The organism is Streptomyces sp. NBRC 110611, assembly GCF_001590865.1.
Lineage (GTDB): Bacteria > Actinomycetota > Actinomycetes > Streptomycetales > Streptomycetaceae > Streptomyces.
Genome location: NZ_BBUY01000015.1, coordinates 59,327 through 174,669, shown reverse-complemented (window position 1 = coordinate 174,669; position 115,343 = coordinate 59,327). Strand labels below are relative to the sequence as shown.

The following is a 115,343-nucleotide window of genomic DNA, read 5'->3' as shown; positions in this document are numbered from 1 at the left end:
CTCCGCGGGCGACCCGGTGGAGCTGCGGGACGGTACCGGCCATCCGGTGGCCCGCGGGCTCGTCAACTTCGACGCCCGGGAAATCCCCCGATTGATTGGCCGTTCGACCCGGGATCTTGCCCGCGAGCTGGGACCGGCGTACGAGCGCGAGGTCGTGCACCGCGACGATCTGGTGCTGCTGCACCACTGACCCGTCCCCCTCCCGTGGGGCGCGGACCGGCCTTTCCCGCGGGACCTTGGGGAAAACGCCCCCGCGAGGGCCCGCGGGCTGGTCAACTTTGTTGCGGAGGCGTCGTAGGGGAGCGGCGTCCGCAGCGCGCGAGCGCACACGCCGAAGTACGACCGCACCCATCGCCCCGCACCCCGCGCGCGGCGGCGATGCGCATCACAGGAGGCCGCCGGTGGGACGAGGGCGCCCGGGAGCACCGCCCCGAGGGACGGCGGAGCGGACACTGACCAGCGTCGGCTCCGCCGCTGCGACCGGCGGGGAAGCCGGCCGGACGGATGACGACGAGCCCACGGAGCGGCACGGGACGGCGCGGCGGGCCCCGGAGGGCGAGCGCCGCGAGACGTCCCGGATGTGGCACATCACGCTCAGCGTCTCGGGCGCACAGGCCCCGCCGGCGGAGGTACGGCGCTCGCTGGAACGGCTCGCCCACGACCACCCGTTCCTGCTGACCAGCCGTTACGCCGGCGATCACGCCGAGATCCGCTACTGGGAGGAGGCCCGGGACCTGCACGACGCCGCGGCGGTCGCGCTGCGGCTGTGGGGCGAGCACCGGTCGACGGCCAACCTGCCGCCCTGGGAGATCGTCGGCCTGGAGGTCATCGACCGGGAGACCTACCACCAGCGCGTCGCCGAGGGGTACGGCCCGCCGCCGGCCTCACCGGTCGGGGTCCACCCGTTCTGACCGCGGGCCGACCGCCGGGTCCGGCCACCGGGTCCGGCCGCTCGGTCCCGCCACCGGGTCCGCCTCCCCGGCCCGCCGGAAAGCGCCGCCCAGGGTCAGCGGCGGGCACCCCTGCGCCCGCCCGCTAGGCTGCCGTCATGACCAGCAGCGCAGCGCACTCCTCACCCGTCCTCGACACCGCCCGCCGTGCGCGGGAGGCGGCCGCCGTCCTGGCGCCGCTGCCGCGGACGGCTCGCGATGCCGCGCTGCTCGCCATCGCCGACGCCCTGGTGGAGCGGACCGACGCGATCATCGCCGCCAACGCCGAGGACATCGCCAAGGCCCGGGAGGCCGGCACCGCCGAATCGATCGTGGACCGGCTCACCCTCACCCCGGAGCGGATCGGGGCGATCGCCGCGGACGTCCGCCAGGTCGTGGCGCTGCCCGACCCGGTGGGCGAGGTGCTGCGCGGCTCGACCCTCCCCAACGGCCTCGACCTGCGCCAGGTCCGGGTCCCGCTCGGCGTGGTCGGCATCATCTACGAGGCCCGGCCCAATGTGACGGTGGACGCCGCCGCCCTCTGCCTGAAGTCCGGCAACGCCGTACTGCTGCGCGGCTCGTCGTCCGCGTACGCCTCCAACAGCGCGCTGGTCGACGTGCTCCGCGACGCGGTGCGGAGCGCCGGGCTGCCCGCGGACGCGGTGCAGCTGGTGCCCGGCGAGAGCCGCGACTCGGTGCGCGAGCTGATGCGCGCCCGGGGGCTGGTCGACGTGCTGATTCCGCGCGGCGGCGCCTCGCTGATCCGGACGGTCGTCGAGGAGTCCACCGTCCCGGTGATCGAGACCGGCACCGGCAACTGCCACGTCTACATCGACGAGGCCGCCGACCTCGACATGGCGATCGACATCCTGGTCAACTCCAAGGCCCAGCGGCCCAGCGTCTGCAACGCCGCGGAGACCGTGCTGGTGCACGCCGGGATCGCCGAGAAGTTCCTGCCGCGCGCCCTGGAGGCGCTCACCCAGGCCGGGGTGGTCGTGCACGGTGACGCGGCCTGGCAGCAGGCGGGTCCCGGGCTGGTCGCGCCGGCCACCGACGAGGACTGGGCCACCGAGTACCTCTCGTACGACATCGCGGCCGCCGTGGTACCGGACCTGGACGCGGCGGTGGCGCACATCCGCCGCTGGACCTCGGGCCACACCGAGGCCATCGTCACCGGCTCGCAGGCCGCCGCTCGCCGGTTCACCCAATTGGTGGATTCGACGACCGTCGCGGTCAACGCCTCGACCCGGTTCACCGACGGCGGCCAGTTCGGCTTCGGTGCGGAGATCGGCATCTCGACGCAGAAGCTGCACGCCCGTGGCCCCATGGGCCTGCCGGAGCTCACGTCGACGAAGTACATCCTCACGGGCGACGGCCACACCCGCTGAGCCGTCGTCCCGTCCGCCCCGGATCCGCCGCTCTCTCTCCCGCTTTCTCTCCTCTGTCTCCCTGCCCAAAGCGTCCGCTCGGGGCTAACCTGGACGGGTGCCGGACGACGTGGGGGGCAAGCCGTTCCCGGACGGCGAAGAGCCCGACGAGCACCACCACAGGAGCCACGGAAGAGCGGACGAGGACTTCGCTTCCGTGGTCTTCGACGAGGAATTCGTACGGTCCGCGCAGATCCACGAGCCCTCGGCGGTCGAGCGCCTGCTGGCCGCCGCCGAAGCGCGCGCCGAGGCCGAGGCGGCCCGCTCGGGGCCCGGCTTCGGCCCCGACGGCGACGATCAGGGCGAGGCCGGCGGCCGCGGCCGCCGGAGGCGCCGTGGCCCGGGAGCGGACGGCTTCGACGCATACGGCGACGAGGGGTACGAGGACGACGGCGGAGCGTACGGCGACTACGGGCCGCACAGCCCGTACGGCCCGTACGGCGGCTCGTTGCGCCCCTACCGCGGCAGCACCCGCTGGCACCGGCCGGTCGCCTGGGTACTGGCCGTGGTGATGGGTGTCGGCCTCGTGGCGCTGGCTTTCAGCGCCGTCTACCGGGGTGCGTCGGGGCGGAACCAGAGCCCGGCGCCGGTGCCCACCTCCAGCGGGGTGGACACTCCCGCCACGGGCGGTGCGGACAGCGTCCGGACGGCGCGGCCGGGCCTGCCGTCGCCGCCGTCCGAGGGGTCCGGGCGTCCCTCGGCCTCCGCTGTCACCGGACCGCAGTAACGGCGAGCCGCTCTGCCCGGGAAGCGGGCGCCCGAAACGGGGCGGTCGGCTGAAGTTGCCCGCCGTCCCGGCGTTTATCCATGCCCTCGCGGACCTACTCTTGTTGTATGGCCGGGCCTGGTGACCCTCCCGAAGGGACGCCCAACGGCGCCCCTGGAGGCGGTGAGGACGAGTACCGATCCGTCGTCTTCGACGAATCGTTCGTCCGGGCTGCTCGCCTGCAGGAATTCTCCGCCGATGAGCGGCTCGGCGAGCACCACGCACCCGCTGTGCGGACCCGGCACGCCTGGGCGCGGCTGGGCGGCTCCCGGCAGGCCGTCCTGCTGGTGCTGCTGATCGTTCTCGCCTTCGGCACGGCCGTCTACATGGGCATACGTCATCCGTACAAGGCCCCGGAGCCGGCCGGTACGCAGCCGCTGCGGTCCGCGGTGGTGCCGCTGGCCCCGGCCGGGGCCGTGCCGGGCGGGACACCCGACGACCTCTTCGCGCACAGCCCGGCAGCCGACTACCGGATCGGCGCCGCCGGCGTGAATCTGCCCGCCGTCGCCCGCACCGAGCACTTCTCCGACAGCCAGATCGTCTCCGCCCTGACCATCGTCAAGGACTACATCGTCCGCTCCTCGCTGGATCCGGCCGCCCTCACCGGCGGATCCGTCCGGCCGGTACGGCTGCTGATCGACACCGGCCAACTCGACCAGTTCGACCGGAGCCTGACGCACCCCGACAACAACGGCCGTCACGCGGCGACCGGCTGGCTCGTCCGTTTCGATCCCGAGGAGACCCGGCTCGCGGACCGTGACGTACGGGTCGACGGCACGCTCTCCGCCTCGGAGCTGGGCCCCGACGCGCTCGATGTCGCCGCCGACTACACCTTCGTCTACGCGGTACGGCCCGCGCCCGGCGCCCGGCAGGACGGGGCGGGGCAGCACATCGGCAAGGCCACTCCGGGCGCGGCCTCCCTGGTCACCGTCCGGCGTGAGATGCACTTCCGGATCGACCGCGACGACCTCGGCGACCACCGCCTGGAGCTGCTGCGGAGCAGCCTGCAGGCCGGACCGATGGCCTGCTCCGCACAGTCGGCCGACGCCCTGCACCCGCTGTTCGCGGGCCAGCGCGTCGGCGACGACCGGCCCGCGGTCACCGACCCCTACACCCGGGACCTGGTCAACCCGCCGCTCTGCGGCGAGCTGGCCCCCTCCGCCGAACCGAAGCCGACCCGCCCGATCCGCTAGTGCCCCGGCAGACGGGAGTTCGACGGCAGGGCCCGGAGCCGCTCAGGAACCGTCCGAGTCGCCCGTGCTGTCCGTGCCGCCCGAGCGGCCCGTACCGCCGGAGCCGTTGGCACCGCCGGTGCCGCCGGAGCGCGAGCCGCCGCGGAAGACCGTGTCCCGCAGCTTGCCGCCCAAGTCGCCCGCGCCGCCCGCGATATCGCGGACCAGACCCATCAGCGGGTCCTTGCTGTTGCGCACCGAATCGGCGTAGTGCGCCGCGGAGTCGCGGAACGAGTCGGAGACCGATGTGTCCTTGTCCTCGTCCCGGTGCGGGTAGTGGCCGTCCATGATCCGCTGGTAGTCGCGGCTGGCCGCCCACTTCTTCAGCTCGGCCGCCCGTACGGTCGTGAACGGGTGGCTGCGCGGCAGCAGGTTGAGGATCTTCAGCACGGAGTCGCGCAGATCGCCGCCGGACTCGTACTCGTCGGCCTGCTTGAGGAACGCGTCCACGTTCATCTCGTGCAGGTGGTTGCCGCCGGCCAGCTTCATCAGCCCGCGCATGGAGGCCTGGAGGTCCTGCCCGACCAGCAGCCCGGCGCGGTCGGCGGACAGCTCCGACTTGCGGAACCACTCGCGCAGCGCCGCCACGATCCCCATGATCGCGACGTTGCCGAGCGGGATCCAGGCGACCTTCGTGGCCAGATTCGTCAGGAACAGCAGGATCGTGCGGTAGACGGCGTGCCCGGACAGCGCATGGCCGACCTCATGGCCGATGACCGCCCGCATCTCCTCCTCGTCGAGCAGCTCGACCAGACCCGTCGTGACCACGATGATCGGCTCGTCCAGACCGATGCACATCGCATTGGGCTGCGGGTCCTGATTGACGTACATCGGCGGGACCTTCTCCAGGTCCAGGATGTGGCAGGCGTCCCGCAGCATGTCGTTCAGGTGTGAGAACTGCTGGTCGCCGACCCGCACCGAATCCGACAGGAACAGCAGCCGAAGACTGCGCTCCGGCAGCAGGCCGCTGAGCGTCTTGAACACGGTGTCGAAACCGCTCAGCTTGCGCAGCGCCACCAGCGCCGAGCGGTCGGCCGGATGCTCGTACGACCGCGAGGAGATTCCGGGGAATCGCCGCCGGTCCCGGCTCGGTACGTTCGCGCCGCCTGGGCTCTCCGTCATTGGGGCCTCCCCCTGTTCGACTGCGTGCGTTCAGCCTAGAGGACGCCGCCGACAGTCGATTGGATGCTCGGGCGTACGCTGGCGATCGCACCAGTGACCGCACAGGTCGCACCGTGACCGCACAGGCCTGTTGCCCGACCGCTCGGGCCGCTACCGGAGGGAGCGCACCGTCATGCCGCATCCGAGCGTGCTGCTCGCCGCCGCCCAGGACCCCGCCCACCAGACGGGCCCCGGATGGCTCCTGCGCACCGTGATCATCGTCGGCGTCGTCGGCGCCGTCCTGCTCGCCTGGTTCCTGCTGCGCGGTTACGGCAAGGACTGACCCCGCCGGGCAGCTCACGGCAAGGACCGACCCGCCGGCCGCTCCGGGCGCCACCGGTCGTCCCGAGTGCCGTCGGTCGTTCCCGGCGCCACCGGGTGGAGTCGCCGTGAGCCCGCAGTGAGCCGACGCTTACGATGTGGTCGAAGTCTCTGCCCGACCCCAGCCCGGATTGGTCCTGCCGACGATGAGCCTGCACACCACCGCACAGTCCCTGGTCTCCCTGGCCGCCGAGCCCGGCCACGGCGGCGGTCACGCCAGCCTGAACCCCTACCTGACCGGCGGCGGCGCCCTGGTCGTCCTGCTCCTCCTGCTCTGGATCACCACCCGCTTCAACCGGGACCGCTGAGCCCGGACACCCGTACTCCGGCATCGCGCCCCGCCCAGTAGGGTCTGCACGCATGGGAGAGCACACAGAGCCCGTGAAGCGGCGACTCGGAGTGATGGGCGGGACGTTCGACCCGATCCACCACGGACACCTGGTCGCCGCCAGCGAGGTGGCCAGCCAGTTCCACCTCGACGAGGTCATCTTCGTACCCACGGGACAGCCGTGGCAGAAGAGCCACAAGAAGGTGTCCCCGGCCGAGGACCGCTACCTGATGACGGTCATCGCCACGGCCTCGAACCCCCAGTTCTCCGTCAGCCGTATCGACATCGACCGCGGCGGCAAGACGTACACCATAGACACGCTGCGTGATCTGCGCGCGGAGCACCGTGACGCGGACCTGTTCTTCATCACCGGCGCCGACGCGCTCAGCCAGATCCTCACCTGGCACGACGCCGCCGAGCTGGTCTCGCTCGCCCACTTCATCGGGGTGACCAGGCCCGGCCACGTCCTCGCGGACCCCGGGCTTCCCGAGGGAGCGGTCTCCCTGGTCGAGGTGCCCGCGCTCGCCATCTCCTCGACCGACTGCCGGGCGCGCGTCGCCCAGGGGGAACCGGTCTGGTACCTGGTGCCGGACGGTGTGGTGCGCTACATCGACAAGAAGCAGCTGTACCGCGACGACTGCTGACGGGGCCGACGGAAAGGGGTACCGGTGAGCGACCGGCAGGACCCGTACGGGCCGCAGGACCCGTACGCCCACGACCCGTACGCCCACGACCCGTACGCCCACGACCCGTACGCCCACGACCCGTACGCCCACGACCCGTACGCCCAGGAGCAGCAGGGGCGGCCGGGCCACACCTACGACGCCTACGGGCAGCCCGTCCACCACGACGGCGGGCAGTCGTCGTACGGGCAGTACTACGACCCGTACGACCCCTATGGGCGGCAGGGCGCCGGTACGCCCGCCCCGTCCGGTTACCAGGGCTACGACCCGTACGGCGGACAGCAGGGGCAGCAGGGATACCAGGAGCAGCAGGGGTACCAGGAACAACACGGGTACCAGGAACAGCAGGGTTACCGGGAACAGCAGACCCAGGCGGGCCGTCCCGAGTACGGCTATGACCCGTACGGCGGCCATCAGGCGCCGGCCCAGCCCGGCTACCCCCAGCAGTACGACCCGTACATCCAGCCCCAGCAGCAGCCCCACCCGCAGCGACCGCAGCAGGAGTGGATCCCGCAGCAGGCCCAGCAGGCCCAGTCGGCCCACCAGCCGTCGCCGCCCTCGGCGGCTGCCGCGTCCTCCCCGTCGTCCCCGTCGTCGGCTGCCGCCACCTCGTCCGGACCCGCACCGTCCGCGTCCCCCGCCTCGCCCCCCGAATACCGCACCGAACAGTTCTCCTTCATCGAGGAGCCGGACGAGGACTCCGAAGACGTCATCGACTGGCTGAAGTTCACCGAGAGCCGCACCGAGCGCCGTGAGGAGGCCAAACGGCGCGGCCGCAGCCGGTTCGTCGCGCTCTGCGTCGTCCTGGCCCTGCTGGTCGCCGGCGGTGTGGGCTACCTGTGGTGGGCGGGCAAACTGCCCGGCCTGGACGGCCCGCAGGCCGGCGGCCAGGCCGAGGCGGGCGGGCAGAAGCGCGATGTCCTCGTCGTGCATCTGCGGGACATCAAGAGCGGCAAGAGCTCCACCGCGCTGCTCGTCGACAACGAGACCACCCACAAGGGCACCACCGTCCTGCTGCCCAACAGCCTGGTCGTCCCCAAGGACGACGGCACCACCACGACCCTCGGCAAGGCCGTCACGGACGACGGCGCCGAGCCGACCCGGGACTCCCTCAACGGCCTCCTGGGCGCCGACCTGAAGGCCACCTGGCGGCTGGACACCCCCTACCTGGAGAACCTCGTCGAGACGGTCGGCGGTATCACCCTCGATACCGACGCCACCGTGCCCGGCGCCAAGGAGGGCGACTCCCCGGTGGTCAAGCAGGGGCGCGCCCAGGACCTGGGCGGCCGGGCCGCCGTCGGTTACGCCACCTACCAGGCGTCCGGCGAGAGCCAGACCGTGCAGCTGCGGCGGTTCGGGCAGGTCATGCAGGCGACCCTGAAGAAGCTCTCCAGCGATGCCGACGGCGCCACCGCCACGGTGAAGGCGCTGCTACAGGTGCTCGACCCGCCGCTCACCGAGGCCCAGCTGGGCAGCTCGCTGGCGCGGCGCGCGGAACTGGCCAAGACCGGTGCGTACACCACGACCGTGCTGCCGGTGGAGGCGAACGGCACGCTCAGTCCGTCCACCGCGGCGAGCGTGGTCAAGGATGTGCTCGGCGGATCGGTCAGGAAGACCGCCCCCGACGCGACCGCCCGGGTCGCCGTCCGCAACGCCACCGGCACCAAGGAAGCCACCGGCAAGGCGCAGGTCGCGCTGGTCAACGGCGGCTACACCTTCGTGGACGACGGCACCGACAGCGCGGCCCGGGCCACCTCCGAGGTGAGCTACGCGGACGCCGCCCAGAAGGCGAAGGCCACCGAGATCGCCAAGACGCTGGGCCTGCCGGCCGGCTCGGTCAAGCAGGGCAAGGCCCCCGCGAACGCCGACATCCAGGTCGTACTGGGGCGGGACTACAAGGGCTGAGCGACGGGAAGGGGCGGCCGCCCGGCGGGGAGACGGCGTAGCCGGGGAACCGCCCGGCCAGGCCCCGGCCCGTGCTGTGGCGCGGGCGGCCGGGGCGCTTCCGGCGACGGCGAGCGAGCCTCTGACCTGCGCGGACGCCGTGTCTGGGCCACGGGTTCGAAAACGCTGCCGGGAGTGTCGGTGGTCCGTGAGACCCTTGAGGGGTATCTGACCGCTGATCCAGCTGCTCAGGGGACCGCGACGCGCGCCGAGGCTGCGCCCAGCGCCGTCCGCCCTCCCTCCGGCCCACGCCGGCGGGATCCCCGGCGTCGGCTGGGGGAGTACCCCAGCCGCCGGAGAGGCAGCCCTCGACCCGGAAAGCCGCTTGTGACCGCCACGGACCGTTCCATCGAGCTCATCAACGCCGCCGCCCAGGCCGCGGCCGACAAGCTCGCGCACGACATCATCGCGTACGACGTCAGTGACGTCCTCTCGATCACCGATGCCTTCCTGCTCGCCTCGGCGCCCACTGACCGCCAGGTCAAGGCGATCGTCGACGAGATCGAGGAACGGCTCAACAAGGACCTGGGCGCCAAGCCGGTCCGCCGCGAGGGCGACCGCGAAGCCCGTTGGGTGCTGCTCGACTACGTCGACATCGTCGTACACGTCCAGCACAGCGAGGAGCGGGTGTTCTACGCGCTCGAGCGGCTGTGGAAGGACTGCCCGGAGATCGACCTTCCGGAGGAGGCCAGGGCCACCCGCGGCAAGGCCGCCGCGCACGCCGAGGCCACGGCCGGCGGGCAGGACGGGGAGCGGTTCTGAACGGCACCACGCGCGCCCCGGGCCGCCGCATTGTCCTGTGGCGGCACGGCCAGACGGCCTGGAATCTGGAACGCCGCTTCCAGGGGTCCACGGACATCGAGCTGACCGAGACGGGCCGGGCCCAGGCGCGGCGGGCGGCCCGGCTGCTCGCGTCCCTGCGCCCGGACGCGATCATCGCCTCCGACCTCCGGCGCGCCGCGGACACCGCCGGTGAGCTGGCCGCCCTCACCCGCCTCGAAGTGACGCACGACGCCGCCCTCCGGGAGACCTACGCGGGCTCCTGGCAGGGTCTGACGCACGACGAGATCCTCGCGCGGTACGGCGAGCAGTACACCGCCTGGAAGCGCGGTGAGCCGGTCCGCCGGGGCGGCGGCGAGCTGGAGACCGAGGTTGCCGACCGCTCCGCCCCCGTGGTGCTCGGCCACGCCGACAAACTGCCCGAGAACGGCACCCTGGTCGTCGTCAGCCATGGCGGCACGATCCGCACCACTATCGGCCGGCTGCTCGGCCTGGAGGCCCACCACTGGGAGGGCCTGGGCGGCCTGTCGAACTGCTGCTGGTCGGTACTGGGCGAGGGCGCGCGCGGCTGGCGCCTGTTGGAGCACAACGCCGGCACGCTGCCGGAACCGGTGCTCGGCGACGACGACTGAGCCCCGCAGGGCGGCCCAGCCGGACCGGATTTCACATCTGGGCAGGTCGCAGGCTAAAGTTCTTCTTGTTCGCGGCGCCGCCGGGGAAACCCGGAGGAGCGGAACAAGACCCGGGGCTATAGCTCAGTTGGTAGAGCGCCTGCATGGCATGCAGGAGGTCAGGAGTTCAATTCTCCTTAGCTCCACAGCCCGGATGATCCCGCCTCCACAAGGAGGCGGGATCTCTGCGTTTTCGGGATACCGGGTGGCGTGACGGCGGGCCTGACCCGGTGGGCGGTCCGTGGCAGAATCGGACCGCGCCGGCCGGGGAGGAGAAGATCGCGATGCTCACGAGCATCCTCGAGGAGGTCGCCGACCTGCTCGCCCTGCAGTGCCCTGCGTGCGGCTCGTCCCATGTGGCACAGGTGCTGGGCGACAATGGCGGCGTTTCCTTCGTCTGCACGGCCTGCGGCCACAGTTGGAGCTGATGGATGGGCGCCCACAGCAGGAAGTGTGACTGGTGCGGCAGCGGAACGCCGATCGTCCGCGACATGGAGCCGGTCAACGCCGACTATCAGTACTGGTGCGAGGAGTGCGCCCGCGCCCTGGTCATAAAAGGCGACCCCATCGAGACCTACCGGGAGCTCGACGGCGAGCCGATCTACGGGCGGCTGCTGGACGAGCACTGCACGCTGAAGCGGTTCTACTCGTTCGTGACGGCCTGACCGGAACGCCCCAAGGCGCCTTCGGCACCTGCTGTCTGGTGCCCTTTCCGAAACCGTCCCCCGAAACCTTTCGAGCGTCGAACCGTCCGAGTCGAGCGTCGAACCGCCCGAGCGTCGAACCATCCGAGGGTTGACGGGCAGACACGTACGGCCCTGGTCGCCTTCCAGTCGAGCCCAGTCGAGCCCAGTCGATCCCGGTCGGTTCCTGTCGGTTCCGATCGTGGGGAACTGCTCTGGGCGTACCGGGCGTTGAGCGAGGTGATGAGCCGCCGACCGCTTTGCCGGTCAACTCCGTGGCCGTTCAACTCCGTGGCGCGGTAGTGCGGTTCATCCGCCACAGCCGGACGCTGGCCAGCGCCAGGATCACGGTGCCGGCGATCGGATAGACGTCAGAGAGCAGCATCTGGACGCCGTTCTGGTGCAGTTCCTCGTGCCGGTGCCAGCGATGCGGCACCCACCAGAGGGCGAACGAGAAGAAGAGGAGGCCCAGTGCGATGGTCGTCGTCCACCAGCGACGGGCGGCGGTCGGCATCCGCCTGCGGGGCGCGCCGTGCTCCGCACCGGCCGCTGGGCGGTGCGCCGCGCGGTGCAGCGCCTCGGATCCGAGCAGGATCAGCATCGGGACGCACCACACCCAGTGGTGCGACCAGGAGATCGGGCTGATCAGGAGCGCGGTGGCCGCGCAGACGACGGCCGCCCAGGCCTTCCCCCGGCTTCCGGCCGGCGCCGCCCCTGGCTGCCCGCGCAGCAGTGAGCCGGCCGCCAGCGCCAGCCCGAGGACGGCCGTCAGACCGGCCACGACGACCCAGACGGCGCTCGGGTCGTGGGTGTGCAGCAGCCGGGCGAGAGCGCCGCGCAGCGACTGGTTCGCGGTGATCTCCACCTCGCCGACCCGGTCGGCGGCGAAGACGGTCTCGGTCCAGAAGCGGTGCGAGTCACGCGGCAGCGCGAGCGCGGAGAGGAGCGCGGTGGCGAGGAAGGTGCTGGTGGCGACGGCGGCCTGCCGAAGCCACGGGTTCCAGGCGGCACGTATACCGGCGCCGGAGCGGAGCCGCCGCCCGGCCAGAACGGCGCCGGCCACCGCGAGGAACACGGCGAAGAGCGCCGGCGTCAGCTTGATGCCGGCCGCGATACCGATACCGATACCCGCGAGCCGGTTGCTGTCTCTGCGGGTCAGGTCCCACAGGACCAGTGCGGCGAGCAGCAGATTGATCTGCCCGTAGCGCAGCGTCGTCCACACCGGCTCGCACCACACCAGCAGTGCGGAGAGCGCCAGCGTCGCCGCGGGCCGGGGGAGGCGGCGGGGCCGCCCGGCCAGGCGCAGCGAGAGATGGACGACGGCGACGAGCAGCAGCAGGTTGCCGACGGTGGCGAGGGTCCGCATCGCCGGGACGTCGAACAGGGTGAGCGGGGTGAACAGCAGCGCCGCGAAGGGCGGGTAGGTGTTGGGCAGACGCGCCGAGGTGGCCACCATGTCGTAGAGGGATTCGCCGGCGCGGACGGTGAGGCCCTCGGCGCGGTAGACCATCAGGTCGATCATGGTCACGTGCGCGAGGCGCTGCGCGATCCAGAAGGCGGCGAAGGAGACCAGGCAGGCGAGGGCCGCCGCGGGGACCGGATGGCGGCGGATGATGCCCCTGCGGGGGACCGGGCCGCCGGGGTCGGTGGACTGCTCGAGCTCCAGCGCGGTCACGGCGTACGGCACCCCCAGGACGAATCGGACACGGCTTGCGACAGTACCTCGGGTCCCGCCGGAGGGCCTCCGAGGGCGCTGCGGCCCGAAGGGCCTCGTCCAGGGGTGGTGGCCGGGTGACGGGTGGGCGATTTGGCAGAAGCCGGGGAGGTCCGTGTAATGTAGGCGATGCCGCAGCGGGGAACACCGAGGCGGAGACAAGACCCGGGGCTATAGCTCAGTTGGTAGAGCGCCTGCATGGCATGCAGGAGGTCAGGAGTTCAATTCTCCTTAGCTCCACAGATACAGGGCGGGCCGTCCATCATGGACGGCCCGCCCTGTTGTGCGCGTCCTCACATCTCGGGTGTACCTGCCGCGGACGTCGGCCGGGCGGTTTCCCGAGGCCGTTGCGCTGACCCCTCGTCAGCAAGCCGCGGGGCCCGCGTCCGGGCAATCCTCGCCAGCGCTCCCCGTATGCCCTGCGGTACCCTGACGCCATGCGTGCCGTACGCCTTCTGCTTAGCGGGCCGCGCTGATCAGTACCGACGGATGACAGACCCCGTCGGAATCGGCGCGGCGCCCCCTCCTGTGCGAGGGGTCTTTTTGTTTCCGGCGGCGCCGGGAGCAAGGTGTCTTTCCGCAGGCAGAGACGATCGATGGAGCTTTGAGGACGATGAGCGAGACGACCACCGCTGCCGCCGTGGCAGCGCCGCACCGCTATACGGCCGCGCTGGCCGCCGACATCGAGGCACGCTGGCAGGACTTCTGGGAGGAGCACGGGACCTACGAGGCCCCGAACCCGGCAGGCGAGCTGGCCGGAAGCCCGGAGCGGGCGGCGCGCCCCAAGAAGTTCATCATGGACATGTTCCCCTACCCGTCGGGCGCGGGCCTGCACGTCGGCCACCCGCTGGGCTTCATCGCCACCGACGTCTACGCCCGCCACCAGCGCATGACGGGCCACAACGTCCTGCACACCCTGGGCTTCGACGCCTTCGGCCTGCCCGCCGAGCAGTACGCCGTCCAGACCGGCACCCACCCCCGTGTCTCCACCGAGGCCAACATCGTCAACATGCGGCGCCAGCTGCGCCGCCTGGGCCTGGGCCACGACCGGCGCCGCTCGATCGAGACGATCGACCCGGCGTACTACAAGTGGACCCAGTGGATCTTCCTGCAGATCTTCAACTCCTGGTACGACCCGGAGGCGGACGCGGCCCGCCCGATCGACACCCTGGTCGCCCAGTTCGAGGCCGGTGCCCGGCAGACCCCCGACGGCCGCCCCTGGGGCGAGCTGACCGTCCGCGAGCGCGCCGACATCCTGGGTGAGTACCGCCTGGCGTACGCCTCGGACGCGCCGGTCAACTGGTGCCCCGGCCTGGGCACCGTACTGGCCAACGAGGAGGTCACCGCCGAAGGCCGTTCCGAGCGCGGCAACTACCCGGTCTTCAAGTCCAAGCTGCGCCAGTGGAACATGCGCATCACCGCCTACGCCGACCGGCTGCTGCGCGACCTGGACGAGCTGGACTGGCCGGAGGCCATCAAGCTGCAGCAGCGCAACTGGATCGGCCGCTCCGAGGGCGCCCGCGTCGACTTCCCCGTCGGCGACTCCGGCAAGATCACGGTCTTCACCACCCGCCAGGACACCCTGTTCGGCGCGACCTACGTGGTGCTGGCCCCCGAGCACCCGCTGATCGCCGGGGCCGAGAACGGCAGCGGCGTCGCCTCCCTCGTCCCGGACGCCTGGCCCGAGGGCACCCACGAGGTGTGGACCGGCGGCCACGCCACCCCGGCCGATGCCGTCGCCGCGTACCGCAAGCAGGCCGCGTCGAAGTCGGACGTCGAGCGGCAGGCCGAGGCCAAGGACAAGACCGGTGTCTTCACCGGCGTCTACGCCACCAACCCGGTCAGCGGCCGGCAGATCCCGGTCTTCATCGCCGACTACGTCCTGATGGGCTACGGCACCGGCGCGATCATGGCCGTCCCCGCGCACGACAGCCGGGACTTCGCCTTCGCCCGCGCCTTCGAGCTGCCGATGCGCTGCGTCGTGGAGCCGACCGACGGCCGCGGCACCGACCCGTCCACCTGGGACGACGCCTTCTCCTCGTACGACGCGAAGATCATCAACTCGTCGGACACCTCGATCTCGCTGGACGGCCTCGGCATCACGGAGGCCAAGGCGAAGGCCACCGACTGGCTGGCCGCCCAGGGCATCGGCGAGGGCACCGTCAACTTCCGGCTCCGCGACTGGCTGTTCAGCCGGCAGCGCTACTGGGGCGAGCCGTTCCCGATCGTCTACGACGAGGAGGGTGTGGCGCACGCGCTGCCCGAATCGATGCTGCCGCTGGAGCTGCCCGAGGTCGAGGACTACTCCCCGCGCACCTTCGACCCGGACGACGCCGACACCCAGCCGGAGACCCCGCTGTCCCGTAACGAGGACTGGGTCAATGTCGAGCTGGACCTGGGCGACGGCAAGGGGCTGCGCCGCTTCCGCCGCGAGACCAACACCATGCCGAACTGGGCGGGTTCGTGCTGGTACGAGCTGCGCTACCTGGACCCGCACAACGGCGACGCGCTGGTCGACCCGGCCGTCGAGCAGTACTGGATGGGGCCGCGCGAGGGCCAGCCGCACGGTGGTGTCGACCTGTACGTGGGTGGCGCCGAGCACGCCGTACTGCACCTGCTGTACGCCCGTTTCTGGTCCAAGATGCTGCACGACCTGGGACACATCTCGTCCTCCGAGCCGTTCCACAAGCTGTACAACCAGGGCATGATCCAGGCGTACGTCTACCGGGACACCCGCGGTGTCGCCGTCCCGGCGGCGGAGGTCGAGGAGCACGACGGCGGCGTCTTCTACTACGAGGGCGGCAAGGTCTCCCGGCTGCTGGGCAAGATGGGCAAGTCCCTGAAGAACGCCGTCACGCCGGATGAGATCTGCGTCGAGTACGGCGCGGACACCCTGCGCCTGTACGAGATGGCGATGGGCCCGCTGGACGTGTCGCGTCCGTGGGACACCCGGGCGGTCGTCGGCCAGTACCGGCTGCTGCAGCGCCTGTGGCGCAATGTGGTGGACGAGGCGACCGGCGAGGTCACCGTCGTCGACACCGAGCCGGACGAGGCCACGCTGCGCGCCCTGCACAAGGCCATCGACGGCGTGAGCACGGACATGGCGAACCTGCGCTTCAACACCGCCATCGCCAAGGTGACCGAGCTGAACAACCACCTGACCAAGGTGGGCGGACCGGTTTCGCGCACGGTCGCCGAGCGGCTGGTGCTGCTGATCGCCCCGCTGGCCCCGCACATCGCCGAGGAGCTGTGGCGCAAGCTGGGCCACACCGACTCCGTGGTGCACGCCGACTTCCCGGTCGCCGACCCGGCGTACGTCGTGGACGAGACGGTGACCTGTGTCGTCCAGATCAAGGGCAAGGTCAAGGCGCGTCTGGAAGTCGCCCCGGCGATCTCCGAGGCGGACCTGGAGGCGGCGGCGCTGGCCGAGCCGGCCGTGGTCGCGGCGCTGGGCGGTGCGGGCATCCGGAAGGTGATCGTCCGGGCGCCGAAGCTGGTGAACATCGTGCCGGCGTAGCTTTCCGGGCCTCGCACGGCCGCGGGAACGGCTTCTAGGGGATATCCCCTACGGGCAGGTTGGGGGTTCGTCAGGAACCCGCAACCTGCCCGCGCCGTTTACCGTGGAGATACCGGGCGCGGGCGAGGAGCCGGCGCCGCCGAATCGTGTGGGGAGAGCCCATGGAAGCCGCCGTCGCCGTCGTCGGACTGCTCTTTGTGCTGTTCGTGGTGGCCGGGGTGTTCGTCACCGTCAAGGCGGTGCAGGCGGCCAAGCGGGGCGTGGACCGCACGGTCGCCCAGGCCCGCCGGACCGTCGAGGACACCACCCTCCGGGCCCGGCAGTTCGCCCAGCCCGGTGTGGTCGGCGAACTGGCCCAGCTGCGGCTGTCGCTCCGCACGTCCATGCGCGCGACTCAGGACGTCCTGTACGGCGGGGCCGAGGACGACTCCTCCCTCGGTGAGGCGATCGGCCTCTTCGAGCGGCTGAGCGCGCACGGCCATGAGCTCGACGACGAGCTCAAGCGCCTGGAACGGGAGCCCGACCGGGCCACCATCACCGCCCGCCTCCCCGAGCTCCGGGAGCGCATGGAACGGATCACGCACTCCGCCGAGTCGCTGCGCTGGGCCGCCCGCGACCGGGCACGCAAGTTCGCGGACGACGACCTCGCGGCGCTGAGCGACCAGATCGACGTGGAGACGGGTGCGCTGCGCCACTGGACGCGGGCGGCCGATGCCCCGGATCCGCTGGCCGAGCCGCTGTGGGACGACCGGTCACGCACAGCCGCCGCGGGCGACCGTACGGGCACGCCGACGGATCCCGCGGCGGACGCGGCGCCGTCGGATCCCGCCGACCGCGGATACTCCTGGGGCCCGTCCGCCGAAGCCCCGCAGGCCATCACCGCTCGTGACCCCCGTACCCGGCCGACGTACCCCTGGCAGAAGTCCCCGGCGGCGGAGGCGAGCCGAACCGAGGCAAACCGAGCTGGGGAAAACCGAGCCGGTGCGAACCGAACGGAGACGAACCGAACGGGAGCGAACCGACGGGAGACGAAGACACACCACCTGGAGTGAGCGAACCCGAGCGGCGGAGGCGGTGGGTGGGGCGGGGCCCCGAGAGGCAGGAGAGGCAGAGTGACGACCAAGCCCTTTGCCGGCTGCCAGGAGCGGTGACAACATCGTCCGGTGGGCTCTTGGCAGAGCCTTGGCCAAACCTGGAAGATCTTGGGTAGCGGCCCGCACTGTGCGGCGTCCCGATCCCCGGATAATCTCCAGGTCATGTCCCGCCATGTCGCGATCGTCACCGATTCCACGGCCTACTTGCCGCGGACGGCCCTCGAACGCCACCACATCACGGCCGTACCGCTGACCGTCGTCCTGGGGGACCAGGCCCTGGAAGAGGGCACCGAGATCTCCGCGAGATCCGTCGCCCAGGCGCTCCAGAAGCGCCGCTCCGTGACGACCTCCCGACCCAGCCCCGGCATGTTCGCGGACACCTACCGCGCGGTCGCGGCGGCCGGCGCCGACGCCATCGTCTCGCTGCACCTTTCCTCGGAGTTCTCCGGTACGTACGACGCGGCGGTGATGGCGGCCAAGGAGGCGCCGGTCCCGGTGCATGTCGTGGACACCGGCATGGTCGCGATGGCGCTCGGCTTCTGCGCTCTCGCCGCGGCGGAGGCGGCGGAGGCCGGCGGGAGCGCGGACGAAGCCGTGGCCGCCGCGGAGAAGCGCGCGGCCGGCACCGCCGCCTACTTCTACGTCGACACCCTCGACTATCTGCGGCGCGGCGGCCGCATCGGCGCGGCCCAGGCCCTGCTCGGCTCCGCACTCGCCGTAAAGCCGCTGCTACACCTGGCCGACGGGCGGATCGAACTGCTGGAGAAGGTCCGTACGGCGTCCAAGGCCATCGCGCGGCTCGAGGAGATCGCCGCGGAGCGGGCGGGCGAGGGCCAGGTCGATATCGCGGTGCAGCACCTCGCGGCGGCGGAGCGTGCGGAGGCGCTGGCCCAGCGGCTCCGGGAGCGGGTGCCGGGGCTGAATGAGTTGCATGTGAGCGAGGTCGGCGCGGTCATCGGTGCGCACACCGGGCCGGGGCTGCTGGCGGCTGTGGTGTCACCGAGGTGAAGGGGACGACAGGAATGCCCTGTGGGTGACGAAGTTATCCACAACTGGGCTGTTGTCCACGGAATTTGAGGCCGCTCAGCGAGATCTGTGCGACGTGTTTACCGTCAGTCGCTATGAACTCACCTCGATCCACTCAGTCGGATTCCCCGGCCTCCATGGCTGTCATGGCGGCACTGGCTTCATCGGCTTCGTCGACCTCAGCAGCGTCATCGGTTGCCGTGGCTTCGTCACCTCCACCTCCACCTCCACCCCCACCCCCGCCTTCCTCTGCGCCTCCCTCCGATCCCGCCCTGCCCTTCAGATCCTCCGGATCGTCGGGACTGTCGGTGCCGTCCCGTGCGGCGGAACGGCGGGAGTGGGAGCGCGAGCGCGTACGGGCGCGGATCGCGGCCGTCTTCGGTGAGGCCGGGACGGCCGCCGTGGGGGAGTCGCCGCCCCCTGGACACGATCCACCAGGCCCCCGCCGTTGGGAGCGGACGTGCCTTGCGGTACGCGAACGTCTGCCGCTCTGGGTGCAGTTACGGTGCGGTACCGACCCCAGGGCGCTGGCCGCACTGGCCCTGGTGCTGGTGGTCGCCGTGGGCTTCGCCGTGCAGCACTTCTGGACCGGACGTCCTGAACAGGTACGCGCCCCGGGAGTGGAACGGACCGCGGCGTCCGGCTCCGGCCCGGGCGAGCAGAAGTCACTGCCGCCACCATCGTCGGTCGCGGCTTCCTCCGCCGCGACCGCCGGCGGCCCGGGGCGACAGCTGGTCGTCGATGTCACCGGTAAGGTCCGGCACCCGGGAATTCACCGGATGCCGCCTGGATCGAGGGTGTTCGACGCCCTCCAGGCCGCGGGTGGCGTACTGAAAGGGGCGAACACCCGTGGGCTGAACCGGGCGCGGCTGCTGACCGACGGCGAACAGATCGTCGTCTGTGAGGCCGGCGCTGCCGGAGCGGGGGAAGCGGAGGGGGGTGGTGGCGGCGCCGGGGGCATGGGGCCGGGCAATGCCGGGGGCGGGGCGCCGGGTTCCGCAGGCGGGCCGGGCGGGCCGGTGAGCCTCAGTACGGCGAGTGAGCAGCAGCTGGACGCCCTCCCGGGCGTGGGACCCGTCCTGGCCCGTCACATCATCGAATTCCGTACCCGGCACGGCGGATTCACCTCGGTGGACCAGCTTCGCCAGGTGACCGGTATCGGTGATCGCCGCTTCGCCGATCTGCGGCCCCTGGTGCAGCCGTGACCGGGACCCACGGCCCGCACGGCCCTCGTCTCCATAGCGCCCAGGCGCCTGCCCACGCCACGGCGGTCTCGCCCCACGGTGCCTCCGATCCGCAGCAGGACGGCCCGGTGGATCTGCGCCTGGTGGTGCCGGCTCTGGCGGCCTGGGCAGCCGCGGCGCTCGCCCTGGGCGCACCCGGCGGCGGGGTGGCGGTGGCCTGCGGGGTGGCGGTCGTCCTCGCGGCGTTCGCACTGCGGCGGGCCGTGGTCCGGCGTCGGGCGGAGGGTGAGACGGGGGTGGGTGAGCCGCCTGGCCCCGAGTCGGAGGGAAGCCGTCCGGGGCCGGACAGCGCCCGGCGGGCAAGGGGGTTCCGCCGACCGTTCCGCCGATCCCCTGCACCGCGTCTGTGGTCCGCTGGAGCCTGTGCCGCCCTGGCAGGAGCGCTGCTGTGCGGCGCGGCAGGGGCCGCGTCCGCGGCACTGCACGCGGCGGATGGCCGGCGGGGACCGCTGCCCGCCCTGGCGGAGCGGTTCGCACGGGTCACGGTGGAGTTGGAGGTGACGGGCGATCCGCGGCTGACCCGGCCACGGGTACGCGGCTCTCAACGAACGCCGCCGGCAGTGGTGTTCGCGGCCGACGCGGTCCGGGTCACAGCACCCGACGGTGAGGTCACGGCCGTGCGTACGCCGGTGCTGGCGGTCGTGCCGCAGCGGGGAGGGGCAGCACCGGGGACGGGAAGAGGAGGGGCGCGGCAGAGGGAGAGGGGAGGGGATGAAGGGGGTGACACGAGTGGTGGCGTCCGGCCTCCGCCCGGGGCGGCGTCGGTTTGGCGCGGGCTGCTGCCTTCGACGCGTGTCCGTGTCGTCGCCCGCGCCGTCCCGCCGCTGTCGCCGACCGGCGATCAGGTCGCTGCCGTGCTGCGGGTGGGCGACGCGGCGCAGCCGGTCATGGTCCGTCCACCCGACAGGCTTCAGCGACTGGCGGGAAGGCTGCGCGGCGGGCTCCGGGACGCCACCCAGGGGCTGAAGCCGGATGCCCGGGCCCTGTTGCCCGGTCTGGTCGTGGGGGACACTTCGCGGGTAGCACCGGACCTGGACGATGCGTTCCGTGCCACCGACCTGACGCATCTGCTCGCCGTCTCCGGCAGCAATCTGACGATTGTGCTCGCTCTGCTGATCGGCCCGGCGCACCTGGCCACCCGGGCCGAGCGACGGGGGCTGGCGCCGCGCCTGGGGCTGTCGCTGCGCGGTACGGCCGTCCTCGGTGGCGGGCTGGCGCTCGCGTTCGTGGTCGTCTGCCGCCCGGACCCGAGCGTGCTGCGGGCCGCCGCCTGTGGCCTGATCACGCTGCTGGCGATCGGTACCGGCCGCCGCCGCTCACTGCTCCCCGCGCTGGCCGGGGCGGTGCTGCTGCTGGTCCTCTACGACCCCTGGCTGGCCCGCAGTTACGGCTTTCTGCTCTCCGTTCTGGCCACCGGCGCGTTGCTGCTGCTCGGCCCGCGCTGGAGCGCGGCCCTGCAGCGGCGGCGGGTTCCGCCGCGGCTCGCCGAGGTGATCGCCGCCGCGGCCGCCGCCCAGGCGGTCTGTGCGCCGGTCGTCGCCGTGCTCGCCGCCCGGGTGGGCCTGGTCGCGGTGCCCTGCAATCTGCTGGCCGAACTGGCCGTGGGGCCGGCGACGGTGCTCGGGTTCGCGGCCTTGGCCACCGCTCCGGTCGCCCTGCCGGTCGCCCGGGCGCTGGCGTGGTGTGCGGGCTGGCCGGCCGAGTGGATCGCCGGCGTCGCCCGTACCGGGGCGGGGCTGCCGGGAGCGGAGTTCGGCTGGCCCGGCGGCTGGGCGGGCGGGTTGGCTCTGGCGGCCGTCACCGTGGCCGTGGTGCCGGTCGCCGGCCGGGTGCTGCGGCGCCCCTGGCTGTGTGCGCTCTGCGCGCTGGCGGTGATCCTGGCGGTGTGCCGGCCGGCCCCGTTCACCCGCGTCATCACGGGCTGGCCGCCTCCCGGGTGGCGCGCCGTGGTCTGTGACGTGGGACAGGGCGACGGCCTGGTGCTGGCGGCCGGAGACGGTACCGCGCTGGTGGTGGACACCGGCCCCGAGCCTCGCGCGATCGACCGCTGCCTCACCGATCTCGGTATCCGCCGGATCCCGTTACTGATCCTTACCCACTTCCATGCCGATCACGTGGACGGCCTCCCGGGGGCGCTGCGCGGCCGGTCGGTCGGTGCGATCGAGACCACGACGCTGGAGGATCCGCCGGGGCAGGCCGCGTTCGTGCGTGCCACATCCGCGGCCGCCCGGATCCCGGTCATCCGCGCCATGCCGGGGGAGCGGCGCCGACTGGGCCCCCTCAGCTGGGAAGTCCTCTGGCCGCCGGCCCCTGCGCCCGCGGCCGCCCCGGGGGCCTTCGGCTCCGGTGCCGTCGAGGGGCCCAACGACGCCAGCGTCACCCTGCTCGTCCGTACCGGCGGGCTGAAGCTGCTGCTGCTCGGCGATCTTGAACCGCCGTCCCAGCAGGCGTTGCTGACGGCGCATCCGGAGTTGTCCGCCGTCGATGTGCTGAAGGTGGCGCACCACGGATCCGCGTACCAGGACCCGGCGCTGATACGGCGGCTGACGCCGCGCCTGGCGCTGATCTCCGCGGGCGCCGGCAATCCGTACGGACATCCGGCGCCCCGGACCATCGCGGTGCTGCACGCTCTGGGCGCCCGGGTGCTGCGTACGGATACCGACGGCGCCCTCGCGGTCCTGGGCACGCCCGGCAGGCTCTCCGCGGCCGTCGGCGGCCGCCGGTCCCGGGGCCGTCCGCCCCGCGGGCGAAGGCCCGGCGGACGAATGCCCCGTGGGCGGTGGGGGCCGTCACCAGAGGTTTGTGCGCGAGGGGCTCACGACGGCCTCACACGACGGGGCCCCTGCCGGGTTCGGCCACCCCCACCCATGAGCCCCGGCTGTCGCCGCGAGAGCCCTTTCGCCGTCACTCGGCCTCGCGCCAGCCCTCGTACTCCGCGGCGAGGGCGTCCAGGCGCTCCGGGTCATGGCGGGCGTCCGGGTCCTCGACCACCACCAGCCACTGGGCGTCCTCGGCGTCGTCCTCGCCGGCCAGGGCGTCCCGTACGAGCTCGGGCTCCTCGGTGAGGCCGAAGCGTTCGGCCAGGGCTTCGGCCACCTCTTCGGCCGCGTCGCGGTCCGGCAGGACCAGTACGTGGCGGGTGTGGCGGGTCTGGCGGCTGTGGCGTGCGGGCTGGGTGGCGTGGTCGTTCACCGGGCCATTGTCCGGCAGGAGGACCGTGCGGTCGTCGGGCGGGGCGGTCGGCTGCACGGAGTGTCCGGGCTGCCTTCCGGCTTCCGGAGAGCCCCCGGGGCTGTGGTTCTGATTGTTGTGGCCGAACCGGGCCGTCATTGGGGCGTCATCCGGGGAATCGAGGGGTGTCATCAGGGGAGTGGGCGGGCGGCGTTGTCAGTGGCGCGTGGGATGCTGGACCGCGATGGCCAGGAAGACAGCTCACGACGACCCGCTCGCCCCCGTCACGATCGCGGTGGGCCAGGAAGAACTGCTGCTGGAGCGTGCGATGCAGCAGGTGGTGGCGGCTGCCCGGGCAGCCGACGCGGACACCGATGTACGTGACCTCACCCCCGATCAGCTGCAGCCCGGCACCCTCGCCGAGCTGACCAGCCCCTCGCTCTTCGCCGAGCGCAAGGTCGTGGTGGTGCGGGCCGCCCAGGACCTGTCCGCGGACACCGTCAAGGACGTCAAGGCCTACCTCGGCTCGCCCGCCGAGGAGATCACGCTCGTACTGCTGCATGCCGGCGGTGCCAAGGGGAAGGGGCTGCTGGACGCCGCCCGTAAAGCCGGTGCGCGGGAAGTGGCCTGCCCCAAGATGACCAAACCGGCCGACCGGCTGGCGTTCGTCCGGGGCGAGTTCCGGGCGGCCGGGCGCTCCGCGACGCCGGAAGCCTGCCAGTCGCTGGTCGATGCGGTCGGCAGCGATCTGCGTGAGCTGGCGTCGGCGTGTTCGCAGCTGGCCGCCGATGTCGAGGGCACGATCGACGACTCCGTCGTCGCCCGTTACTACACGGGCCGGGCCGAGGCGTCGAGTTTCACCGTCGCGGACCGGGCCGTCGAAGGCCGGGCCGCCGAGGCCCTCGAGGCGCTGCGCTGGGCGCTCGCGACCGGCGTCGCCCCCGTCATGATCACCAGTGCGCTCGCCCAGGGGGTCCGGGCCATCGGCAAGCTGGCCTCCGCTCCGCGCGGTGCCCGTCCCGGCGATCTCGCCCGTGACCTGGGCATGCCGCCCTGGAAGATCGACCGGGTGCGGCAGCAGATGCGTGGCTGGTCGGCGGACGGCGTGGCTACGGCGCTGCGTGCGGTGGCGGATGCCGATGCGGGGGTGAAGGGCGGCGGGGACGATCCGGCGTACGCGTTGGAGAAGGCTGTCGTAAGTGTCGCGCGGGCCGCGCGGTCCGCACGAGCCGCGTCGCGCTAGTTTTCTCGCGTCTTCTCGAGTCTTCTCGGATCACGCCGGGGCCCGGTGACGAACCCGGTCCCGCGGACGGCACCGGTGGTGACAGCGGCATCGGTGGTGTCACGGGATTACGTCGGCTCCTCGGACCCAGCCTTGCGAAAGTCCTCGCAAGCCGGACCCGTGAGAGAGCCCTCGCAATCCGGAGCATGCAAAAGGCCCCGCCTGCCCCTGGGGAAGGGGCGAGGCGGGGCCTTCGCATCAAGTGATGCTGGCTCCGTCGGCGGTACGAGCCGCCGGTGAGCCGGGTGCGCCGCACCCGCGTGGCGAACGCAGGCCGCGTGCGGCGCGGTGGTGCACCGACCGGGAGCGGTGAGAGGGGCCGCTGGATCCCTGTCGGCAGAGGTCTTGCAAGGACTTGCGAGGAAGGTCAGCCCTTGAGGGCGGCGACCTTCTTGGCCAGCGCCGACTTCTTGTTGGCGGCGGCGTTCTTGTGGATGACACCCTTGCTGACGGCCTTGTCGAGCTTCTGGGCCGCCTCGGCCTGGGCAGCGGTGGCCTTCTGCAGGTCGCCGGCCTCGATGGCCTCACGGGTACGACGGATCGAGGTCTTCAGAGCCGACTTGACAGCCTTGTTGCGCTGACGAGCCTTCTCGTTGGTCTTGATCCGCTTCATCTGGGACTTGATGTTCGCCACGAAAGAGCCTTTTCAGGTTCGTTGGAGTTTCTAGCCGCGCCCCGTACGAGAGAGGGCACGAAGCGCAGTGGACCAGGCTACCAGCAGGGTCTACGGCGTCCCAAACCGGCCCGAGGCCACCGGCACAGTCCGCCCGGCCCGCTTGCACAGCTCACCCGGCCCGCCTGTACAGCACACCCGTCCACCGGCACAGTCCGCCCGGCCCGCGGGCTGGTCCGGGCCGCCCAATCCGAACCGACTCCGTCGCTCATGGGACCATGGGGGAAGACGTCAGATACCCGAGTCCCGCCTACCCGCGTTCACTGAATGGACCCTGCGTGCCCGCGACCCCTACGAACGTGCCGGAACCGAGCCGTACCGACCCGGCTCTCATCCGTAACTTTTGCATCATCGCGCACATCGATCACGGCAAGTCGACGCTCGCCGACCGGATGCTCCAGCTGACCGGTGTCGTCGAGCAGCGGCAGATGCGCGCGCAGTACCTCGACCGCATGGACATCGAGCGCGAGCGCGGCATCACGATCAAGTCCCAGGCGGTCCGGCTGCCCTGGGCGCCGAGCGAGGACAGTGGCACGACCCACATCCTCAACATGATCGACACCCCTGGACACGTCGACTTCACCTACGAGGTCTCCCGCTCGCTCGCCGCGTGCGAGGGCTGCATCCTCCTCGTCGACGCCGCCCAGGGCATCGAGGCCCAGACCCTCGCCAACCTCTACCTGGCGATGGAGAACGACCTCACGATCATCCCCGTCCTCAACAAGATCGATCTGCCGGCCGCGCAGCCCGAGAAGTTCGCCGCCGAGCTGGCCAACCTGGTCGGCTGCGACCCCGAAGACGTGCTGAAGGTCTCCGCCAAGACCGGCGTCGGCGTCCCCGAGCTGCTGGACAAGGTCGTCCGCGAGGTCCCGCCCCCGGTCGGCACCAAGGACGCCCCGGCCCGCGCGATGATTTTCGACTCGGTCTACGACTCCTACCGCGGCGTCGTGACGTACGTGAAGGTCGTCGACGGCACGCTCAACAAGCGCGAGCGCATCAAGATGATGTCGACCGGCGCGGCACACGAGCTGCTGGAGATCGGTACGAACTCCCCGGAGATGAAGCCCGCCGACGGCCTCTCCGTAGGCGAGGTCGGCTACCTGATCACCGGCGTGAAGGACGTCCGCCAGTCCAAGGTCGGTGACACGATCACCCAGCTCAACAAGGGTGCCGAGGAGCCGCTCGGCGGCTACAAGGACCCCAAGCCGATGGTGTTCTCGGGCCTGTACCCGCTCGACGGCTCGGACTACCCCGAGCTGCGCGAGGCCCTGGACAAGCTCCAGCTCAACGACGCCGCCCTGGTGTACGAGCCGGAGACCTCCGCGGCGCTCGGCTTCGGTTTCCGCGTCGGCTTCCTGGGCCTGCTGCACCTGGAGGTCATCCGCGAGCGCCTGGAGCGCGAGTTCGGGCTCGACCTGATCGCCACCGCCCCCAACGTGATCTACCGCGTGATCATGGAGGACGGCACGGAGCACGAGGTCACCAACCCCAGCGAATTCCCGGTCGGCAAGATCGACGAGGTGCACGAGCCGGTCGTACGGGCCACGATCCTGGCGCCGAGCGAGTTCATCGGCGCGATCATGGAGCTGTGCCAGACCCGCCGCGGCAGCCTGCTCGGCATGGACTACCTCTCCGAGGACCGCGTCGAGATCCGCTACACGCTCCCGCTGGCGGAGGTCGTCTTCGACTTCTTCGACCAGCTCAAGTCCAAGACCCGCGGCTACGCCTCGCTGGACTACGAGCCCACCGGCGAGCAGATCTCCGACCTGGTCAAGGTCGACATCCTGCTGCACGGCGACAAGGTCGACGCGTTCTCCGCGATCACGCACAAGGACAAGGCGTACGCGTACGGCGTTCGGCTGGTGGCCAAGCTGCGCGAGCTGATCCCGCGGCAGGGCTTCGAGGTGCCGATCCAGGCCGCCATCGGCAGCCGGGTGATCGCCCGTGAGACGGTCCGCGCCATCCGCAAGGACGTCCTCGCCAAGTGCTACGGCGGTGACATCTCCCGTAAGCGGAAGCTGCTGGAGAAGCAGAAGGAAGGCAAGAAGCGGATGAAGATGGTCGGCAGCGTGGAGGTCCCCCAGGAGGCCTTCATTGCGGTGCTGTCCTCGGATTCCGAAGGCGAGAAGAAGAAGTAGCGGCAGCGGAAGAAGCGGCGGAGCTGCAGAGCGCCGGGGCGCCGGGTCCTCCCGTACGGGGGGCCCGGCGCCCCGGCGTCGTTGAGGACGTCACGGGCGCGCCTGGCGTGACGGGCATGCCTGGCGTCACGGGTGCGCCTCGTGCAGCGGGCATCCCGCGCGCAGCGGGCGCGCATCGGAATGAATGCGGAGCGTGCCGTTCCGTCGTGGCTCGACCGGCGTGCCCGGCTGTGGTCTGGTGAGGGGTGATCGGTGCGGCCCGGCATTATCGGGCGATGCGCGTGCTACGTACACCTATCGCACTGGTCACGCCGAGAACCAGTGGGTCGCAGCCCCTTACGCGTCGGCGCAAGGCGCTCTAGTCTGATCACTGCTCAAGGTTACTCGCGAGTCACCACGCAACGAAGCGGGCCCCGGAGGACGCCGTGACGGACACCTACACCCTGATCGAGAACCGGCCGCCCTCGGTGGCGCACCTCTTCCTGGAGCGGGTCGCGGCCACGCCCGATATCGAGGCCTTCCGTCATCCGGTCCCGTCGGCCTCCGGTCGGGGCCCGGACGACTGGAAGGCGATCAGCTGGGCCCAGGCCGCCGACCGGGTCTACGCCGTGGCCGCCGGGCTGATCGCGCTGGGCGTACGGCCCGAGGAGCGGGTGGCGCTGGCCGCCAACACCCGCGTCGAATGGATCCTCACCGATCTCGGTGTGCTCTGCTCCGGCGCCGCCACCACCACGATCTACCCGAGCACCAACGTCGAGGAGACCGCGTACATCCTGGCCGACTCCGGCAGCCGGGTGCTGATCGCGGAGGACGCCGGACAGCTCGCCAAGGCCCGCGAGCGGCGCGCGGAGCTGCCCGACCTGGCGTATGTCGTCGTCATCGACGAGGCGGACGCCGAGCCCACGGCCGACGACCCCGACGGCTGGGTGCTCTCCCTGGCGGAGCTGGAGCGGCGCGGCGCCGCCCATCTGGAGAAGCACCCCGAGTGTGTGAAGGAGCGGATCGCCGGGCTGAGCGCCGATCAGCTGGCGACGCTGATCTACACCTCCGGGACCACCGGCCGTCCCAAGGGGGTGCGGCTGCAGCACGACTGCTGGGCGTACATGGCCCGCGCGATCGAGGCGACCGGGCTGATCACCGAGGAGGACGTGCAGTACCTCTGGCTGCCGCTGGCGCATGTCTTCGGCAAGGTGCTCACGGCGGGGCAGATCGCGACCGGCCAGGTGATCGCCGTCGATGGCCGGGTCGACAAGATCATCGAGAATCTGCCGGTCGTCCGGCCCACGTACATGGCGGCCGTACCGCGGATCTTCGAGAAGGTCTACAACGGCGTCGCGGCCAAGGCCCGGGAGGGCGGCGCCGTCAAGTACAAGATCTTCCAGTGGGCGGCCGGGGTGGCCCGCGAGTACGCCAGGGCCGCCCAGGACAACTTCCAGCGCACCGGCAACGCCTCGGTGCCGTTCGCGCTCGGCGCCAAGCACAAGATCGCCGACGCCCTCGTCTACGGCAAGCTCCGGGAGGCCTTCGGCGGCCGGCTGCGCGCCGCGGTCTCCGGCTCGGCCGCGCTCGCCCCGGAGATCGGCTACTTCTTCTCCGGCGCCGGTATCCACATCCTGGAGGGCTACGGCCTGACGGAGTCCAGCGCCGCCAGCTTCGTCAACCCCGGCGAGGCCTACCGCACCGGCACGGTCGGCAAGCCGCTGCCCGGCACCGAGGTCCGGATCGCCGAGGACGGCGAGATCCTGCTGCGCGGCCCGGGCATCATGCAGGGCTATCACGGCCTGCCGGACAAGACCGCCGAGGTGCTGGAGGAGGACGGCTGGTTCCACACCGGCGACATCGGCGAGCTGTCCCCTGACGGCTACCTGCGGATCACCGACCGCAAGAAGGACTTGATCAAAACGTCCGGGGGCAAGTACATCGCGCCCGCCGAGGTGGAGGGGCAGTTCAAGGCGGCCTGTCCGTTCGTCTCCAATGTGCTGGTGCACGGCGCCAACCGGAACTTCTGTACCGCGCTGATCGCCCTCGACGAGCCGACGATCATGGGCTGGGCGAAGGAGCACGGCCTGGCGGGGAGGACGTACGCCGAGGTCGTCGCCGCCGACCAGGTCCGCGAGCTGATCGACGGCTATGTCGAGCGGGTCAACGAGGGCCTGCAGCGCTGGCAGCAGATCCGCAAGTTCCGGCTGCTGCCGCGCGATCTGGACATCGAGCACGGCGAGGTGACGCCCAGTCTGAAGGTCAAGCGGCCGGTGGTGGAGCGGGCGTTCAAGGACCTGCTGGAGGAGATGTACGCGGGCGCGCGGGAGGCGTAGCGCCTGCCCTGCTTCGCGCACCGGCCAACTCCCCCGGCGTGTCAGCCGAATTGGACGCCGCGACCTCGCACTTCCGTGACTCGGTGCTTATGCGTGCGCTCGTTCTGTCACCCTGTCGGTGGCGCATCCGGCGCTGTAGCGGAGCTGTTCGGGAGTTGCTCAATGAGGACGACTGCGACGACAACTTCGTCTCCACGGGATGACGGCGTCACGGGGGCGCGTGCGGTGGCGCGCGCGACGACGCCGGATGGGTCCGGCGATTCCGGTGATTCCGGCGGCCTCAATGGCCCCGGCGGCCACGGTGGCGCTGATGGCTGCGTCCCGGGTGCCCGTACCCGGCGGGTCCGGCTTCCCGGGAATCCGCAGGCCGCGGCCGCTGCCCGGCGCTTCGTCCGCGAGTCCTTCGCCCACTGGGCCGCCCAGCGGCTGCCCGGCGCGGAGGGGCTCACCGACCGCCTGGCGGACGAAGCGCTGCTGCTGGTCAGCGAGTTGGTCACCAACGCGGTGGTGCACGCCGGCACCACCGTCGAGCTGCGCTGCCGGCTCGCCCCCGCGGACGGGCCGGACGACGGCGCCGACCCCGATCCCGACCCGGGCCCCGCCCTCGAACCGGACCGCTGCTCCAGTCCCGTCCCCGGCTCCAGTCCCGTCCCCGCCCCCAATCCCGGCCCCAGTCCCGGTCCCGCTCCCGGCCCCAGTCCCGGTCCCGGCCCCGGTCCGGATTCCCTGCCCGGTGTCGTCATCGAGGTCTGTGACCGCCACCCGGCCCGGCCCGTCCGCGCCCGCGCGGAGGGTGCCGCCGCTGACGGCCCCGCCTCCGAAAGCGGTGGCCGCGGGCTGCAACTGATCAGTGCCGTCGCCGAATCGTGGGGCATCACCTACCGCCGCGCCATGAAGGCCGTATGGTTCCGGCTCCCCTTGGACGTCCCCGGCGCCGGTGCCCGTCCGGAGCCCGAGCTTCCGTACGACGACCAGATCGAGATCGTCCACGGCGACCCGCTGGAGCGCACCTCCGATGGCCGGCTGCTCCAGCGCGAACTGCGGGCCGCCGAACTCCTCGCCCCCGTACCGCGCCGCCCCAGCCGTCCGGAGCCCGGCGCCGGCCGGGTCGACAACGGTGCGCTCTCCTTCCTCGCCGAGGCCTCCGACCTGCTCTCCGGTCAGCTCGACGCCGATCAGGTCGCCGCACTCGCCGCGCAGTTGATCGTCCCTCGGATCGCCGACTGGTGCGCGGTATGGCTCCACGACGGGGACGGCGACGGTGGCGGTGGCGGGTCCGGGCCCGGGCGGGGACCGGGGGCGGCCGACGGTCAGGGAGAGCAGCGGCTCGCCCGCGTCTGGCACACCTGCGAGAGCCGGATCGATTCCCTCCGTGCGGCGCTGGAGAAGCAGCCACCGGAGCTGCCGGACGATGCCGCGCCCGGCAGCGCACCGGTCGCGGTCCCGTGGCCATGGCCGCACGAACCCGGCTGTGACGACCTGGGCTGCGCGGACCCCGGCGGTGAACACCTGGCCTGCGGTGACCTGGGTGGAGCGGCGCTGGCCTGCCCCCTGTCCGTCGGCGGCCGTCGGCTCGGCACACTGCTGCTCGGCCGGGGCGGGCTGGCGCGCTTCCCCGACGAGGTGGTCGGGCTGATCGAGGACCTGGGCCGCCGGGTCGCCCGCGCCCTGGCCACCGCCCGCGCCTACCGCCGGCAGGAGCGGATCAGCCAGGTCCTGCAGCGCCGGCTGCTGCCCCGGGGGCGGGCGCGGGTGCCCGGCGTGGAGTCGGCGGTGGTCTACGAGCCGCGCGAGGGCGCCTGGGCGGGTGGCGACTTCTGGGACCTCTTCGACGCGGGGAACGGCCGCTGGTGCTTCGCGCTCGGCGACGTCTGCGGCAGCGGGCCCGAGGCGGCCGCGGTGACCGGCCTGGCCCGGCCGGTGCTGCGGATGCTGGCACGCGACGGCTTCGGCGTCGCGGAGGTCCTCGACCGGCTCAACAAGACCATGGCCCGGGAGGCCGCGGACTCGGTCGCGGCCGTCGCGGCGGCGGTGGCGGCGGCCGGCGCGGGCGCGGAGGCCCCGGTGGAGGTCCGCGAGGAGGGCGAGCAGGCCCGGTTCCTCTCCCTCCTCTACGGCGAGATCGTCCCGTTCCCCGGAGGCTCCGGCGGTGCCCGCTGCACCCTGGCCAGCGCCGGCCACCCGCTGCCGCTCGTCCTGGGCACGGACGGCGCGGTCCGGGTCGTGGCGGCGCCGCAGGTGCTGCTGGGGGTGGTCGAGGACGCCGCCTACGTCAGCGAATCGTTCGAGCTCCGCCCCGGCGAGACCCTGCTGTGCGTCACCGACGGGGTCACCGAGCGCCGCTCCGGCCGCCGGCTCTTCGACGACGAGGACGGTCTGGCCAAGGCCCTCGCGGCCGGCGTCGGCCTGACCGCCAAGGCCCTCGCCGATCACCTCCGCGCCGCCGTCCACGCCTTCGACCCCGCTCCGCCCGACGACGACCTGGCACTCCTCGTGCTCAAGGCGGCGGGCGGCTCCTCGTAGCCGCCCGCGGGCCGGGGAGCGGCGCCGTCCACCGGGCGGAGAGCGGCGCCGTCCACCGGCCGGGAAGCCGGACCGTCACCGCTCCAGCCCGGGCGTCGCTCCTCTGACGGACGTTGTCAGTCCCATGACGGACAATGGATCCCATGCCTTCCGCACTGCCTGATGGTGAGCCGATGCCCGAGGACGGGGCGCTGCCCCGCCATGCGCTGGCGGAGGCGGCCGGGCGGCCTCTCGGCTTCTACCTGCACGTGCCGTACTGCGCGACCCGCTGCGGCTACTGCGACTTCAACACCTACACCGCGAGCGAGCTGCGCGGCTCCGGCGGCGCCCTGGCCTCCCGGGACAACTACGCCGACGCCGTCGTCGAGGAGATCCGCCTGGCCCGCAAGGTGCTGGGCGACGACCCGCGCCCCGTCGAGACGGTCTTCGTCGGCGGCGGTACCCCGACCCTCCTCCCCGCCGCGGACCTGAGCCGCATGCTGGCCGCGATCCGCGACGAATTCGGCCTCGCCCCCGGTGCCGAGATCACCACGGAGGCCAACCCCGAGTCCGTCGGCCCGGCCTACCTGGAGGAGCTGCTCGCCGGCGGTTTCAACCGCGTCTCCTTCGGTATGCAGAGCGCCCGGCAGCACGTCCTGAAGATCCTCGACCGGACGCACACCCCGGGCCGTCCCGAGGCCTGCGTCGCCGAGGCCCGCGCCGCCGGCTTCCGGCACATCAACCTCGACCTGATCTACGGCACCCCCGGCGAGACCGACGACGACTGGCGGGCGTCCCTCGACGCCGCCCTCGGCGCCGGCCCCGACCACATCTCCGCGTACGCCCTGATCGTCGAGGAGGGCACCCAGCTGGCCCGCCGGATCCGCCGTGGCGAGGTCCCGATGACGGATGACGACGTGCACGCCGACCGCTACCTGATCGCCGAGGAGGCCCTCTCCGCGGCCGGCTTCCACTGGTACGAGGTCTCCAACTGGGCCACCACCGAGGCCGCCCGCTGCCGCCACAACGAGCTGTACTGGACCGGCGCCGACTGGTGGGGCGCCGGCCCCGGCGCCCACAGCCACATAGGCGGCGTGCGCTGGTGGAACGTGAAGCACCCGGGTGCCTACGCCCAGGCCCTGGGGGACGGACGGTCGCCGGGCGCGGGCCGCGAGATCCTGGCCGACGAGGACCGCCGCGTGGAGCGCGTCCTGCTGGAGCTGCGGCTGCGCGAGGGCTGCTCCCTGTCCGTGCTGCGCCCGGACGGCCTCGCGGCCTCCCGCAAGGCCCTGGCGGACGGCCTGCTGGAGGCGGGGCCGTACGAGGAGGGGCGGGCCGTTCTGACACTCCGGGGGAGGCTGTTGGCTGACGCGGTGGTGCGGGATCTGGTGGACTAGTACTCGAACGAGAGAAGCGATGCGGGCACGCTGTGCGCCTGTCTACGCTCTTCCATAGGCTGCCGCTAAACGGACGCGGCGGGATGTGGGAGGGCCACGGAGATGACCGCTGTGGATGATCACCGAATGACCCAGTTCTTCCAGAACCTGGAAGTTCCCGATGGCGTCAAGGTGGAGCTTCTCAGGGGGAACATCGTGATGATGGCGACGCCCGACCTCGTGCACAACGAGATCGTCGAGTTGGTCCAGGACCAGATCCCCAGGCGTGCATGGATGCGTCTCCAGACTCAGGACATCACGGTCCCGTTCGAGGCGAGTGAACCCATCCCGGATCTGGTGGTGCTGGCGCGCGAGGCTCGTCCGGAGTCGGGGCCGATCCCGTGCGGGGTGATCACCACGGTCATCGAGGTGGTTTCCAAGACCAGCGTCGACCATGACTACGGAATCAAGCGCTCGATCTACGCCGCGGGCGCGGTGCCCTCCTACCTGATCATCGATCCCATCATGGCCCAGTGCGTCCTGCTCACTCAGCCAGTCGGCGCGGGGGATGAGGCGGACTACCGGACCCAGCAGATCACGAAGTTCGGTGAGCCCCTTCCGCTGCCCCTGCTCGGCAGCGAGCTGGACACCAGTGAGTTCGGGACCTACAAGGGCGTCAGGCCGCACCGCCGACCGTAACGAAATCAATCAACTCCTCCACCCGCCCCAGGAGTTGCGGCTCCAGGTCCTTGTAGGACCGCACGCCCGACAGAATCCGCTGCCACGCCGCCCCCGTGTTCTCCGGCCAGCCCAGTGCCCGGCACACCCCCGTCTTCCAGTCCTGCCCGCGCGGTACGGACGGCCAGGCCGGGATGCCGACCGACGACGGCTTCACCGCCTCCCACACATCGATGTACGGGTGGCCCACGACCAGCACATGCTCACCGGTCACCCCGGCCGCGATCCGGGACTCCTTCGAGCCGGGGACGAGGTGGTCCACCAGCACCCCCAGCCGTGCGTCCGGACCGGGGGAGAAGCCGCGGACGATCGCCGGCAGGTCGTCGATGCCCTCCAGGTACTCCACGACCACGCCCTCGATGCGCAGATCGTCACCCCAGACCCGCTCGACCAGTTCCGCGTCGTGCCGTCCCTCCACGTAGATGCGCCCGGCGCGCGCGACCCGGGCGCGGGCGCCGGGGACGGCGAGGGAGCCGGACGCCGTACGGGCCGGGCCGCTCGGCGCCGCCGGCCGCTGCCGCTGCGGACGTACGAGGGTGACCACCTCGCCCTCCAGCAGGAAGCCGCGGGGCGTCATCGGGAACACCCGGTGTTTGCCGAAGCGGTCCTCCAGGGTGACCGTCGGGCCCTCGGCGGTCTTCTCGCAGCGGATCACGGCGCCGCAGAATCCGCTGGTGACCTCCTCGACGACCAGATCGGGGTCGGCCGGCACCTCGGGGGCGGGCCGCTGCTTCTTCCAGGGAGGCGTGAGGTCGGGGCCGTACTGTCTGCTGCGCATTCGCCAGACGATAGGACAGGCGCGGAGCGAAGGCAGCAGGTCAGGCGGGAGACACGCCGAAGCGGGCGGCCAGCGCGTCCCGCTGCGCGCGGACGAACGCGGCGTCCACCACCGCGCCATGGCCGGGCACGTACCTCGCGTCCTCACCGCCGAGGGCCAGCAGCCGGTCCAGGGCCGCCGGCCACTGCCGCGGCAGCGCGTCCGGGCCGGCCTGCGGTTCGCCGGACTCCTCGACCAGGTCGCCGCAGAAGACGATCTCCGGGGCGCCGTGCCGGCCGGGCACCAGGACGGCCAGGTCGTGCGCGGTGTGGCCGGGACCCACGTTCGCCAGCAGCACCGGGCGGTCACCGAGGTCGACGGTGAGCTGGCCGTGCACGTGGTGGTGCGGGACGACGAGCAGATCGGTGGCCTCCGCGGCGGCGTCCCGGCCGACGCCGTGGCGGATCGCGTCGTGGCGCAGCACGTCCCTGTCACGGCGCAGCAGGTCGCCGAGGCCGGCCGCACCGAACACCGCGACGCCGGCGAAGGCCGCGGTGCCCAGGACATGATCGAAGTGTGGATGGGTGAGCGCGATATGCGTCACGTCCCGCCCCAGCACACCGCGCACCGACCGACGAAGATCCGCGCCGTCACGGATGGTCGCGCCGGTGTCGACGATCATGACGCCGGACGCCCCGGCGATCACCCCGATCGTCTCGTCCCAGCCCGGCATCCGGCGCCTGGCGACGCCTTCAGCGAGCTGTTCCCACCCGGCCTCTTCCCAAGCAGTGCGCATACCGAGACGCTAGCTCCCTCGCGATAGCGTTGCCCGACGGGCCACTCGATCATGCCGATCCTGGCCGCCGATGGCGGCCGTCGGGTGCGCGCTGTGTGCGGCCGGCCTTGCCGTGCCGGTGCTACCCGGCCGTACACTGGCTCAGGGTCTGGCACTCGGCCCGGGTGAGTGCCAGGAGAAACGAGATGGCGGGACGGCCGGACTGGAGGTGCGCGGGATGCTCAGTGAACGCAGGCTGGAAGTGCTGCGCGCCATCGTCCAGGACTACGTCGGGACGGAGGAGCCGGTCGGCTCCAAGGCACTCACGGAGCGCCACCGGCTCGGGGTCTCCCCGGCCACCATCCGCAACGACATGGCCGCGCTGGAGGACGAGGGCTATATCGCCCAGCCGCACACCAGCGCCGGACGGATCCCGACCGACAAGGGCTATCGCCTGTTCGTCGACCGGCTGGCCGGCGTCAAGCCGCTGTCCAGCCCGGAGCGGCGGGCGATCCACAGCTTCCTGGACGGCGCCGTCGACCTGGACGATGTGGTGGGCCGCACGGTCCGGCTGCTGGCGCAGCTGACCCGGCAGGTCGCGGTGGTGCAGTACCCGTCGCTGACCCGGTCCACGGTCCGGCACGTCGAGCTGCTGGCGCTGGCCCCGGCCCGCCTGATGCTCGTACTGATCACGGACACCGGCCGGGTCGAGCAGCGCCTGATCGACTGCCAGGCGCCGTTCGCCGAGGCCTCCCTGGCCGACCTCCGGGCGCGGCTGAACAGCCGGGTCGTGGGGCGGCGCTTCACGGACGTGCCCCAGTTGGTGCAGGATCTTCCGGAGTCCTTCGAACAGGAGGACCGCGGCACGGTCTCGACAGTGCTGTCGGTGTTGCTGGAGACTCTGGTGGAGGAGACCGAAGAGCGGCTGCTGATCGGCGGTACGGCTAATCTCACCCGCTTCGGGCACGATTTCCCCCTGACCATCCGTCCGGTACTGGAGGCCCTTGAGGAGCATGTGGTGCTGCTCAAGCTCCTCGGGGAGGCCAAGGACTCGGGCATGACCGTACGTATCGGGCATGAGAATGCCCACGAAGGCCTGACGTCGACCTCGGTCGTCACGGTCGGTTACGGTTCGGGCGACGAGGCAGTCGCCAAACTCGGCGTGGTCGGACCGACCCGCATGGATTACCCCGGAACGATGGGAGCGGTACGCGCAGTGGCACGTTACGTCGGACAGATCCTGGCGGAGTCGTAAGTGGCCACGGATTACTACGCGGTCCTGGGCGTACGGCGCGATGCCTCGCAGGACGAGATCAAGAAGGCGTTCCGCCGGCTGGCGCGCGAGCTGCACCCGGACGTGAACCCGGACCCCAAGACCCAGGAGCGGTTCAAGGAGATCAACGCCGCTTACGAGGTCCTGTCGGATCCGCAGAAGAAGCAGGTCTACGACCTCGGCGGCGACCCGCTCTCGCAGTCCGGCGGCGCCGGCGGCGGCGCGGGCGGCTTCGGCGCGGGCTTCGGCAACTTCTCCGACATCATGGACGCGTTCTTCGGCACCGCGTCGCAGCGCGGCCCGCGGTCGCGCACCCGCCGCGGCCAGGACGCCATGATCCGGCTCGATGTCGAGCTGAACGAAGCGGCCTTCGGCACGACCAAGGAGATCCAGGTCGACACCGCCGTGGTGTGCACGACCTGCACCGGCGAGGGCGCCGCCCCCGGCACCTCCGCCCAGACCTGCGACATGTGCCGCGGCCGTGGTGAGGTCTCCCAGGTCACCCGGTCCTTCCTCGGCCAGGTCATGACGTCGCGCCCGTGCCCGCAGTGCCAGGGCTTCGGTACGGTCGTGCCGACGCCGTGCCCCGAGTGCGCCGGCGACGGCCGGATCCGCTCCCGCCGGACCCTGACCGTCAAGATCCCGGCCGGTGTCGACAACGGCACCCGCATCCAGCTCGCGGGCGAGGGCGAGGTCGGTCCCGGCGGCGGCCCCGCCGGTGACCTCTACGTCGAGATCCACGAGCTGCCGCATCCGGTCTTCCAGCGGCGCGGCGACGATCTGCACTGCACGGTCACCATCCCGATGACGGCGGCGGCGCTGGGCACGAAGTGCCCGCTGGAGACGCTCGACGGGATGGAGGAGGTCGACGTCCGGCCCGGTACCCAGTCCGGCCAGTCGATCCCGCTGCACCAGCGCGGGGTGACCCACCTGCGCGGCAACGGCCGCGGCGATCTGATCGTCCACGTCGAGGTGCAGACGCCCACCAAGCTCGACCCCGAGCAGGAGGAGCTGCTGCGCCGGCTCGCCAAGCTGCGCGGCGAGGAACGGCCCACGGGCCAGTTCCAGCCGGGGCAGCAGGGCCTGTTCTCGCGCCTGAAGGACGCGTTCAACGGGCGGTAGGCAGGTCCGGCCGGGGGTCCGGGGGTTGCCCCCGGGGAGTACGGCAACGGGCGGTGGTCGGCTGGGTCCGGGGTCCCGCCCCGGTTCGGGGTGGTGCGGTGAGCGTGACACGATGTGCGCATGCCCACCGCACCGACCGATCTCTGCCGTCATCCGATCGTGCAGGCCCCCATGGCCGGCGGCGGCTCAGGCCCCGCGCTGGCCGCCGCCGTCTGTGGCGCCGGCGGCCTCGGCTTCCTCGCCGCCGGCTACAAAACCGCCGACGGCATGTACCAGGAGATCAAACAGCTGCGGTCGCTGACCGACCGGCCCTTCGGCGTCAACCTCTTCATGCCGCAGCCCGACCTGTCCGACAGCTCCGCCGTCGACGTCTACCGCGAGCAGCTCGCCGGCGAGGCCGCCTGGTACGAGACCGAACTCGGCGACACCGACGGGCCCGGCGACGACGGCTACGAGGCCAAGCTCGCGATCCTGCGGGAGGACCCGGTGCCGGTGGTGTCCTTCACCTTCGGCTGCCCCTCACGCGCCGTCCTCGACGCCTTCGCCGAGGTCGGTACGTACACCGTCGTCACCGCCACCACCGTCGCCGAGGCGCAGGCCGCCCAGTGGTCGGGCGCGAACGCGGTCTGTGTGCAGGGCGTGGAGGCCGGCGGCCACCAGGGCACCCACCGCGACGATCCGCACGCGGACGGGACCGGCGCGGGCCTGGGACTGCTGGCGCTGCTCGGCCAGGTCCGCGAGGCGGTGCGGATCCCGGTGATCGCCGCGGGCGGGCTGATGCGCGGGGCACAGATCGCCGCCGTACTGGCCGCCGGGGCGGCCATGGCACAGCTCGGCACCGCCTTCCTCGCCACCCCCGAGTCGGGCGCCAGTCCGCTGCACAAACAGGCGCTCACCAACCCCCTGTTCACTCATACGGAGTTGACCAGAGCGTTCTCCGGACGGCCGGCCCGCGGGCTGGTGAACCGTTTCCTGCGCGAGCACGGCCCGTACGCGCCGGCTGCCTACCCCGCCGTCCACTACCTCACCTCCACCGTGCGCAAGGCCGCCGCCAAGGCGGGCGACCCGCAGGGCATGAACCTCTGGGCGGGCCAGGGGCACCGGCTGGCCCGGGAGCTGCCCGCCGCGCGGCTCGTCGAGGTCCTGGCGGCCGAACTGGACGTGGCACGCGCCGCGTCGGCCCGCCCGGCCACCGGCGGTGCCGCATGACCGCGCCCGTCTTCCTCATCGATACCGATGCGCTCGCGGACGTACGGGCCGGCGGCACCCTGACCCTGGACGGCCCCGAGGGGCGGCACGCGGTGTCGGTGCGCCGGCTGCGGGCCGGCGAGGAGGTCGTGCTGACGGACGGCCGTGGCACCGGCGCCTACGGCACGGTGGCCGCCGTCGAGGGCAAGGACCGGCTCACCGTCACCGTCGCCGAACTCCGAACCGAGGAGCCGCCGAGCCCCGCCATCACCGTGGTCCAGGCACTGCCCAAGGGGGACCGCGGCGAACTGGCCGTCGAGACGATGACCGAGACCGGTGTGGACGCCATCGTGCCCTGGCCGGCGGCGCGTTGCGTCACCCAGTGGAAGGGCGAGCGGGCCGCCAAGTCGCTGGGCAAGTGGCGCGCCACGGCCCGCGAGGCCGGCAAGCAGTCGCGCCGGCTGACCTTCCCCGAGGTCGCCGACCCGCTGACGACCAAGCAGGTGGCGGCGCTGCTCGCGGACGCGGACTTCGCCGCCGTCCTCCACGAGGAGGGCAGCTCCCCGCTCGCTACCGCCGAACTCCCCGCCACCGGCCGGATCGTGCTCGTCGTCGGCCCCGAGGGCGGCGTCTCCCCGGAGGAGCTCGCCGCCTTCGCCGCGGCCGGCGCCGAGCCGTACCGGCTGGGGCCGACGGTCCTCCGCACCTCGACGGCCGGCACCGCGGCAACGGCCCTTCTCCTGGGCCGTACGGGCCGCTGGAACTAGCCCCACAGGCCCGAAAACCAGGTCGGTGACGGAACCGGCCCGGCGCGATGATGCCGGGCCGGTTCCGTCGTCGCGTCAGACGAGCTCGGCGTCCAGCGTGATGTTCTTGACGCCCGCCAGTGCCTGGCTCACCGGGCAGTTCTTCTTGGCGTCCTCGGCCGCCGCCTGGAACTCCTCCTCGGACAGGCCGGGGACGCTGGCCCGGACCGTCAGGGCGATGGCGGTGATGCCCTCGCCCGGCTGGAAGGTGACGTCCGCCTTGGTGTCGAGGGCGGCGACGGTGTAGCCCTTGCCCGCCAGGCCGTGCGAGAAGGCCATGGAGTAGCAGGAGGAGTGCGCGGCGGCGATCAGCTCCTCGGGGCTGGTGACGCCGTTCGGCTGCTCCGCGCGGGCGGGCCAGTTCACGTCGTACGTACCGATGTTGGAGGAGGCGAGGGACACCTGGCCCTTGCCCTCCATGAGGTTGCCTTCCCAGTGGGTCAGAGCGGTGCGCGTGGTTGCCATGGTGCATAACTCCTGGTTGTGGGCGAAAGTGATGAGCGATCAGTGTCAGCTTAGTGATCCTGACGGGGACGGCGTCCTTCGCCGCCGGGTGTGCGCGAGGGGCGCCCGCGCCGTGTGGGGGTGCGGTGGCCGCCCCCGTCAGCCCTGCCCGGTAGCATCCGAGGCCGTGTACGTACCGTGCGTATGACGGATGATCCGGGAGGAGCCACCTGTGGCGGGTGAACCGCAGGCCGACTGCCTGTTCTGCAAGATCGTGGCGGGGGAGGTGCCGGCGACCATCGTCCGGGAGACCGAGACCACCGTCGCGTTCCGCGACATCAACCCCCAGGCGCCGACGCACGTCCTGGTCATCCCCAGGGTGCACTACCCCGACGCGGCGTCCCTGGCCGCCGCCGAACCGCAGGTCATCGCCGACATACTGCGCGAATCCCGCGAGGTCGCCGCCGGGGACGACATCGAGGGCTCGGGCTACCGCGTCATCTTCAACACCGGCGCCGGTGCGGGCCAGACCGTCTTCCACGCCCATCTGCACGTGCTGGGCGGCCGCGGCCTCCAGTGGCCCCCCGGGTAAAGCAGCCGTGTCCGTACGTGAACTGGTCGTCCTCGGCACCGCCAGCCAGGTGCCCACGCGCCACCGCAACCACAACGGCTATCTGCTGCGGTGGGACGGCCAGGGGCTGCTCTTCGACCCCGGCGAGGGCACCCAGCGCCAGATGCTGCGCGCCGGGGTCGCGGCCCACGACCTCGACCGGATCTGCATCACGCACTTCCACGGTGACCACTCGCTCGGCCTGGCCGGGGTGATCCAGCGGATCAACCTGGACCGGGTGCCGCACCCGGTCACCGCCCACTACCCGGCCAGCGGGGAGCGCTTCTTCGAGCGGCTGCGCTACGCCACCGCGTACCGGGAGACCGTCCGGCTGGTCCAGCGGCCGGTCGCGGTCGACGGTGTGCTGGAGCGCTCGAAGGCGTACGTGCTGGAGGCGCACAAGCTCTCCCACCCGGTCGAGTCGTTCGGCTACCGCCTCGTGGAGCCGGACTCCCGGCGGATGCTGCCGGAGCGGCTGGCCGAGCGCGGCATCGGCGGGCCGGACGTCGGCCGCCTCCAGCGGCTCGGCGAGCTGAACGGGGTCACCGTCGACGAGGTGAGCGAGCGGCGCCCCGGCCAGCGCTTCGCCTTCGTCATGGACACCCGGCTGTGCGCCGCGGTGCACACCCTCGCGGAGGGGGCGGACATGCTCGTCATCGAGTCGACGTTCCTCGACGAGGACGTCCGGCTGGCCGAGGACCACGGGCACCTGACCGCGGGGCAGGCGGCGGAGGTGGCGGCCCGGGCGGGCGTGCGGCATCTCGTGCTGACGCACTTCTCGCAGCGCTATGACGACCCCGGGGAGTTCGAACGGCAGGCACGCGCGGCGGGCTTCACCGGCGAACTGACCATCGCCAGGGACCTGCTGCGCGTGCCGGTGCCGAAGCGGCGCTGAGCGGGCCGGGCCGGGCCGGACCTGTCGTCCGGTCCGTCTCCCGGTCCGTCTCCCGGCCCGCCTCCCGGCCTGTCGCCCGGCCTGTCGCCCGGCCCACCCCCCCCGGCCTGCCTCGCGACCCGTCTCCGGCGACTACGGCAGGTAGTACATCGGGTTGGGCAGCTTGAAGGCCCGGCCGCTGGCGCCGCCGTTCAGGTCGCTGTGCTGGTCGCCGAAGTTGGCGACGATGTCGTACCCGAGGGACTCGATGTACTTGCGGGTGCCCGACTTGTACTCGACGGTCGTGCAGGTGGCGCCGCACGGCAGGTAGGCCGGCGGGTTCTCCTTGTTCTTCAGGTAGACGTGCTTGCGGTCGAGCGCGACGTCATAGCCGACGTTCTTGAGGTTGCGCACGCTCCACTCGCGCTGCGACTCCTTGCGGCCGGTGATGAAGAAGACCTCGGCGCCCTTGCTGCGGGCCCAGTTGACGAGCCTGTTCATCCCGAAGACCGGATCCATGTCGGTGCTTTCGAGGTACTTGTCCTGGCTCTCCGGGGTGTAGTGGAAGCCGACCTTGAGCTCGTAGTTGTAGGTGAGCAGGGTCGTGTCGTCCATGTCGAGGACGATGGCGGGACGGGCCTTCCGGCCGTCCTTCCCGCCGCCCTTTCCGTCACCCTTGCCGCCGTCCTTGTCGTGCTTCGCGAGGGCCTTGGACAGGTAGGCGCGGGCCTTGGCCTCGATCCCGCGGACCTGGCGGGCGTAGTTGCTGTCCGCGGACGCGTAGTGCTCGCCGTCGGCCGTCACCGTGTCGCCGTAGTACGCCTTGATCTTGTCCTGCACCTGGGTGAGGTTGGGGATCTCCTTGTCGGTGCGCGGCACGGCGTGGTCGGCGGTGGCCTGGCCGATGCCGAAGACGGCGGTGCCGGCGACAAGGGCGGTGACCGTCGCGGCGCCGATGCGGGCGCGACGGGACAGAGCGGGACGAGACAGGGCGGAACGGGAGTGAACGGGGCGCGGCATGCGCGTCTCCTTGGGGTGGCACGAATGGTCACCGGTAGATGTAGCAGAGGCTCGCCGTTCACTTACGCGCGTAGATTCAACGATTTGATAAAGACTCGCAGGTACCGGGCCGGCCCCCGCCTCCCGGCGGCGGCCCGGCACCGCACTCCTGACGGGGGCCTGCGCCAGGTCGTGCGGCGCGCGTACGGTGAGGCACGGCTCCGTGGCGGTGCGCCACAGTGGTCCCGTACGTGATCTTCGAAGCTCTGCACCTTCGCGGAACTCTGCATCTTCGCGAATCTCTGCATCTCCGCATCTCTGAAAGGGGCTGTTCCGATGGCACAGGAAGTGCGCGGCGTGATCGCGCCGGGGAAGAACGAACCGGTCCGGCTGGAGACGATCCTGGTGCCGGACCCGGGGCCCGGCGAGGCCGTGGTGAAGATCCAGGCGTGCGGGGTGTGCCACACCGACCTGCACTACAAGCAGGGCGGCATCAACGACGCGTTCCCCTTCCTGCTCGGGCACGAGGCGTCCGGTGTGGTGGAGGCGGTCGGCGACGGCGTCACCGATGTCGCCCCCGGCGACTTCGTCATCCTCAACTGGCGTGCGGTGTGCGGCCAGTGCCGGGCCTGTCTGCGCGGCCGCCCCCAGTACTGCTTCGACACCCACAACGCCCGGCAGAAGATGACCCTGACGGACGGCACCGAGCTGAGCCCCGCGCTCGGCATCGGCGCCTTCGCCGACAAGACGCTGGTCGCCGCCGGGCAGTGCACCAAGGTCGACCCGGAGGTGTCGCCCGCGGTGGCCGGGCTGCTGGGCTGCGGGGTGATGGCCGGTATCGGCGCCGCGATCAACACCGGCGGTGTCGGCCGCGGCGACTCGGTCGCGGTGATCGGCTGCGGCGGCGTCGGGGATGCGGCCGTGGTCGGCGCCCGGCTGGCCGGCGCGGCCAGGATCATCGCCGTCGACATCGACGACCGCAAGCTGACGACCGCGCGCACCATGGGCGCCACCCACACCGTCAACTCCCGCAGCACCGACCCGGTCGAAGCGATCCGCGAGCTGACCGGCGGCTTCGGCGCCGATGTCGTCATCGACGCGGTCGGCCGGCCCGAGACGTACCGGCAGGCCTTCTACGCCCGCGACCTGGCCGGGACCGTCGTCCTGGTGGGCGTCCCCACCCCGGAGATGACCCTGGACCTCCCCCTGCTGGACGTCTTCGGCCGCGGCGGCGCCCTCAAGTCCTCCTGGTACGGCGACTGCCTGCCCTCCCGGGACTTCCCGATGCTGATCGACCTCCACCAGCAGGGCCGTATCGACCTGGCCGCCTTCGTCACCGAGACCATCGGGATCGAGGACGTCGAGCAGGCCTTCGCGCGGATGCACGCCGGCGACGTCCTGCGCTCGGTCGTGACGCTCTGATGGCGGCCCGTATCGACCATCTGGTCACGTCCGGCACCTTCTCCCTCGACGGCGGCACCTGGGACGTCGACAACAACGTCTGGATCGTCGGCGACGACGACCAGGCAGTGGTCATCGACGCCGCCCATGACGCCGACGCCATCCAGCGGGCCCTCGGCGGCCGCACTCTGCGCGCGATCCTCTGCACCCACGCGCACAACGACCACATCGACGCCGCCCCCGCGCTGGCCGCCCGTACCGGCGCCCGGATCCACCTGCACCCGGACGACCTGCCGCTGTGGCGGATGACCCACCCCGGCACCGTGCCGGACGCGGCGCTGGCCGACGGTCAGGTGCTGACCATCGCCGGCACGGACCTGCGGGTGCTGCACACGCCCGGCCACGCGCCGGGCGCGGTCTGCCTGTACGCGCCCGAACTGGGCGTGGTCTTCACCGGGGACACGCTCTTCCAGGGCGGGCCCGGTGCCACCGGCCGGTCCTACTCGGACTTCCCGACGATCGTCGGGTCGATCCGGGAGCGGCTGCTGACGCTGCCGCCGGAGACGCGGGTGCTGACCGGGCACGGCGCGGAGACGACCGTGGGGACCGAGGCGGCCCACGCGGACGAGTGGCAGCGGCCGTAGCGTCCGCAGCGGCTCGGGGGAGGGGGCGGGGCGGGGGGTAGAGGAGGACCCTTAGGGGGCGGTCGAACGGATCCCCTAAGGGTCGCGAGGGCCCCCTGCGGGGCCACAACGTGGTGGGGGGTGGCGGTATTCCCGGCTGTGACGGTAATCCCGGCTATTACGCCTCCTCATTCCCGGCTGTTACGCCTCCTCGGCCGCCCGCTCCAGGATGCGGGCGGCCACCGCGGGCGAGTCCACCAGCGGATGCAGCGCCAGCGCCCGCAGTGCCGCGCCGCGCTCCTGGTACACCGCGGCCGCCACCGCCGCCCGCTCCACGGCCTTGACCTGGAGCATCAGCCCCAACTGGTCCTCCCGCAGCGGCGCACAGGGCAGCGGCCGGGCACCACGGGAGGTCACCTCGCACACCGTCTCCACGATCGCGTCCGGATCCAGCTGCGGCACCGTCGTCCCGTTACGGACGTTGAGGATCAGCCGGGTCCCGCTGTCCCGCAGGATGGCGTGCATCAGGGCCAGCGCCACCCGGTCGTAGCCGCCGCCCTCCAGGTCGTGGCTGTCGCGCTGCCAGCCGCCGCCGGCCTCCCGGCTGTGCGCCAGATACGTCTCCTCGCGCTCCAGCCGGGTCCGCTCCCACAGCTTGTACACCGCGTCGGGGCCGCCGGCCGCCGCGGCCCGCTCGAAGAAACCGCGCTGCTGCTGGTCGAGGAACTCACCGCGGGTCTCCGAGGTCTCCCGTACGGAGGCGAGGGTCTCGCGGCGGAAGTAGTAGTAGTGCAGATACTCGTTGGGCAGCGCCCCCAGGGTGCGCAGCCACTCCGCGCCGAACAGCCGGCCCTCCTCGAAGGAGGCCAGCGCGGTGTCGTCGGCCAGCAGGAGCGGCAGCCGCTCGGTGCCGTCCAGCGTCAACGACCGCAGCCAGCCGAGGTGGTTGAGCCCGACGTAGTCGAAGCCGACCCGGCCGCTGTCGAAGGCCGCCGGGTCCGCGCCGGCCGCCCGGGCCGCCCGGCGGGCCAGCCCCACGGGCGAATCGCAGATCCCGATGACGCGGTCGCCCAGCACCTGGGACATCGCCTCGGTGACCATGCCCGCCGGATTGGTGAAGTTGATGACCCAGGCGCCCGGGGCGAGCCGCGCGACCCGCTGGGCGATGTGCCGCGCCACCGGGATCGTCCGCAGGCCGTACAGGACGCCGCCCGCGCCGACCGTCTCCTGGCCGAGCACGCCCTCGGCGAGGGGGATCCGCTCGTCCCGGATCCGGCCGGCCGTACCGCCCACCCGGATCGCCGAGAAGACGAAGTCCGCGCCGGTCAGCGCCTCGTCCAGATCCTTCGCGACCCGTACGGGCACCGGTGCCGGATGCCCCTGGGCCAGCCGCGTCAGCACGGCGGCGATCACCGTCACCCGGCGGGGGTCGGTGTCGTGCAGCACCACCTCCGACACGGGTCCGGCCGGGTCGGCCAGCAGCGCGCGGTAGACCAGCGGTACCCGGAATCCGCCGCCGCCGAGAATCGTCAGCCTCATGGGGCGGAACGTACCGCAGCATCAGGCACACTGGCGGCACGGTGCAGATACGAGAGGGGCGTGCACGGTGAGCAGCCGACGCGATGTCCATCCGCCCGCGGGACCGGCCACGGCGCCACCGGGCCCCGATCCGCTGGCCGCGGTGCGCACCGAAGGCGATCCCCCCACCGACGTGTACCTCACCGGCACGGTCTTCCTGGACATCATCTTCACCGGCCTGGACTCCGCACCGGTCCGCGGCACCGAATCCTGGGCCCGCGGCATGGGCTCCAGCCCCGGCGGGGTCGCCAACATGGCCACCGCGCTGGCCCGGCTCGGGCTGCGCACCTCCCTCGCCGCGGCCTTCGGCGACGACAAGTACGGCGAGTACTGCTGGGAGGCGCTCGAACGGGGCGAGGGCATCGACCTGTCGCTGTCGCGCACCGTCCCCGGCTGGCACTCCCCGGTGACCGTCTCCATGGCGTACGAGGGCGAGCGCACGATGGTCTCGCACGGCCACGAGGCGCCGCCGCCCGACTTCGCCTTCGACGGCGCGCACGCGCCGGGCTGCCCGCCGCCGTCCAGGGCCTGCGTCGCCTCGCTCGTGCCGGGCCGGCGGGAGGGCTGGCTGGGCTGCGCGGCCGGCCGCGGCAGCCGGATCTTCGCGGATGTGGGCTGGGACGACAGCGGCCGCTGGGACCCGGCCGACCTCGCCGAACTCGAACACTGCGAGGCGTTCCTGCCGAACGCCGAGGAGGCGATGCGCTACACCCGTACCGACTGCCCGCGCGCGGCCGCCCGCAGGCTCGCCGACCTGGTCCCGCTCGCCGTCGTCACGCTGGGCCGGGAGGGCGCGTACGCGGTGGACGGCCGGACCGGCGAGACCGCCGAGGCGTCCGCGATCGCCGTGGAGGAGCTGGATCCGACCGGCGCCGGCGATGTCTTCGTCGCCGGATTCGTCACCGGCACCCTGGCCGGCTGGCCGCTCGCCGACCGGCTGTCCTTCGCGGGGCTGAGCGCCGCGCTGTCCGTGCAGGAATTCGGCGGCTCGCTCTCCGCGCCCGGCTGGGCGGAGATCGCCTCCTGGTGGCAGCGGGTACGGGCGTACGGATCGCACGGGGCGGCGGCGGAGGCGGCGGAAGCGGTGGGGACGCCGGGCGCGCTGGGCGCGCTGCGCCGCCGGTACGCGTTCCTGGACGAGGTGCTGCCTCCCGGCGCGGGCACCGGCTCCACCGAGGCGCCCGACACCGCACCCCCGGCCGGACCGTTCCCGCTGGCCCGCGCCGTACCGACCCTCGGCTTCCGCCGCCCGGCCTGAGCGTCCGGTTCCGCCGGCCGGGGCCTGAGCAGCCCGGCCGGGCGGTCCGGCCCGGGCGATCCGGTCCGGGCGGCAGGGGGCGGCACGGGAGGCGGACGCGGCGCAGGTCAGGCCGGGCGCGCGCGGGGCGGGACGGTAATCCGCTCGGGCTTGTCGGTGCCCCGTCGTACTCTTGTAACGCAAGGAGCCGGTGCCGGCAGGCACCTTTCAGGGGCTCCTCGGATGAGCAAAGGATGGGGGTCGAGCAGGCCGACGGGCCGCCCTATGACTCAGACAGCCACGCAACCGCAGGCGCATGCCCAGTTCACCGTGCCGGCCAAGCACCCGATGGTGACGGTCCTCGGGTCCGGAGACTCACTGCTGCGCGTCATCGAGAAAGCCTTCCCGGCGACCGACATCCACGTCCGGGGCAACGAAGTCAGCGCGGTCGGCGACCCCCGGGAAGTCGCCCTCATCCAGCGCCTTTTCGACGAGATGATGCTGGTGCTCCGCACCGGGCAACCGATGACGGAGGACGCGGTGGAACGCTCGATCGCCATGCTGCGCGCGGCGGAGGACGGCGACGGCGCGGTGAGCGAGACGCCCGCCGAGGTGCTCACCCAGAACATCCTCTCCAACCGCGGCCGGACGATCCGGCCCAAGACCCTCAACCAGAAGCGCTACGTCGACGCCATCGACAAGCACACCGTCGTCTTCGGCATCGGCCCGGCCGGCACCGGCAAGACGTATCTGGCCATGGCCAAGGCCGTCCAGGCGCTCCAGGCCAAGCAGGTCAACCGCATCATCCTGACCCGTCCCGCGGTCGAGGCCGGCGAGCGGCTGGGCTTCCTGCCCGGCACCCTCTACGAGAAGATCGACCCGTATCTGCGCCCGCTCTACGACGCGCTGCACGACATGCTCGACCCCGACTCCATCCCGCGCCTGATGGCCGCGGGCACGATCGAGGTCGCGCCGCTCGCGTACATGCGCGGCCGGACGCTCAACGACGCGTTCATCATCCTCGACGAGGCGCAGAACACGAACCCCGAGCAGATGAAGATGTTCCTCACCCGCCTCGGATTCGACTCCAAGATCGTCGTCACCGGTGACGTCACCCAGGTCGACCTCCCGGGCGGCACGAAGAGCGGTCTGCGCCAGGTCCGGGAGATCCTGGAAGGCGTCGACGACGTGCACTTCTCCCTGCTCACCAGCAAGGATGTGGTCCGGCACAAGCTCGTCGGCCGTATCGTCGACGCCTACGAGCAGTACGACAGCCGCAACGGCCGGTGAGCCCGGCCCGTCCGGCCACGCAGCGACGACCACGACGACCCAGACGACCACGACGATCACGACGACCAAGAAGCGAGAAGCAACTCCCCTCATGTCCATCGACGTCAACAACGAGTCCGGCACAGAGGTCGACGAACAGGCGATCCTGGACGTCGCCCGCTACGCCGTCGCCCGGATGCGTATCCACCCGCTCTCCGAGCTGTCCGTCATCGTCGTGGACGCCGAGGCCATGGAGCAGCTGCACATCCAGTGGATGGACCTCCCCGGCCCGACCGATGTGATGTCCTTCCCGATGGACGAGCTGCGTCCGCCGGCCAAGGACGACGAGGAGCCCCCCCAGGGCCTCCTCGGTGACATCGTGCTGTGCCCGGAGGTCGCCAAGAAGCAGGGCGAGGAAGCGCCGACCGGGCACAGCATGGACGAGGAGCTCCAGCTGCTGACCGTCCACGGTGTGCTCCACCTCCTCGGCTACGACCACGAGGAGCCGGGCGAGAAGGCCGAGATGTTCGGACTGCAGGCGGCGATCATCGACGGCTGGCGCGCCGAACGGGGCCTGACCGGCCCCTCCCCGGCCCCCACCGTCACCTGACGGGCCCCGCGATGACCACTCAGCTGATCGCGGTCGCGGTCCTGCTCGTCGTGATCGCCTGGCTCGCCGCCTGTGCGGAGGCCGGGCTGGCCCGTACGACCAGCTTTCGCGCCGAGGAAGCCGTCCGCTCCGGCCGCCGCGGCAGCGCCAGGCTCGCCCAGGTCGCCGCCGACCCCACCCGCTACCTCAACGTCGCGCTGCTGGTGCGGGTCGGCTGCGAGATGGCCGCCGGCGTCCTGGTCACCTACGCCTGCCTGCGCTCCTTCCAGGAGACCTGGCAGGCGCTGACGGTCGCCACCGCCGTGATGGTGCTGGTCTCCTATGTCGCCGTCGGCGTCTCGCCGCGCACGATCGGCCGTCAGCACCCGCTCAACACCGCCACCGCCGCCGCGTACGTCCTGCTCCCGCTGGCCCGCGTCATGGGCCCCGTCCCGCAGCTGCTGATCCTCATCGGCAACGCCCTCACCCCCGGCAAGGGCTTCCGCAAGGGCCCGTTCGCGTCCGAGGCCGAGCTGCGCTCGCTGGTCGACCTGGCGGAGCAGGAGTCGCTGATCGAGGACGAGGAGCGCCGGATGGTGCACTCCGTCTTCGAGCTGGGCGACACCCTCGTCCGCGAGGTGATGGTGCCGCGTACGGACCTGATCTCCGTCGAACGCTTCAAGACCATCCGCCAGGCGCTGACTCTCGCGCTGCGCTCCGGTTTCTCCCGTATCCCGGTGACCGGCGAGAACGAGGACGACGTCGTCGGCGTGGTGTACCTGAAGGACCTCGCCCGCAAGGTCCACATCAGCCGCGACGCCGAGACCGAGCTGGTCTCCACGGCCATGCGGCCGGCCGTCTTCGTCCCCGACACCAAGAACGCCGGTGATCTGCTGCGCGAGATGCAGCAGGACCGCAACCACGTCGCGGTGGTCATCGACGAGTACGGCGGCACCGCCGGCATCGTCACCATCGAGGACATCCTCGAGGAGATCGTCGGCGAGATCACCGACGAGTACGACCGCGAACTGCCACCCGTCGAAGACCTCGGCGACGGCCGCTACCGCGTCACCGCCCGCCTGGACATCGGCGACCTCGGTGAGCTGTACGGCCTGGCCGAGCTCGACGACGAGGACGTCGAGACGGTCGGCGGCCTGCTCGCCAAGCTGCTCGGCCGGGTTCCGATCGCCGGCGCCACCGCCGAGGTCGACCTCTCCGACGACGCGGCCGACCCCGGCCTGAAGGCGCTGCGGCTGACCGCCGAGTCACCGGCCGGCCGCCGCAACAAGATCGTCACGGTGCTGTGCGAGCCGGTGCGGAGCGAGACGGCGGGGGAGGCCCCGGGAGCCTCGGCGTAGCCCGCGGCGCCCGCCCCGCCATCCGCCTCATCCGGCTCATCCGCGGCGGGCCGTCCGCACCGTCCGCAGCCCGGCCGTGACCAGCAGGGCGACCACCGCGACCAGTGCCGCGTCCAGCCCCAGGCCCAGCTTGATGCCACCGAGGGTGGCGTCCGCGAAACCGGCGCCCTCCGACCGCAGTCCGGCGATCCGGGCCGAGGCCACCGCGCTCAGCAGCGGGATGCCGATGGTGATGCCCACCTGCTGGGAACTGGTGATCAGGCCGGTGGCCAGACCCTGCTCCTCGTCCGGGGCCCCGGACGTGGCGGTCACGCCGTACGCGACGATCGCCCACATATGGCCGAAGCAGGCGGGGATCGAGCCGAGCAGGGCCAGCCAGACGCCGGAGCCGGTGCCCAGGCCCAGCAGCGTGGCGGTGAAACCGGCCTGGATCAGCAGCCCGATCAGCAGGGTGCGGCGGGCACCGATCCGGCGGATGACGTTCGGGGCGACCATCCCGGCGATCACCGCGACGATCCCCTGGACGCCGAAGACCAGCCCGGTCTGCGACGCGGACAGCCCCAGCACCTCCTGGAGGTAGAGCGTCAGCAGGAAGACCACGGCGGTCATCATCGAGAAGGTGACCAGCCCCGCCAGATTGCCCCAGGAGACCGTACGGCGGCGCAGCATCGGCAGCGACACCAGCGGCTGCGCGGCCCGCGACTCCACGATCACGAACGCGACCAGCAGCAGCACGCCCGCCACCAGCGCCGCGAGGACGTCCGCGCGGCCGAAGCCCTGCTCGGCCGCGGTCGACAGGGCGTAGATCACCGACAGCAGTCCGCCGGTGACGGTGACCGCGCCGGGGACGTCGATCCGCGGCCGCTGCGGATGCCGGGACTCGGTCAGCAGCGCCGGCGCGGGGAGCAGTACGGCCACCCCCGCCACGGCCAGCAGGCCCATGGTCGAGCGCCAGCCCAGCCCGTCGGTCAGCACGCCGCCCAACACCATGCCGACGGTGAAGCCCGTCGAGAGCAGGGTGCCGCTGATGCCCAGCGCCCGTTCGCGCTGCGGGCCCTCGGCGAAGGTGGTGGTCAGCAGCGACATCCCGGTCGGCACGAGGACCGCGGCGCCCATGCCCTGGAGCACCCGCCCGGCCAGGAACGACGCCGGGTCCCAGGCGAGCGCGGCCAGTACCGAGGCGGCGGTGAACAGCGCCAGCCCGGTCAGGAACAGCTTCCGCCGCCCGAAGAGATCGGCGATCCGCCCGAACAGCAGCAGGAAGCCGCCGGAGGGCAGGGCGAACGCGGTGACCGCCCACTGGAGATCGGCCTGGCCCATGCCCAGGTCCCGGCCCAGTACGGGCAGCGCCACATTCAGGATGGAGAAGTCGAGGGCGACGATGAACTGTGCGGCACAGAGCAGCAGCAGGACGAGCTTGGCGCGCGGGGACATCCGGGCGTCGCCGGGGGCAGGCACAGCGGGTGTTCGGTTACCGGACACCTCTGCCCGCATATCGGGACCACGTGACGTATCGGGACCACGTGACGTGCCGGGACCACGTGACGTATCGGGACCACGTGACGTGAGCGAAGTGGGCGAGGCATCGGCCGGGGCGTCGGTTGAGACGGCATCAGTTGTCGGCATGCAACCGAGCCTGCGGTCCCGGAATAGATGATGGGGAGCGGGCACTTATCGTGGTGTCCGCACCACCAGCCACGCCGACAGGGGGAGACCCGTGGCCTCGAACACCACCGTCGCGCGCGCCTCGCGCCGGCCCCAGGAGAGCCCGGCGCAGCGACGTGAGCGGCTGCGGCGCCAGGATCTCCGCGAGTTCCTGATGAGCCGTCGGGCCCGGGTCACGCCGGCCGAGGCGGGCCTGCCCGACGGCGGCCGCCGCCGTACGCCGGGGCTGCGCCGTGAGGAGGTCGCCGTCCTCGCCGGGGTCGGCGCCTCCTGGTACCAGTGGCTGGAGCAGGGCCGCGACATCACCGTCTCGCCGCAGGTCCTGGACGCGGTCGCCCGGGTGCTGCGGCTCAGCGACGCCGAGCGGCGGCATCTGTACGTCCTGGCCGGGCTGAACCCGCCGCAGCCGCACCTGGAGTACGACCCGGAGTACCTCTGCGAGGGCCTGCACCGACTGATCGACGGCTGGATGCCGTATCCCGCGCACATCATGGACGCCTACTGGAACAGCATCGCCTTCAACGACGCGGCGCGGCTCGTCCTCCGGCACGGCTGCCCCGGGGTCTCCTCCAACTGCCTGATCGCCTTCTTCACCGACCCCGTCTACCGGGCCCGCGCCAAGAGCTGGGAGCGCAACGCCCCGACGGTCGTCGCCCAGTTCCGCGCGGCCTGCTCCGAGCGGCCGTACGACGAGGGCTACCAGGAGCTGGTCCGGGAACTGTCCGCGGTGAGCGAGGACTTCGTACGGCTGTGGGCGCTGCGCGACGTCCAGGAGCGTGGGCAGATCATCAAGGAGCTGGAGCATCCGCTGGTCGGCACCCTGAGTTTCGAGACCACGACGCTGCGGATGCCGGCCCGCCCGGACCTGACCGTGGTGATGCACAACCCGCTGCCGGGCTCGGACACGGCGGCCAGGCTGGCCCGCCTGGTCTCCCCGGAGGGGCGGCGGGAAGGGATGTACCCGGTCGCCGGGTGAGCACCGGCGCCCGGCAGCCCCGTCCCCGCCGTCGTGCGCTGCCGCATATGCTCGCCCGTATGACCGAAGCCGAAGCCGCACCGCTGGACCCCGAAGACCGCAAGCTCATCACGCTCGCACGATCGGCGCGGGCCCGTAACGGCGTGCCCGAGGGCGCCGCCGTACGCGACGAGACCGGCCGCACCTACGTCGCCGGCACCGTTGCCCTGGAGTCGCTCCAGCTCAGCGCGTTGCAGACGGCCGTCGCGATGGCCGTCGCGAGCGGGGCCGCCTCGCTGGAGGCCGCGGCCGTGGTGACCGAGGCCGACCGCGCGAGCGACGCCGACCGCGCGGCGGTACGCGACCTGGGCGGACCGGAGACGCCGGTCCTGGTCGCGGGCCCGGACGCCGCCCTGCGCAGCACCGTCCCGGCGGGCGGCCACGGCGTCTGAGACCTGCGATGGTCGGCGCGGCCCCGGCGATCAGAGAGAATGGGCGCCATGAGCGCTCGTACCGACTCCTCCGCCCCGCACCGCGCCGGCTTCGCCTGTTTCGTCGGCCGCCCCAACGCGGGCAAGTCCACCCTGACGAACGCTCTCGTCGGCACGAAGGTGGCCATCACCTCCAACCGGCCGCAGACCACCCGCCACACCGTGCGCGGCATTGTGCACCGCCCCGACGCGCAGCTGGTCCTCGTGGACACCCCGGGCCTGCACAAGCCGCGCACCCTGCTCGGCGAGCGGCTCAACGACGTCGTCCGGACCACCTGGGCCGAGGTCGACGTCATCGGCTTCTGTCTGCCCGCCGACCAGAAGATCGGCCCCGGCGACCGCTACATCGCCGCCGAACTGGCCGGGATCAAGAAGACGCCCAAGGTCGCCATCGTCACCAAGACCGACCTGGTCGACTCCAAGGCGCTGGCCACCCAGCTGCTCGCCATCGACCAGCTCGGCAAGGAGCTGGGCATCGAGTGGGCGGAGATCATTCCGGTCTCGGCCGTCGGCGACAAGCAGGTGTCGCTCCTCTCCGACCTGCTGGTTCCGCTCCTCCCGGAGGGCCCGACGCTCTATCCGGAGGGCGACCTCACCGATGAGCCCGAGCAGGTCATGGTCGCCGAGCTGATCCGTGAGGCCGCGCTGGAGGGCGTACGCGACGAGCTGCCGCACTCGATCGCGGTGGTCGTCGAGGAGATGCTGCCGCGCGCGGACCGCCCGGCGGACAAGCCGCTCCTCGACATCCACGCCAATGTCTACATCGAGCGCCCCAGCCAGAAGGGCATCATCATCGGCCCCAAGGGCAAGCGCCTGAAGGAGGTCGGCACCAAGTCCCGTAAGCACATCGAGGCGCTTCTCGGCACGCCGGTCTTCCTCGATCTGCACGTCAAGGTCGCCAAGGACTGGCAGCGCGATCCCAAGCAGCTGCGCAAGCTCGGCTTCTGAGGCCTCCGGGGGCTAGGCCCCCTCCCGCATGACCCTGGTGATCAAGGTCCGCTGCTCGTCCGTGAGGCGGGGGTCGGAGCAGTACACCGTGTGCCCGTCGACGGTGATCTGGTAGCTGAAGCCGTCGGGGACGCCGACGGGGGGTTCGCTGTGGCCGTCGGCGACGGCCCGTTCGGCGAGGGCCTGCCACTCCCCGGAGTCCTCGCGGTCCGCGGTGTCGATCTCGGCGCGGCGGTCGATGGCGGCGAAGCCGCCGGTGCGGTGGACGTGAATGTGCATATCGGGCTCCTCCGACGTCGCCGGATGCTCTGCGACGGTCTCCTACCCCGTGTGACCACGGTAGTCGTGCGCGGGGCGGGAGCGCCTCCCGGCCGCCCCCGCCCCGCGCCCGCTCAGGCTCCCTCGGCTACGTGGCCTTGAGGTCGACACCGACCTGGTTCCAGGCCTTCGTCACGGCCGTCAGCTCGTCACCGGAGCCGAAGCGGGCCTGCGCGGCGGCGACGGTGAGCTTGGCGAAGTCGGTGAACTTGGCGTTCTTGGCCAGCTTGCCGCCGGTCAGCACGTCGTACCAGATCTGGCCCGCGCGCTCCCAGGCCTTGCCGCCGAGGTCGCTGGCGAACAGGTAGAAGGCGTGGTTGGGGATGCCGGAATTGATGTGCACCCCGCCGTTGTCGTCCATGGTGTCGACGTAGTCCTCCATGGTGGCGGGCTGCGGGTCCTTGCCGAGGACGTCGTCGTCGTACGCCGTGCCGGGGGCCTTCATGGAGCGCAGCGCCGTGCCCTTGTCGACACCCGGGCCGAGCAGATCGGCGCCGATCAGCCAGTCGGCCTGGTCGGCGGTCTGGCCGAGGGCGTACTGCTTGATCAGCGAGCCGAAGACATCGGACAGCGACTCGTTCAGGGCGCCCGCCTGGTCCTGGTACTCCAGGTTGGCGGTGTACTGGGTGACGCCGTGGGTGAGCTCATGGCCGATGACGTCGACGGGGAGGGTGAAGTCCAGGAAGAGGTCGCCGTCCCCGTCGCCGAAGACCATCCGCTCCCCGTCCCAGAAGGCGTTGTTGTACTTCTCGCCGTAGTGGACGGTGGCATCGAGCGGCAGGCCGGCGCCGTCGATCGACTTCCGGCCGTAGGCCTTGAGGTAGAGCTCGAAGGTGGCGCCGAGGCCGGCGTGCGCGCGGTTGACGGACCCGTCCTGGGAGGGGCCGTCGGACTCGGAGTGCACCTTGGTGCCGGGCAGGGTCTCCTGGTGCTCGGCGTCGTAGATGGTGCGGTTGGGCTTGTCGGCGTCGGTAGCGGCCTCGCCGGGCGTACGGGCTTCCGCGCAGACCTCGCGGCGCCGGGTGCGCCGGAGGTGGTCGTGCTCCAGGGTGCGGCGGGCGGGCTCGTGCCGGGCGGGGTCGTCCGACTCGGCGAGCTTGCTGAGGATGTGCGGCGGGATGATCGTGCAGAACACGGGCGTCGTGGGGGCGCAGGTGTGCTTGGCCGAGGAGTTGAGGTCCATGGAAAAACCGTGGCACTGTGTAGCGCCGCTGTCACTGCTTGCGGGGAAGATTCCTTAATATGTGTGGTTCGTCGCATTTAGCCCGTGACGTCCACCACGGTCCCGCATACTGATACACACCCGCCGCTCAGGACGTACCTCGGCTAGGGTGATCGGCATCATGCGTTTCGGGCTGCTTCTCCTTAGCTGCCGCGGTGAGGGCCTGTAGTCGTCGGCCGACCCCCTCCCCGCGGTGTCCGGTGTTGCGATCGTTCGCGCTGTCGGCCTCCCCCGAGCTCTCACGGAGCAGGGGGGTCCCTCCCCAGCGGACATACGAGGAGCCCCACGCACCATGTCGAACCCGTCGAGCCCCGCAGCCAACGCCGTCGGCCGCCGCACGCCGATCACCAACGCGACGCAGCTCCAGCGGCCCTCCGGCATGCCGGTCCACCGGTACGGCCGCTACGAGGCCGTCGAGATCCCCGACCGCACCTGGCCGGACAACCGCATCACGGCCGCCCCCCGCTGGCTGTCCACCGACCTCCGCGACGGCAACCAGGCGCTGATCGACCCGATGTCCCCGGCCCGTAAGCGCGAGATGTTCGACCTGCTGGTGCGCATGGGCTACAAGGAGATCGAGGTCGGGTTCCCGTCCTCCGGGGAGACCGACTTCGCGTTCGTCCGTTCCATCATCGAAGAGGGCGCGATCCCGGAGGACGTCACCATCTCCGTGCTGACGCAGGCCCGCGAGGAACTCATCGAGCGGACCGTGGAGTCGCTGGTCGGCGCCCACCGTGCGACCGTCCACCTGTACAACGCCACCGCCCCCGTCTTCCGCCGGGTGGTCTTCCGCGGCTCGCGGGACCAGGTCAAGCAGATCGCGGTGGACGGCACCCGGCTGGTGGTGGAGTACGCCGAGAAGATCCTGGGCGACGAGACGGTCTTCGGCTACCAGTACAGCCCCGAGATCTTCACCGACACCGAGCTGGACTTCGCGCTGGAGGTCTGCGAGGGCGTGATGGACGTCTGGCAGCCGGAGGAGGGGCGCGAGATCATCCTCAACCTGCCCGCCACGGTGGAGCGTTCGACGCCGTCCACGCACGCGGACCGCTTCGAGTGGATGAGCCGCAACCTGTCCCGCCGCGAGCACATCTGCCTCTCCGTCCATCCGCACAACGACCGCGGTACGGCGGTGGCGGCGGCCGAGCTGGCCGTCATGGCCGGCGCGGACCGGATCGAGGGCTGTCTGTTCGGCCAGGGCGAGCGCACCGGCAACGTCGACCTGGTGACGCTGGGCATGAACCTCTTCTCCCAGGGCGTCGACCCGCAGATCGACTTCTCGCAGATCGACGAGATCCGCCGCACCAGCGAGTACTGCAACCAGATGGAGATCCACCCGCGCCACCCCTACGCGGGCGATCTGGTCTACACCGCCTTCTCCGGCTCCCACCAGGACGCCATCAAGAAGGGCTTCGACGCCATGGAGGCCGACGCGGCCGCCCAGGGCAGGACCGTCGACGAGATCGCGTGGGCGGTGCCGTACCTGCCCATCGACCCCAAGGACGTCGGCCGCTCCTACGAGGCCGTCATCCGCGTCAACTCGCAGTCCGGCAAGGGCGGTATCGCCTATGTCCTGAAGAACGACCACAAGCTGGACCTGCCGCGCCGGATGCAGATCGAGTTCTCCCGGATCATTCAGGAGAAGACCGACGCCGAGGGCGGCGAGGTCACCCCGGCCGCCATCTGGTCCGTCTTCCAGGACGAGTACCTGCCCAACCCCGGCAACCCGTGGGGCCGGATCCAGGTCAAGAACGGGCAGACCACGACGGACCGGGACGGCGTCGACGCGCTCACGGTCGAGGCGGTCGTCGACGGCCGGGACACTGTCCTGACCGGCTCCGGCAACGGCCCGATCTCCGCGTTCTTCGACGCCCTGCAGGGCATCGGCATCGACGTACGCCTGCTGGACTACCAGGAGCACACGATGAGCGAGGGCGCCTCCGCGCAGGCCGCCTCGTACATCGAGTGCGCGATCGACGGCAAGGTGCTGTGGGGCATCGGCATCGACGCCAACACCACCCGCGCCTCCCTCAAGGCCGTCGTCTCGGCCGTCAACCGCGTGGGCCGCTGAGCCGTCCTATCGCGTCGTGCGCCAGGGGATCCGTCCTTCTCCGGAAGGGCGGATCCCTCTGCGGTATCGGTTGTCCGATACGAGGTGCTGACGCCGCATCAAAGGTGTGGCTAACATCACGTCTCATAGGGCGATGGGGCTGTGGGGGAGTGACGGAGGACTGATGTGGGGCGCAAGATCTGTGTGATGGGCGTGTGCACGTCCTGGCGTACCGTCTCCGACGGCGAGTTCTTCTGCCCGGACTGCGGCGGCGACCGCAACTACCGCCGCCGCAGCGGCCGGCGCCGCCTCACCGTCCTCGGTGTTCCGCTGCTCTCCCGCGGCATCGCCGGCCCCGTCGTGGAATGCTCCGCCTGCCGTGGCCACTTCGGCCTGGACACCCTCGACCACCCCACCACCGTCCGCTTCTCCGCGATGCTCCGGGACGCCGTCCACACCATCACCCTCGCCCTGCTCGCCGCGGGCGGCACCTCCTCCCGGGCGGTCCGGGACGCGGCGGTCGGCGCCGTCCGGGCGGCCGGCTTCGCGGACTGTTCCGAGGAGCAGCTCCTCACCCTCCTCGCCGCGGTCACCGCCGTCACCGCCGAGACCTCGGAGGCCACTGAGGCCACGGAGACCGCCGACACCGCTGAATCCGCCGGCAGCGGCGGCCGGCCCGGCCCCGGCCTCTGCGACACCGCGTTCGCCATAGAGCTCCACGAGTGCCTGGAGCCACTCGCCCCGCACCTCGCCCCCGCGGGCCGTGAATCCCTCCTCCTCCAGGGCGCCCGCATCGCCCTCGCCGACGGCTCCTACACCCCCGCCGAACGCGAGACCCTCGCCACGGTCGGCAGCGCCCTGATGCTCCGCCCCGCCGACACCAGCCGACTGCTGGCGGCGGCCCGTACGCCGTCATAAGCGGCGTACGGGCCGCGGGTCAGGCGGAGGCGGCCCCGCCGCCCGGCTTCAGGTGGATCGGAAGGCTGCTCAGGCCGCCGGAGATGAAGCCGTCATTGGGCCGCAACTCGGCGGCGGGAACGGCCAGTCGGAGGTCGGGGAAGCGGGCGAACAGGGCCGGCAGGGCGATCCGGGCCTCCATACGGGCCAGCGGTGCGCCCAGGCAGTGGTGGACGCCGTGGCCGAAGGCGAGGTGCTCCTGGTGGGGGCGCCGGATGTCGTAGTCGCCGGCGGTGCCGCCGTGGAACTCCGGGTCCCGGCCGGCGGCCGCGTACGCCGGGAGGATCGCGTCGCCCTTGCGGATGACGGGGCCGCCGGGGATCTCGATGTCGTCCACCGCGAAGCGCAGCGGGAGACTGGCGATGCTGGGGGCCCAGCGGAGGGTCTCCTCGATGACGTCGCTCCACGCGACCTGGCCGGAGCGCACCAGCTCCAGCTGCTCGGGGTGGGTGAGCAGGGCGTGTACGGCGTTGCCGATCAGATCGACGGTGGTCTCGTGCCCGGCGCCGAGGACCAGCAGCAGGGTGTCGAGGAGCTCCTGCTCGGTCATCCCGTTGCCCTCGTCGTCGCGGGCGGCGACGAGCAGGCTGGTGAGGTCGTCGGCGGGCGCTTCGCGCTTGCTGCCGACCAGTTGGGAGAGCAGGGCGTGGACGCCGGCGCCGGTGGCCGCGGCCTGTTCCGGGGTGGCGGTGGTGTCCATGATGGCCGCGACCAGCCGGGCCAGTTCGGCCCGCGGCGCGCCCTCGGGGAAGCCGAAGAGCTCGCAGATGACCTGCATGGGGAGGGGGTGCGCGAAGTGCGCGCGGAGGTCGACCGCCTCGCCCGCCGGCCGGCTCGCCAGGTCGTCCAGCAGGGCGTGGGTGATGCGTTCGACGCGCGGCAGCATGGCTTCCGTACGGCGGGCCGTGAACGCCGGCGCGATCAGCTTGCGCAGCCGCCGGTGATCGGGACCGTACGCGGTGAACATGTTGGTGACGCCGACCCACGACTGGATCCAGCTGCTGCGGATGTCCTCGCGCTGCCAGGCCGGCCAGTGGTCCCGGGGGTTCTTGGAGACCCGGTCGTCGGTCAGCAGCTCCTTGAGGAGGGTGTGCTCGTTGACCGACCAGGCCTCGATACCGCCGGGCAGCTCGACCCGCACCACCCGGCCTAGTGCGCGGAGGCGGGCTGCCTCTCCGTGGATGTCGGTTCCGACCGGGTCGATGACGTAGGGCTGCTGCTGTCCCTGTTGTGCCATGGAGTGGCTCCTGCCTGGTCGGGGGTGATGGGGGTGAACCGGGCCGGGAGCGAGGTCAGCGCCCGGTGGAAGGCGCCGTTGCGCCACCGCAGCTCGGAGGCGTCCACGGCGAGTTCGATGTCGGACAGCCAGGCCGTGAGCCGCTCGATCGCGGTGGTGGCGATCAGCAGGGCGTGCCGCTGCACCGGGCAGGCGTGCGGGCCGGCCGCCCACGCCAGGTGCGAGCCGCCGCCCGAGCCGGTCGCGGCCGGCGAGCCGGTGTCGTACTGGCTGTTGCAGGCCGCGTACGACACCATCACCAGCTGGCCTCTGCGCACCCAGGTGCCGTGGAAGAACACGTCACGGACCGGGTAGTGCGCGGAGTAGTTGGTCAGCGGCGGGTCGTTCCACAGCACCTCGTTGATCGCGTCCTGCGCGGTGAGCGCACCGCCGGAGAGGGTGTTGTAGTAGCGGTCGTCGGACAGCATCCGGGAGAGCGCGTTGCCGATGAGGTTGGCGAGCGGTTCGTTGCCGGCGCCCATCGTGAGGATGATCTGGTGGACCACTTCCTCGTCGCTCAGCCCGTTGGGGTGGTCCATGTACCACGAGGTCAGGTCGGCGCCCCGCTCGGCCTTCTTCGAGCCGACCAGCTCCATGATGTAGTTGGTGTACGCCTCGTTGGCGGCGGCCGCCTCCTCGGGGGAGTTGCCCTCCAGCATGCCGGCGAGGGCCGCGACCAGCCGTTCGCTGTAGGAATCGGGCATCCCGAAGAGGTTGTTGAACATCAGCAGCGGGAGAAGCCGCGCGTACTCCCCGATCAGCTCGGCCTCGCCCCGGGCGCCGAACCGCTGGATCAGGCTGTCCGCGGCGTGGTGCACCCGCGCGCGCAGCTCATGCGGTTCGACCAGCTTGAAGCTGTCGACGATGACGTCCCGGTAGCGGTCGTGCGCCGGACCGTCGTTGAAGAAGACGTTGGGGCGCCACCCCAGCATCGGCATGACCGGTGAGTCCTCGGGGACCGTCGCCATCCACTCCCGGGAGTCCTTCGACCAGGTGCTGTCGTCGTGCAGCAGGTCGAGCGCCGCGCGGTAGTCGGTGACCAGCATCGCGGTCACGTCCGGCGCGATCTCGACGGGCGCCAGCGCGCCGTACTGCCGCAGCTGCGCGTAGATACGGTGCGGATCGGCGGCGAACTCCGGTCCGTAGAGCTTCACCAGCGGCTGCGCTTCGGGCGGGGCGGCCTGCGGATGCCCCGTCATGGGCTGCTGCTGGTACGGGTGCCCCATGGACTGCTGATGCTCCATGGACTGCTGAGGCGCCGCGGCCCACTGCTGTTGCTGCTGCCACTGTTGCTGCTGTTGCCACTGCTGTGACGGTGACGGTGACTGTGGCTCGTGCTCTTGCGGGTGCGGTTGCTGCTGCGGTGCGGCGTGTGCCGGGCAGCCCGGTGGCGGTGCGGCGGCTCCCGGCTGGTGCGGGGAAGTCACGGGTTCGGGGTCTCCTCGGGGGTATGGGCCAGCACGTGCCCGACGAGCGCGATCAGCGCGTCGACGGACTGGTCCCGGTCACGGGCGTCGCACATGACCAGCGGTGTGTCCGGGTGCAGGTCGAGCGCCTCGCGGAGCTTCTCGACGCTGTACTCGGGCGCGTCGGGGAAGGTGTTGACCGCCACCGCGTAGCGCAGTCCGGCTTCCCCGATGATGTCCATCACCTCGAAGGAGTCCGCCAGCCGGCGGGTGTCCGCGAGGACCAGGGCGCCCAGCGCGCCCCGGGCGATGTCCTGCCACAGGGGACGGAACCGTTTCTGCCCGGGCGTGCCGAACAGGTAGAGCACCAGGTTCCCGGGCAGGGTCAGCCGCCCGAAGTCGATGGCGACGGTGGTGGTGGTCTTCTCCCGTACCCCGGCGAGATCGTCGACGGCCGCGCCGGTCTGGGTCATGACCTCTTCGGTGTGCAGCGGCGGGGTCTCGGACATCGCCCGGATGAGCGTGGTCTTGCCCACCCCGAACGGCCCTGCGACCAGCAGCTTCACCAGCGTCTGGTCCTCGCCGGCGAGGTACATGCTGCCCGTACCGCTACCGGTACCGGTACTAGGACTTGAGAGAGCGGAGTCCATCGAGAACCCTCTCCAGGATCTGTCGGTCGAATTGCTCGGCTTCGGGGATGGGGGCACGGGCGTACAGCCACCCGGCGTCGACGAGGTCCGCGACCAGCACCTTCACCACACTGACGGGCAGCTGAAGGTAGGCGGCGACCTCGGCCAGAGACAGCGCCCCGGGCTGCAACAGCTCCAGGATGCGGTGCTCCTCCGGGCGTACGTCACTGGTGATCGGCATGCCCGCGCTGTGCAGCAGGGTGAGCCGGTCCAACGTGTTACGGCTGGGCTGGGCGCGTCCGCCGGTCGCCAGATAGGCCGGTACGAGGCGCCGCCCGCTGCTCTGGCGCGGTGTCATGCCGGGTTACCGAGGTCCCGGGCCGGGCTGTTCATGACCTTGCTGCCCAGCGTCGTCACCTGGATCTGCATATGGTGTGCGACGACTCCCATGTTCACCTCCGGGTCGGCGAAGACGGCCAGGCAGGTGTTCTCACCGGCCGGTATCGCGAAGACGAAGCCCTCTTCGGACTCGATGACGGTCTGCCGCAGCCGGGTGTCGCTCTTCCCGGCGAACGCGGCGGTGACGGCGCGCCCGGCCCCCTGGAGCGCGGACATCATCGCGGCGACCCCCTCCGCGGACTCGCGGGTCAGGCCCGGCGAGGCGCCCTCGATGAATCCGTCACCGGAGATCACGGCTGCGTGGGTAACATGCGGCAACTCCAAAAGGGGCGCCAGCACCCAGGACTTGTCCTCGGTGACACGGCGGCGGGTAGGGCTGTTCATGGTTGGGCGTTCCCTTCCGGACTGCGAGGGGGATCTGACTGAGCTGCTGCCCGGCCGGATTCGGTACCGCGCTGGAGCGCGGCCCAGCGGGATCCGGTCTCCTCCGGGGAGCGCGGGGGAAGCGGTGCGGAGCGCGGGGCGCTCTCGGCGGGCTCGGGGAGTTCGGAGTGCGCGGAGAGTTCGGAATGTGCGGAGAGGCCGGAGTGCCCGGAGAGCTCGGAAAGCTCGGAGACGGGCTTACGGCGGCGCCGGCGCGGGAGTTCCCCCTCGGCCGGTGCGGCGGGCGCGGGCGCGTCCGCAACGGGCGGTGCGGACTGCGCGGGCTGCGCGTGCCGCGGGGGTGCCGTGGGCTGCGCGGCCTGTGAGTGCGGTGAGGACTGCGTGGGCTGAGCGGGCTGCGTGGGCGAATGCAGGTTCAAGGTCGTACTCGATGTCTGGCTCGAGGCCTGGCCGGTGGCCGCACCGCCCGCCGCCCCCGTGGGCAGTACGGAGGCGGAACGATCCGGCAGTCCGGAACGGTGCGGCAGCGGAGCCATCACGGACATGGGCTGGGCGGTCTCGTCGAGGACGGTGAGCAGCGGATCACCCGGGACGTACACCACGGCCCGCACCCCGCCGTACGGCGACGACTCGACATGCACCCCGAAGCCGTACTGGCGCACCAGCTGGCCGGCCGCCGCGAAGCCGGACCGCGGCGGATCCCCGAGCTGCGTCAGCAGCAGATCGGATTCGCCCGACAGCAGCTCCATCGCCGCCTTGATCTCGTCACCGTGCATCCCGACGCCGTAGTCGTCGATGATCACCGACGCACCCCGGTTGCCCTGCTGGAGGGTGACCGTGACCGGCAGCTCCCGGTGCGAGTGGTGCAGCGCGTTGGCCAGCAGCTCGGTGACCGTGATCGCGACCGGCTCGACGGCCCGCGCGACCACCGCGATCGGGTCCCGCAGCTGATTGCTGATGCGTACCCGCTCATACCCGCGCAGCCGCGACGAGGCCCCCACGACCAGTTCGGCGAGGTACGAGTCCTCCCGGGTCAGCCCCGGCCACGCCCCGCACACCACACCCGTGGCCTGCACACGCCGCAGCGCCTGCTCGTTGAGGAAGTCCGCCTCCAGCAGATCCTGCGCGACACCGGGGTCGTCGTGGCGGTGCTGCATCTCCTGGAGCGCCGTCTGAAGCCGGTAGAGGAGCGCCTGGATCGTGGTCGTCGCCCCCCGCAGCGTGGACTGCGCCGCCGCGTCCACCCGGGCCCGCTCCTTGGTGACGGCCTCGCGGACCTGGTCCAGTACGGCCTGGAGCGCCTGGTCCGTCTCCGTCCCGGCGAACCGGGAGTCCTTCAGCCCCCGTACGGGCACATGCGGGTGGGCGAGCGCGGTGGCGAGGTCGGGCAGCCGGGCCTCGGCGAGGTGCTGGATCTCGGCCTCGGTGGCGCGCAGCCGGGCCGTCAGCTCCGTATTGCTGTGGAGCGTGGCGCTGTTCTGTTCCTCAGCGGAGGTCAGGCGCGCTCTCAGGGCCTTGCGCTGTCCGCTCGCCCGGATCTGGAGCGCCGCCAGGACCACGGCGGCGGCCGTACCTGCGCTGAGGCACCACAACAGCGCCTCCGGTATGGATGTCATCGAGATCCTTATATGGGGGTACTGACGGTACTGACGCGGGGCGGCCGGCCATCACGCCGTCGTGCTGCCGATTCTCACGGGATGCTACCGGGGAGTTGACGTGCCGTGAGGGGCCTTCCCGGGACCCGGCTGAGAAGTGCGGAAGCTCACGCTCCGCCCACGATGCCCGGACCATAACGCGATACGGCCCCGTCATCCAGCGGAGATGACGGGGCCGTGCGCGTGCGCTCTGTGTACCCTCGGTGAAGCCCGGTCAGGCGCCCGGAAACCGTTCGTTCTTGACGGCGTCTACGAAAACGGACCAGGCGGTGGCCTGGAACGCGATTGCGGGGCCATGCGGATTCTTGCTGTCTCGGACGGGGACGAGGCCGGGGAACTGGTCGGCGATCTCGACGCAGCTGCCGCCGTTGGTGTCGCTGTAGCTGCTCTTGCGCCACTCAGCGTTGCTCAGGTCGTACTCGCGCATCGTCTGTAGTCCTCCGCCGCCGATTCGATCAGGGCCAGGGACGCCTCCGGCGACAGCGCGGCGGCCCTAGCCAGATCGTAACCCTCCTGTACGTGCTTCACTACGGCCGGATCGTCCAGCAAATTCCCTGAATACACGCCTTCTGTATAGGCAGTTGGCGGGGCGTCCTCGAACTCCATGAGCGTCACCATCTTTCCGATGACCGAAAACGCGCCCGCCGCGAACGGGAGTACCTGCACCAGGATTTTCCGCTCGCGCATGAGCCGTGTGATGTGCTCCAGCTGATCGGCCATGGCGGCTGGACCGCCTACCGGCACTCGCAGCACTGCCTCATGCAGAATGGCCCAGTATGTGGGCCGTGCGGCCTCCTTGAGGATGGCCGCCCGGTCGAGCCTGGCCCGAACCTTCTCCTCGATGTACTCGTCCGTCGCGAGTGGATTGCCCGCGAGCAGGAGTGCTCGCGCGTACGACGGCGTTTGCAGCAGCCCAGGCACGATCATCGATTCGAAGTCGCAGATCTTTGTCGCCAGCCGCTCCAGATCCGCCGCTGCCGCGAAGTAACGCGGATACCGCTTGTCGTCGATCAGCTCGCGCCAGGCCCGCTCGAAATAGCTGTCGGTGTGGAGCACCTCGTCGATCTGGATCGCCACGTCCAGCTGTGGCCTGCGGAGCGCCTTCTCGAACTGGCCGATGTAGCTGCCGGAGACGAATACCCGCCGCCCCAGCGCGTCCTGAGTGAGACCGGCTCCCTCTCTTCGCCGCTTGAGTTCTGCGCCCCAGAACTCCCAGGCGGCCCGTCGCGAAGTGTCGGCCATCGGCCTTGCCCCCTTGCGCTGTACAGCGGTTGTGACCCTGCTCTCACGTGCTTCCGCGCAGCTTAGTTCCGTAGCGTCACGGTCCGTGCGCGAACCGTGAAAGCGCTCAGTCGGCTCCGGCCATGGGCGAGAATGGGCGCCATGAGTCTGTTCCGCGACGACGGCATCGTGCTGCGCACCCAGAAACTGGGCGAGGCGGACCGGATCATCACGCTGCTCACCCGGGGGCACGGCCGGGTGCGGGCGGTGGCCCGGGGGGTGCGGCGTACGAAGTCGAAGTTCGGGGCGCGGCTGGAGCCTTTCTCCCACGTCGACGTGCAGTTCTACGCGCGCGGGAGCGAACTCGTCGGGCGCGGGCTGCCGCTGTGTACGCAGAGCGAGACGATCGCCGCGTACGGTGGCGGAATCGTCACCGACTACGCCCGCTACACGGCCGGTACGGCCATGCTGGAGACCGCCGAGCGGTTCACCGATCACGAGGGCGAGCCCGCGGTGCAGCAGTACCTGCTGCTGGTGGGCGGGCTGCGGACGCTGGCCCGCGGTGAGCACGCCCCGCACCTCGTCCTGGACGCCTTCCTGCTGCGCTCGCTCGCCGTGAACGGCTACGCGCCGAGTTTCGACGGCTGTGCGCGCTGCGGGCTGCCCGGCCCCAACCGGTTCTTCTCGGTCGCGTCGGGCGGGGTGGTCTGCGGCGACTGCCGGGTGCCCGGGAGCGTCGTACCCTCCTCGGAGGCCATCGGGCTCCTGAGCGCGCTGCTGACCGGCGACTGGGAGACCGCGGACGCCTGCGAGCCCCGCCATGCCCGGGAGGGCAGCGGGCTGGTCACGGCGTATCTGCACTGGCATCTGGAGCGGGGCCTGCGCTCTCTCCGGTACGTAGAGCAGTAGAGCAAGAGAAATATCAAGACCCTCACAGCCGACGCATAGGAGAAGTGGGCCGCATGGCACGACGCGGGATTCTGGGCCGTCATCGACGCGAGTACGTCACGCCCGAGCCGCATCCTTCCGGCGCGCGGCCGCCGAAGATCCCCGGGGAGCTCGTCCCGAACCATGTGGCCGTCGTGATGGACGGCAACGGGCGGTGGGCCAAGCAGCGCGGGCTGCCGCGTACCGAGGGGCACAAGGTCGGTGAGGGCGTCGTCCTGGACGTCCTCAAGGGCTGCCTCGAGATGGGCGTCAAGAACCTTTCGCTCTACGCCTTCTCGACCGAGAACTGGAAGCGGTCACCCGAAGAGGTCCGCTTCCTGATGAACTTCAACCGTGATGTGATCCGGCGGCGGCGTGACGAAATGGACGCGCTGGGTATTCGTATCCGGTGGGTCGGGCGGATGCCGAAGCTGTGGAAGTCCGTGGTCCAGGAGCTCCAGGTCGCCCAGGAGCAGACCAAGAACAATGACGCGATGACGCTGTATTTCTGCGTCAATTACGGCGGGCGGGCCGAGATCGCGGATGCCGCGGCGGCTATCGCGGCGGATGTGCGGGCCGGGAAGCTGGACCCGTCCAAGGTCAACGAGAAGACCGTCGCGAAGTACATGTACTACCCGGACATGCCGGATGTGGACCTTTTCGTCCGGCCGTCCGGTGAGCAGCGGACCTCGAATTACCTGATCTGGCAGAGCGCGTACGCCGAGATGGTCTTCCAGGACATTCTCTGGCCGGATTTCGACCGCCGGAATCTGTGGGACGCCTGCCTGGAGTACGCGAAGCGGGACCGCCGGTTCGGCGCCGCGCCGGAGCCGGACGGCCGGCCGGCCACGTAACACGGAGTCGCACACACGCGAACGGGCCGCCCCAGTAGGTGCTGGGGCGGCCCGTTCCCGTTGTCACTACTTGTCGTCGGCGGTCTGTTCCGCACAGGCTCCGCACGTACCGAAGATCTCGATCGTGTGGGCGACGTCCCGGAAGCCGTGCTCGGCGGCGATCTGGTCGGCCCACTTCTCCACCGCGGGGCCCTCGACCTCGACGGCCTTGCCGCAGGTCCGGCACACCAGGTGGTGGTGATGGTCGTCGGTGCTGCACCGGCGGTAGACCGCCTCGCCGTCGCTGGTGCGCAGCACATCGACCTCGCCGGCGTCCGCCAGCGACTGCAGCGTCCGGTAGACGGTGGTCAGCCCGACCGAGTCGCCCCGGTGCTTGAGCATGTCGTGCAGCTCCTGCGCACTGCGGAACTCGTTCACCTCGTCGAGTGCGGCGGACACCGCGGTCCGCTGCCGCGTCGACCGGCCGCGTACCGGAGATCCCGCGCTCGTCGCCACCGTTGCCTCCCTAGGACGTCAGGATTCTTCCCCCTGCACATGCGTCCCGCCATTGTGCCAGGTGATGACCGGCGGGCCGGTGGGGCGCTTACACGTATGTCCCCCGGCTGCCGTCATCCGGCCGGCTGCCGTCGTCATCCGGCCACGCTCACATCGTCCGCCGTGGTGCGGCCACCGGGTACCTCCAGGGTGCACCCCTGACCGGGCTGCGCGGCGGCTCTGGCGCGTCTTTTCGCCAGCGGTGCGGCGAGCGCGGTGAAGGCGATGAACAGGCCGATGGCGAAGAGGACGATCGTGGCGCCGGACGGGACGTCCACGTAGTAGGAGGTGGCGGTGCCCGTCAGGGTGACCGCGATGCCGATCGCGACGGCCACCGTGAACGTGGTGGCGAAGCTGCGGCTGATCTGCTGGGCGGCCGCGACCGGGATCACCATCAGGGCGCTGACCAGCAGCAGACCGACGACCCGCATGGCGACGGTGACGGTGACCGCGGCGGTGACCGCGACCAGGAGGTTGAGCAGGCGGACCGGCAGGCCGGTGACCCGGGCGAAGCCCTCGTCCTGGCAGACCGCGAACAGCTGGCGGCGCAGCCCGATCGTGATCGCCAGGACCAGGGCGGCGAGCACGTAGATCGTGGTCATGTCCTCCGGCGAGACGGTGGTGATCGAGCCGAAGAGGTACGTGCCGAGGTTGGCGTTGGAGCCGGCGTCGGAGAGGTTCATGAGCATCACGCCGCCTGCCATACCGCCGTAGAACAGCATGGCCAGCGCGAGGTCGCCGCGGGTCTTGCCGTACCAGCGGATCAGCTCCATGATCACGGAACCGGCGATGGCGACCGCGGTGGCGGCCCAGACCGGGCTCTGGTTGAGGAGGAAGCCGAGGCCGACGCCGGTGAGGGCGATATGGCCGATGCCGTCGCCCATCAGGGCCTGGCGGCGCTGGACGAGATAGATGCCGATGGCGGGGGCGGTGATGCCGACGATCAGGGCGGCGATCAGTGCCCGCTGCATAAAGGCGTAGTTGAGAATTTCCATGATGGTGGGCCTCTATGAGGTGGGCTATGAGGTCGACTGTGAGGTCGGCACTAGGTCAGCAGGCCGGTGCGGAGCGGCTCCGCGTCGGCGTCGGCGTGCGGGTGTACGTGGTCGTGGCCGGGGAGGGCGTGCTGGCCCACGGCCTCGGGCGGCGGGCCGTCGTGGACGACGCAGCCGTCGCGCAGCACCACCGCGCGGTCGATCAGCGGCTCCAGCGGGCCCAGCTCGTGCAGCACGAGCAGGACGGTGGTGCCCCGGGCGACCTGCTCGCGCAGGGCGCCGGCGAGCACCTCCTGGCTGGCCAGGTCGACGCCCGCCATCGGCTCGTCCATGATCAGCAGCTCCGGCTCGCCGGCCAGCGCCCGGGCTATCAGCACCCGTTGGTGCTGGCCACCGGAGAGCGCGTTGACGGAGTCCTTGGCGCGGTCGGCCATCCCGACCAGCTCCAGGGCGTGGTGCACCGCGGCCCGGTCGGCCTTGCGCAGGATGCCCAGCTTCGTACGGGCCAGCCGGCCGGCGGTGACGACCTCGCGGACGGTGGCGGGGACCCCGCCGGCCGCGGTGGTGCGCTGCGGGACGTACCCGATCCGGGCCCAGTCCCGGAAGCGGCGGAACTCCGTACCGAACAGGGACAGCGCACCACCGGTGAGCGGGACCTGGCCGATCAGCGAGCGTACGGCGGTGGACTTGCCGGAGCCGTTGGCGCCGAGCAGCGCGACCACTTCGCCGCTGTGCACGGTGAGGTCGACACCGCGCAGCACGGGGCGGGCGCCCAGCGACGCGTTGGCGCCGCGCAGGTCGACGACGGGCTGGGGGACCGGCTCGGGGAGCGGCTGCTTCATGGACTCCATGGGCGCCATGGGGACCTCCTTCATGTGCAGCGGGTGCGCGGTGGTCACTTGCCGCCGAGCGCCTTCTGCAGCGCGGCGAGGTTGGCGCGCTGGACGCCGAAGTAGTCCCGGCCGCGGGACTTGTCGTTGATTCCCTCGATCGGGTCGAGAACGTCGGTCTTCAGACCGAGGTCGCCGGCCAGGGTCTTGGCGGTGGCCGGGTTGGCGATCGTCTCGAAGAAGACCGTGGAGACGTGGTGCTTCTTCGCGAGGGTGTGCAGTTCCTTGATGCGCTTGCCGCTCTGGTCGGAGGCCTCCGGGTCGAGGCCGCTGATGGCCTCCTCGGTGAGGCCGTAGCGCTCGGCGAGGTAGCCGAAGGCGGCGTGGGTGGTGATGAAGGTGTCCGAGGCGCGGTTCTTCAGGCCGTCCTGGAACTCCTTGTTCAGCCCGTTCAGCTTCTTCACCAGGGCGTCGGTGTTCTTCTGGTAGTCGGCCTTGTGCTCCGGGTCCGCCTCGGCGAGGGTCTTGTTGACGCCCTTGGCGACCTCGGCGTACTTGACCGGGTCGAGCCAGACGTGCGGGTCGTTGCCGCCCTCGGCCTCGGAGTGGGAGTGGCCCTCGTGGCCGTCCTCCTGCCCGTCCTTGTGTTCGCCGCCGTGCTCGTCCCCGTGCTCGTCCCCATGGGCGTGCTCGTCCCCGTGGGCGTGGTCGTGGCCGCCGACCTCGGTGCCGTGCTTCTCCAGGGAGGTCAGTGCGGCGGCGTCGGCGACGTGCTTGACGCCGGACTGCTTGACCGCGTCGTCCACGGCCGACTGCAGGCCCTTGAGGTAGACGATCGCGCCGGACTCGCTGAGCCGGGCGGTCTGCTTGGGGGTGAGCTCCAGGTCATGGGGCTCGACGCCGGGCCTGGTGAGGTTGGTCACCTCGACATGCTCCCCGCCGATCTGCTCGGCGAGGAATTCCATGGGGTAGAAGGACGCGGTCACCTTCAGCTTGCCGTCGGCCGCACGCCCGGTCGCGGAGGGGGAGCAGGCGGAGAGGGCCAGGAGCCCCAGCACCGAGGTGCCGGCGAGGGCGGCGACGGAGAGGTGACGGCGTATGTTCATGACAGTCATTTTCAACAAAGTTGGAAACGATTGTCAATAAATCGGATCGTCATGTGAGCGGGGCGACAGTGGGGTGCGTCAGCGGTCCGGGTCCGATGCGGTCGGCCGAACTGTGATCATGGTCAATGACCTGGTTCTGATTCGGCCAGCGGCCCGGAACCGATTTGGCCCGGGGGGTACGGCCGCCGGTACCCTGAACTATTCGCCCATCCGTCTCCCGACCACCACCCCTCATGGAGGCGCAGGGCGCCGCCCTATCCATCGTTCGTCGTCGTATGAAGAGAGCACCGTGGCCGCCGACAAGATCGATACCATCGTCAGCCTGAGCAAGCGCCGTGGCTTCGTCTATCCCTGCAGTGAGATCTACGGCGGCTCCCGTGCTGCCTGGGACTACGGTCCGCTGGGCGTCGAGCTCAAGGAGAACATCAAGCGCCAGTGGTGGCGCGCCATGGTCACCTCCCGCGAGGACGTCGTCGGTATCGACTCGTCGGTGATCCTGGCCCCCGAGGTGTGGCAGGCGTCCGGCCACGTCGCCACGTTCACCGACCCGCTCACCGAGTGCACCTCCTGCCACAAGCGCTACCGCGCCGACCACCTGGAGGAGGCGTACGAGGCCAAGCACGGCAAGCTCCCCGAGAACGGCCTCGCCGACATCAACTGCCCGCACTGCGGCAACAAGGGCGGCTTCACCGAGCCCAAGCAGTTCTCCGGTCTGCTCTCCACCCACCTCGGCCCGTCCCAGGACACCGCCTCGATCGCCTACCTGCGGCCCGAGACCGCGCAGGGCATCTTCACCAACTTCGCCCAGGTGCAGCAGACTTCGCGCAAGAAGCCGCCGTTCGGTATCGCGCAGATGGGCAAGTCCTTCCGGAACGAGATCACTCCGGGCAACTTCATCTTCCGTACCCGCGAGTTCGAGCAGATGGAGATGGAGTTCTTCGTCAAGCCGGGCGAGGACGAGCAGTGGCACGAGTACTGGATGGAGCAGCGCTGGAACTGGTACCGCGACCTCGGTCTCCGCGAGGAGAACATCCGCTGGTACGAGCACCCGAAGGAGAAGCTGTCCCACTACGCCAAGCGCACGGCTGACATCGAGTACCGCTTCAACTTCGGCGGCACCGAGTTCAGCGAGCTGGAGGGCGTCGCCAACCGCACCGACTACGACCTGGGCGCGCACTCCAAGGCGTCCGGCCAGGACCTCTCCTACTTCGACCAGGAAGCCGGCGAGCGCTGGACCCCGTACGTCATCGAGCCCGCGGCCGGTGTGAACCGCGCGATGCTCGCCTTCATGCTCGACGCGTACGTCGAGGACGAGGCGCCCAACGCCAAGGGCAAGATGGAGAAGCGCACGGTCATGCGGCTCGACCCGCGCCTGGCGCCGGTCAAGGTCGCGGTGCTGCCACTGTCGCGCAACCCGCAGCTCTCCCCGAAGGCCAAGGGCCTCGCGGCCGACCTGCGGAAGAACTGGAACATCGAGTTCGACGACGCGGGCGCCATCGGCCGCCGCTACCGCCGCCAGGACGAGATCGGCACGCCGTTCTGCGTCACGGTCGACTTCGACACCCTCGACGACAACGCGGTCACCGTGCGCGAGCGCGACACGATGAAGCAGGAGCGGGTGTCCCTGGACCAGATCGAGGCATACCTGGGCGTCCGCCTGCTGGGCTGCTGACCAGGACGTGGTGATTGGGGCCGGTTCCCGTCGGGGGGCCGGCCCCAGCGTTGCGTGGAGGCGCCGGAATAACCTCCCACTGCCCCGACGTTGTGGCCCCGCAGGGGGCCCTCACGACCCTTACGGGATCTGTTCGAGCATCCCCTAAGGGTCCCGCCTCGCCCTAAACGCCCTGCCTGGCGCCCCGCGTCGGCCGTGCCGCGAGCCGGGCGCACAGGGCTGCCAGGGGGAGTTCGGCCGCGACGGCCATGGCTATCGCGGCGCTCAGGTCCGGGCCCGGGGCGGCGGTGGCGAGGTCCATGCAGGCGTCGGCGAAGAGGAGTATGGCCGCGGCGGCCGCGGGTGTGCGGTGGCGGAGGTCGGCGCGGAGCAGACGCGTACCGGCGGTGAGGAGAGCGGCGGCCTCCAGGGCGTCGAGGGTGACCCAGGCCGCCGCCTCGGCGGGTGGCAGGGTCCCGGCGAGGTAGCCGAGCCAGGGCAGCAGGGCGAGGCCGGCGGCCGCGAGGATACGACCCTGCCAGCGGCGGACGAGGCCGAGGCAGGTCGGCCCTCCGCGACCGGCCCCGGCCTCGCGGGCCTTGGCGGTCTTGGTGGCCTCCGCGCAACTTCCGTTGTCGGCAAGGGGGCTGAAGGCGATGAGGGCCACGGCGGAGGTCTCTTTCGGTCGTCTCGAACCCGGCCTTCGGGCTCGTGAACCACTCTCCGTTTTCCGCTGGCCGGAGTCAGTAACGCCGCTGTCCGACCTGGGGTGGCACCAGCTACACCCCCGCTCCGGACAGCAGCTGCATGGCAGGCCGCGGCGCTCGCCGCATACGGTTGGATCATGCACATCCCGCCCCGGCTGCGGCGCGCGCTCACCCGCCTGAACCGTGATACGGCCTTCCTCGCCCTGGGAGCACCGCTCCACCTCTTCATGGGGTTCCTCCTGTTCATGATCTTCGGTCTCGGTATGGACACCCTCATGGGGCGGAGCAGCGACGCGCCGGTGGTCCTGGGGTTCGCGCTGGTGCTGACGGTGTTCTCGGTACCGGCACTGACCGCGGCCCAGTGCTGGCGTTTCCGGCAGGTGCTCGGGATCGACATTCCCCGGTCGGGGTGGCAGCGGCCGTGGCGGCAGTTCGGATACCACTGCCTGGCCGGGGCTCTGTTCGGCGGGCTCGAAGCGCTGGTGGTGGGGCTGCTGCTGGCCGGGGTGGCCGCGTCGCTGACCTTCGTATGGATCTACGCGCTGCCCTGGCAGTGGCGGCTCGAGCACATCGGCTACACCACACAGGTGGGGTACGTCTCCGTGGCCGGGCTGCTCGCGCTGGCCGTCGTCCCGGCCCTGGCCGCCGCCCTCGTTCGCCTGGAGAGCCAGGTGGTGCCCACCCTGCTCGGCCGCAGCAGGGAGGAGGACCTTGCACGCCGGGTCGAGGACCTCACCGCGAGCCGGGCCGGGGCGGTGGACGCCGCGGATGCCGAACGTCGGCGCATCGAACGGGATCTGCACGACGGTGCCCAGCAGCGGCTGGTGTCGCTGGCGCTGAATCTGGGGCTGGCCAAGGCGACGCTGACGGATCTGCCGCCCGAGGCGCGGGAGGTGATCGACGCGGCGCACCGGGAGGCGAAGGAGGCCATCGAGGAGCTCAGCAGCCTGGTGCGCGGGCTGCACCCGGCGGTCCTGGACGAACTCGGGCTGGACGCGGCACTGTCGGGACTCGCGGCCCGCGCCCCGCTGCCCGTACGGCTGCGGGTGGATCTGCCGCAGCGGCTGACACCGGCCGTCGAGGCGGTCGCGTACTTCGTGGCCTCCGAGGCGCTGACGAACGTCGCCAAGCACGCACGGGAGGCGACCCGGGCGGATGTGACGGTTACCCGGCTGGGCGGGATACTGCGGGTGGTGATCGCCGACGACGGTGCGGGCGGGGCCGATCCGTCCAAGGGGAGTGGCCTTACGGGGCTCGCGCAGCGTGTGCGGTCCGTGGACGGGACGTTCCGGATGAGCAGCCCGGTGGGGGGTCCGACCGTGATGAGCGTAGAGCTGCCGTGTCCGATGTGACGGATGCTGTGCCTGAGATGACGGGCGTCGTGCCCGAAGTGAGGGGTAGGGGTGTCGTGCCCGATATGAGACGTGCCGTGATCGCCGAGGATTCCGTGCTGCTGCGGATCGGGCTGGTCAAGGTGGTGGAGATGGCCGGCTTCGCGGTGGTGGCCGAGGTGGGGGACGCGCACGGACTGCTGGCCGCCGTCGAGGAGCACCGGCCCGACCTCGCGGTGGTGGACGTCCGGATGCCGCCCGGCTTCACGGACGAGGGCGTGCGCGCCGCGCTGTCGATCCGCCAGGGCTGGCCCGCGACCGCCGTGCTGATGCTCTCCCAGTACGTCGAGGAGCGGTACGCCGCCGAGCTGCTGGCCACCAACACCAGCGGGGTGGGCTATCTGCTCAAGCAGCGGGTGGCGGATGTCGAGGAGTTCGTCGAGGCGCTGCGGCGGGTGGCGGACGGCGGCACCGCGCTCGACCCGCAGGTGGTCGCCCAGCTGCTGGTGCGGCGGCCGAGTGATCCGCTGGAACGGCTGACGGCCCGGGAGCGGGAGGTCCTCGCCCTGATGGCCGAGGGCCGTTCCAACGCGGGGATCGCTGCCCAGCTCGTGGTCAGCGAGAGCGCGGTCGCCAAGCACATCAACAACATTCTCGCCAAGCTCGACCTGCCGAAGGCGGACGCCGACCACCGCCGGGTGCTGGCGGTGCTGCACTTCCTGGGGGTGGGGGGCTAGAAGTTGGCGGTGGTGGGCGCGGGGGCGGGGCGGCGGAGGGGCGGGGCGGTTCGGACCCTTAGGGGGCGGTCGAACGGATCCCCTAAGGGTCGCGAGGGCCCCCTGCGGGGCCACAACAGGGGGAGGGCGGGCGGTATTCCCGTGGTCGAGATTCCCGAGGCCGAGGCCGAAGCAGAGCAGAAGCAGAAGCCGGCCAGGTCGGGCAGGTCGGGCAGGTCGGGCAGGTCAACCAAGCAGGCCAAGTTGGCCAGGTCGGGCAGGCAGGGGCGAGTTGTCCAGGTCGGTCAGGCAAGGCCGAGTTGGCCAGGTCGGTCAGGCAGGGCCAAAGTTGGCCAAGTTGGTGAAGTTGGCTGTGTGGGGCGCATCCATTGGTCCCTCCCACGCGTCTCATGAGAGAGCGGCTTTCCTCAAAGGGCCGCACCGCAGGGGTATTTGGAGTATTCAATTTGAAAACTAGCATCAAGGGCATTCACCGCGTTTCTGCGGTCGCCCTCACCGCTGGAGCTGTCCTGACCGCAGGGGTGTTCGCCGCCCCGGCGCAGGCCGCCACGCTCCCCCAGCCCACGATCACCGCCCAGGGCGGGTTCGTGATGGACAACGGCACCGGCAAGAGCCTCTTCACCAAGGCCGCCGACACCCGTCGCTCCACCGGCTCCACCACCAAGATCATGACGGCTCAGGTGGTGCTCGCACAGCCGAAGCTCGACCTGGACGCCAAGGTCACGGTCCAGAAGGCGTACAGCGACTACATCGTCGCCAACAACTGGGCCTCCTCGGCCAAGCTGATCGTCGGCGACAAGGTATCGGTCCGTCAGCTGCTGTACGGGCTGATGCTGCCGTCCGGCTGTGACGCCGCCTACGCGCTGGCCGACAAGTTCGGCACCGGGTCCACCCGGGAGGCGCGGGTGAAGTCGTTCATCGGCAAGATGAACACCACCGCCAAGTCCCTCGGCATGAAGAACACCCACTTCGACTCGTTCGACGGGATAGGGCGTGGGACGAACTACTCGACACCGCGTGATCTGACCAAGCTCGCCAGCAGCGCGATGAAGAACTCCACGTTCCGCACGGTCGTGCAGACGAAGTCGACCAAGCAGAAGGTCACCACGAAGTCCGGCGGCTACCGCTACATGGAGTGGACCAACACCAACCCGCTGCTGGGCAGCTACGCCGGCACCATCGGCGTCAAGACCGGCTCGGGCCCGGAGTCCAAGTACTGCCTGGTCTTCGCCGCCACCCGGAAGGGCAAGACCGTGATCGGTACGGTCCTGGCGTCCTCCTCGGTCGGCAACCGCACCACGGACGCCAAGAAGCTGATGGACTACGCCTTCAAGAAGTAGCCAGTAGCCCACCGAGGGGCCACCGGGGACGTAGGAACCGGCGGCCGTAGGCGTAGGGCGTTGTGGTGCAGGGGCCCGCTCGCGATCAGGTGTCGTGGGCGGGCCTTCGTCCTGTGCGGCCGGCTCAGCCGCGCAGGCCGCGCAGAATCAGGTCGCGGACGGCCTCGAAGTCGGTGGCGATCTCGGGGCGGGACCACTCGGCGGCGTAACACGGGTCGTGGAAGCGCCCGGTGGCGTCGAAGACGGCGCGGGCGGTGGTGGCGGGGGAGGGGGTGTGGAAGGCACCCTCGCCGACACCGGCCTCGATGATGGTGGTGAGCTGGGCCTCCAGATCCGTGACGTGCCGGTCGACCACGCCCCCACTCTCGCCGATCAATGTCATATATGTGGCGAAAAGTTCGGGGTCGTCACCGGCCTTGTGCCGCTTGGCCTCGAAGAGGGCGGTCAGCCAGCGGTCCAGGCGCTCGGGAGCGGGGCCCTCCTCGGTGACGATGACCGACAGCTCCTCGCTCGTACGGTCCAGCCAGCGCTCCGTGACCGCCTCCCGCAACGCCGCCTTCGTGCGGAAATGGCGGTAGACGCTCCCATGGCTGACGCCCAGGGCGCGCGCCACGTCCACGACCGTGGCCTTGGCCGGGCCGTAGCGGCGCAGCACCTCCTCGGTGGCTTCGAGGATGCGCTCGGGGGTCAACGTCTCGGGGGGCATGGGGCGGGCCGGCCTTTCTGGGAGAGCGGGCGGGGCAGAGGTGCCCGGTATGCAGCCAGGTACGTATGTACGTAGGGACGGTACCTGCCCTTGCCCCGTCTGCGCCCCGGGGTGCGAGCCTGGGGCGCAGGTCGCCCTGTGATGGCCGGCCCCGCCCGCTGAGCCAGGCGCCCGGAGCGAGGGCTCCATGCCGGCCCTGACGTCGGCATCCCGCGCACGTGCCCTGGCGGTCAGTGCTCGCTGTCCAGGTGGGCCATCTGATCGGCCGGGTAGCGGTCACCCGCCGCGGCGTCGGCCGGGACCGCGCGCTCGACCGCGGCCAGGTCGTCGGCGTCCAGGGTGACGTCCAGGGCGCCGAGCGCCTCGGCCAGCCGGTCACGGCGGCGGGCGCCGACCAGCGGGACGATGTCCTCGCCGCGCGAGAGCACCCAGGCGATAGCGGTCTGGGCGACCGAGACACCCTTCTGCTCGGCTATCTTCCGCAGCGCCTCCACCAGATCGAGGTTGCGCGCGAGGTTCTCCCCCTGGAAGCGGGGGCTCATCCCGCGGAAGTCGTTCGCGGCGAGCTTGCGGTCACGGCTGAAGTGGCCGCTGATCAGGCCACGGGACAGCACGCCGTACGCGGTGATGCCGATGCCCAGCTCGCGGGCGGTGGGCAGAATCGCGTCCTCGATGCCGCGGGAGATGAGGGAGTACTCGATCTGGAGGTCGGAGATCGGGGCGATGGCGGCGGCCCGGCGCAGCGACTCCGCACCCACCTCGGAGAGGCCGATGTGCCGGACATGGCCGGCGTCGACCAGCTCGGCGATGGCGCCGACGGTCTCCTCGATCGGCACGTCCGGGTCGATGCGGGCGATCCGGTAGATGTCGATGTGGTCCGTGCCCAGGCGCTGGAGGGAGTACGCGGCGAAGTTCTTCACCGCGTCCGGCCGTCCGTCGTAGCCGGTGAAGCCGCCCTCGACGGTGCGCAGGGCGCCGAACTTGACGCTGATCTGTGCTCGCTCGCGAGCGGCCGCGGGGGCGGTGCGCAGGGCCTCGTTGATCAGCAGTTCGTTGTGGCCCATGCCGTAGAAGTCGCCGGTGTCGAGCAGGGTGACGCCGGCGTCGAGGGCGGCATGGATGGTGGCGATCGACTCACTGCGGTCGCTGTCGCCGTAGAGGGCGGACATGCCCATGCAGCCGAGGCCGAGGGCGGAGGTCTGCGGGCCGTTGGTGCCGAGGGTGCGGGTCTGCACGGAGAGCTCCTGAGAGGGGAGGGGTGGGGAAGGGATGGATATGGCGCTGCCTGCTGACTTGCTGCATGCAGCTGCCGCCGTGAGTCGACTATGGCATGACGGCTGACAGATTTCAATATCTGTTAGTCGTCCATCGAAATTCCCGTTGCCTTCCGACCGCCTCAGCGCGCCGTTCGCACGTCCTCAGCTCCCCCTGGCCCGTCCCCATCGGACAGGCCCTAGCGCACGGCCCGTGGCAGCCGCAGCCCCAGCAGCGTCGTGCCCGCGACGATCGCGAGCTGGGTCAGCAGCGCGGCGAGCAGTGCATCGCGGATGCCCACGGCCGGGACCAGGGCGAGGAAGAGGGAGCCCAGCGTGGCCACGCCGAGCGCCAGGCCCGATTGCTGGCTGGTGACCATGACGCCGCCGCCCACCCCGGCCTGTGTCACCGGCAGCTCGCTGAGCACGATGCGCATCAGCACCGGCAGAACCAACCCCTGCCCGAGGCCCAGCACCGTCATGCCCGGCGCGAGCCCGGCCACCGAGACGTCGGGCCAGCCGGCGCGGACCGTCAGCGCCAGGGCGGCCAGCCCGGTGCCCTGGATCAGCGAGCCGGTGATCACGACGCGGCGCCCGAAGCGCTGCACCAGCCGCGGGCCCGCCAGCGAGGCGAAGAAGTACGCGGCACAGAGCGGGGCGAGGGCCAGGCCGGCCGCGAACGGGCCGTAACGCAGGCCGTTTTGGAGGGCGACGGCCACCACGAACATGAAGCCGCCGAATCCGACGGAGAATGGCACGATCAGGGAAAGGCCGCTGTGGACCGACCGGATGCGCAGCAGGGAGGGCGGTACGAGAGGTGTACGGCCCGCCCGTTCGGCGCGCCGCTCGACGACCGCGAACGCCGCGGCGGCGAAGGGGAAGACGCCCAGCAGCACCCATGACCACAGCGGCCACCCGGCCGCGCGCCCCTCGGTCAGCGGTAGCAGCAGAGTGACCAGCGCCAACGCGAGCAGCGCGGTGCCGGGACCGTCCACCCGGCTGGGGTGCGGCGAGCGGGTCTCGGGCACCGTACGGACGCTCAGCAGCCAGGCCGCCGCGGCGATCGGCACATTCACCAGGAAGACCGCCCGCCAGCCGCTGCCCGCCAGATCGGCCGCGATCAGCAGCCCGCCGAGCACCTGGCCGAGGGCGCTGGAGACGCCCGCCGTACCGCCGTACAGGCTGACGGCCTTGGCGCGCCGCCTGCCGGTGGTCGACGCCTGGATGGTGGCCAGCACCTGCGGCAGCAGCAGCGCGGATGCGGCGCCCTGGGCGACTCGGGCGGCCACCAGGGACCAGGCGTTCGGCGCCAGCCCGCAGGCGAGCGAGGTCACACCGAAGGAGGCCAGGCTCCACAGGAACACCCGGCGGCGCCCGATCATGTCGCCGAGCCGCCCGCCGAGGACGAGCAGCATGGCGTAGGCGACGCCGTAACCGGCCACCACCATCTCCAGCATGGCGGGGCCCGCGTGCAGATCGTGGTCGATGCTCGGCAGGGCGACATTGACGATGAAGAAGTCGATCATCGGCAGCGCCGCGCCGAGGAGGACGGTCAGCAGGCCCAGCGGGGTCAGCAGCGGGGCGGCCGCCGACCGGTGCCAGGTGGGCGCGGACGGCGGTGCGGGGACGGTGGTCTGAACGTGGGTATCGGTCACGATCACGACGATCGTGGCCCGCTCAGACGGGTACCAGAGTGTCCTTATCCTGGTATTTCCTCTACCTGGCAACCGGCTGCGACCTACGGCAGGCTCGGGGCATGACCGTAGATGCGCCCTTGACGCAGGCTGTCACAGCCCCTGGCACCGCCGCCCCGCGCTGCCACTCCGCCCGCCGCGCCGAGCTGGCCGCGTTTCTGCGCAGTCGCCGGGAGCGGATCACCCCGGAGCAGGTCGGCCTGCCCCGAGGCACCCGGCGCCGCACCCCCGGGCTGCGCCGCGAGGAGGTCGCCCACCTGGGGACGATCGGCGTCACCTGGTACACCTGGCTCGAAAGGTACACCCTCCGGGATACACACCAGATGGCGCCTGCCTGAGCAGCACGGAGCCCCGCCCGCACGCCGCCGACAGCGCGCAGACAGGGCCGTATTCGCGTCCTACTGGACGTGTGCGCGGGTGCTCTGGTCCCGCAGTTCGCCTAGCCGCCGCTGGTACAGAGTCCCGGCAGCGTGGGCGCCCCTCTCCTGGCTCGGCGTCGCCTGTTCGATCAGGTGATGGGCCACCGCTTTCAGATGGGCCGACCACGCCAAGACGTGCTGCTGCGCAGTTCGCCCGCACGCCTGCGGCTCGCCAGGAAGACACAGCGGAAGATCCGGGCCGACCTTGTTCGCGGCGTGCCGGATGTACCGGGCGATGACGGCCCACTCCTCTTCAGTTCGCTGTACGGCGCTGGCATTGCCGTCCGTACCCCACGGGCCGAAGTCGTCGCCGTGATCGTGCATGTCCGTGCTCCCTGGTGATCTCAGCGGGTCAGGCGGGTGCGCCGATCGTAGCCGTCTCCGTAACGGCGTCGGTCTCCCTTGGGTCGCAGTGCCCCACAGAGGGAACGCACGGCCCACAGGGCCCGCACATGGGGAGGAACTGCGGAGGCGTGCACGACTGCGCCCCCTCTCCGTGTACAGCCGTGATGTCGGCCGTTACCTGCGCCATCTGCGCGCCGCCCCAGATGTCAGCGAGCGGCGTCGTCAGCACGTTCCCCAGGGTCAGGAAGCGCCCCAGCACGCACGGCCATACGTCGCCGGTCGGGCCGATAGCGCACTTCTCATGGGCGCAGTGCCCGCACAGGTCCCCGATCGTCGGCGCGGCGCCCTTGCTGGCCCGTCCGAACGCCCGCGTACGGTCCCCGCCGACCTCTTCCACCCCGAGCGCCAAGAGGTCCTGCGCCGCCTCCTTAGCACGCTGCCCCTGGTTCACGGTGACGACTCCGCCCCGCAGCGGGATACCGAGGTCTAGCGCCTTGGCGATGTTCGCGCGGGTCCGCTTGTGGGAGCCCCGGAGCCGGGTCACCTTGTCGTGGTCGGCGGCCGTGTCCGAGTAGTACGACGTGGCGAGCTTGGCCCCGCACGCCTTGAACGTCTTCCACAGGGGTTCGCGGATGTGGGTCAGGTTCGAGAACACCTCGACCCCGAGCCCCGCCCCGTGGGCGTGCTGGATCAGGTCCGCAAGGTGCGGGTACAGCGTGGGTTCCCCGCCGATGAACTGGACGTCGTCAACGCCGATCTCCGCCAACTGATCAATTACGCCTGCCCAGTTGCGCGCGGTCATCGTGCCGTGCGTCCCCTTGGGGGACGAGTCGGCATAGCAGTGATCACAGGACTCGTTGCAGAATCCCGTGACCTCTAACCACGCGAACTTGAGCCGGTTTTGGGCAGCGCTCATTGCCAGACTCCTAGAGACTGTGGATGTGTGAGTTGCCCGCCCCTCAAGCGGTCTGCGCTGCGTGGGGGAACACGTAGTGCGCGCCTTCCTGGTGACCGCGAGAGGGGCGGGTGATGGGCCCCGCCCGGCCGACTCCGCTTCACGGGGGCGTGCCGACCGGACGGGGAGCTAGAGGCGGGCCGTCAGCACGTAGCCGCACGCCGCGTAGGTCACGAACGTTGAGGTGAGCACGAGGGCCCGGAGCACCCAGCGTCCGAAGCGGTTCATGGGGTGCCGTGCCGCACGCAACCGGCGATTCGACAGGGGGGCGTGGGGTTGCCCTGGGGGATGTAGACCACCCCTGACACGGGGTCGCGCGCTCCGCCGTACTCATCCCACCAACCGGGCGGAGAGTCCGCGTACGGGCCGTCAGGGGCGTCTATGAGGCTCACTAGCTTCGGGGGCGGAAGCGGGGGTGCGGGTCTGCGCTGTAACCGCGCGGGGGCCACCATCACTTACCGGCCTTGGCCTTGACCATGCGAGCGCACAGCCGGTCCACCTCGTTGGGCGGCTTGAACTCCGTGGTCTCCCAGTCGTCGCCGTCGCCGTTCAGTGGTGCCAGCGTGACCGTGCCGGTAGGCCCGTCCCAACCGACAGCCGTGCCCACCTCCCCCCGGCTCACATCCTTGACGAGGACGCCCAGGTTGGGCACCCATGCCGGGGGGACTATCCCCGCCGATGCGTCGGCAAGGTTCTGCCTGCGCTGTCGGTCTTCACCTGTTCTGTGCACCATCTCTCGGCCCCTGGTCTGTTCGCCGTTGGGATACCGAGAAGCTACGACCACGGAACGGGGCAATCCACGGACGTAGCGCGGCAGTTGGAAGCATGATCGCTCCTAACTACCGCGCTACGCAGTAGCTGGCCGTAGCTAGCCCAACACACCCAGGTGCGTAGCCATGGCCCGCATCTCAGCGGTGAGCCTGCGCTTGCGGCGCTGAACGATCGCCGCCATGACGTCCTGCGCCATGCGCTGATGCCGAAGCCACTGAGGATTGGCGTAGTCCACGGCCGTCAGCCGGTCGAGGGCCTTGTCATGCTCCCCGACCTTGACGAATGCCGTCGCCACGGTCAGCCGATGCCGGTTCCACTCCTTATCCGTCTCAGCGATGCGGGCCGCCTTCATGGCGTGATCCGAGAACCGGGCCTTTCCGGTGGATTCGTCGATCACGCGGTAAGGGTCTCCGTGTTCCGAGATCAGCTCATCCTCAAGCCCCTTCATCCCGGCAACAGCGCTATCAAACCGGCCGAACCGGTGGCGAGTATCGGAACGCTTCCCCAAAGCGGCAGCGGCAGACTGAGCGAAGCGCCGAGCGTCCGCGCTTTCCTCGGGGCGGTTGTTGCGGACAGCAGCGGCAGCCGCTTGCAGAGTGAGCCATCCCCATACGGCCAACCTCTCCGGGGACGCCTTAGAGATTCGTGGCTCTAGGTTCTCCGCTGTCTCGATAGCGGCTCGCTCCGCGTCATCGAAACGGCCTTGACGCAACAGAAGCCATGACATGATGACCACGGCATACCCAGCCGTGTTCATATCCTCTACGGATCGTGCGTCTTGGATGGCGCCGGACAGTGCGTGATACGCGAGATCGTATTGCCGAACCTGCGTCAGATAGCGACCACCCAGCAAGTACGCTTCGGCCCGCGCTGAAAGTGCTTGCGTATGTTCGTCGCCGTTGTCGAAGTACGAGACGGCCGTATTCGCGTCCCGGATCATCTGCGGCATCTTCCCGGCGACAGAACCGAAGTTATCCGAGTCGTACGCCGACGAACCAGCGCGGACTACTTCCAGCAAGGCGGGAAGGTTGGGTTCCTCGTCGGGCCTTTCGCTGGCACTGTCCAGGATGCTCAGCGGCGGGGTAAGAGCACTCCGCAATTCGGCCAAACCCACACGGGTTGGGTCTTCACCCCGAACAGGCTCCGGTGTGTCAGAAGCCATCAGTTGAGAGGTCTTCACATGCAATGCGCGAGCCAGGATGTGAAGGGTTTCGATGCGGACGTTTCCGCCCTGCTCCAGCTTGGCGACAGTGGAGGGCGCGAGGCCAGCAGCGTAGGCCAACTGTTCCTGAGTCAGCCCAGCCAACCGCCGGTACTTCCTGACGTTCTCCCCTAGAGCGCTCATGATCCCCGCCTAGTGCGTGTGGTGTCGTGCTCCGTCCATCCAGCGTACGCCCGACCATGGGCCCCAAGTGCAGCGAACGCCCCACCCCTGACGTGCCGAGAAGGCGCCAGAGGCCATGGAAACGAAGGCACTCAACTCCCGTGCGCAGCAAGGGCTGCACCCCCAGCCGGCCGAGAAACCGAGGTTTCCTCCACCTGGGATTCCAAGGCGCCCCGCGAACGCCAAAGACCCCCGCCAGCCACCCCAGCGAAGGGGCGACCAACGGGGGTCTCGTCAGGCAGCGTCACGAGCAGCGTGGTACCGGGCTCGGCGGCCCACGAGGATCTGTTCCCGGTGCTGCCAGTAGTAGGCCCTCATGGATGCCCGGACGCATGGCTTGCAGTCGTAGCGGAGCCCGTCCGGGGCGTTCGACAGCGCGTAGAACTCCGACCGGGGGCGATACACCCCACACCGGCAACAGGGCTTCGTGGTCACGACGGATCACCCGCCCCGATCGCCCGGTTGAGCGCGAAGTTGTGGGCGCTCCGAGTCTCGGCCCGAGTCGGTCGCCCCGGCCTGCGCGGGTCCTGCGCCGCCTGTAGCTTCGCCGCCCTCATCAACTCGTCGTACTCAGAAGGGAGTTCAAGAGTCTTGACTAGGTCGGAGACGGACCGGCGGTGAGCCCGGACCTCAGCGAACAGGGGGTTCGCGACCGGCTGTCCCATCGAGCCCTTCACGGTCGGCGGGGCGTCGTCGGCGGCCTCTTCGAGCCTGGCTAGCTCATCCTTGGCCCGCGCGATGTGTTCGGCCTTGGCCCACTCGTCGGCGTCGAGCCGCCAATACCGGGTCACGGCATCGAACCAGCGCGATCCTGGGGGCATTTCAGGGTGTTCAAGGGAGTCGGGTAGCGGCTCCGCGAATCGGTCTGCCATGGGAAATCCTAGGGTCTGAAAAATGAGGGGTCTGAAATGAGTTGCACACGAAGGGAAATGCTATTGGCACCCGCTGCGGAGAGAGAGCCGAGGGAGGCACCCCCCAGGGGGGACGGTGGGGGTGTGAGCGCGGCACAGTGCCATCAACTCGCAGTCATCAGCGCTGAGTTCCCAACTCGATACTCGTTCGCGCGCCTGTAAGAACGAGCGGAAAGGGCAACACCATAACGCTCAGCGATCTCAGTGAGGGTTCCCTTATCGTCGCGCGATAGGTACGGAGATTCGTTCAGCTTCTCCTCAAGCTGCAACAGGCGCTTAGCGTCACGGCCACCATTGGGGTTCCTGCTCACAGCGTGAGCGACTGAGAGCCACGAATCACACCCCGCACCACAGAACATATGGAATGTTCCAGCCGTGCGAACAGAGCGCGACCGCTCGCAACCGTGACGATAACAGGGAAGAGGAACGGACATTTGAGGGGCCTCCTAGGGCGCCCCCGGCCATAGAAGGCGGGGATAGGGAGGGGCGGGGAGTATCAACTACCCCCCGCCCTAGATTCATTGACCGGGTTCTACAGAGAGAATGTGAGACCCTTACGGAACTTGCCCGTTCCCTCCCCCAGGAAAGCAATGCTCCCCGCATGCTTTGCCGCCTCATCCACCACGCCCGACAGGGAGAGTTCCGGAAGATTCATGCGGGCCCGCGCGTTCAGCGACTGCTGATCTTCGGCAAACTCGGCGGGGGTGTCGTTGTACTGGCTCCATTCGCTATCAGTGCGTCGGCAAGCATCCGCCATATCGGACAGCTCATCCGCCTCATAGAGGGCAGCGCGCAGGGACTCAACTGCCTTATCCACCTTGGCCCGTGTCTTGGGGATCTGCTTGACCACATGTGTGGCCGTGATGTTCCGCCACTCGTAGCGTTCGCTGTTGAGTAGCCGCTTGTACTCGTCGCGAAGATCGCAGGAATGGGCCCAAAGGGCATCCCGCTCAGCAATAGCCTGCCGTACTCCAGGGGCCGTTTCTGCCTGCCTGGTCTGTGCCTCCGCAGCACTGGCAGGAGTCGGCTTTCCGGCCTTGAGGGCCGCTCGCATTTCAGCGTGCGCGGTGTCGGCAATAGCGCCGTACTCCTCGTACTGGGTGCGCGCCTTCTCCTCGGCCCCCTCGAATCGCTGTACGGCCTCTGTGAGCGCCCTTCGGGCCCCCTGTACGGCTTCGGGTGCATGAGCCATCGGAAGGCCGTGAGAGGCGCGCGGAACGTCATTCAGCGGAGAGTTGTCGTCGGCCCACGGATCGCGCCACTCGGCAGGAACACCGTTGGCGTCAACGGTCATCATGCGCTGTTCGCGCATCTCGCGGTCAATGCGGGCGCGCTCCTGCTGTAGTCGCCACTCGGCCATGCGGGAATGACCGGAGCCAAAGCCGAGATTGAGGTCAGGGTCAGAACCAAAGAACATTTCGGATACTTTCTGCTATGAGTTTTACGGGCGGAGGGTGCTGAGGTCAGCGAATATGTGCCCGCTTGCTGATTTCGGCGGCCAATTCGACAGGGTTGTACTTCTCCTCGGTCGGGGCCTTCACGGGATTCGCAGGAGTGGCTGACGGGCCATCGAAGGGCTCGGGGGCGTTCTCTTCAAGTCCCGCTCTGCTGCTGCCATTTCGGATCGCGATAGCGCGCAGGAGTTGACGCACCTCCGGGTCTGGGATCGTCCCACTTGCCGGGCCCGAACCATTGGCGACAGCGCGGCGGGCCAGTTCCCGAGGATCGTTCTCCTTGGCCTTTTGCTTGGCGATATCGGCGCGGGCAATGCTCAGCATTGCACCCGCCTTGCCTAGCGCGGCAGTTACCATCCAGCGGGGAGGCTCTAGACCGGCTTCTCTGTATGCGTTGACTGCCGCCTGCGCGGCGGTTTTCTCATCCATCGTGATGTCCTTGAATATCCGGGTACAAAAAATCCCCCTTACTCGCCGGGTCTCTGCCTAGACCACAGCAAGCAAGGGGGATATTCGGCGGGGTGCACCGGCTACGCGCGTGCGACTCTCAACGCCGAAGAATGCGGGATCGCGGAGGCAGCCGCGAAATGGGGTGAGCAAGCCCGATGGCAAGTGCGGACCATCGGGGCTTACAGCGCACACCCAAAACAGGAGACGTTCCCACAGACCAGAGAGTGAGCCTGTTACGCAACTCCACTTACGAGTTAACGAGTGGGATGCCCGGCCTTGCGCAGCCGGTAAGCCTTTTGCTTGTGTGCTGCCGAACAGTAATGGCGAGCCCGGCCAGTGCCCTCCCAACCGGCATTGTTCTCGCAACCTTCCAATTGGCACACGACGTCTTCGCGTGCCTCGAACTCCGCTTCCCTTGAGCGTTCAGCGCAGAAGGTAGAGCAGAAGCGTTGACGCGGGTTCCTCGGGTCGAACGCCTCCTCGCAGTACGCGCAGTTCCGGCCGAATAGCCTCGCGCTCCTCTCTGCTGCTGTTAGCTGCTCAAAGCGCTTGTGTGCCTTGCGGTGCGCCTCACCGCAGTACATTTCTTGACGGCCCGATAGCCAGCGGTCGCAGACGGCACAGCGGCCGGTCTGAGCTTCCCAGGGGTAGTACGGCATTGGTTCGTTCCTTGCTGGGGGGTGTTACGAACCGTGCTGAATTTGTCCTAGGCATCTAGTCCCTACTGGGGATTTCTATAGACAGACACATACCCTTGGACAATCAACACTAGATACGTAACAAGTAGAGGTAGAAGAGGTAGAGAGGGAGGGCTAGCCCTCTCCTCGCTGTAGCCGCTGGCGCTTCGCCCTATAGGCGGCCCGATCCTTGCAGCGCGCCGAGCAGTACCGCGCTGGACGGCCAACACCCTTGTACTGCAAGGGGTTCGAACAGTCGGGGCCCTCGCAGCCCTCAGCGGGGAACAGGATGGCATCGACGAATTCCAGGGCCTCACGCATGGCCCCGTGCAGTTCCTCCGCTGTGGGATGACCGGACGCGATGGCGGACCACGCAAGTTCCTCGGCGTGCTGGATCGCTCCGCGTATTAGCGCGTAACTCCCCTTTGAGGATCGCTGATTCCGCGTGGCTCCCCTGAAAGTCGGGTCAGGGGTCCGCGTAAGTCCCCGGAATGGCTGGTCAGTCATGGTCAGTTCTCCTCGAAAGTCGCCGTAACGGATAGGCGTGTTCTGTGTAATCCCTCGTAACGAGGGCTGATCAGTGCGGTGATTCCGCGAAATCCGCGTAAGTAGGTCGAAGAAAACCCCCGCCATCGCTGACGGGGGCTCGGTACGGAGGAGTCGATTACGCGGGTGTCTCCGCGTAGCGCACCAGCAGCGCGAGGCGGGCGGCCTGTAGGTCCGGAGAGTTGCCCAGGTTCGAGCGGAAGGCGCGTACCAGGCGGCCCCGCTTCCCTCCCTCGGCTGACCACGCGTCCATGCGGGCGCTGAGCGTCGCAAGATCCAGGGTGTTGGTGATCGGCACGCCATTCCTCCTCGCTGCTGTGTAGCTGCTCCTCGTAGTCCTCAAGCGAGCCGAATGCCCGGCGGACAGACGCGAACCGCAGAAGCGAGCCAGAGGGCCGCAAGACAGCACTCCGGGGTACGGCTGAGCCCCCGGCGGGTTTGATCCTCACCGGGGGCTCAGACGGCCTTACGCGGCCTTGTGGGCGTCCTTCTCGCGCTGCCTGTCGATCGCGGCACGCATCCGTGCTTCCCTCTCCTCACGGAGCCGCCGGGCGGTGTCCGCCGATGCCTGCCGCTCCGCTTCCCTGGCAGCGCGTTCCTGGGACGCACGGGCCCTCTCCCGCTCCCGCTGGCGACGCTCCGCCTGTTCCTGCCGGGCCCGCTCCTCGCGCTGACGCTGCCGCTCCTTGGCTTCCGCCTCGACGGACCGCCGCTCCTCCGTCTCACGCTCCTCGCGCTCCCGGAGGGCAGCCTCCTCCGCCTCACGCTGACGGACGATGGCCCGGATTTCGGCGGCCATCTCTTCGGGGGTGGGGCGGGTCACGCTGCGGTCTCCAGAGTCGATACAAGCTGCTCAGACCGGACACTACCGGGCACGTCCCACGTCAGGGCCACACGGCCACTGTCGGGGGCCTCCTTGGTCGGGTAGACCGTGACCTTGAGCCCCTTCCCGGCGAGTAGCGCACGCTCCTCGACGCTGCCCTCGTCCAACTCCGCCAACGCGTCCATGACTGTCTGATCCGTCGCCGTCCATGTCTCGGTCACCTCCGGGTCATGCTCAGCCGTCAGACGGGCGTACGTGGCCTCAAGGTCCGTAAGCTGCCCCGTCAGCGTCTCCAGCGCCGGGCCGTCCACCATGCCCACAGCCCGCGTGATCCGTTCCCGCTTCGCTGCCAAGTCGGCAAGCTCCCCGGAGTGGTCCACGCCTCCCGAGTAGGTCACGACGAACAGCGGCTCATGCCCGAAGCGGTCGGCGAACTCCCCGCGCACCAAAGGTTCTACGCGGTCCGCCATGATCGAGCCGTGCCCGTTCTCGCACTTGTAGAGCAGGCGCTTGCGGGACGACAGACCACCGTTCATGGCGCACCCATGCGAGCAGCGGACATGACCGGCCAGCGGCGGGGCGTCCCGGCGTTCGGCCCGCTCCCCGGCCTCAAGCTCCTTGAGTCGATCCTTGAGCCGCTTGGCGGTCGCGGCGTCGATGACCTCGGGTCCGTACTGCACGGGGGTCACACCGTCCGCCTCGGTGACAAGCTCACCCTTGTACTCACGCCACCCCCGCAGCACCACACCGCGAAGGAGCTTGCGCCACTGCTGACGGCCGATGGGAAGGGGCTCAGCCGTCGCGGCGAGGGAACCGCCCTTGCCCCCGGCGAGCAGCTTGCCTATCTGCTTGCGGCACAGTGCGAACGCCTCGGGGTCCTCCGCAAGGTATGCCTTGCCGTCCCGCCGCTCCATCCGGTACGGCCACGGAGCCTTACCCGAGATCCAGCGGCCTTGCGTGCGCCGCTCCTCGTGCGCCGCCTCGCTGCGTTCGGTGATCATGCCCAGTTCCCAGGCAGCAACGGCAGCGATGATCTGCGCGACCAGACGGCCCGTGCCCGACGTGTCGGCGGAGTCCAACAGCCCGTCCGAGGTGATCAGCCGAATGTCGTTGGAGTCGGCCCACGCCATCAGCTTGTCGAACTCGGAGACCGACCGTGCGAAGCGGTCCAGCTTCCACGCGATCACGCACGCCGGACGGTCCGCCATGATCCGGACCATGCCCTTGCGGGACTCCAGCGCACTGCCACCGGACACGCCATCGTCTACGTAGGCGTTCGCTACGGCATCGGCAATCTCCTCGGCGCTGAAACCCAGGGACTCAGCCTTGAGGCAGCACGCGCGAAGCTGCACGTCCAGAGAGGACGACTCATCAGAGGAACGGGACAAGCGCAGCGAGAACGCCAACGCGGGACGGACAGGGACGCGAGTCTTCGTAGTGGTGCTCACTACGTCCCCGAGTGAGTGAGACGACACCACCGCACCGGCCGCAGTGACCAGCATGGGGCGGACAACATCGGGCTTGACCAGCAAAGACGCGGACATTCGCACTCCGGGGAGCTGCCCTAGGACGCACCTGCCATGTGACCGGGGTCATGTCCTAGGCGGTGAACAGTTCCCTCGAACAGGCCCGGGACATCCAGGTCTCGCCGCAGGTCCTGGACGCGATCGCCCGCGCGCTGCTGCTCGACCGCGCCGAGCGCAGCCATCTGTTCGCGCTGGCCGGGGCGGTCGACCCGCGGCCCGGTACCGAGTGCACGCGCGTCGTGCCGAAGGCGCTGCGGCAGGTACTGGACCAGCTCGCGCCGTTCCCCGCGGCCGTCCAGAACAGCCGGTTCGACGTCCTCGCCTACAACAGCACCTACGGGCGGCTCATGTGCGACTTCGACGCGCTGCCCGAGGAGGACCGCAACTGCATGTGGCTGGCGTTCACCCACGCCGAGTGGCGGGCGCGAACGGTCGATCTGGAAGTCTCGAAACGGCTGATGGCCGCCAAGTTCCGGGCGGCCATGGCCGAGCATGTCGCCGAGCCGGCCTGGAAGGCGCTGGTCGCGCGGCTCACGGAGGCATCGGCCGAGTTCCGCGAGATCTGGGCAGAGCACGAGGTCGTCCGCCCGACGAGTGGCGTCAAGGTCATCAGGCACCCGCATGTGGGCATCCTGCAGCTCTCCTCGAGCAGCCTGTGGACGGGCCCCAACCCCGGCCCCAAGCTGCTGACCTACACGCCGGCCGACGAGACGACCCGGGAGCGCCTCGAAGAGCTGGAGAAGCTGGCGCTCGCCACGGTGTAGGGCCTGCCCGGCCCCTACGCCCTGGCCGTGGCGTGCCCGCCCCGTGGCTCCTCGTCCAACAGATCCGCCGTACGCAGCGCGGTCCGCCGCGCCCATGGCCCCGTCGTCAGCGCCCCCAGCAGCAGTACGGCCGTGCCGCAGCCCGCGATGATCCACCACGCGGAGCGGCCGGCCGCCACGAACTGGCTCGCGCCGGCGGCGGCATGCGCTCCGCCCGCCAGTACGGCGCCGATCACCGCGACGCCCAGCGACGTCCCCACCTGCCGGCTCGTCGAGGCCACGGCGGCCGCCACCCCCGCCTGGGCGCGCGGCATGCCGGACACCGCCGTATTGGTGATCGGGGCGTTGACCAGCCCGAATCCGACGCCGAAGAGCACATAGCCGGTGAACAGCAGGACATCCGTCGACTGCGCGTCGAACACCGCGAAGAGCAGCCCGGCCCCGGCCATCGCCGTACCGGCGAGCAGCAGCGGGAGCCGGGGGCCGCGGCTGCCGACCAGCCGCCCCGACAGCGGCGCGAAGAACACCGTCATCCCGGCCATCGGCAGCATGTGGAGCCCGGCGCCCAGCGCGGACAGCCCGCGGATGTTCTGCAGATAGAGCGTGTTGAGGAACAGGAAGCCGCCGAGCGCGGCGAACGCGCAGACCGCCACGACCGTGGCCCCGCTGAACGGTGCGCTGTGGAAGAACCGCAGGTCGATCAGGGGTTCCACGCGGCGCCGCTCATAGGCGAGCAGGGCTGCCAGCGATACCAGCGCCATCAGGACGAAGGACAGGATCTCCGCGGACGTCCAGCCGGCGCCCGGCGCCTCGATGATCGCGTACGTCAGTGAGCCGAGCAGTGTGATCACCAGCAGCTGGCCGACCGGGTCGAGCCGGCGGGGCCTGGGCGCGCGCGACTCTGGGACGTACCGCAGGGTGAGGAAGATCGCGAGCGCACCGATGGGGACGTTGACCCAGAAGATGGAGCGCCAGCCGACGCTCTGCACCAGCAGCCCGCCGATCACCGGCCCGGCCGCCATGCTGACGCCGGCGACCCCGCCCCACACGCCGATGGCACGGGCCCGCTCCCCGGGGGCGGTGAAGGTGTTGGTGACGATCGACAGCGCGACGGGGTTGAGCATCGAGCCGCCGATCGCCTGCACCATCCGGAAGGCCACCAGCCACGACAGGCTGGGCGCCAGGCTGCACAGCAGCGAGCCGGCCGAGAAGACCGCCAGTCCGACCAGGAAGATCCGCCGCCGGCCCAGCCGGTCCGCGGTCGAACCGGCCAGCATCAGCAGCGATGCCAGCACCAGCGTGTACGCGTCGATCGTCCACTGCATACCAGAGACCGAGGCACCCAGCTCGCGCTGCATGGACGGCAGGGCGACGTTGAGGACCGTGCTGTCGAGGCTGACGATCAGCAGGCTCATACAGCAGATCGCCAGTACGAGGAGCCGACGTGGGCCGCTGATGCCGGACATGGTTGAACGCTACGGCGGTTCCGGGCGCCCGGCTCTGCGAAAGCCCGGTCGAGGGCCGGACGGTCCGGTCCGTCCGGGCTCGCCGAGGCCACTCGCGCGGTGCGGGACAATAGGAGGTCGCAAGGAGCTCGCAGCGGCCGGTGCCCCGTACGGTCCGCGAAGCCGACGTCGAAGAAAGCCGAAGGTACCCCTGCCATGACCCTGCTGCAGATCGGTCCGCACACGGTGCAGCCACCCGTGGTCCTCGCGCCGATGGCCGGGATCACCAATGCCCCGTTCCGGACCCTGTGCCGCGAGTTCTCGGGCGGCAAGGGCCTCTTCGTCAGCGAGATGATCACCACGCGGGCGCTGGTCGAGCGCAACGACAAGACCATGCAGCTGATCCACTTCGACGAGACCGAGCAGCCCCGCTCGATCCAGCTGTACGGCGTCGACCCGGACACCGTGGGCAAGGCCACCCGCATGATCGCGGAGGAGGACCTCGCCGACCACATCGACCTCAACTTCGGCTGCCCGGTCCCCAAGGTGACCCGCAAGGGCGGCGGCTCGGCGCTCCCGTACAAGCGTCCGCTGCTGCGCTCCATCCTGCGGGAGGCGGTGGCGAACGCGGGCGGGCTCCCGGTGACCATGAAGATGCGCAAGGGCATCGACGACGACCACCTCACCTACCTGGACGCCGGGCGGATCGCGGTCGAGGAGGGGGTCACCGCGATCGCCCTGCACGGACGCACCGCGTCCCAGCACTACGGCGGTACCGCCGACTGGGAAGCCATCGCCCGCCTCAAGGAGCACGTACCGGAGATCCCGGTGCTCGGCAACGGCGATATCTGGTCGGCGGACGACGCCGAACGGATGATGCGCGAGACCGGGTGCGACGGAGTGGTCGTGGGACGCGGCTGCCTGGGCCGGCCGTGGCTGTTCGGTGACCTGGTCGCCGCGTTCGAGGGCACAGAATCAGGGCGCGAAGCGCTTCCGTTGGAGGGCGCTGGCGGGCGACGGGCGGGCGCCGAGCCGACGCTCAAGGAGGTCGCGGCCGTGATGCTGCGGCATGCCACCCTGCTCGGCGAGTGGCTCGGTGACGAGTCGCGCGGCGTGATCGACTTCCGTAAGCATGTCGCCTGGTACACCAAGGGCTTCTCGATCGGTTCCGAGATGCGTCGCAGCCTGGCGGTCACCTCCTCCCTCGACGAGCTCGACGCCCTGCTGTCGGAGCTCGACCTCGATCAGCCGTGGCCGGCCGGCGCCGACGGGCCGCGCGGCCGTACCTCGGGGCGCAATCGTGTGGTCCTCCCCGACGGCTGGCTGGACGACCCGTACGACTGCGCGGGTGTGGACGCGGACGCGGAGCTGGACACGTCGGGCGGCTGAGGCTGAGCATCCGCGTATCTGCGTATCTGCACAGCGGCAGGTGCCCCGGTGGGCGGGCTGAGACCGTTCACCCGTGCACCCATGGGCGTCTGTGCACCGATGGGCGTCCTGGTGGGCGGATGTGGGGCGTGTCGCTGTCGCCATACGGGACGTCCGGCGCCGGTCACGTTACCGTTTGAGGCCGTATGGGCGGAATGTACGGCCAACGGCGGTACATGGGCCATCGGCGCCGGCCAGGGAGAGCTGTGGTGAGCGGACACCGTTCCCTCGAGGACACGCAGAAGGCGGTACAGGCCAAACTGGGCGACACGCCCCTCCGTCATGAACAGATGGCCGCGGTGGCGAACCTCTACCGGGCCGCGGCCGCCGTACGGCAGCACCTGGAGAACTCGGTGCTGCGCGGCGCCGATCTGACCTGGACCTCGTTCGTCGTGCTGTGGGTGGTCTGGGCCTGGGGCGAGCAGGAGACCCGCCGGGTCGCCGAGGAAGCCGGTATCTCCAAGGGCACGCTCACCGGCGTCGCCCGTACGCTGCAGGGCCGCGGCCTGCTGGAGCGCCGGGGGCACCCGACCGACGGCCGGCTCGCCCTGCTCTCGGCCACCCCCGAGGGGGAGCGGCTGATGGCCCGGCTCCTCCCGGAGGTCAATGCCGAAGAGGCCTTTGTCACCGAGGGGTTGAGCGACGACGAGGCAGTGGAGCTGGCGGATCGGCTGCACCGGATCGTGACGCAGGTCGAGAGCCACGGCGAGGAACGGCGCCTGGAACTGCTGGACGGGCAGGAACCGCGGCCCAGGAGGAGCGGCCGCCGGGCGAAACGCCACGGCCCGGCCCTTCCGCAGCCCGATGTGCCGGCCGGACCGCCGCGGTATACGAGTCCGGACGGGAGCCCGGTGACGGGGGTGCGGTGACGGAGCCCGGTGACGGGAATGCGGTGACGGGAGCGCGGTATACGAATCCGGACGGGGGAGCGGTGACGGGGGTGCGGTGACGGAGCCCGGTGACGGGAATGCGGTGACGGGAGCGCGGTATACGAATCCGGACGGGGGAGCGGCCCTGCCGCCGGTCGGAAACTATGGCCTGAACCTGACACCCCTGACGCGCCGGCGGTCACAGTCCTTGATCACGCAGGCGATCGGACGACGCTGAGCGAGTTCGAGGGAGCCCAAATGATGCACTGGAGGCACACATGAGCGCGTGATTCTCGCCACTCCTGATAGGGGTAGCGCTCAGATGAGCGACCAGTGGCGGGCTCCACTCTCCAAATGATGGCACCGGGTGCCAGTCCAGATGGATTCGGCCTATCAAGTCATCCATTGCGGTGCGTGGAAAGTGTCGCCCACTTCAGCGGCGGAGCGAGATGATGCGTTCAAGCAATGAAGGATCGCTCAACCGGCCGAGTACTTTCGATCCGCTGGCGGACGGCCCGTTACATGCATATGTCGACCAAGTGGACGTACCCATACGCCTTCGATCTGGGTATGTTCCTCGCCGTCAGGGCAGCCCGTCGGCGAGGAGTCAGTGCCGTGCCGGAAACACAAGATCCCCAGGTGACCCAGCCTGCGTCCCCGAAGTTCGTCTACGACTTCACCGAGGGGAACAAGGACCTCAAGGACCTGCTAGGCGGCAAGGGTGCGAACCTCGCCGAGATGACCAACCTGGGTCTTCCCGTCCCTCCGGGCTTCACGATCACCACCGAGGCCTGCAAGGTCTACCTGGAGAGCGGCGCCGAGCCGAAGGCACTCCGTGCCGAGGTCACCGAGCACCTCAACGCCCTTGAGCGGAAGATGGGCAAGCAGCTCGGCCAGGCCGACGACCCGCTGCTCGTATCGGTACGTTCCGGTGCGAAGTTCTCCATGCCCGGCATGATGGACACCGTCCTCAACATCGGCCTCTCCGATGCGTCGGTTTCCGGCCTCGCCGCGCAGGCCGGCGACGAGCGGTTCGCCTGGGACTCGTACCGCCGCCTCATCCAGATGTTCGGCAAGACCGTGCTGGGCGTCGACGGCGACCTCTTCGAGGAAGCCCTGGAGGAGACCAAGCGGGCCAAGGGCGTCAGCGTCGACGTGGATCTGGACGCCGACGACCTCAACGGCCTGGTCGCGCAGTTCAAGGACATCGTCGCCAAGGAGACCGGCCGCGACTTCCCGCAGGACCCGCGCGAGCAGATGGACCTCGCGGTACGCGCGGTCTTCGACTCGTGGAACACCGACCGCGCCAAGCTGTACCGCCGTCAGGAGCGTATCCCCGGCGACCTCGGCACGGCCGTCAACGTCTGCTCCATGGTCTTCGGCAACCTCGGCCCGGACTCCGGCACCGGCGTCGCCTTCACCCGCGACCCCGCCAGCGGCCAGCAGGGCGTCTACGGCGACTACCTGCAGAACGCGCAGGGCGAGGACGTCGTCGCCGGCATCCGTAACACCGTCCCGCTCGCGGACCTCGAAGCGATCGACCGGACCTCGTACGACGAGCTCATGCAGATCATGGAGACGCTCGAAACGCACTACAAGGACCTGTGCGACATCGAGTTCACCATCGAGCGCGGCAAGCTGTGGATGCTCCAGACCCGGGTCGGCAAGCGCACCGCCGGTGCCGCCTTCCGGATCGCCACCCAGCTCGTCGACCAGGGGCTGATCGATGAGGCCGAGGCCCTGCAGCGGGTCACCGGCGCCCAGTTGGCGCAGCTGATGTTCCCCCGCTTCGACCTGAGCGCGACGTCCGACCTGCTCGGCCGGGGTATCGCCGCCTCCCCGGGTGCGGCGGTCGGCAAGGCCGTCTTCGACTCGTACACCGCCGTCAAGTGGTCGCGCTCCGGCGAGAAGGTCATCCTGATCCGCCGGGAGACCAACCCCGACGACCTCAACGGCATGATCGCCGCCGAAGGCATCCTCACCTCGCGCGGCGGCAAGACCTCGCACGCCGCCGTCGTCGCCCGCGGTATGGGCAAGACCTGTGTCTGCGGCGCCGAGGAGCTGGAGGTCGACACCAAGCGGCGCCGGATGACGACCCACGACGGGACCGTCGTCGAGGAGGGCGACACCGTCTCCATCGACGGCTCCACCGGCAAGGTCTACGCCGGCGAGGTGCCGGTCGTACCGTCCCCGGTCGTGGAGTACTTCGAGGGCCGGATGCACGCCGGCGCGGACGACGCGGACGAACTGGTCAGGGCCGTGCACCGGATCATGGCGTACGCGGACCGGGTACGCCGGCTGCGCGTACGGGCCAACGCCGACAACGCCGAGGACGCCGCCCGCGCCCGCCGGTTCGGTGCCCAGGGCATCGGCCTGTGCCGCACCGAGCACATGTTCCTCGGCGAGCGCCGGGAGATGGTCGAGCACCTCATCCTTGCCGACACCGACGCCCACCGCGAAGCCGCCCTCAGCGAGCTGCTCCCGCTTCAGAAGGCCGACTTCATCGAGCTGTTCGAGTCGATGGACGGCCTGCCGGTGACCGTACGGCTGCTGGACCCGCCGCTGCACGAGTTCCTGCCCGACATCACCGACCTGTCGGTGCGCGTCGCGCTGGCCGAGGCCCGGCACGAGAAGCACGAGAACGACCTCCGGCTCCTCCAGGCCGTGCACAAGCTGCACGAGCAGAACCCGATGCTGGGCCTGCGCGGCGTACGCCTCGGCCTGGTCATCCCGGGCCTGTTCGCCATGCAGGTACGGGCGATCGCCGAGGCGGCCGCCGAGCGCAAGAACGCCAAGGGCGATCCGCGCGCCGAGATCATGATCCCGCTCGTCGGCACCGTCCAGGAGCTGGAGATCGTCCGCGAGGAGGCCGAGCAGGTCATCGCCGACGTCGAGCGGACCCACGGCGTCAGCCTCAAGCTCACCCTCGGCACGATGATCGAGCTGCCCCGCGCCGCCCTCACGGCCGGTCAGATCGCCGAGTCCGCCGACTTCTTCTCCTTCGGCACGAACGACCTCACGCAGACGGTCTGGGGCTTCTCCCGCGACGACGTCGAGGCCAGCTTCTTCACCGCGTACCTGGAGAAGGGCATCTTCGGCGTCAGCCCCTTCGAGACCATCGACAAGGACGGGGTGGGCCAGCTGGTCCGCAACGCGGCCGCGGCCGGCCGGGCCACCCGCCCGGACCTCAAGCTCGGCGTCTGCGGCGAGCACGGCGGAGACCCGGAATCCGTCCACTTCTTCCACGAGGCGGGCCTGGACTACGTCTCCTGCTCCCCGTTCCGCATCCCGGTCGCACGGCTGGAGGCGGGCCGCGCGGCGGCCGAGGCGAAGGGCAGCGACAGCCGCTGACCGACGCTGCGGACGGCACTCCGAGACCACCGGAGCCGGCGCCAGGGACTCCGACCCTCATAGGCCTGGCAGGCCGGCTCCGGTACTCAACGAGGGCGGCACCTTGTGCGGAGGTGCCGCCCTCGGCTTTGTGCCGTCCTCGGCTTTGCGGGGTGCGGGATCCATGGGTCTGTCGGGGCACTGGGGTGTGGGTCATGCGGGGCGGCGCTGGTGCGCGACGGCGCGTCACCGGGTGGATACGAGATATTTCCTATTAGCCTCTCGTAACCGTATGAAGTCGATCAGCAACTGATCGTATCCTCGCAATCCACCGGAGAAGAAATGCACAAGCTTCGTAAGGCTGCTGTCATGACCGCCGTCCTCGGCAGCGTCAGCCTTCTCGGCACCGGCATCGGCCACGCCTGTGGCGGGTCGAGCCCGGACGCCCCCGACCGCCAGCAGTCGAGCAGCAGCAGCGTCTACGACCGGCAGCAGCCGAGCGGTGACGCCTCCGCCCGTCAGCAGTCGAGCCCTGAGGCCACCAGCCGTCAGGAGCAGCCGATCCGCAGCGACTCCGCCCGTCAGCAGCAGCTGGGCCCGGCCGACAGCAATCGCCCGCAGGCGCTGAGCCCGAGCGACAGCAACCGCCAGCAGCAGCCGAGCGCCAGTGACTCCAACCAGCAGCAGATGCGCGCCGGCGACTCCACCCGCCAGCAGGTGACCCGTGACGACATCAGCCGTCAGCAGGCCGCTCCTGCCGCGGCGGTCCGGCCGCAGGCGGCCGGCGGCGAGACCGCCCGGCTGCAGATGGGCGCTGGGGAGCGCGACCACCTGAGCACCGTGTGCAAGTCGAACGACAAGAACATCGACACGTACGGCGAGGTCGGGTTCGCGAACGGCACCTCGGGCAATTCGGACGACAACGCCGGCGACCCGGGCTCGCAGACCACCCAGATCGGCTCGTCGATGAACTGCAGCAACAGCGTCGACAACAGCGCCGAGAAGTAACGCCGACGGGCCCCGGCGTCCGGCTCCGTGGCCGGCGCCGGGCCCTCGGGCCGGCGATGCAATTCGGCCATCTGTACTGGACGGTCCTACGAGGGCGGCACCTGTGCGGAGGTGCCGCCCTCGCTTTCTCCGGACTCCCCCCTCGGGAGCTGCCGCCACCCCGGTCGGCGCGGGAAGGCGGCCTTCGGCGGGACTGTCGAGCGGGCGGTTCGTTGCCCATCACCCCCCACGGGATCGAGCAATCCGGGCCGCTCGCGTCGTCGCCGAATTGAGTACAAGCATTCCTGTCCGCCGCCGGGTGGCGCGAGCACTTTCAAGTCTGGCCAAAAGGGCATGGTGACCGCACGTGTTGGCGTGCATACTCAGGCGTGCCGGGGGCCGACTGAGGAAACCAGAGGTGGGGGTTCGGTGTTACGCGTCCATTTCAGTGGACTCGATCTGGCCCGCGTACGCATTGCGGCGCGCCCGGACGCACTGTGGGAGACGGTCTTAAGTTTTCATCGACTACGTGACAGACGCGATGATTCGACGTTCGGCAAATGGCGATCGGAAACGCGCGGAAAGTTGAATGGCGAAGCGCGTCTCCTGGCACCGCTGGTGCCCACCCGCGGCTATTTTCCCGATTTCCTGACGCCCGCCGAAGGGCTCCTGGGGATGGCCGATGCGCTCGGCGCGCTGCGCGAGACGCCCGCCGTCCGGCTGCACGAGGAGCTCTCCCGGCTCTCCACGGCCACCCGCCCGCTGCCGTCGTGGATACGGGCGATGGCCGACGGCGACACCCGCTCGCTGGGGCGCCTCGCTGGCGTTCTGCAGCGCTACTACGAGGTGGCGGTCGCTCCGCACTGGTCGCGGGTCCAGGGCCGTATCGAGGCCGACCGTGCCGCCCGCGGCCGGGCCCTCCTCGACGGCGGGGCCGACCGGCTGCTCGCCTCGCTGCCGTCGATGATGCGCTGGCGCCCGCCGGTTCTGGAGGCCGACTACCCGGTCGACCGTGACCTGTACCTGGGCGGCCGGGGCCTGTTGCTGCTGCCGTCCTACTTCTGCCGTCGTACCCCGGTCACCTTCCACAACCCCGACCTGACGCCCGTCCTGGTCTACCCGGTGGAGCACCAGGCCCCGCGGCTCACTCCGCACACCGCGCCGGAACGTTCCCTCGGCCGGCTCGTCGGCCAGACCCGGTCGGCCATACTCCAGGGCATCGGTGTCGGGTGCACCACCAGCGAACTCGCCCGCCGTGCCGATGTCTCGCTGGCCTCGGCCAGCCAGCACGCGACCGTACTGCGCGACGCCGGCCTGCTGACCACCCTGCGTCAGGGCAACGCCGTACTGCACACCCTCACCCCGCTGGGCGCGGCCCTGCTGCGCGGAGCGCGGCCGGCGGAGGGGGCGGCCTATGAGCGCCTGGTGTGAGGCGGGGCGGCGCTTCCGCGGCTGTCCGTACGGGAAGAGGGAGAACCCCCGGGGATAGTCGTGTACCGCCCGCGTGCGGTAGATCCGGGCCATGATTTCCGAAGGCAAATTGTTGTACGTTGCCGCTATATCGGCCCGCAGGGTGTCCTCGCCCGCGGGCGGCACCTCATGCGGTGGCAACACCGCGCCGAGCGCCGGGCGTTCCCGGAACGCGGCATCCACGTGCCATACGTATCCGAACGCGGGGCCCCGCCGGCCGCCTTGTGGCACCGGACGACATCCTCCGAATCGCTCTGAGCCAGGAGCGGATTGGTCTTCAACTGCCCGCAATTCGCGGCGAATTCACTTGGTGACCCGGAAGTAAGATGCTGCCTCCGGAAGAACAACACCTGTCACTCCGGCAACGCCCGGTTCCGCTGCGTACGCCGTCCGCCCGCATACCTCAGTCATCGATTCCACTACGCTCCACCCCCGCGACGATGTACCGCTGGAGCAGCAGGAAGACGACCACCAACGGCGCGATCGACACCGCCGCGGCCACGAACAGCTCATGCAGACTGAGCCGCTGCGCGGTGGTGAACGTGGACAGCGCGACCTGCACCGTCCAGGCCTCCTGGTCCTGGCCGATGACCAGTGGCCAGAGGAAGGCGTTCCAGGCCCCGATGAAGACGATCGTTCCGACGGCCGCGAACACCGGTCGGGAGTTGGGGACGACGATCCGCCAGTACGTCCGCCAGTGGCCGAGTCCGTCGACACGTGCCGCGTCCTCCAGCTCTCTCGGGAAGCCCAGGAAGTACTGCCGGAAGATGAAGCACGCGAAGGCGCTGAACAGCGTCGGAATGATCAGTCCGCGCAGTGTCGAGATCCATCCCAGCGTCGATACCAGGACAAAGCTCGGCACGAACGTCACGGCCGCCGGCACCATCAGGGTGCCCAGGATCGCGTAGAACACGGCGTTGGCGTAGCGGTACGGAATCCGGGCCAGGCCGTACCCCGCGAGGGAGGCCAGGACGACCGTGCCGACCGTCGTGGACACCGCGATCAGCGTGGAGTTGAGCAGCGCACGCCCCAGGGGTAGGGCGGGATCCCGAAAGACTTCGGTCAGATTCGACCACTGCAGGTCGCGGGGGAAGAACGTCCACTCCGGAGCCGTGAGGTCCTGCTCGGTCGCCAGTCCGTTCCGTACCAGCAGATAGAACGGGATCAGGAACAGCAGGGCCAGTGCGACCAGCAGCGCCACCCGCAAGGCCCGTCCGGCCCTGGTCAGCGCGTCTGCCATCGCCCCTTGCGTCGCACCGTGCGTCGTCGCATCCCGCATCGCGCTCAGTCCTCCCCCTTGCGGCCGAGCCCGAACCACCGGGCCTGCACCACCGTCGCCAGCGCGATGATCAGCGCCAGGATCACCGCGCCCGCGCTCCCCAGCCCGAGGTTCTGGTCCTGCCCCAGCGCCGTGTAGTAGAGGTAGACCAGCGGCGGCCGGGCGTACGGCGGGTAGCCACGCGCATCGCTCAGCAGGTTGTAGAACTCGTCGAACGCCTGGAACGCGTTGATCACCAGCAGCAGGACCACGGCCACCGAGGTCGCGCGAAGCTGCGGAAAGGTGATGTTCCGGAAGGTCTGCCAGCCGGGCCGGGCGCCGTCCACCGCGGCCGCCTCGTACAGCTGAGGCGAGATCCGCTGGAGCCCCGCCAGGAACAGGATCATGTAGAACCCGGCCTGCAGCCACAGCCGAACGGTCACGATGACCAGCCAGTACCACGGCGGATCGGTGGTCGACAGCCAGGCGGTCTGGTCCGCCCCGAACCAGCCCAGCACCGTATTGGCCAGTCCGAACCGCACCCCGTTGAAGATCGACAGCTTCCAGATCACCGCCGCGACGACATACGAGCAGGCCGTCGGCAGGAAGAACACCGACCGGAAGAACGCCTGGGCCACGCGCAGCCGGTTGACCATCAGCGCCAGCGTCAGCGACAGCACATACGTCGCCGGCACGATGAACGCCGTGAACAGGACGAACGTCCCCAGGCTCCCGAGAAACGCCTCGTCGCCGAGCATCGCACCGTAGTTGCCGAGGCCTACGAAGTCCGAGCCGGCCGGACTCACCGTGTTGTGCGCGTCGAAGAAGCTGAGGTACACGCTCCACGCCAGCGGCACGTACGTGAACAGCCCCAGCCCGATCGCGAACGGCCCGACAAACACCCAGAACCACAAATTCCGCCGCTGCGGCCCGAGCACCCGGGCCCCGAAGGACCGGCGGGCGGGTCCGTGCCCCCGTCTCACTTCCGCTTGGCCAGGCCTCACTTCTTCTTGACCCGCTGAAGTTCGGCGTTCACCGTCCGCAGCACGCTCTTCAGCTCACTCTCCGGGTGGGCGCCGTCCTTGATGATCCGGCTCAGCGCGTCCTGGTAGGCGGTCCGGTCCGCGGTCGTCCACAGCAACGGCTCCGCATACCCGTGGTCCGTCGCGAAGCGCACCGCTTCGGCCGCCGCCCCCTCCCGCAGCCGCTTCGCCTTCTTCGCCAGCGAGATCCGCGCCGGGATGTGGAACCCGTACGACAGGGCGAAGTCCTGCTGGAAGTCCGTCCGTTCCACCCACAGCCACTTGGCGAACGCCTTCGCCTCCGCCTTGCGCCTGCTCCGTGCACTGACCGCGGAGCCGTACGCCCCCACGAGAACGGAGGGCTTCCCGCCGCTTCCGTCCCGGGGGAACGGCAGCACCCCGAAATCCTGCCCCAGTGCCTTCTCGATCTGCGGCAGTGCCCACAGGCCCGACCACTGCATCGCCGTCAGCCCCTGGATGAACGCGGCCGGATCGGACCAGTCGGTAGGCGCCCCCAGCAGCAGCGACCTGTCCGCGTACAACTGGCGGATCTTCGCCAGCGCCCGCGCCGCCGCCGGATCGTCGAACCCGGCCTTCCCCTCCGCGCTGATCAGAGTGAGTCCCGCGGCGAACAACGGTGTTCCGCCCAGCACCCCCACCCCACCGTCGTTCCCCAAGAACAGCCCCTTGGTCTGCTTGGTGGTCAGCGCCTTGGCCGCATCCACCAACGCATCGAGTGTCTCCGGCGGCTCCACCCCGGCGTCCTTCAGCGCGCTCTTCCGGTAGTAGAGCAGCTGCATATCGACAACCTGCGGGATACCCCAGATCTTCCCCTGCCAGATCTTGGGCGCCAGCACGGTCTGCGGGAAGTCGTCCTTCACCGGCTCGACCTCGGCGGTGAGATCGGCCACCTGGCCACCCCGGACCTGGTCCAGCAAGGGGCCGTTGACCTCGAAGACGTCCGGCCCGGAGTCGGTGAGCAGCGCGGCGGCCGTCTGCCGGTCGTAGTCCCCCGGCCGCCACTGCACACTCACCCTGGCCTTCCGGTACGCCGCCGCATACCGCTTCACGGCCTGCTCGGTGCCCGGCTCCCCGTACTGGTGGTACCACTGGCTGATTCCCGGCCCCGAACTGCCGCCGCCCCGCCCGGTGTTCGACCCGCATGCCGTGGCCGCCGCCGCACCCAGCGCCATCCCGCCCCCGGCCGCCAGTACTCGCCGTCTCCCGATCGCCGTCATGGCCGTCGCTCCCTGTGCTCGTCACCTGCCGCCTGTTGCCTGGCGTTGATCGTCGATCACCGCACGATGCGACCGTCCACTCTGCCGCACAACCATGAAGCGCGTATGGCAACCTCACGAACTCGTCGCAGGGGTCGTGCCGGGCCGGGAGGGGGAGGGGCGCGGGGGCGCGGGGGGGGAGAGAGGGACGAGGGGAGCGAAGGCGACAAGGGGGGTGAGGGGGACGGGTGACGCTACGGCCTCGGCTGGCGCTGTGCGCGGTAGAGGGCGATGGCGGATTCGGTGGGCAGGTTGGGGACGGTGACTGTTTCGCCGGTGTCCTTGGCCACGACGATCTTCGCTCCACCGGGGGGCGGGGGCTGGGGTGATCCTGACGCGTCGGTGGCAGGGGGGTAGGCGGCGTACACGAGGTAACCGAGGTCGAACTCGTGGACGTGCAGGGGCGCCGGAGAGCCGTCCGCCAGCTTGGGCTGGGCATAGCGGTTGCGGACGATGGCGAGAGCTGCTTCCGGGGTGGTGGGGGGAGCGGCCGGGGGGGTGTTCGGCGGGGTCGGGATGTCCTGCGACACGGTAAGTCTCTCCTGAATGGTGTGGTGCCTTTACGGGGCAGGTAGCCGGTTACTGGTAGGACTTACGTGCGCCACTCGCCGACGGCCACTCCCAACCGGCAAGTCCCCTCTTCCTTGACGCGCAATTCACCGCCCAGGGAAAGACGCCTATGTGAGCGAGGCGCTATCACGTCGTGAAGGATTCATCTTCGATGAGGTTTCCTTCCTTGTCCCACTTCTGGAGACGCTCGAACCTTCCTTGAGGGCTGAAGACCGAGTGCTCGGCGAGCTGTCCGTTCGGATGCCATGTGCGCCAGTCACCGACGGCCAGTCCGTATCGTGTCTGGCCTTCCTTTTTCTTCGTCCCGTCCGGATACCACTGGGTCTGCGGCCCGGAGGGAACGCCTTCGACGTAGGAAGCGAGGCTGATTACTCGACCCTTGCGGTCCCGGGCGACGACTTCGCCGGTGAAGGGGTCATCTTCGTAGTGGAGGCGCGCGTCCTCGTCGCGGTAGCAGTCATCGTATTCAACACGCATGATCATTCCGATACTGGAGGTAGTTCATTGTCTTTGCGCCGCGCGTCACCAATCGTGTACTGGTGGCGCCCCCCATAGCTGGGCACGTCGCGGAGCATCGCATTGCAGTTCGGGCAGGCCGGCGCCGAGTCGCCCGTCGAGTGGATGACGTTCCCCTTGTTCTTCCCCTTCTTGACCACGGCGTCTTCAATCCAGCGCGGGTCGAACCGCATCTCGTCCAGGACTTCACGCCCCAGCGGGGGCGGCGTGGAGTTCTCTCCGTGCTCAGCTCGCCACTCCTCCTCCAGTTTACGCTGGCGTGCCCAGAGGAGTTCGTTGACGGCCTTGACTTCGGCGTGACGCAGCGGTTCGTCGAAGTAGGCCCGTCCGGTGAAAATCATCGGCGAGTTGGGAATTACCTTCCCGTCTTCGTCCCGTTCCGCCGTTCCGTCCGGAGCGATCTTGTTTCCGATGAGGACGTCCCCGTCCTTGCCGATGATCGGGTGCATCCAGGCGGCGAGGCCCATGTAGTTGTCACGCAGAATGGGGTGGAGGTTTGTCGGCCTGATGACGTCGTTCGGCTCTCCGTTCACACCCTCGGTGATCATTCCGGTTCGGCGGTCTATTGCCACAGCTGAACAGGGGCCGTCGTTTGGTCCTCGCGTCTCCGCGTGCAAGCGTGCCCGCTCTACGGACAACTCCTGCAAGTACTCCTTCACGGGCTTCCCGTCGATATGGCTGATCAAGCCATTCTCGTCGAAGCGGACCCGTTCCGTGTCGTCGAGGTCGATCTGCTCGACCAGCCCGCCGCGGCGCTTGTCCTCCATCTCGGAGTCCAGATCGTGGGTATCGGGCGTGTCGCCTGGGTCAACCGGGTCCGGGAAGGAGGGCGGGTCGTCAACGGAAACGTCGCTGGCCGAGGGGGCCTTGAAACGCTCTGCCGGGTCCTGGCCCTCTTCCTGGTTCTCTTCCTGGTTCTCGCTGTGGGCGTGCTGATCGTCGGCCGAAGAGTCGTCTTCGCCCGACGGGTCGGCAGGCGGCTTGTGGTCTTCCGGGCTTTCCGTGGCGTCCGGATGGGGGTCGGCAGGTGTCGTGTGGTCGTCGTCCTCGTGGCGCGCGGCCTCGGTGTCGCGGCCGTTGCCCGCAGGAGCGGCGGGCTCGTGGGGAGCAGGGGGGCCGTCGGTGGTGGGCGTGTCGGCGGCCGGCTTGCCGTAGAGGAACGGGTTGCCGTCGTTGCGCAGGGCGTCGGCGAGGTGCTGTGAGATGTCCGTGCCGCGGTTCCTGGGGGCGGGGGAGCCGCCTTCGTGGTGGGTCGGAGGGTGGGACTCCAGCTGGTCGGCCGGTGTGTGATCCGGCTCAGGGGGTGTGGGCGGGTCGGCAGTCGGCTGGTGGGACGTGGCCTCGGACTGGGTGTCCTGGGTGGTGTCCTCGGACTGGGGATCGGCCTGAGTGTGGGAGTTCTCGTGGGGCTTCGGGGTGCCCTCGGTGGGATGCAGTGGCTGGCGGTCGGGGCCGAGGGGGATGTACCAGGCGTGCTCCGCCTGCGGGATGTGGATCGGGTCCGTGCTGACCTGGCCGGTCTGCGTGTCGACCCAGACGATCTTGCCGTGGTGGTTGACCGCGTTGAAGGCGTGGCCACCGCCGTTGTTGGGCCAGCCGACCTGGACGATGGCGGCCGCACCGTGACCGGCTTGCTGCAGGTCGTGCGCGATGCGGGCAGCGGTGTTGGGGTCGTTGCCCGGTCCGGCGTAGGTGTGGGTGGCACCGCTCCACCGGATCTGGTTCGCGTTGGCGTCGTTCTCGGGAGACCAGGTGTCCGGCTTGCCGTTTTCGTCTGTGTCGGGCGTGCGCGGGGCGGAGACCTGGGGGTTTCCGTACCAGGTCTCCAGGAACGAACGGGAGCAGTCGGCACAGTTGTTGCTGCGCCCGGGGACGGTGTTGCCGCCGTCGTTCTGGAGCTGAGCCCAGGGGGCGAAGGGGTCGGCGAAGCGCTGCGGCGTGCCGTCGGGGTTGGTCGGGTGCGCGTTCTGCAGGGCCTGCTGGTCGCTGGGGTGGGGCGGCAGGAGGCCGCCGGTGTCCTGGTTGAGGTCGGCCCGGATGGCGCTCAGGCCGTTCGGGTCGGAATCACCCTTTTGTTGATTGTCTGTGGCGTTATTCGGGGTCTGCGCCTGCTCTTGTGCCTGTTCCTGAGGAGCGTGCGGCTGCGGCTGTGACTGCGGCTGGTGCTGGTGCGGCTGCTGGGCATAGGGCCCTGGCTGCTGCTGTTGCTGCGGGAACGGCTGCTGCTGGTGCGGTTGCTGGTAGGGCCCCGGCTGCTGCTGGGCATACGGGCCCGGCTGCTGGTATGGGGTGGGCTGCTGGGCGTAGGGGCCGGGCTGGGGTTGCTGGGTGTACGGGCTCGGCTGTTGGTACGGCTGCTGAGCGTACGGGTTGGTCTGCTGCGGGGTGGGCTGTTGCTGGTACGTCTGTGTGTAGGGGCCGGGCTGGTGCTGCTGCTGGTAGGGCCCGGGTTGCTGCTGTGGGGTCGGCTGCTGGTGGGGCTGCTGGGCGTAGGGGCTCGGCTGGTGCTGCGGCTGCTGCGCGTACGGGTTGCTCTGCTGCGGGAACGGCTGCTGCTGTTGGTGGGGTTGCTGCTGGTACGGACCGGGCTGCTGATGCTGCTGCGCGTACGGGCCGGGCTGCTGGTGCTGCTGCGATTGCTGGGGGTAGGGGCCGGGCTGCTGCTGTGGATGGTGCTGGGCGTACGGCCCGGGCTGGTGTTGCGGGAACGGCTGCTGTGCGTACGGCTGCTGGGCGTACGGTCCCGGCTGGTGCTGGGGGTACGGGCTCGGCTGTTGGTGCTGCGGGTAGGGCTGCTGGGCTTGTTGCTGCGCCTGCTGCGCCTGCTGCGCCTGCTGTGCCTGATGGGCCTGATGGGCCTGTGACTGCTGGGGCTGTGCTTGGTGCTGCGGGTTGTTGTGCTGGGGCGTTTGGTTCTGGGGAGTCTGATTCTGGGGGGCCGCGGGGTCGAAGGGCTGGCGGTTGGCGTCGAGGACGAGGTGCCAGACGCCGGCGGCCTCCGTATTGATGGGCTGCTGGCTGACCTCTCCGGTCTGGCTGTCGACCCATATGACACGGCCGTTGTGGTTGACCGCGTTGAAGACGTGCGCACCACCGTCCTTGCCGTCGGCGGTCTTGGGCCAGGTGACCAGTACCGCGGCCGATGCGCCGTGCCCCGCCTGGCGGAGCTCGTTGGCTATGCGGTCGTAGCCGTCCTTGGAGTTCGGGCCGGAGTTACGGAACGACGTCCCCGCCCACTGCTCGATGTTGGCGGTGCCGTTCCGCTCGCCGGATGCGCGGTCGAGGCCGTCCGGGGCGTTCGGGTCCGGGTCGTAGGTGCGGACTGCGGACACCTGCGGATTGCCGTACCAGGACTCCATGAAGGAGCGCGTGCAGTCGGCACAGTTGTTGGAACGTCCGGGAACCGTGGTTCCACCGTCATTCTGGTACTGGACCCAGGGCTGGAACGGATCGTTGTACGGGCGCGGGGTGCCGTCCGGGTTCCGCGGGAAGTTCGCCGCCAGGGCCTGCTGGTCGTGCGGGAAGGGCGAGTACAGGCCGTTGGGCTGGACGTTGAGGCCGGCTCGGACGTCCAGGTGGCTGCGCAGGTTCGGGCGCTGGGGAACCGGCGTCTGGTGCTGCTGTTGTTGCTGGTGGGGGACGGGCTGGTTTTGGTCGGGGGTCTGGTGGTGGGGGTTCTGCTGCTGGGCGTGTGGGGGCGGCTGCTGCGTGTGCGGAGTCGGCTGCTGTTGGTGGGGCTGAGGTTGGTGATGGGGTTGCTGCTGGGGGTGATGCTGGGGTTGCTGCTGTGTGGGCGGGGTGGTGCTGTGGAGGGTGGGCTGTTGCTGGGGGTGAGGCTGTTGCTGGGCGTACGGGCTTGGCTGCTGGTATTGCGGAGTCGGCTGCTGGTGGGGGACGTTCGGGTTGGGGGCGGCGGGAGTCCGGGCGCCTGGGGCTGACGGAGCCTGCTCCGGGGTTTCCGGTCGGGAGCCGTCCCGGCGGGGGCCGTCGAGGCGGGGGTTGTAGGCCGGCCGGTCCGGGGTGGGCTGCTGGGTGTGGTCCTGGACCGCCTGGGAGCCGTCCGGGCGGCGGTTGGCGGGACGCTCATTCGGACGCCCACTGTTGTGGGACTGGGTGCTGCCAGGGGTGGAGGACGGGGTGCCGGCGCGGGGCGGGGTGGCGGCGGCGGGGCCGGCCTGGTGCGGTACGCCGCCCGTCATCATCGGGCCGTTGACCGGGGGAGCGCTGGACGGCGTTTGCTGAGGGGTGGGGGGAGACGCAGCCGCCGGGCTGCCGGCGCCTGCGTCGGTGGTGGGCTGAGTGCGCGGCGGGAGGGTCGCGGTTCCGGCGGACTGGGTGGTGACGGTGGTGTTGTCGGGGTCACCGGTGTCGACCGTGGGCATGGGGTTGCCCGGGGCCGGGTCACGCTGCTGGATCGGCTGGCCGGAGGACGGTGTGTGCTGGACGGGGGCGCCCTGCGGTGGTGTGCCGACGTGCGGCATGGAGGGGCGGCCGCCGCCACCGGTCCCGGAGCCGGAGTTGTCCCCGTTCGAGGCCCCGTTGCCGCTGCTGCTACCGGCACCGTCGTGAGAGCCGACCGAACTGTCGCCGTAGGAGGGCGGGTTGCCGGGTACGGGGCCGGGAGTCGGTGCGGGGGAGGATGATTGCGGCGCGTCCGGCTGGGGGGTGTGGGCCGGTGCGGGCTGGGTGCTGATGGTCTCCGGGGCCGGGGTGGGGCGCGCTGCGTCCGGGGTGTGGTCGGGCGTCGGCCGGGTGCTCGGCGAGTCCGAGTCCGAGTCCGGGGCCGAGTTCGAGTTCGAGTCCGGGCGGGAAGTGTCCCGACCGGCACCGGAGTCGGGGGTGGCACCGGAATCCGGGGTCGTACGGGAGTCAGCCACGTGCGACCCGTCCGGGCTGTCGCTGCCGCTCCGGTAGCCCTCGTCGAAGGGGGAGCGCTGCTCCGGCGGCGGGAGGGGCTGGCTGTCCGGGACGGGAGGCCGGGCGTCGGTGCTGCTGGTGGGGCTGTCGGACGAGGGCGCGCGCGTTCCGCGGCCGCCGTCTGCGCCGTTGTCCGTTCCGTCGGTGGAGCCCGTGTTGTCCGAGGCGCGGGGGGCGTGGCTGGTGGAGCCGCCGTCCGCGCTGTCCGAGCCGTCTCGGCTGCTGCCGTTCGAGGTGCTGGACTCGCCGTAGCCGCCGTTGGTGCTGCCGGAGCCGGAGCCGGAGCCGGAGCCAGAGCCCGAGCCGCCCCCACTGGAGCCACTGCGCCCGCCGCCACCGTCGCCGGAGCCGTTGGAACCGCTGTTGCCGGAACCCGAGCCCGAGCCCGAGCCCGAGTCCGAGCCCGAGCCGGAACTGGAGCCCGAGCCCGAGCCGGAGCCCGAGCCGCCAGACGAACTCGGTTCGCCCGTACCGCTGTTGTTGCCACGGTTCGAACCGCTGCCGGAGTCCCGCCCCGAGCCGCCCGAGCCGCCGGAGCCGCCGCCGTCCCCGCCCCCGTTGCCCCCGTCGCCTCCGCCTCCGCCGTCGCTGCCGTGGCCCGCCGCGGAATCCAGACCGCCGCGGGCGCGACGGCCCGCGCGGCTGCCGGCGCCGTCGCGGAGGCTTTCGCCCAGGGTTTCGCCGGCGTTCTCGATGGCATCGGTGGCCGCCTTCTGGCCCTCCTTGAGGGTCCGGCCGACGTTGTAGCCGTTCTGGGCGCCGAAGTTCTGGTTGACGGTCTGGGCGATGAGGTCGGAGGCCATGGCCTCCAGCGCGGAGATCACCGGCTCCTTGGCGGTCTCGAGGATCGCGTCCAGCAGCTGCTTGGCGACCTCCTTGAGGATCCGGCGAACCATTTCCCGGGTGGCCAGTGTGGCGGCCGCGCCGCCGATCTCGGACAGGCCGAGGGTGAACGGGGCCGCGGCCTGGGCGGCGATGATCTCGGCGGCCAGAATCGCCAGTTGGGTGATGACGGCGATCTTCATGCCGATCACGAGAGTGGCGGCGGCCTCGAGGGTGAAGGCGATCAGTTCCGCGGCTTCACGGGCGTCGTTGAAGTAGCCCGAGCCGCCGGCGAACTTCTCCCAGGCCTTGTTGAAGCCCTCGATGGAGTCACCGGCATTCTGGCTGAGCACATTGGACGCTGCCGAGGTGCCACGCGCCTGATGCCCCTCGACCTCCGCTGCGAACGTGCGCCAGACCTGGGCACATTCGATCAGCTTGTCTTCATCTGCGTGCGGCCAGTTGAAGCCGAGCATGTCCAGGACCCACTCCAGCGGATCCGGCAGCATGAGAGACAAGGTGGAGCTCCCCCGTGAAAATGGTGCAATTCAGCGTTTTGTGGACTGCGGTGACGTGGTGGTGAGTGGTGTAGGTACCCGTGAGGAGTACCGACGTCAGACGAGATCCGGGTGGGCGAGGAGCCGGGACAAGGCCTAGCTCTTGTTCGAGGCCTCGACGAAGCGGCCGCGGGTTGCGGGGGCCTGGGCTGTCGGGTCCGACCAGGCCTGCTCGTTCTCGACGTGCTGCTTCATCAGGGCGTCGGTGAAGTCCTCGTTCTCCGCGTGGTTCTTGGACATCGAGGTCAACGCCTTGCCGATCTCCTGGAGCTTCGAGGAGAGGTGGCCCATCGACTCGTACATACCGTCACGTACGCCCTCGTAGACGACGCCGAACTTCTCGCCGATGTCGTCGTCACCCCATGGCGGGGCGTCGGCCTTGCTGGCGAATGTGGTGAGTCCGCTGACGAACCCCTCGCTGAACGACTTCTTCTCCGGCGGGGGCTGCTGGTCGGCCTGGGCCGGCGGGCCTGCGCCCAGCGCGTGCAGGCCGTTGATCAGGCGCTCGACGGACGCGTAGAAGTCCTCGCCGAGCTTGACGAAGTTCGTGCCCTCGGACTTGAGGGATTCCACATCGGACTGAAACCCGCCTGAACCGGCCATAACGCCTCAACGCCCCCGCGTTCGTAATGGTCATCCCATGAGATGTTCAAGCCAGAGCTTACCGGTCGTCAATGACACCGGGCAGCTGTCTGCGATGTCACCTTTCGATGCCATTGGTGTCGGTACCGGCCTCAGGCAGGTTCCTCAGGCGGGCTGCTCTGGTGCAGACGGCGGTAGAGCCTCATCGCGCTCTCCGGCGGGAAGTTGGGTACGTACGTCACCTCGCCGTCGGCCTTGGAGATGACGACGTTGCTTCCGCCCGGCTCGGCGGGCGGGGCGGTGGGGTCTGCGCGCGGCGGCCAGCCCGCCTGGATCAGGTAGGCGATGTCGAACTCGTGGACGTGCAGGCTGGCCGGGCCACCGGGCGTACCGACTGTGGGGAAGTGCTGACGGCCGATCTCCAGCGCCTCGGCCTCGTTCGCCGGCACCGGCCGCGGTCCGGTTTCCGCCGGCCGCGGAGGGAGCGGGGGAGGCGTGGGCGGCAGGCCGGGAGTGCTGCCTGCCTGGTCGGAATCGGTCATGGTGAGGTCTCCCTGGCGCTCATCTTGGTCGGTGGTGCTCAACCTTACTCACGCCGTGGTGGCCTGAATGGTTCACGTTCGGTGCGGCCGGTTGCCTCCGCCTGCCGCCTGCCGCCTGCCGCCTGCCGCCTGCTTCCTGCCTCCTGCCGTCCGAGGTCACGAAGCGCCTACCGGTGTTTCACGTGCCTCCAGGCGGAACCGCAACCGGCAGATGACCGCGTCCGTGTCCCGGCGGACCGCGTGGGCGACGACCGCGCCGCGCTGGTTCTGCAGCAGGCGCTGCCACAGGTGGGCGGGTTCGGCCTCCGGGATCAGGACGGTGATCCGGGTGCCGGGGCGGCGCGCGGCCAGGTCGCGCACGTACGCGGCGATCGGGCGGCCGATGGTGCGGGTGTCGGAGGGCAGTTCGAGGAGTTCCACCCCGGGGTTCCACAGTTCCCAGTCCCGGCGCAGAGCCTCAGTGGCGGGCCGGTCCTCGGGCGCGCCATGGGTGACCGTGACCGCCACCACCTCATCGCCCAGGGACACCGCCGCGTTCAGAGCCTCGCAGGTCAGCCGGGAGAGGTGCGATACGGGGACGACGACGAGGGAGCGGGCCGCGCGCGGGGCTTCCGGTACCCGGCCCAGGCCCAGCCGCTCGCCGATCCGGCCGTAGGCACGGTGGACCGTCTCGAAGGTCAGGACCAGCAGGGGCAGTGCGATGACGATCAGCCAGGCGCCCTCGGCGAATTTGGTGGCGGTGACGACGACCGCCGAAACGCCGGTGAGCAGCGCACCGAAGCCGTTCAGCAGGGCCTTGCCGCGCCAGCCGGGGGAGCGTTCCAGACGCCAGTGACGCACCATGCCGACCTGGCAGATGGTGAAGCCGACGAAGACGCCGATGGCGAAGAGCGGGACGAGGGTGTTGACGTCACCGCCGGAGAAGGCGAGCAGGGCCGCGGCGGCCGCCGCGAGGGCCAGGACGCCGTGACGGTGGACCTGGCGGTCCGCCTTCAGGCCGAAGACGTGCGGCAGGTAGTTGTCCCGGGCCAGCAGGCTCATCAGGACGGGAAGGCCGCCGAAGGAGGTGTTCGCGGCCAGCGCGAGCAGGACCACGGTGGCGAATTGGACCACGTAGAAGGCCCAGTTGTGGCCGAGCGAGGCGTCCGCCAGCTGTGCCAGGACGGTGACGCCCTCGACCGGCTGCAGATGGAAGCGGCCGATGAGAACGGACAGGCCGATCAGCATCACCCCGAGCAGGGCGCCGAGCGCGACCTCGGTGCGCTGGGCCCGCTTGGCGGCCGGGGCGCGGAAGGACGGCACGGCGTTGGCGACCGCCTCCACGCCGGTCAGCGCCGAGCAGCCGGCCGCGAACGCCTTGAGCAGCAGCAGCGCTCCGACGGCGGTGGCGTTCTGGGCGAGGACCGAGGCATGTCCGTCGGCGGTGACGGTGGAGGCGGGCGCGTCCCGGAAGAGGCCGACGACGATCATGGTCAGGATGGCGCCGATGAAGACCGCGGTGGGGACGATGAACGCCTTCGCCGAATCGACGATGCCGCGGAGGTTGATACCGGTGATCAGGACGAGGACCGCCAGGCAGATCCACCCGCGGTCCTGGTGGAGCGCCGGGAAGGCGGAGGTGAGCGCCGCTACGCCGGCCGTCACCGATACCGCGACATTCAGGACGTAGTCGAGAATGAGGGAGGCCGCGGCGACCAGGGCGGTACGGCGGCCGAGGTGGACCTTGGCGACCGCGTACGAACCGCCGCCGTTGGGGAACGCGGCGATCACCTGGCGGTACGAGGCGACCAGTACGGCCAGGAGGGCGGCGATGGCCAGGGTGACGGGGAGGGTGAAGCCGAGCCCGTAGCTGCCCGCCGCGGCCAGG

General features: G+C 70.4%; 99 protein-coding genes, 2 tRNA genes and 4 pseudogenes (2 of these 105 running past the window's edge). 56 read left to right on the top strand and 49 right to left on the bottom strand.

Features of this window, described 5'->3' with window-relative positions:
* From proB to AZE13_RS25850, 5 genes are all read left to right on the top strand, one after another.
* Nucleotides 1-190, top strand: the 3' end of a protein-coding gene (proB, locus tag AZE13_RS25870; RefSeq protein WP_107288440.1) for a glutamate 5-kinase. It extends 947 nt beyond the left edge of the window; only the last 190 of its 1,137 coding nucleotides appear in the window; its start codon lies beyond the left edge, outside the window; its stop codon occupies nt 188-190.
* Nucleotides 191-401: 211 nt separating this feature from the next.
* Nucleotides 402-911 carry a hypothetical protein gene (locus AZE13_RS25865; protein ID WP_066936730.1) on the top strand — a complete coding sequence of 170 codons (510 nt, stop codon included), beginning with the start codon at nt 402-404 and terminating at the stop codon, nt 909-911.
* Between the two features lie 137 nt (nt 912-1,048).
* Complete coding sequence (locus AZE13_RS25860) at nt 1,049-2,317, top strand: glutamate-5-semialdehyde dehydrogenase (RefSeq protein ID WP_066936727.1); 1,269 nt, start codon at nt 1,049-1,051, stop codon at nt 2,315-2,317.
* Between the two features lie 97 nt (nt 2,318-2,414).
* The gene (locus AZE13_RS25855; protein ID WP_066936724.1) at nt 2,415-3,083 is read left to right on the top strand and encodes a hypothetical protein; all 669 of its coding nucleotides are present in this window, start codon (nt 2,415-2,417) and stop codon (nt 3,081-3,083) included.
* Nucleotides 3,084-3,190: 107 nt separating this feature from the next.
* Entirely contained in the window at nt 3,191-4,315 is a 1,125-nt protein-coding gene (locus AZE13_RS25850; protein ID WP_066936721.1) for a hypothetical protein, read from the top strand.
* A 42-nt stretch (nt 4,316-4,357) separates the two neighbouring features.
* Here AZE13_RS25850 and AZE13_RS25845 read toward each other — a convergent pair whose 3' ends face one another.
* Nucleotides 4,358-5,476: a M48 family metallopeptidase gene (locus AZE13_RS25845; RefSeq protein ID WP_066936718.1), complete on the bottom strand. Its 1,119-nt coding sequence runs from the start codon at nt 5,474-5,476 to the stop codon at nt 4,358-4,360.
* A gap of 172 nt (nt 5,477-5,648) precedes the next feature.
* Here AZE13_RS25845 and AZE13_RS37105 point away from each other — a divergent pair, with 172 nt between their 5' ends.
* The 9 genes from AZE13_RS37105 to AZE13_RS25815 all read left to right on the top strand — a co-directional run bounded on the left by AZE13_RS37105 (nt 5,649) and on the right by AZE13_RS25815 (nt 10,907).
* The gene (locus AZE13_RS37105; RefSeq protein ID WP_181690447.1) at nt 5,649-5,798 is read left to right on the top strand and encodes a hypothetical protein; all 150 of its coding nucleotides are present in this window, start codon (nt 5,649-5,651) and stop codon (nt 5,796-5,798) included.
* Between the two features lie 184 nt (nt 5,799-5,982).
* Nucleotides 5,983-6,144, top strand: coding sequence for a hypothetical protein (locus AZE13_RS37100; protein ID WP_181690446.1), 162 nt, complete (start codon nt 5,983-5,985; stop codon nt 6,142-6,144).
* Between the two features lie 52 nt (nt 6,145-6,196).
* A complete protein-coding gene (gene nadD / locus AZE13_RS25840) occupies nt 6,197-6,808 on the top strand; it encodes a nicotinate-nucleotide adenylyltransferase (protein WP_066936715.1) in 612 nt (203 codons plus the stop codon).
* Between the two features lie 24 nt (nt 6,809-6,832).
* Nucleotides 6,833-8,752 carry an LCP family protein gene (locus tag AZE13_RS25835; RefSeq protein ID WP_066936711.1) on the top strand — a complete coding sequence of 640 codons (1,920 nt, stop codon included), beginning with the start codon at nt 6,833-6,835 and terminating at the stop codon, nt 8,750-8,752.
* Between the two features lie 366 nt (nt 8,753-9,118).
* Nucleotides 9,119-9,553: a ribosome silencing factor gene (rsfS, locus tag AZE13_RS25830; RefSeq protein WP_066936709.1), complete on the top strand. Its 435-nt coding sequence runs from the start codon at nt 9,119-9,121 to the stop codon at nt 9,551-9,553.
* Complete coding sequence (locus AZE13_RS25825) at nt 9,550-10,203, top strand: histidine phosphatase family protein (protein WP_066936807.1); 654 nt, start codon at nt 9,550-9,552, stop codon at nt 10,201-10,203. Before rsfS ends, AZE13_RS25825 begins: the two co-directional genes overlap by 4 nt.
* 112 nt (nt 10,204-10,315) lie before the next feature.
* Nucleotides 10,316-10,388 (top strand) — tRNA-Ala (locus AZE13_RS25820).
* A gap of 138 nt (nt 10,389-10,526) precedes the next feature.
* Nucleotides 10,527-10,670: a hypothetical protein gene (locus AZE13_RS37095; RefSeq protein WP_181690445.1), complete on the top strand. Its 144-nt coding sequence runs from the start codon at nt 10,527-10,529 to the stop codon at nt 10,668-10,670.
* A 3-nt stretch (nt 10,671-10,673) separates the two neighbouring features.
* Complete coding sequence (locus tag AZE13_RS25815) at nt 10,674-10,907, top strand: hypothetical protein (RefSeq protein WP_066936706.1); 234 nt, start codon at nt 10,674-10,676, stop codon at nt 10,905-10,907.
* 301 nt (nt 10,908-11,208) lie between these two features.
* Here AZE13_RS25815 and AZE13_RS25810 read toward each other — a convergent pair whose 3' ends face one another.
* Complete coding sequence (locus AZE13_RS25810) at nt 11,209-12,600, bottom strand: glycosyltransferase 87 family protein (protein ID WP_066936804.1); 1,392 nt, start codon at nt 12,598-12,600, stop codon at nt 11,209-11,211.
* A 206-nt stretch (nt 12,601-12,806) separates the two neighbouring features.
* Between AZE13_RS25810 and AZE13_RS25805 the strand changes: the two genes are divergently transcribed.
* From AZE13_RS25805 to AZE13_RS25780, 6 genes and pseudogenes are all read left to right on the top strand, one after another.
* Nucleotides 12,807-12,879: transfer RNA gene (locus tag AZE13_RS25805), tRNA-Ala, on the top strand.
* A 373-nt stretch (nt 12,880-13,252) separates the two neighbouring features.
* A complete protein-coding gene (locus tag AZE13_RS25800; protein WP_066936703.1) occupies nt 13,253-16,156 on the top strand; it encodes a leucine--tRNA ligase in 2,904 nt (967 codons plus the stop codon).
* A 161-nt stretch (nt 16,157-16,317) separates the two neighbouring features.
* Nucleotides 16,318-17,208 (top strand): hypothetical protein, encoded by an 891-nt coding sequence (locus tag AZE13_RS25795; protein ID WP_258527993.1) that lies wholly within the window; start codon nt 16,318-16,320, stop codon nt 17,206-17,208.
* Between the two features lie 204 nt (nt 17,209-17,412).
* Entirely contained in the window at nt 17,413-18,258 is an 846-nt protein-coding gene (locus tag AZE13_RS25790) for a DegV family protein (protein ID WP_066936700.1), read from the top strand.
* 326 nt (nt 18,259-18,584) lie between these two features.
* Nucleotides 18,585-19,481 (top strand): ComEA family DNA-binding protein, encoded by an 897-nt coding sequence (locus tag AZE13_RS25785; protein ID WP_258527992.1) that lies wholly within the window; start codon nt 18,585-18,587, stop codon nt 19,479-19,481.
* Nucleotides 19,478-22,237 (top strand): annotated as a pseudogene (locus AZE13_RS25780) (ComEC/Rec2 family competence protein); the annotation flags it as partial. The gene AZE13_RS25785 and the pseudogene AZE13_RS25780, both read left to right, overlap by 4 nt.
* A gap of 187 nt (nt 22,238-22,424) precedes the next feature.
* On the opposite strand, the gene AZE13_RS39085 reads toward AZE13_RS25780, so the two are convergent.
* Nucleotides 22,425-22,649: a hypothetical protein gene (locus AZE13_RS39085; protein ID WP_398780228.1), complete on the bottom strand. Its 225-nt coding sequence runs from the start codon at nt 22,647-22,649 to the stop codon at nt 22,425-22,427.
* A 286-nt stretch (nt 22,650-22,935) separates the two neighbouring features.
* On the opposite strand from AZE13_RS39085, the gene holA reads away from it, so the two are divergent.
* Nucleotides 22,936-23,934 carry a DNA polymerase III subunit delta gene (holA, locus tag AZE13_RS25770; RefSeq protein ID WP_066936696.1) on the top strand — a complete coding sequence of 333 codons (999 nt, stop codon included), beginning with the start codon at nt 22,936-22,938 and terminating at the stop codon, nt 23,932-23,934.
* Nucleotides 23,935-24,340: 406 nt separating this feature from the next.
* Here holA and rpsT read toward each other — a convergent pair whose 3' ends face one another.
* Nucleotides 24,341-24,607: a 30S ribosomal protein S20 gene (rpsT, locus tag AZE13_RS25765; protein WP_066936693.1), complete on the bottom strand. Its 267-nt coding sequence runs from the start codon at nt 24,605-24,607 to the stop codon at nt 24,341-24,343.
* 317 nt (nt 24,608-24,924) lie between these two features.
* Here rpsT and lepA point away from each other — a divergent pair, with 317 nt between their 5' ends.
* From lepA to AZE13_RS25740, 5 genes are all read left to right on the top strand, one after another.
* Nucleotides 24,925-26,784 (top strand): translation elongation factor 4, encoded by a 1,860-nt coding sequence (lepA, locus tag AZE13_RS25760; RefSeq protein ID WP_066936689.1) that lies wholly within the window; start codon nt 24,925-24,927, stop codon nt 26,782-26,784.
* Between the two features lie 425 nt (nt 26,785-27,209).
* A complete protein-coding gene (locus AZE13_RS25755) occupies nt 27,210-29,099 on the top strand; it encodes an AMP-dependent synthetase/ligase (RefSeq protein WP_066936686.1) in 1,890 nt (629 codons plus the stop codon).
* 225 nt (nt 29,100-29,324) lie between these two features.
* Nucleotides 29,325-31,622 carry an ATP-binding SpoIIE family protein phosphatase gene (locus AZE13_RS25750; RefSeq protein ID WP_258527991.1) on the top strand — a complete coding sequence of 766 codons (2,298 nt, stop codon included), beginning with the start codon at nt 29,325-29,327 and terminating at the stop codon, nt 31,620-31,622.
* 143 nt (nt 31,623-31,765) lie between these two features.
* Nucleotides 31,766-32,998: a radical SAM family heme chaperone HemW gene (hemW, locus tag AZE13_RS25745; RefSeq protein WP_066936799.1), complete on the top strand. Its 1,233-nt coding sequence runs from the start codon at nt 31,766-31,768 to the stop codon at nt 32,996-32,998.
* Nucleotides 32,999-33,100: 102 nt separating this feature from the next.
* Nucleotides 33,101-33,676: a Uma2 family endonuclease gene (locus tag AZE13_RS25740; RefSeq protein ID WP_066936683.1), complete on the top strand. Its 576-nt coding sequence runs from the start codon at nt 33,101-33,103 to the stop codon at nt 33,674-33,676.
* Here AZE13_RS25740 and AZE13_RS25735 read toward each other — a convergent pair.
* Both AZE13_RS25735 and AZE13_RS25730 read right to left on the bottom strand, forming a co-directional pair.
* Entirely contained in the window at nt 33,654-34,493 is an 840-nt protein-coding gene (locus AZE13_RS25735; RefSeq protein ID WP_066936681.1) for a DUF3097 domain-containing protein, read from the bottom strand. The two genes, AZE13_RS25740 and AZE13_RS25735, sit on opposite strands and share 23 nt — an antisense overlap.
* 40 nt (nt 34,494-34,533) lie before the next feature.
* Nucleotides 34,534-35,268, bottom strand: a complete 735-nt coding sequence (locus AZE13_RS25730; protein WP_066936678.1) for an MBL fold metallo-hydrolase — start codon at nt 35,266-35,268, stop codon at nt 34,534-34,536.
* A gap of 217 nt (nt 35,269-35,485) precedes the next feature.
* Here AZE13_RS25730 and hrcA point away from each other — a divergent pair, with 217 nt between their 5' ends.
* From hrcA to AZE13_RS25710, 4 genes are all read left to right on the top strand, one after another.
* The gene (hrcA, locus tag AZE13_RS25725) at nt 35,486-36,502 is read left to right on the top strand and encodes a heat-inducible transcriptional repressor HrcA (RefSeq protein ID WP_066936675.1); all 1,017 of its coding nucleotides are present in this window, start codon (nt 35,486-35,488) and stop codon (nt 36,500-36,502) included.
* Nucleotides 36,503-37,642 (top strand): molecular chaperone DnaJ, encoded by a 1,140-nt coding sequence (gene dnaJ, locus AZE13_RS25720; protein ID WP_066936673.1) that lies wholly within the window; start codon nt 36,503-36,505, stop codon nt 37,640-37,642.
* A gap of 120 nt (nt 37,643-37,762) precedes the next feature.
* Nucleotides 37,763-38,851 carry a nitronate monooxygenase gene (locus AZE13_RS25715; protein ID WP_066936670.1) on the top strand — a complete coding sequence of 363 codons (1,089 nt, stop codon included), beginning with the start codon at nt 37,763-37,765 and terminating at the stop codon, nt 38,849-38,851.
* Nucleotides 38,848-39,597, top strand: coding sequence for a 16S rRNA (uracil(1498)-N(3))-methyltransferase (locus tag AZE13_RS25710; RefSeq protein WP_066936667.1), 750 nt, complete (start codon nt 38,848-38,850; stop codon nt 39,595-39,597). Before AZE13_RS25715 ends, AZE13_RS25710 begins: the two co-directional genes overlap by 4 nt.
* A gap of 75 nt (nt 39,598-39,672) precedes the next feature.
* Here AZE13_RS25710 and AZE13_RS25705 read toward each other — a convergent pair whose 3' ends face one another.
* Nucleotides 39,673-40,101 carry an OsmC family protein gene (locus tag AZE13_RS25705; RefSeq protein ID WP_066936664.1) on the bottom strand — a complete coding sequence of 143 codons (429 nt, stop codon included), beginning with the start codon at nt 40,099-40,101 and terminating at the stop codon, nt 39,673-39,675.
* A gap of 211 nt (nt 40,102-40,312) precedes the next feature.
* On the opposite strand from AZE13_RS25705, the gene AZE13_RS25700 reads away from it, so the two are divergent.
* Nucleotides 40,313-40,672, top strand: a complete 360-nt coding sequence (locus AZE13_RS25700) for a histidine triad nucleotide-binding protein (RefSeq protein ID WP_066936661.1) — start codon at nt 40,313-40,315, stop codon at nt 40,670-40,672.
* A 7-nt stretch (nt 40,673-40,679) separates the two neighbouring features.
* Nucleotides 40,680-41,585 (top strand): ribonuclease Z, encoded by a 906-nt coding sequence (locus AZE13_RS25695; protein WP_066936658.1) that lies wholly within the window; start codon nt 40,680-40,682, stop codon nt 41,583-41,585.
* Between the two features lie 132 nt (nt 41,586-41,717).
* On the opposite strand, the gene AZE13_RS25690 is transcribed toward AZE13_RS25695, so the two are convergent.
* Complete coding sequence (locus AZE13_RS25690) at nt 41,718-42,584, bottom strand: HAD family acid phosphatase (RefSeq protein ID WP_181690443.1); 867 nt, start codon at nt 42,582-42,584, stop codon at nt 41,718-41,720.
* Between the two features lie 315 nt (nt 42,585-42,899).
* Between AZE13_RS25690 and AZE13_RS25685 the strand changes: the two genes are divergently transcribed.
* Together AZE13_RS25685 and AZE13_RS25680 are read left to right on the top strand one after the other, a co-directional pair.
* On the top strand, nt 42,900-43,985 hold the full coding sequence (locus AZE13_RS25685; RefSeq protein WP_066936656.1) for an S-(hydroxymethyl)mycothiol dehydrogenase: 1,086 nt from the start codon (nt 42,900-42,902) through the stop codon (nt 43,983-43,985).
* Entirely contained in the window at nt 43,985-44,608 is a 624-nt protein-coding gene (locus tag AZE13_RS25680; protein WP_066936652.1) for an MBL fold metallo-hydrolase, read from the top strand. The genes AZE13_RS25685 and AZE13_RS25680 overlap by 1 nt, the downstream gene beginning before the upstream one ends.
* A 180-nt stretch (nt 44,609-44,788) precedes the next feature.
* On the opposite strand, the gene AZE13_RS25675 is transcribed toward AZE13_RS25680, so the two are convergent.
* Nucleotides 44,789-46,126: a 6-phospho-beta-glucosidase gene (locus tag AZE13_RS25675; protein WP_066936650.1), complete on the bottom strand. Its 1,338-nt coding sequence runs from the start codon at nt 46,124-46,126 to the stop codon at nt 44,789-44,791.
* Nucleotides 46,127-46,193: 67 nt separating this feature from the next.
* Between AZE13_RS25675 and AZE13_RS25670 the strand changes: the two genes are divergently transcribed.
* From AZE13_RS25670 to AZE13_RS25655, 4 genes are all read left to right on the top strand, one after another.
* Complete coding sequence (locus tag AZE13_RS25670; RefSeq protein WP_066936647.1) at nt 46,194-47,423, top strand: carbohydrate kinase family protein; 1,230 nt, start codon at nt 46,194-46,196, stop codon at nt 47,421-47,423.
* Between the two features lie 264 nt (nt 47,424-47,687).
* Nucleotides 47,688-48,692 carry a PhoH family protein gene (locus AZE13_RS25665; RefSeq protein WP_066936644.1) on the top strand — a complete coding sequence of 335 codons (1,005 nt, stop codon included), beginning with the start codon at nt 47,688-47,690 and terminating at the stop codon, nt 48,690-48,692.
* Between the two features lie 91 nt (nt 48,693-48,783).
* Nucleotides 48,784-49,281 (top strand): rRNA maturation RNase YbeY, encoded by a 498-nt coding sequence (ybeY, locus tag AZE13_RS25660; RefSeq protein ID WP_066936642.1) that lies wholly within the window; start codon nt 48,784-48,786, stop codon nt 49,279-49,281.
* A gap of 11 nt (nt 49,282-49,292) precedes the next feature.
* Nucleotides 49,293-50,618 (top strand): hemolysin family protein, encoded by a 1,326-nt coding sequence (locus AZE13_RS25655; RefSeq protein ID WP_066936639.1) that lies wholly within the window; start codon nt 49,293-49,295, stop codon nt 50,616-50,618.
* Between the two features lie 36 nt (nt 50,619-50,654).
* On the opposite strand, the gene AZE13_RS25650 is transcribed toward AZE13_RS25655, so the two are convergent.
* Nucleotides 50,655-52,052, bottom strand: coding sequence for an MFS transporter (locus AZE13_RS25650; RefSeq protein WP_079124363.1), 1,398 nt, complete (start codon nt 52,050-52,052; stop codon nt 50,655-50,657).
* A 385-nt stretch (nt 52,053-52,437) separates the two neighbouring features.
* Between AZE13_RS25650 and AZE13_RS25645 the strand changes: the two genes are divergently transcribed.
* The 3 genes from AZE13_RS25645 to era are packed head-to-tail and all read left to right on the top strand — an operon-like array spanning nt 52,438 to nt 54,677.
* A complete protein-coding gene (locus AZE13_RS25645; RefSeq protein ID WP_079124368.1) occupies nt 52,438-53,259 on the top strand; it encodes a helix-turn-helix transcriptional regulator in 822 nt (273 codons plus the stop codon).
* A gap of 47 nt (nt 53,260-53,306) precedes the next feature.
* Nucleotides 53,307-53,690 carry a cytidine deaminase gene (locus AZE13_RS25640; RefSeq protein ID WP_181690448.1) on the top strand — a complete coding sequence of 128 codons (384 nt, stop codon included), beginning with the start codon at nt 53,307-53,309 and terminating at the stop codon, nt 53,688-53,690.
* Between the two features lie 48 nt (nt 53,691-53,738).
* The gene (era, locus tag AZE13_RS25635) at nt 53,739-54,677 is read left to right on the top strand and encodes a GTPase Era (protein ID WP_066936633.1); all 939 of its coding nucleotides are present in this window, start codon (nt 53,739-53,741) and stop codon (nt 54,675-54,677) included.
* 12 nt (nt 54,678-54,689) lie between these two features.
* Here the strand turns inward: era and AZE13_RS25630 are convergent, their stop codons facing one another.
* Together AZE13_RS25630 and AZE13_RS25625 are read right to left on the bottom strand one after the other, a co-directional pair.
* The gene (locus AZE13_RS25630; RefSeq protein ID WP_066936630.1) at nt 54,690-54,956 is read right to left on the bottom strand and encodes a protealysin inhibitor emfourin; all 267 of its coding nucleotides are present in this window, start codon (nt 54,954-54,956) and stop codon (nt 54,690-54,692) included.
* A 127-nt stretch (nt 54,957-55,083) separates the two neighbouring features.
* Nucleotides 55,084-56,178: a M4 family metallopeptidase gene (locus AZE13_RS25625; protein ID WP_066936628.1), complete on the bottom strand. Its 1,095-nt coding sequence runs from the start codon at nt 56,176-56,178 to the stop codon at nt 55,084-55,086.
* Between the two features lie 331 nt (nt 56,179-56,509).
* On the opposite strand from AZE13_RS25625, the gene leuA reads away from it, so the two are divergent.
* Nucleotides 56,510-58,288, top strand: coding sequence for a 2-isopropylmalate synthase (gene leuA / locus AZE13_RS25620; protein WP_066936625.1), 1,779 nt, complete (start codon nt 56,510-56,512; stop codon nt 58,286-58,288).
* Between the two features lie 186 nt (nt 58,289-58,474).
* On the top strand, nt 58,475-59,185 hold the full coding sequence (locus AZE13_RS25615) for a TerB family tellurite resistance protein (RefSeq protein WP_066936786.1): 711 nt from the start codon (nt 58,475-58,477) through the stop codon (nt 59,183-59,185).
* 19 nt (nt 59,186-59,204) lie between these two features.
* Here the strand turns inward: AZE13_RS25615 and AZE13_RS25610 are convergent, their stop codons facing one another.
* The 8 genes from AZE13_RS25610 to AZE13_RS25575 form a co-directional block, all read right to left on the bottom strand.
* Nucleotides 59,205-60,461: a cytochrome P450 family protein gene (locus tag AZE13_RS25610; RefSeq protein ID WP_066936622.1), complete on the bottom strand. Its 1,257-nt coding sequence runs from the start codon at nt 60,459-60,461 to the stop codon at nt 59,205-59,207.
* Nucleotides 60,374-61,927 carry a cytochrome P450 gene (locus AZE13_RS25605; RefSeq protein ID WP_398780226.1) on the bottom strand — a complete coding sequence of 518 codons (1,554 nt, stop codon included), beginning with the start codon at nt 61,925-61,927 and terminating at the stop codon, nt 60,374-60,376. Before AZE13_RS25605 ends, AZE13_RS25610 begins: the two co-directional genes overlap by 88 nt.
* A complete protein-coding gene (locus AZE13_RS25600; RefSeq protein ID WP_066936618.1) occupies nt 61,924-62,556 on the bottom strand; it encodes an ATP/GTP-binding protein in 633 nt (210 codons plus the stop codon). The genes AZE13_RS25605 and AZE13_RS25600 overlap by 4 nt, the downstream gene beginning before the upstream one ends.
* A complete protein-coding gene (locus tag AZE13_RS25595) occupies nt 62,531-62,893 on the bottom strand; it encodes a DUF742 domain-containing protein (protein ID WP_066936615.1) in 363 nt (120 codons plus the stop codon). The genes AZE13_RS25600 and AZE13_RS25595 overlap by 26 nt, the downstream gene beginning before the upstream one ends.
* Nucleotides 62,890-63,318 (bottom strand): roadblock/LC7 domain-containing protein, encoded by a 429-nt coding sequence (locus tag AZE13_RS25590; protein WP_066936613.1) that lies wholly within the window; start codon nt 63,316-63,318, stop codon nt 62,890-62,892. Before AZE13_RS25590 ends, AZE13_RS25595 begins: the two co-directional genes overlap by 4 nt.
* Nucleotides 63,315-64,934: an ATP-binding protein gene (locus AZE13_RS25585; RefSeq protein WP_066936610.1), complete on the bottom strand. Its 1,620-nt coding sequence runs from the start codon at nt 64,932-64,934 to the stop codon at nt 63,315-63,317. The genes AZE13_RS25590 and AZE13_RS25585 overlap by 4 nt, the downstream gene beginning before the upstream one ends.
* A 253-nt stretch (nt 64,935-65,187) precedes the next feature.
* Nucleotides 65,188-65,400, bottom strand: coding sequence for a DUF397 domain-containing protein (locus AZE13_RS25580; RefSeq protein ID WP_066936608.1), 213 nt, complete (start codon nt 65,398-65,400; stop codon nt 65,188-65,190).
* Entirely contained in the window at nt 65,382-66,215 is an 834-nt protein-coding gene (locus AZE13_RS25575; protein ID WP_066936605.1) for a helix-turn-helix domain-containing protein, read from the bottom strand. The genes AZE13_RS25580 and AZE13_RS25575 overlap by 19 nt, the downstream gene beginning before the upstream one ends.
* A gap of 141 nt (nt 66,216-66,356) precedes the next feature.
* Here AZE13_RS25575 and recO point away from each other — a divergent pair, with 141 nt between their 5' ends.
* Entirely contained in the window at nt 66,357-67,103 is a 747-nt protein-coding gene (recO, locus tag AZE13_RS25570; protein WP_066936783.1) for a DNA repair protein RecO, read from the top strand.
* Nucleotides 67,104-67,156: 53 nt separating this feature from the next.
* Nucleotides 67,157-67,975 (top strand): isoprenyl transferase, encoded by an 819-nt coding sequence (locus AZE13_RS25565; protein WP_066936602.1) that lies wholly within the window; start codon nt 67,157-67,159, stop codon nt 67,973-67,975.
* A gap of 66 nt (nt 67,976-68,041) precedes the next feature.
* On the opposite strand, the gene AZE13_RS25560 is transcribed toward AZE13_RS25565, so the two are convergent.
* From AZE13_RS25560 to AZE13_RS25545, 4 genes are all read right to left on the bottom strand, one after another.
* On the bottom strand, nt 68,042-68,470 hold the full coding sequence (locus AZE13_RS25560) for a Fur family transcriptional regulator (RefSeq protein WP_079124361.1): 429 nt from the start codon (nt 68,468-68,470) through the stop codon (nt 68,042-68,044).
* Between the two features lie 134 nt (nt 68,471-68,604).
* Nucleotides 68,605-69,504, bottom strand: coding sequence for a metal ABC transporter permease (locus AZE13_RS25555; RefSeq protein WP_066936596.1), 900 nt, complete (start codon nt 69,502-69,504; stop codon nt 68,605-68,607).
* A gap of 50 nt (nt 69,505-69,554) precedes the next feature.
* On the bottom strand, nt 69,555-70,346 hold the full coding sequence (locus AZE13_RS25550) for a metal ABC transporter ATP-binding protein (RefSeq protein WP_066936780.1): 792 nt from the start codon (nt 70,344-70,346) through the stop codon (nt 69,555-69,557).
* A gap of 53 nt (nt 70,347-70,399) precedes the next feature.
* The gene (locus AZE13_RS25545) at nt 70,400-71,440 is read right to left on the bottom strand and encodes a metal ABC transporter substrate-binding protein (RefSeq protein ID WP_066936594.1); all 1,041 of its coding nucleotides are present in this window, start codon (nt 71,438-71,440) and stop codon (nt 70,400-70,402) included.
* 289 nt (nt 71,441-71,729) lie between these two features.
* On the opposite strand from AZE13_RS25545, the gene AZE13_RS25540 reads away from it, so the two are divergent.
* A complete protein-coding gene (locus tag AZE13_RS25540) occupies nt 71,730-73,112 on the top strand; it encodes a glycine--tRNA ligase (protein ID WP_066936591.1) in 1,383 nt (460 codons plus the stop codon).
* Nucleotides 73,113-73,275: 163 nt separating this feature from the next.
* Here AZE13_RS25540 and AZE13_RS25535 read toward each other — a convergent pair whose 3' ends face one another.
* Nucleotides 73,276-73,758: a hypothetical protein gene (locus AZE13_RS25535; protein ID WP_079124360.1), complete on the bottom strand. Its 483-nt coding sequence runs from the start codon at nt 73,756-73,758 to the stop codon at nt 73,276-73,278.
* Between the two features lie 177 nt (nt 73,759-73,935).
* Here AZE13_RS25535 and AZE13_RS25530 point away from each other — a divergent pair, with 177 nt between their 5' ends.
* The 3 genes from AZE13_RS25530 (at nt 73,936) to AZE13_RS25520 (ending at nt 77,206) form a co-directional block, all read left to right on the top strand.
* Nucleotides 73,936-75,150, top strand: coding sequence for a sensor histidine kinase (locus tag AZE13_RS25530; RefSeq protein WP_066936590.1), 1,215 nt, complete (start codon nt 73,936-73,938; stop codon nt 75,148-75,150).
* Between the two features lie 65 nt (nt 75,151-75,215).
* Nucleotides 75,216-75,866, top strand: a complete 651-nt coding sequence (locus AZE13_RS25525; RefSeq protein ID WP_066936587.1) for a response regulator — start codon at nt 75,216-75,218, stop codon at nt 75,864-75,866.
* 446 nt (nt 75,867-76,312) lie between these two features.
* Complete coding sequence (locus AZE13_RS25520; protein WP_066936584.1) at nt 76,313-77,206, top strand: D-alanyl-D-alanine carboxypeptidase family protein; 894 nt, start codon at nt 76,313-76,315, stop codon at nt 77,204-77,206.
* 124 nt (nt 77,207-77,330) lie between these two features.
* Here AZE13_RS25520 and AZE13_RS25515 read toward each other — a convergent pair whose 3' ends face one another.
* From AZE13_RS25515 to AZE13_RS25505, 3 genes are all read right to left on the bottom strand, one after another.
* Nucleotides 77,331-77,912 (bottom strand): TetR family transcriptional regulator, encoded by a 582-nt coding sequence (locus AZE13_RS25515; protein WP_066936582.1) that lies wholly within the window; start codon nt 77,910-77,912, stop codon nt 77,331-77,333.
* Nucleotides 77,913-78,142: 230 nt separating this feature from the next.
* Nucleotides 78,143-79,147 carry an aldo/keto reductase gene (locus tag AZE13_RS25510; protein ID WP_066936579.1) on the bottom strand — a complete coding sequence of 335 codons (1,005 nt, stop codon included), beginning with the start codon at nt 79,145-79,147 and terminating at the stop codon, nt 78,143-78,145.
* 218 nt (nt 79,148-79,365) lie between these two features.
* On the bottom strand, nt 79,366-80,820 hold the full coding sequence (locus tag AZE13_RS25505; protein ID WP_066936777.1) for an MFS transporter: 1,455 nt from the start codon (nt 80,818-80,820) through the stop codon (nt 79,366-79,368).
* 101 nt (nt 80,821-80,921) lie between these two features.
* Here AZE13_RS25505 and AZE13_RS25500 point away from each other — a divergent pair.
* Nucleotides 80,922-81,179, top strand: a pseudogene (locus AZE13_RS25500) (XRE family transcriptional regulator); the annotation flags it as partial.
* A 78-nt stretch (nt 81,180-81,257) separates the two neighbouring features.
* Here AZE13_RS25500 and AZE13_RS25495 read toward each other — a convergent pair.
* The 10 genes from AZE13_RS25495 to AZE13_RS25455 form a co-directional block, all read right to left on the bottom strand.
* Nucleotides 81,258-81,602, bottom strand: coding sequence for a hypothetical protein (locus AZE13_RS25495; RefSeq protein WP_066936573.1), 345 nt, complete (start codon nt 81,600-81,602; stop codon nt 81,258-81,260).
* 28 nt (nt 81,603-81,630) lie between these two features.
* Nucleotides 81,631-82,539: a radical SAM protein gene (locus AZE13_RS25490; protein ID WP_079124359.1), complete on the bottom strand. Its 909-nt coding sequence runs from the start codon at nt 82,537-82,539 to the stop codon at nt 81,631-81,633.
* Nucleotides 82,540-83,029: 490 nt separating this feature from the next.
* Nucleotides 83,030-83,230, bottom strand: coding sequence for a hypothetical protein (locus AZE13_RS25485; protein ID WP_066936570.1), 201 nt, complete (start codon nt 83,228-83,230; stop codon nt 83,030-83,032).
* Between the two features lie 216 nt (nt 83,231-83,446).
* Nucleotides 83,447-84,694 (bottom strand): helix-turn-helix domain-containing protein, encoded by a 1,248-nt coding sequence (locus AZE13_RS25480; RefSeq protein ID WP_066936568.1) that lies wholly within the window; start codon nt 84,692-84,694, stop codon nt 83,447-83,449.
* 470 nt (nt 84,695-85,164) lie between these two features.
* A complete protein-coding gene (locus AZE13_RS25475; RefSeq protein WP_147264721.1) occupies nt 85,165-85,605 on the bottom strand; it encodes a hypothetical protein in 441 nt (146 codons plus the stop codon).
* A 571-nt stretch (nt 85,606-86,176) separates the two neighbouring features.
* Complete coding sequence (locus AZE13_RS25470) at nt 86,177-87,061, bottom strand: hypothetical protein (protein WP_066936562.1); 885 nt, start codon at nt 87,059-87,061, stop codon at nt 86,177-86,179.
* Nucleotides 87,062-87,107: 46 nt separating this feature from the next.
* Nucleotides 87,108-87,527, bottom strand: a complete 420-nt coding sequence (locus AZE13_RS36440; protein WP_147264720.1) for a hypothetical protein — start codon at nt 87,525-87,527, stop codon at nt 87,108-87,110.
* A 1,362-nt stretch (nt 87,528-88,889) separates the two neighbouring features.
* Entirely contained in the window at nt 88,890-89,069 is a 180-nt protein-coding gene (locus AZE13_RS25465; RefSeq protein ID WP_066936559.1) for a hypothetical protein, read from the bottom strand.
* Nucleotides 89,070-89,237: 168 nt separating this feature from the next.
* On the bottom strand, nt 89,238-89,594 hold the full coding sequence (locus AZE13_RS25460) for a hypothetical protein (RefSeq protein WP_066936556.1): 357 nt from the start codon (nt 89,592-89,594) through the stop codon (nt 89,238-89,240).
* The gene (locus AZE13_RS25455) at nt 89,591-91,000 is read right to left on the bottom strand and encodes a recombinase family protein (RefSeq protein WP_066936771.1); all 1,410 of its coding nucleotides are present in this window, start codon (nt 90,998-91,000) and stop codon (nt 89,591-89,593) included. The genes AZE13_RS25460 and AZE13_RS25455 overlap by 4 nt, the downstream gene beginning before the upstream one ends.
* A 212-nt stretch (nt 91,001-91,212) precedes the next feature.
* On the opposite strand from AZE13_RS25455, the pseudogene AZE13_RS25450 reads away from it, so the two are divergent.
* Nucleotides 91,213-91,884 (top strand): annotated as a pseudogene (locus AZE13_RS25450) (XRE family transcriptional regulator); the annotation flags it as partial.
* A gap of 14 nt (nt 91,885-91,898) precedes the next feature.
* On the opposite strand, the gene AZE13_RS25445 reads toward AZE13_RS25450, so the two are convergent.
* Nucleotides 91,899-93,350, bottom strand: coding sequence for an MFS transporter (locus tag AZE13_RS25445; protein ID WP_066936553.1), 1,452 nt, complete (start codon nt 93,348-93,350; stop codon nt 91,899-91,901).
* A 195-nt stretch (nt 93,351-93,545) separates the two neighbouring features.
* Here AZE13_RS25445 and dusB point away from each other — a divergent pair, with 195 nt between their 5' ends.
* The 5 genes from dusB to AZE13_RS25420 all read left to right on the top strand — a co-directional run bounded on the left by dusB (nt 93,546) and on the right by AZE13_RS25420 (nt 101,374).
* A complete protein-coding gene (gene dusB, locus AZE13_RS25440; protein WP_066936549.1) occupies nt 93,546-94,718 on the top strand; it encodes a tRNA dihydrouridine synthase DusB in 1,173 nt (390 codons plus the stop codon).
* Between the two features lie 248 nt (nt 94,719-94,966).
* On the top strand, nt 94,967-95,626 hold the full coding sequence (locus AZE13_RS25435) for a MarR family winged helix-turn-helix transcriptional regulator (protein WP_079124357.1): 660 nt from the start codon (nt 94,967-94,969) through the stop codon (nt 95,624-95,626).
* 570 nt (nt 95,627-96,196) lie between these two features.
* Entirely contained in the window at nt 96,197-98,977 is a 2,781-nt protein-coding gene (ppdK, locus tag AZE13_RS25430; RefSeq protein ID WP_258527996.1) for a pyruvate, phosphate dikinase, read from the top strand.
* A gap of 321 nt (nt 98,978-99,298) precedes the next feature.
* Nucleotides 99,299-99,964: a hypothetical protein gene (locus AZE13_RS25425; protein ID WP_107288437.1), complete on the top strand. Its 666-nt coding sequence runs from the start codon at nt 99,299-99,301 to the stop codon at nt 99,962-99,964.
* 564 nt (nt 99,965-100,528) lie between these two features.
* Nucleotides 100,529-101,374: an ArsR/SmtB family transcription factor gene (locus tag AZE13_RS25420; RefSeq protein WP_066936540.1), complete on the top strand. Its 846-nt coding sequence runs from the start codon at nt 100,529-100,531 to the stop codon at nt 101,372-101,374.
* A 57-nt stretch (nt 101,375-101,431) separates the two neighbouring features.
* Here AZE13_RS25420 and AZE13_RS38385 read toward each other — a convergent pair.
* From AZE13_RS38385 to AZE13_RS25375, 10 genes and pseudogenes are all read right to left on the bottom strand, one after another.
* Nucleotides 101,432-101,557 (bottom strand): annotated as a pseudogene (locus AZE13_RS38385) (taurine dioxygenase); the annotation flags it as partial.
* 259 nt (nt 101,558-101,816) lie between these two features.
* The gene (locus AZE13_RS25415; RefSeq protein ID WP_066936537.1) at nt 101,817-102,653 is read right to left on the bottom strand and encodes a carbohydrate ABC transporter permease; all 837 of its coding nucleotides are present in this window, start codon (nt 102,651-102,653) and stop codon (nt 101,817-101,819) included.
* A 44-nt stretch (nt 102,654-102,697) separates the two neighbouring features.
* Nucleotides 102,698-103,609, bottom strand: a complete 912-nt coding sequence (locus tag AZE13_RS25410; RefSeq protein ID WP_066936534.1) for a carbohydrate ABC transporter permease — start codon at nt 103,607-103,609, stop codon at nt 102,698-102,700.
* 62 nt (nt 103,610-103,671) lie between these two features.
* Complete coding sequence (locus tag AZE13_RS25405) at nt 103,672-104,931, bottom strand: ABC transporter substrate-binding protein (protein ID WP_079124355.1); 1,260 nt, start codon at nt 104,929-104,931, stop codon at nt 103,672-103,674.
* Nucleotides 104,932-105,164: 233 nt separating this feature from the next.
* Entirely contained in the window at nt 105,165-105,500 is a 336-nt protein-coding gene (locus AZE13_RS25400; RefSeq protein ID WP_258527988.1) for a hypothetical protein, read from the bottom strand.
* Nucleotides 105,501-105,666: 166 nt separating this feature from the next.
* A complete protein-coding gene (locus AZE13_RS25395) occupies nt 105,667-106,023 on the bottom strand; it encodes a toxin-antitoxin system YwqK family antitoxin (RefSeq protein WP_079124354.1) in 357 nt (118 codons plus the stop codon).
* Nucleotides 106,020-112,304 (bottom strand): toxin glutamine deamidase domain-containing protein, encoded by a 6,285-nt coding sequence (locus AZE13_RS39080; RefSeq protein ID WP_066936528.1) that lies wholly within the window; start codon nt 112,302-112,304, stop codon nt 106,020-106,022. The genes AZE13_RS25395 and AZE13_RS39080 overlap by 4 nt, the downstream gene beginning before the upstream one ends.
* A gap of 144 nt (nt 112,305-112,448) precedes the next feature.
* Nucleotides 112,449-112,925, bottom strand: coding sequence for a hypothetical protein (locus tag AZE13_RS25385; RefSeq protein ID WP_066936762.1), 477 nt, complete (start codon nt 112,923-112,925; stop codon nt 112,449-112,451).
* Between the two features lie 161 nt (nt 112,926-113,086).
* Entirely contained in the window at nt 113,087-113,476 is a 390-nt protein-coding gene (locus AZE13_RS25380) for a hypothetical protein (protein WP_079124353.1), read from the bottom strand.
* 156 nt (nt 113,477-113,632) lie between these two features.
* A protein-coding gene (locus AZE13_RS25375; RefSeq protein ID WP_066936525.1) for an APC family permease crosses the window boundary here: on the bottom strand, nt 113,633-115,343 show its 3' portion. 263 nt of this gene lie beyond the right edge of the window; 1,711 of the gene's 1,974 nt are visible here — the last part of the coding sequence; its start codon lies beyond the right edge, outside the window; its stop codon occupies nt 113,633-113,635.

Excerpts from the sequence above, each read along its gene's own strand:
- AZE13_RS25845 (WP_066936718.1), bottom strand. The coding sequence starts at position 5,476 with ATGACGGAGAGCCCAGGCGGCGCGAACGTACCGAGCCGGGACCGGCGG.
- AZE13_RS25545 (WP_066936594.1), bottom strand. The coding sequence starts at position 71,440 with ATGAACATACGCCGTCACCTCTCCGTCGCCGCCCTCGCCGGCACCTCG.
- AZE13_RS37095 (WP_181690445.1), top strand. The coding sequence starts at position 10,527 with ATGCTCACGAGCATCCTCGAGGAGGTCGCCGACCTGCTCGCCCTGCAG.
- recO (WP_066936783.1), top strand. The coding sequence starts at position 66,357 with ATGAGTCTGTTCCGCGACGACGGCATCGTGCTGCGCACCCAGAAACTG.
- AZE13_RS25610 (WP_066936622.1), bottom strand. The coding sequence starts at position 60,461 with ATGGCACAACAGGGACAGCAGCAGCCCTACGTCATCGACCCGGTCGGA.
- AZE13_RS25380 (WP_079124353.1), bottom strand. The coding sequence starts at position 113,476 with ATGACCGATTCCGACCAGGCAGGCAGCACTCCCGGCCTGCCGCCCACG.
- ppdK (WP_258527996.1), top strand. The coding sequence starts at position 96,197 with ATGTTCCTCGCCGTCAGGGCAGCCCGTCGGCGAGGAGTCAGTGCCGTG.
- AZE13_RS25715 (WP_066936670.1), top strand. The coding sequence starts at position 37,763 with ATGCCCACCGCACCGACCGATCTCTGCCGTCATCCGATCGTGCAGGCC.
- AZE13_RS37105 (WP_181690447.1), top strand. The coding sequence starts at position 5,649 with ATGCCGCATCCGAGCGTGCTGCTCGCCGCCGCCCAGGACCCCGCCCAC.
- AZE13_RS25530 (WP_066936590.1), top strand. The coding sequence starts at position 73,936 with ATGCACATCCCGCCCCGGCTGCGGCGCGCGCTCACCCGCCTGAACCGT.
- AZE13_RS25395 (WP_079124354.1), bottom strand. The coding sequence starts at position 106,023 with ATGATCATGCGTGTTGAATACGATGACTGCTACCGCGACGAGGACGCG.
- hrcA (WP_066936675.1), top strand. The coding sequence starts at position 35,486 with ATGCTCAGTGAACGCAGGCTGGAAGTGCTGCGCGCCATCGTCCAGGAC.
- AZE13_RS25555 (WP_066936596.1), bottom strand. The coding sequence starts at position 69,504 with ATGGAAATTCTCAACTACGCCTTTATGCAGCGGGCACTGATCGCCGCC.
- AZE13_RS25645 (WP_079124368.1), top strand. The coding sequence starts at position 52,438 with ATGAGCCGTCGGGCCCGGGTCACGCCGGCCGAGGCGGGCCTGCCCGAC.
- AZE13_RS25590 (WP_066936613.1), bottom strand. The coding sequence starts at position 63,318 with ATGAACAGCCCTACCCGCCGCCGTGTCACCGAGGACAAGTCCTGGGTG.
- AZE13_RS25815 (WP_066936706.1), top strand. The coding sequence starts at position 10,674 with ATGGGCGCCCACAGCAGGAAGTGTGACTGGTGCGGCAGCGGAACGCCG.
- AZE13_RS25580 (WP_066936608.1), bottom strand. The coding sequence starts at position 65,400 with ATGCGCGAGTACGACCTGAGCAACGCTGAGTGGCGCAAGAGCAGCTAC.
- AZE13_RS25640 (WP_181690448.1), top strand. The coding sequence starts at position 53,307 with ATGCTCGCCCGTATGACCGAAGCCGAAGCCGCACCGCTGGACCCCGAA.
- AZE13_RS25470 (WP_066936562.1), bottom strand. The coding sequence starts at position 87,061 with ATGTTCTTTGGTTCTGACCCTGACCTCAATCTCGGCTTTGGCTCCGGT.
- AZE13_RS25525 (WP_066936587.1), top strand. The coding sequence starts at position 75,216 with ATGAGACGTGCCGTGATCGCCGAGGATTCCGTGCTGCTGCGGATCGGG.
- AZE13_RS25650 (WP_079124363.1), bottom strand. The coding sequence starts at position 52,052 with ATGTCCCCGCGCGCCAAGCTCGTCCTGCTGCTGCTCTGTGCCGCACAG.
- AZE13_RS39080 (WP_066936528.1), bottom strand. The coding sequence starts at position 112,304 with ATGCTGCCGGATCCGCTGGAGTGGGTCCTGGACATGCTCGGCTTCAAC.
- AZE13_RS25655 (WP_066936639.1), top strand. The coding sequence starts at position 49,293 with ATGACCACTCAGCTGATCGCGGTCGCGGTCCTGCTCGTCGTGATCGCC.
- AZE13_RS25710 (WP_066936667.1), top strand. The coding sequence starts at position 38,848 with ATGACCGCGCCCGTCTTCCTCATCGATACCGATGCGCTCGCGGACGTA.
- AZE13_RS25680 (WP_066936652.1), top strand. The coding sequence starts at position 43,985 with ATGGCGGCCCGTATCGACCATCTGGTCACGTCCGGCACCTTCTCCCTC.
- AZE13_RS25685 (WP_066936656.1), top strand. The coding sequence starts at position 42,900 with ATGGCACAGGAAGTGCGCGGCGTGATCGCGCCGGGGAAGAACGAACCG.
- AZE13_RS25550 (WP_066936780.1), bottom strand. The coding sequence starts at position 70,346 with ATGAAGCAGCCGCTCCCCGAGCCGGTCCCCCAGCCCGTCGTCGACCTG.
- AZE13_RS25475 (WP_147264721.1), bottom strand. The coding sequence starts at position 85,605 with ATGGCAGACCGATTCGCGGAGCCGCTACCCGACTCCCTTGAACACCCT.
- AZE13_RS25585 (WP_066936610.1), bottom strand. The coding sequence starts at position 64,934 with ATGACATCCATACCGGAGGCGCTGTTGTGGTGCCTCAGCGCAGGTACG.
- AZE13_RS25415 (WP_066936537.1), bottom strand. The coding sequence starts at position 102,653 with ATGGCAGACGCGCTGACCAGGGCCGGACGGGCCTTGCGGGTGGCGCTG.
- AZE13_RS25615 (WP_066936786.1), top strand. The coding sequence starts at position 58,475 with ATGGGCGTGTGCACGTCCTGGCGTACCGTCTCCGACGGCGAGTTCTTC.
- AZE13_RS25790 (WP_066936700.1), top strand. The coding sequence starts at position 17,413 with ATGTCCCGCCATGTCGCGATCGTCACCGATTCCACGGCCTACTTGCCG.
- AZE13_RS36440 (WP_147264720.1), bottom strand. The coding sequence starts at position 87,527 with ATGGATGAGAAAACCGCCGCGCAGGCGGCAGTCAACGCATACAGAGAA.
- AZE13_RS25675 (WP_066936650.1), bottom strand. The coding sequence starts at position 46,126 with ATGAGGCTGACGATTCTCGGCGGCGGCGGATTCCGGGTACCGCTGGTC.
- hemW (WP_066936799.1), top strand. The coding sequence starts at position 31,766 with ATGCCTTCCGCACTGCCTGATGGTGAGCCGATGCCCGAGGACGGGGCG.
- holA (WP_066936696.1), top strand. The coding sequence starts at position 22,936 with ATGGCCAGGAAGACAGCTCACGACGACCCGCTCGCCCCCGTCACGATC.
- AZE13_RS25740 (WP_066936683.1), top strand. The coding sequence starts at position 33,101 with ATGACCGCTGTGGATGATCACCGAATGACCCAGTTCTTCCAGAACCTG.
- AZE13_RS25850 (WP_066936721.1), top strand. The coding sequence starts at position 3,191 with ATGGCCGGGCCTGGTGACCCTCCCGAAGGGACGCCCAACGGCGCCCCT.
- ybeY (WP_066936642.1), top strand. The coding sequence starts at position 48,784 with ATGTCCATCGACGTCAACAACGAGTCCGGCACAGAGGTCGACGAACAG.
- era (WP_066936633.1), top strand. The coding sequence starts at position 53,739 with ATGAGCGCTCGTACCGACTCCTCCGCCCCGCACCGCGCCGGCTTCGCC.
- AZE13_RS25575 (WP_066936605.1), bottom strand. The coding sequence starts at position 66,215 with ATGGCCGACACTTCGCGACGGGCCGCCTGGGAGTTCTGGGGCGCAGAA.
- AZE13_RS25730 (WP_066936678.1), bottom strand. The coding sequence starts at position 35,268 with ATGCGCACTGCTTGGGAAGAGGCCGGGTGGGAACAGCTCGCTGAAGGC.
- AZE13_RS25425 (WP_107288437.1), top strand. The coding sequence starts at position 99,299 with ATGCACAAGCTTCGTAAGGCTGCTGTCATGACCGCCGTCCTCGGCAGC.
- AZE13_RS25445 (WP_066936553.1), bottom strand. The coding sequence starts at position 93,350 with ATGTCCGGCATCAGCGGCCCACGTCGGCTCCTCGTACTGGCGATCTGC.
- AZE13_RS25490 (WP_079124359.1), bottom strand. The coding sequence starts at position 82,539 with ATGAGCGCTGCCCAAAACCGGCTCAAGTTCGCGTGGTTAGAGGTCACG.
- AZE13_RS25630 (WP_066936630.1), bottom strand. The coding sequence starts at position 54,956 with ATGCACATTCACGTCCACCGCACCGGCGGCTTCGCCGCCATCGACCGC.
- AZE13_RS25705 (WP_066936664.1), bottom strand. The coding sequence starts at position 40,101 with ATGGCAACCACGCGCACCGCTCTGACCCACTGGGAAGGCAACCTCATG.
- AZE13_RS25480 (WP_066936568.1), bottom strand. The coding sequence starts at position 84,694 with ATGAGCGCTCTAGGGGAGAACGTCAGGAAGTACCGGCGGTTGGCTGGG.
- AZE13_RS25800 (WP_066936703.1), top strand. The coding sequence starts at position 13,253 with ATGAGCGAGACGACCACCGCTGCCGCCGTGGCAGCGCCGCACCGCTAT.
- AZE13_RS25600 (WP_066936618.1), bottom strand. The coding sequence starts at position 62,556 with ATGGACTCCGCTCTCTCAAGTCCTAGTACCGGTACCGGTAGCGGTACG.
- dusB (WP_066936549.1), top strand. The coding sequence starts at position 93,546 with ATGACCCTGCTGCAGATCGGTCCGCACACGGTGCAGCCACCCGTGGTC.
- AZE13_RS25625 (WP_066936628.1), bottom strand. The coding sequence starts at position 56,178 with ATGGACCTCAACTCCTCGGCCAAGCACACCTGCGCCCCCACGACGCCC.
- AZE13_RS25515 (WP_066936582.1), bottom strand. The coding sequence starts at position 77,912 with ATGCCCCCCGAGACGTTGACCCCCGAGCGCATCCTCGAAGCCACCGAG.
- AZE13_RS25495 (WP_066936573.1), bottom strand. The coding sequence starts at position 81,602 with ATGCACGATCACGGCGACGACTTCGGCCCGTGGGGTACGGACGGCAAT.
- AZE13_RS25565 (WP_066936602.1), top strand. The coding sequence starts at position 67,157 with ATGGCACGACGCGGGATTCTGGGCCGTCATCGACGCGAGTACGTCACG.
- nadD (WP_066936715.1), top strand. The coding sequence starts at position 6,197 with ATGGGAGAGCACACAGAGCCCGTGAAGCGGCGACTCGGAGTGATGGGC.
- AZE13_RS25690 (WP_181690443.1), bottom strand. The coding sequence starts at position 42,584 with ATGCCGCGCCCCGTTCACTCCCGTTCCGCCCTGTCTCGTCCCGCTCTG.
- AZE13_RS25735 (WP_066936681.1), bottom strand. The coding sequence starts at position 34,493 with ATGCGCAGCAGACAGTACGGCCCCGACCTCACGCCTCCCTGGAAGAAG.
- AZE13_RS25665 (WP_066936644.1), top strand. The coding sequence starts at position 47,688 with ATGACTCAGACAGCCACGCAACCGCAGGCGCATGCCCAGTTCACCGTG.
- AZE13_RS25595 (WP_066936615.1), bottom strand. The coding sequence starts at position 62,893 with ATGACACCGCGCCAGAGCAGCGGGCGGCGCCTCGTACCGGCCTATCTG.
- leuA (WP_066936625.1), top strand. The coding sequence starts at position 56,510 with ATGTCGAACCCGTCGAGCCCCGCAGCCAACGCCGTCGGCCGCCGCACG.
- AZE13_RS25860 (WP_066936727.1), top strand. The coding sequence starts at position 1,049 with ATGACCAGCAGCGCAGCGCACTCCTCACCCGTCCTCGACACCGCCCGC.
- AZE13_RS25405 (WP_079124355.1), bottom strand. The coding sequence starts at position 104,931 with ATGACGGCGATCGGGAGACGGCGAGTACTGGCGGCCGGGGGCGGGATG.
- AZE13_RS37100 (WP_181690446.1), top strand. The coding sequence starts at position 5,983 with ATGAGCCTGCACACCACCGCACAGTCCCTGGTCTCCCTGGCCGCCGAG.
- AZE13_RS25795 (WP_258527993.1), top strand. The coding sequence starts at position 16,318 with ATGGAAGCCGCCGTCGCCGTCGTCGGACTGCTCTTTGTGCTGTTCGTG.